83 protein-coding genes, 1 tRNA gene and 1 pseudogene (2 of these 85 only partly in view) are annotated in these 115,343 nt (G+C 40.9%); 47 read left to right on the plus strand and 38 right to left on the minus strand.

Going from position 1 to position 115,343, the window contains the following annotated elements; all coding sequences use genetic code 11:
• Positions 1-222, plus strand: the final stretch of a protein-coding gene (gene rnr, locus C1721_RS04305; RefSeq protein ID WP_102407306.1) for a ribonuclease R. 1,950 nt of this gene lie to the left of the window's left edge; the window shows 222 of its 2,172 coding nt (coding positions 1,951-2,172); its start codon lies off the left edge, out of view; the stop codon is at positions 220-222.
• Positions 223-329: 107 nt separating this feature from the next.
• Here rnr and C1721_RS04310 read toward each other — a convergent pair whose 3' ends face one another.
• From C1721_RS04310 to C1721_RS04325, 4 genes are all read right to left on the minus strand, one after another.
• Positions 330-542 carry an immunity 17 family protein gene (locus C1721_RS04310; RefSeq protein ID WP_102407307.1) on the minus strand — a complete coding sequence of 71 codons (213 nt, stop codon included), beginning with the start codon at positions 540-542 and terminating at the stop codon, positions 330-332.
• A gap of 4 nt (positions 543-546) precedes the next feature.
• Complete coding sequence (gene tsaE, locus C1721_RS04315) at positions 547-966, minus strand: tRNA (adenosine(37)-N6)-threonylcarbamoyltransferase complex ATPase subunit type 1 TsaE (protein WP_102407308.1); 420 nt, start codon at positions 964-966, stop codon at positions 547-549.
• Between the two features lie 80 nt (positions 967-1,046).
• Positions 1,047-2,597 (minus strand): T9SS response regulator signal transducer PorX, encoded by a 1,551-nt coding sequence (porX, locus tag C1721_RS04320; RefSeq protein ID WP_102407309.1) that lies wholly within the window; start codon positions 2,595-2,597, stop codon positions 1,047-1,049.
• 116 nt (positions 2,598-2,713) lie between these two features.
• The gene (locus tag C1721_RS04325) at positions 2,714-4,213 is read right to left on the minus strand and encodes a potassium/proton antiporter (protein WP_102407310.1); all 1,500 of its coding nucleotides are present in this window, start codon (positions 4,211-4,213) and stop codon (positions 2,714-2,716) included.
• A gap of 191 nt (positions 4,214-4,404) precedes the next feature.
• Between C1721_RS04325 and C1721_RS04330 the strand changes: the two genes are divergently transcribed.
• The 3 genes from C1721_RS04330 (at position 4,405) to C1721_RS04340 (ending at position 9,367) form a co-directional block, all read left to right on the plus strand.
• Positions 4,405-7,068, plus strand: a complete 2,664-nt coding sequence (locus tag C1721_RS04330) for a transglutaminase family protein (RefSeq protein WP_102407311.1) — start codon at positions 4,405-4,407, stop codon at positions 7,066-7,068.
• 271 nt (positions 7,069-7,339) lie between these two features.
• On the plus strand, positions 7,340-8,158 hold the full coding sequence (locus C1721_RS04335) for a phosphate ABC transporter substrate-binding protein (protein ID WP_102407312.1): 819 nt from the start codon (positions 7,340-7,342) through the stop codon (positions 8,156-8,158).
• A gap of 141 nt (positions 8,159-8,299) precedes the next feature.
• Positions 8,300-9,367 (plus strand): NAD(P)H-dependent flavin oxidoreductase, encoded by a 1,068-nt coding sequence (locus tag C1721_RS04340; RefSeq protein ID WP_102407313.1) that lies wholly within the window; start codon positions 8,300-8,302, stop codon positions 9,365-9,367.
• A 106-nt stretch (positions 9,368-9,473) separates the two neighbouring features.
• Here the strand turns inward: C1721_RS04340 and C1721_RS04345 are convergent, their stop codons facing one another.
• The 8 genes from C1721_RS04345 to C1721_RS04380 form a co-directional block, all read right to left on the minus strand.
• Positions 9,474-10,076, minus strand: coding sequence for a response regulator transcription factor (locus tag C1721_RS04345; RefSeq protein ID WP_102407314.1), 603 nt, complete (start codon positions 10,074-10,076; stop codon positions 9,474-9,476).
• A 2-nt stretch (positions 10,077-10,078) separates the two neighbouring features.
• Positions 10,079-10,774: a hemerythrin domain-containing protein gene (locus C1721_RS04350; RefSeq protein ID WP_199830425.1), complete on the minus strand. Its 696-nt coding sequence runs from the start codon at positions 10,772-10,774 to the stop codon at positions 10,079-10,081.
• Between the two features lie 89 nt (positions 10,775-10,863).
• Positions 10,864-12,018: a Rid family hydrolase gene (locus tag C1721_RS04355; protein ID WP_102407316.1), complete on the minus strand. Its 1,155-nt coding sequence runs from the start codon at positions 12,016-12,018 to the stop codon at positions 10,864-10,866.
• Between the two features lie 6 nt (positions 12,019-12,024).
• Entirely contained in the window at positions 12,025-12,732 is a 708-nt protein-coding gene (locus C1721_RS04360) for a hypothetical protein (protein WP_102407317.1), read from the minus strand.
• A 16-nt stretch (positions 12,733-12,748) separates the two neighbouring features.
• Positions 12,749-13,987, minus strand: a complete 1,239-nt coding sequence (locus tag C1721_RS04365) for a porin (protein WP_102407318.1) — start codon at positions 13,985-13,987, stop codon at positions 12,749-12,751.
• A gap of 17 nt (positions 13,988-14,004) precedes the next feature.
• Positions 14,005-15,411: a di-heme oxidoredictase family protein gene (locus C1721_RS04370; RefSeq protein ID WP_102407319.1), complete on the minus strand. Its 1,407-nt coding sequence runs from the start codon at positions 15,409-15,411 to the stop codon at positions 14,005-14,007.
• 21 nt (positions 15,412-15,432) lie between these two features.
• Positions 15,433-16,578: an imelysin family protein gene (locus C1721_RS04375; RefSeq protein WP_102407320.1), complete on the minus strand. Its 1,146-nt coding sequence runs from the start codon at positions 16,576-16,578 to the stop codon at positions 15,433-15,435.
• Positions 16,579-16,607: 29 nt separating this feature from the next.
• Entirely contained in the window at positions 16,608-17,912 is a 1,305-nt protein-coding gene (locus tag C1721_RS04380; protein ID WP_102407321.1) for an outer membrane beta-barrel protein, read from the minus strand.
• A gap of 462 nt (positions 17,913-18,374) precedes the next feature.
• Between C1721_RS04380 and C1721_RS04385 the strand changes: the two genes are divergently transcribed.
• On the plus strand, positions 18,375-19,277 hold the full coding sequence (locus C1721_RS04385; RefSeq protein WP_102407322.1) for a cation diffusion facilitator family transporter: 903 nt from the start codon (positions 18,375-18,377) through the stop codon (positions 19,275-19,277).
• A gap of 93 nt (positions 19,278-19,370) precedes the next feature.
• On the opposite strand, the gene C1721_RS04390 is transcribed toward C1721_RS04385, so the two are convergent.
• The 3 genes from C1721_RS04390 to C1721_RS04400 all read right to left on the minus strand — a co-directional run bounded on the left by C1721_RS04390 (position 19,371) and on the right by C1721_RS04400 (position 23,894).
• Positions 19,371-21,695 carry a glycoside hydrolase family 20 protein gene (locus C1721_RS04390; protein WP_102407323.1) on the minus strand — a complete coding sequence of 775 codons (2,325 nt, stop codon included), beginning with the start codon at positions 21,693-21,695 and terminating at the stop codon, positions 19,371-19,373.
• A 77-nt stretch (positions 21,696-21,772) separates the two neighbouring features.
• Positions 21,773-22,591, minus strand: coding sequence for an MBL fold metallo-hydrolase (locus tag C1721_RS04395; protein ID WP_102407324.1), 819 nt, complete (start codon positions 22,589-22,591; stop codon positions 21,773-21,775).
• Positions 22,592-22,598: 7 nt separating this feature from the next.
• Positions 22,599-23,894, minus strand: coding sequence for a hypothetical protein (locus tag C1721_RS04400; RefSeq protein WP_102407325.1), 1,296 nt, complete (start codon positions 23,892-23,894; stop codon positions 22,599-22,601).
• A 484-nt stretch (positions 23,895-24,378) separates the two neighbouring features.
• Here C1721_RS04400 and C1721_RS04405 point away from each other — a divergent pair, with 484 nt between their 5' ends.
• Entirely contained in the window at positions 24,379-25,452 is a 1,074-nt protein-coding gene (locus C1721_RS04405; protein ID WP_102407326.1) for a 6-bladed beta-propeller, read from the plus strand.
• Positions 25,453-25,926: 474 nt separating this feature from the next.
• Here C1721_RS04405 and C1721_RS04410 read toward each other — a convergent pair whose 3' ends face one another.
• Positions 25,927-26,952 carry an AI-2E family transporter gene (locus C1721_RS04410; protein WP_102407327.1) on the minus strand — a complete coding sequence of 342 codons (1,026 nt, stop codon included), beginning with the start codon at positions 26,950-26,952 and terminating at the stop codon, positions 25,927-25,929.
• A 114-nt stretch (positions 26,953-27,066) separates the two neighbouring features.
• Between C1721_RS04410 and aroA the strand changes: the two genes are divergently transcribed.
• The 13 genes and pseudogenes from aroA to C1721_RS16455 all read left to right on the plus strand — a co-directional run bounded on the left by aroA (position 27,067) and on the right by C1721_RS16455 (position 48,189).
• Positions 27,067-28,293 (plus strand): 3-phosphoshikimate 1-carboxyvinyltransferase, encoded by a 1,227-nt coding sequence (aroA, locus tag C1721_RS04415; RefSeq protein WP_102407328.1) that lies wholly within the window; start codon positions 27,067-27,069, stop codon positions 28,291-28,293.
• A gap of 2 nt (positions 28,294-28,295) precedes the next feature.
• Positions 28,296-28,721 (plus strand): phospholipase, encoded by a 426-nt coding sequence (locus C1721_RS04420; RefSeq protein WP_102407329.1) that lies wholly within the window; start codon positions 28,296-28,298, stop codon positions 28,719-28,721.
• 21 nt (positions 28,722-28,742) lie between these two features.
• On the plus strand, positions 28,743-29,549 hold the full coding sequence (locus C1721_RS04425) for a metal ABC transporter permease (RefSeq protein WP_102407330.1): 807 nt from the start codon (positions 28,743-28,745) through the stop codon (positions 29,547-29,549).
• 49 nt (positions 29,550-29,598) lie between these two features.
• Positions 29,599-33,102 carry a type IX secretion system periplasmic lipoprotein PorW/SprE gene (gene porW, locus C1721_RS04430; protein ID WP_102407331.1) on the plus strand — a complete coding sequence of 1,168 codons (3,504 nt, stop codon included), beginning with the start codon at positions 29,599-29,601 and terminating at the stop codon, positions 33,100-33,102.
• A 92-nt stretch (positions 33,103-33,194) separates the two neighbouring features.
• Positions 33,195-33,791, plus strand: a complete 597-nt coding sequence (locus C1721_RS04435; RefSeq protein WP_227472093.1) for an RNA polymerase sigma factor — start codon at positions 33,195-33,197, stop codon at positions 33,789-33,791.
• A 58-nt stretch (positions 33,792-33,849) separates the two neighbouring features.
• On the plus strand, positions 33,850-34,818 hold the full coding sequence (locus C1721_RS04440; protein ID WP_102407333.1) for a FecR family protein: 969 nt from the start codon (positions 33,850-33,852) through the stop codon (positions 34,816-34,818).
• Positions 34,819-35,392: 574 nt separating this feature from the next.
• The gene (locus C1721_RS04445) at positions 35,393-38,872 is read left to right on the plus strand and encodes a TonB-dependent receptor (RefSeq protein WP_234347299.1); all 3,480 of its coding nucleotides are present in this window, start codon (positions 35,393-35,395) and stop codon (positions 38,870-38,872) included.
• A gap of 43 nt (positions 38,873-38,915) precedes the next feature.
• A complete protein-coding gene (locus tag C1721_RS04450; RefSeq protein ID WP_102409234.1) occupies positions 38,916-40,547 on the plus strand; it encodes a RagB/SusD family nutrient uptake outer membrane protein in 1,632 nt (543 codons plus the stop codon).
• A 159-nt stretch (positions 40,548-40,706) separates the two neighbouring features.
• Positions 40,707-43,586: a GH92 family glycosyl hydrolase gene (locus C1721_RS04455; protein ID WP_102407334.1), complete on the plus strand. Its 2,880-nt coding sequence runs from the start codon at positions 40,707-40,709 to the stop codon at positions 43,584-43,586.
• A gap of 67 nt (positions 43,587-43,653) precedes the next feature.
• Entirely contained in the window at positions 43,654-44,799 is a 1,146-nt protein-coding gene (locus C1721_RS04460) for an alkaline phosphatase (RefSeq protein WP_102407335.1), read from the plus strand.
• A gap of 25 nt (positions 44,800-44,824) precedes the next feature.
• Positions 44,825-46,453, plus strand: a complete 1,629-nt coding sequence (locus C1721_RS04465; protein ID WP_102407336.1) for an MGH1-like glycoside hydrolase domain-containing protein — start codon at positions 44,825-44,827, stop codon at positions 46,451-46,453.
• Positions 46,450-47,220 (plus strand): annotated as a pseudogene (locus C1721_RS16450) (metallophosphoesterase); the annotation flags it as partial. The gene C1721_RS04465 and the pseudogene C1721_RS16450, both read left to right, overlap by 4 nt.
• Before the next feature lie 198 nt (positions 47,221-47,418).
• Positions 47,419-48,189 (plus strand): phosphatidylinositol-specific phospholipase C/glycerophosphodiester phosphodiesterase family protein, encoded by a 771-nt coding sequence (locus C1721_RS16455; RefSeq protein WP_338117711.1) that lies wholly within the window; start codon positions 47,419-47,421, stop codon positions 48,187-48,189.
• Between the two features lie 101 nt (positions 48,190-48,290).
• Here the strand turns inward: C1721_RS16455 and C1721_RS04475 are convergent, their stop codons facing one another.
• A complete protein-coding gene (locus tag C1721_RS04475; protein WP_102407338.1) occupies positions 48,291-49,349 on the minus strand; it encodes a 6-bladed beta-propeller in 1,059 nt (352 codons plus the stop codon).
• Between the two features lie 376 nt (positions 49,350-49,725).
• Between C1721_RS04475 and C1721_RS04480 the strand changes: the two genes are divergently transcribed.
• From C1721_RS04480 to C1721_RS04530, 11 genes are all read left to right on the plus strand, one after another.
• Positions 49,726-51,873, plus strand: a complete 2,148-nt coding sequence (locus C1721_RS04480; protein ID WP_102407339.1) for a glycoside hydrolase family 31 protein — start codon at positions 49,726-49,728, stop codon at positions 51,871-51,873.
• A 110-nt stretch (positions 51,874-51,983) separates the two neighbouring features.
• A complete protein-coding gene (locus C1721_RS04485) occupies positions 51,984-52,580 on the plus strand; it encodes an RNA polymerase sigma-70 factor (RefSeq protein WP_102407340.1) in 597 nt (198 codons plus the stop codon).
• Between the two features lie 138 nt (positions 52,581-52,718).
• On the plus strand, positions 52,719-53,732 hold the full coding sequence (locus C1721_RS04490; protein ID WP_102407341.1) for a FecR family protein: 1,014 nt from the start codon (positions 52,719-52,721) through the stop codon (positions 53,730-53,732).
• 173 nt (positions 53,733-53,905) lie between these two features.
• Positions 53,906-57,205, plus strand: a complete 3,300-nt coding sequence (locus tag C1721_RS04495) for a TonB-dependent receptor (RefSeq protein ID WP_102407342.1) — start codon at positions 53,906-53,908, stop codon at positions 57,203-57,205.
• Positions 57,206-57,217: 12 nt separating this feature from the next.
• Positions 57,218-58,804 carry a RagB/SusD family nutrient uptake outer membrane protein gene (locus tag C1721_RS04500; protein WP_102407343.1) on the plus strand — a complete coding sequence of 529 codons (1,587 nt, stop codon included), beginning with the start codon at positions 57,218-57,220 and terminating at the stop codon, positions 58,802-58,804.
• A 116-nt stretch (positions 58,805-58,920) separates the two neighbouring features.
• The gene (locus C1721_RS04505) at positions 58,921-60,588 is read left to right on the plus strand and encodes an arylsulfatase (protein ID WP_102407344.1); all 1,668 of its coding nucleotides are present in this window, start codon (positions 58,921-58,923) and stop codon (positions 60,586-60,588) included.
• 59 nt (positions 60,589-60,647) lie between these two features.
• A complete protein-coding gene (locus C1721_RS04510; RefSeq protein WP_102407345.1) occupies positions 60,648-63,167 on the plus strand; it encodes a glutaminase domain-containing protein in 2,520 nt (839 codons plus the stop codon).
• Positions 63,168-63,413: 246 nt separating this feature from the next.
• On the plus strand, positions 63,414-66,146 hold the full coding sequence (locus C1721_RS04515; protein WP_102409235.1) for a DNA gyrase/topoisomerase IV subunit A: 2,733 nt from the start codon (positions 63,414-63,416) through the stop codon (positions 66,144-66,146).
• 3 nt (positions 66,147-66,149) lie between these two features.
• Positions 66,150-67,013, plus strand: coding sequence for a DUF3316 domain-containing protein (locus C1721_RS04520; protein WP_102407346.1), 864 nt, complete (start codon positions 66,150-66,152; stop codon positions 67,011-67,013).
• Complete coding sequence (locus C1721_RS04525; protein WP_102407347.1) at positions 67,014-68,048, plus strand: S41 family peptidase; 1,035 nt, start codon at positions 67,014-67,016, stop codon at positions 68,046-68,048.
• Positions 68,049-68,133: 85 nt separating this feature from the next.
• Positions 68,134-68,215 (plus strand) — tRNA-Leu (locus C1721_RS04530).
• Between the two features lie 558 nt (positions 68,216-68,773).
• Here the strand turns inward: C1721_RS04530 and C1721_RS04535 are convergent.
• On the minus strand, positions 68,774-69,178 hold the full coding sequence (locus C1721_RS04535) for a hypothetical protein (RefSeq protein WP_102407348.1): 405 nt from the start codon (positions 69,176-69,178) through the stop codon (positions 68,774-68,776).
• Between the two features lie 225 nt (positions 69,179-69,403).
• On the opposite strand from C1721_RS04535, the gene C1721_RS04540 reads away from it, so the two are divergent.
• From C1721_RS04540 to C1721_RS04550, 3 genes are all read left to right on the plus strand, one after another.
• Positions 69,404-70,294 (plus strand): HEPN domain-containing protein, encoded by an 891-nt coding sequence (locus C1721_RS04540; RefSeq protein ID WP_102407349.1) that lies wholly within the window; start codon positions 69,404-69,406, stop codon positions 70,292-70,294.
• A gap of 54 nt (positions 70,295-70,348) precedes the next feature.
• The gene (locus C1721_RS04545) at positions 70,349-75,250 is read left to right on the plus strand and encodes a DEAD/DEAH box helicase (RefSeq protein ID WP_102407350.1); all 4,902 of its coding nucleotides are present in this window, start codon (positions 70,349-70,351) and stop codon (positions 75,248-75,250) included.
• A gap of 87 nt (positions 75,251-75,337) precedes the next feature.
• On the plus strand, positions 75,338-75,874 hold the full coding sequence (locus C1721_RS04550; protein WP_159063531.1) for a hypothetical protein: 537 nt from the start codon (positions 75,338-75,340) through the stop codon (positions 75,872-75,874).
• 664 nt (positions 75,875-76,538) lie between these two features.
• Here the strand turns inward: C1721_RS04550 and purL are convergent.
• Entirely contained in the window at positions 76,539-80,228 is a 3,690-nt protein-coding gene (purL, locus tag C1721_RS04555; RefSeq protein ID WP_102407352.1) for a phosphoribosylformylglycinamidine synthase, read from the minus strand.
• 422 nt (positions 80,229-80,650) lie between these two features.
• On the opposite strand from purL, the gene C1721_RS04560 reads away from it, so the two are divergent.
• The 9 genes from C1721_RS04560 (at position 80,651) to C1721_RS04600 (ending at position 89,601) form a co-directional block, all read left to right on the plus strand.
• Entirely contained in the window at positions 80,651-82,678 is a 2,028-nt protein-coding gene (locus tag C1721_RS04560) for a DUF6259 domain-containing protein (RefSeq protein ID WP_234347300.1), read from the plus strand.
• 14 nt (positions 82,679-82,692) lie between these two features.
• Positions 82,693-83,517 (plus strand): FAD:protein FMN transferase, encoded by an 825-nt coding sequence (locus tag C1721_RS04565; RefSeq protein WP_102407354.1) that lies wholly within the window; start codon positions 82,693-82,695, stop codon positions 83,515-83,517.
• The gene (locus C1721_RS04570) at positions 83,514-84,554 is read left to right on the plus strand and encodes a sugar kinase (protein ID WP_102407355.1); all 1,041 of its coding nucleotides are present in this window, start codon (positions 83,514-83,516) and stop codon (positions 84,552-84,554) included. Before C1721_RS04565 ends, C1721_RS04570 begins: the two co-directional genes overlap by 4 nt.
• A 65-nt stretch (positions 84,555-84,619) precedes the next feature.
• The gene (locus tag C1721_RS04575; RefSeq protein ID WP_102407356.1) at positions 84,620-85,288 is read left to right on the plus strand and encodes a bifunctional 4-hydroxy-2-oxoglutarate aldolase/2-dehydro-3-deoxy-phosphogluconate aldolase; all 669 of its coding nucleotides are present in this window, start codon (positions 84,620-84,622) and stop codon (positions 85,286-85,288) included.
• Between the two features lies 1 nt (position 85,289).
• Complete coding sequence (uxaC, locus tag C1721_RS04580) at positions 85,290-86,696, plus strand: glucuronate isomerase (RefSeq protein ID WP_102407357.1); 1,407 nt, start codon at positions 85,290-85,292, stop codon at positions 86,694-86,696.
• A gap of 31 nt (positions 86,697-86,727) precedes the next feature.
• Positions 86,728-87,612 carry a metal ABC transporter solute-binding protein, Zn/Mn family gene (locus C1721_RS04585; RefSeq protein ID WP_102409236.1) on the plus strand — a complete coding sequence of 295 codons (885 nt, stop codon included), beginning with the start codon at positions 86,728-86,730 and terminating at the stop codon, positions 87,610-87,612.
• Positions 87,596-88,354: a metal ABC transporter ATP-binding protein gene (locus C1721_RS04590; protein WP_102407358.1), complete on the plus strand. Its 759-nt coding sequence runs from the start codon at positions 87,596-87,598 to the stop codon at positions 88,352-88,354. Before C1721_RS04585 ends, C1721_RS04590 begins: the two co-directional genes overlap by 17 nt.
• Before the next feature lie 24 nt (positions 88,355-88,378).
• Complete coding sequence (locus C1721_RS04595) at positions 88,379-88,585, plus strand: hypothetical protein (protein ID WP_102407359.1); 207 nt, start codon at positions 88,379-88,381, stop codon at positions 88,583-88,585.
• An 8-nt stretch (positions 88,586-88,593) separates the two neighbouring features.
• Entirely contained in the window at positions 88,594-89,601 is a 1,008-nt protein-coding gene (locus tag C1721_RS04600; RefSeq protein ID WP_102407360.1) for an NAD-dependent epimerase/dehydratase family protein, read from the plus strand.
• 134 nt (positions 89,602-89,735) lie between these two features.
• On the opposite strand, the gene C1721_RS04605 is transcribed toward C1721_RS04600, so the two are convergent.
• The gene (locus C1721_RS04605; protein WP_102407361.1) at positions 89,736-90,515 is read right to left on the minus strand and encodes a head GIN domain-containing protein; all 780 of its coding nucleotides are present in this window, start codon (positions 90,513-90,515) and stop codon (positions 89,736-89,738) included.
• A 28-nt stretch (positions 90,516-90,543) separates the two neighbouring features.
• Positions 90,544-91,329 (minus strand): GIN domain-containing protein, encoded by a 786-nt coding sequence (locus C1721_RS04610; protein ID WP_102409237.1) that lies wholly within the window; start codon positions 91,327-91,329, stop codon positions 90,544-90,546.
• A 166-nt stretch (positions 91,330-91,495) separates the two neighbouring features.
• On the opposite strand from C1721_RS04610, the gene C1721_RS04615 reads away from it, so the two are divergent.
• On the plus strand, positions 91,496-95,065 hold the full coding sequence (locus C1721_RS04615) for a glycoside hydrolase family 2 TIM barrel-domain containing protein (protein WP_102409238.1): 3,570 nt from the start codon (positions 91,496-91,498) through the stop codon (positions 95,063-95,065).
• 124 nt (positions 95,066-95,189) lie between these two features.
• Here the strand turns inward: C1721_RS04615 and C1721_RS04620 are convergent, their stop codons facing one another.
• Together C1721_RS04620 and C1721_RS04625 are read right to left on the minus strand one after the other, a co-directional pair.
• Positions 95,190-96,020 (minus strand): head GIN domain-containing protein, encoded by an 831-nt coding sequence (locus C1721_RS04620; RefSeq protein WP_102407362.1) that lies wholly within the window; start codon positions 96,018-96,020, stop codon positions 95,190-95,192.
• A 70-nt stretch (positions 96,021-96,090) separates the two neighbouring features.
• Positions 96,091-96,360 carry a hypothetical protein gene (locus tag C1721_RS04625; protein ID WP_102407363.1) on the minus strand — a complete coding sequence of 90 codons (270 nt, stop codon included), beginning with the start codon at positions 96,358-96,360 and terminating at the stop codon, positions 96,091-96,093.
• Positions 96,361-96,495: 135 nt separating this feature from the next.
• On the opposite strand from C1721_RS04625, the gene ribF reads away from it, so the two are divergent.
• A complete protein-coding gene (gene ribF / locus C1721_RS04630; RefSeq protein ID WP_102407364.1) occupies positions 96,496-97,428 on the plus strand; it encodes a riboflavin biosynthesis protein RibF in 933 nt (310 codons plus the stop codon).
• 5 nt (positions 97,429-97,433) lie between these two features.
• On the plus strand, positions 97,434-98,483 hold the full coding sequence (locus tag C1721_RS04635) for a M20 family metallo-hydrolase (protein WP_102407365.1): 1,050 nt from the start codon (positions 97,434-97,436) through the stop codon (positions 98,481-98,483).
• Here the strand turns inward: C1721_RS04635 and C1721_RS04640 are convergent, their stop codons facing one another.
• The 6 genes from C1721_RS04640 to dut are packed head-to-tail and all read right to left on the minus strand — an operon-like array spanning position 98,484 to position 104,707.
• On the minus strand, positions 98,484-99,062 hold the full coding sequence (locus C1721_RS04640; RefSeq protein WP_102407366.1) for an acyltransferase: 579 nt from the start codon (positions 99,060-99,062) through the stop codon (positions 98,484-98,486).
• Complete coding sequence (locus C1721_RS04645) at positions 99,059-100,321, minus strand: oligosaccharide flippase family protein (protein WP_159063532.1); 1,263 nt, start codon at positions 100,319-100,321, stop codon at positions 99,059-99,061. Before C1721_RS04645 ends, C1721_RS04640 begins: the two co-directional genes overlap by 4 nt.
• Positions 100,322-100,354: 33 nt before the next feature.
• Positions 100,355-101,641 (minus strand): murein hydrolase activator EnvC family protein, encoded by a 1,287-nt coding sequence (locus C1721_RS04650; protein WP_102409239.1) that lies wholly within the window; start codon positions 101,639-101,641, stop codon positions 100,355-100,357.
• 6 nt (positions 101,642-101,647) lie between these two features.
• On the minus strand, positions 101,648-102,499 hold the full coding sequence (lolB1, locus tag C1721_RS04655) for a lipoprotein insertase outer membrane protein LolB1 (protein ID WP_102407368.1): 852 nt from the start codon (positions 102,497-102,499) through the stop codon (positions 101,648-101,650).
• Complete coding sequence (locus C1721_RS04660) at positions 102,496-104,253, minus strand: tetratricopeptide repeat protein (RefSeq protein WP_102409240.1); 1,758 nt, start codon at positions 104,251-104,253, stop codon at positions 102,496-102,498. Before C1721_RS04660 ends, lolB1 begins: the two co-directional genes overlap by 4 nt.
• A gap of 19 nt (positions 104,254-104,272) precedes the next feature.
• A complete protein-coding gene (gene dut / locus C1721_RS04665; RefSeq protein ID WP_102407369.1) occupies positions 104,273-104,707 on the minus strand; it encodes a dUTP diphosphatase in 435 nt (144 codons plus the stop codon).
• 400 nt (positions 104,708-105,107) lie between these two features.
• Here dut and C1721_RS04670 point away from each other — a divergent pair, with 400 nt between their 5' ends.
• Together C1721_RS04670 and C1721_RS04675 are read left to right on the plus strand one after the other, a co-directional pair.
• On the plus strand, positions 105,108-106,331 hold the full coding sequence (locus tag C1721_RS04670; protein ID WP_032944613.1) for a site-specific integrase: 1,224 nt from the start codon (positions 105,108-105,110) through the stop codon (positions 106,329-106,331).
• Between the two features lie 20 nt (positions 106,332-106,351).
• On the plus strand, positions 106,352-107,677 hold the full coding sequence (locus C1721_RS04675; RefSeq protein ID WP_022161962.1) for a site-specific integrase: 1,326 nt from the start codon (positions 106,352-106,354) through the stop codon (positions 107,675-107,677).
• A 25-nt stretch (positions 107,678-107,702) separates the two neighbouring features.
• Here C1721_RS04675 and C1721_RS04680 read toward each other — a convergent pair whose 3' ends face one another.
• The 9 genes from C1721_RS04680 to C1721_RS04720 form a co-directional block, all read right to left on the minus strand.
• The gene (locus tag C1721_RS04680; RefSeq protein ID WP_022161963.1) at positions 107,703-108,014 is read right to left on the minus strand and encodes a helix-turn-helix domain-containing protein; all 312 of its coding nucleotides are present in this window, start codon (positions 108,012-108,014) and stop codon (positions 107,703-107,705) included.
• Complete coding sequence (locus tag C1721_RS04685) at positions 108,011-108,304, minus strand: helix-turn-helix domain-containing protein (protein ID WP_102407370.1); 294 nt, start codon at positions 108,302-108,304, stop codon at positions 108,011-108,013. Before C1721_RS04685 ends, C1721_RS04680 begins: the two co-directional genes overlap by 4 nt.
• 12 nt (positions 108,305-108,316) lie before the next feature.
• Complete coding sequence (locus C1721_RS04690; protein WP_102407371.1) at positions 108,317-108,640, minus strand: helix-turn-helix domain-containing protein; 324 nt, start codon at positions 108,638-108,640, stop codon at positions 108,317-108,319.
• 207 nt (positions 108,641-108,847) lie between these two features.
• Positions 108,848-109,264: a dihydrofolate reductase family protein gene (locus C1721_RS04695; RefSeq protein ID WP_032949291.1), complete on the minus strand. Its 417-nt coding sequence runs from the start codon at positions 109,262-109,264 to the stop codon at positions 108,848-108,850.
• Between the two features lie 318 nt (positions 109,265-109,582).
• Complete coding sequence (locus C1721_RS04700; protein ID WP_032944527.1) at positions 109,583-110,890, minus strand: sigma-54-dependent transcriptional regulator; 1,308 nt, start codon at positions 110,888-110,890, stop codon at positions 109,583-109,585.
• Positions 110,865-113,237 carry an ATP-binding response regulator gene (locus C1721_RS04705; protein ID WP_070101145.1) on the minus strand — a complete coding sequence of 791 codons (2,373 nt, stop codon included), beginning with the start codon at positions 113,235-113,237 and terminating at the stop codon, positions 110,865-110,867. Before C1721_RS04705 ends, C1721_RS04700 begins: the two co-directional genes overlap by 26 nt.
• Positions 113,238-113,728: 491 nt before the next feature.
• The gene (locus C1721_RS04710) at positions 113,729-114,517 is read right to left on the minus strand and encodes a PRTRC system ThiF family protein (protein WP_102407372.1); all 789 of its coding nucleotides are present in this window, start codon (positions 114,515-114,517) and stop codon (positions 113,729-113,731) included.
• Positions 114,514-115,215 (minus strand): prokaryotic E2 ligase family D protein, encoded by a 702-nt coding sequence (locus tag C1721_RS04715; RefSeq protein WP_102407373.1) that lies wholly within the window; start codon positions 115,213-115,215, stop codon positions 114,514-114,516. Before C1721_RS04715 ends, C1721_RS04710 begins: the two co-directional genes overlap by 4 nt.
• Positions 115,216-115,231: 16 nt before the next feature.
• Positions 115,232-115,343: the end of a hypothetical protein gene (locus tag C1721_RS04720; RefSeq protein ID WP_234347304.1), read on the minus strand. Its footprint extends 824 nt past the window's final position; only the last 112 of its 936 coding nucleotides appear in the window; the start codon falls outside the window, past its right edge — the gene reads right to left on this strand; it ends in the stop codon at positions 115,232-115,234.

The following is a 115,343-nucleotide window of genomic DNA, read 5'->3' on the forward strand; positions in this document are numbered from 1 at the left end:
GGCGTAACCGAATGGGGACTTTATGTAGAGTTGAATGAGAATAAATGCGAAGGCCTTGTTCCCATCCGCGATTTGGATGATGATTATTATGAGTTCGACGAAAAGAACTATTGCCTGATAGGCCGCCGTAAAAAGCGTCAGTATCGTTTAGGCGATCCCATCACTATAAAAGTAGCCCAAGCAAATTTGGAACGTAAGCAGTTGGATTTCCAGTTAGTATAAATGCTAAATGACACACAGATGATGCAGACTTGCTTAATCTACATCATCTGTATGCCATTATAGAGCAAAAGCCAGGATACAATTTGCAGGAAATTATACTTTTATATTTACCAATAAAGGAATCCAGCCACACCACAGGCTATCAATGCCAGTCCTAAAAGGACATAAAAGACACGTGCGCCTCCGCGACCAAACCTTTTTACAAAGGTAGCAGCTCCACTTGTCTGGAAATACCAATCGAGATTAAAAGCAGCTGCAATAATAGAGAAAGCTCCTAAAACTATAAATAAAATAAGGATGAAATATTCGGAAGGTTCCATAAACTTATTCCCATTTCACGGTGCGTGAACCGTCTTCGTCTTCACTAATTGTTACCGGAACGACATCACCGGGGAGCAGTTCGTCCACTTTCTCCGGCCATTCAATAAAACAAAGGGCGCCGCTATAGAAGTAATCTTCCGTTCCTATGTCTTCGGCTTCACTCAGTTTATTGATTCGATAGAAATCGAAATGATAAATAAGTTCACCCGTTTGCTCACTGCGATATTCATTAATGATTGCAAAAGTAGGGCTGTTTATCACATCCTCCACACCCAGTTCTTCACAGATAGCCTTGATAAAAGTAGTTTTACCCGCACCCATTTTCCCATAAAAAGCAAATACGGTGCGATCATCCATTGCCGCAATGAAATCCTTTGCAGCCTGACGAATGGTATCCAGACTTTCAATCTTTATTGTATTCATATAATTGTTCTTGTTAGTTTGTTATATATCCGCAGCAAAGGTAACTGAAAAATATATGCTTACGCTTATCTGATTCTTAATTATTTCGGTTCCATCGTGATAAAAGGTATCATCATCTCTTCCATAGAGATTCCTCCATGCTGGAACGTATTTTTATAATAAGAAACATAGTAGTTATAGTTATTGGGATAGGCGAAGAAGCTCTGGCCGGTAGCAAAAATATATTTACTGCTCAGGTTTGGCGACGGCAAACCAACCTTTTCCGGCTCACGTATATCAAATACGTCTTTCGGATTATAATTGAGGTTCTTGCCTACTTTGTAACGAAGATTGGTATTGGTATTCTTATCTCCTATTACTTTAATAGGATTATCTACGCGGATAGTTCCGTGATCGGTCGTAACAATCACCTTATAACCTTTTGTGGCAATTCGCTTAAACAGTTCTAAAGTAGATGAATGTTGAAACCATGATTTAGTAAGACTGCGATAAGCCGCTTCGCTCTCTGCCAATTCACGTATCATCTTATTTTCCGTACGGGCATGCGATAGCATATCTACAAAATTAAGCACAATCACATTCAACTGGTTATGCGTAAGAGAAGCTACATTGCCCAATAATTTCTCTCCATATTGCGAATCGTGCACCTTATTATAAGAGAAAGTATATTTTTTGCGGAAACGTTCTATTTGCGTCTTGATAAGTGGAGCTTCATTCAGGTTCTTGCCTTCTTCACTATCTTCATCCACCCATAACTCCGGAAACATCTTTTCTATTTGCGCAGGCATCAGACCGGAGAAGATAGAGTTTCGCGCATATTGGGTGGCAGTAGGAAGAATACTGTAATACAAATTCTCATCTATTGTATAATAGTCTGACAAGAGTTCCTTTACCACGCGCCATTGGTCCAAACGGAAATTATCAATCAGGATAAAAAATACTTTCTCATCATTATCCAATAAAGGAAATACCTTTTTCTTGAACAGGTCCGGACTCATCAAAGGACGGTTTTCCGGTTCTTGTATCCATTTGGTATAGTTCTTCTTTACAAACTTGCTGAAAGCATTATTAGCGTCTTCTTTCTGCATACGAAGCATATCCAGCATCTGCACCTGACTGTTTTCAAGCTCCAATTCCCAATAAACAAGTTTTTTATAAACCTCCATCCAGTCGTCCGTAGTCAGCGAATCATTTATTTGCATGCCGATACGGGCAAACTCTTGCTGATAGCTAACGGTGGTAGTTTCCGATATAATTACATTTTTATGTACATTCTTCTTAATAGACAAAAGAAGTTGATTAGGATTAACCGGTTTTATCAGGTAATCGGCAATCTTGTTTCCGATAGCCTGGTTCATAATACTTTCTTCCTCACTTTTAGTGACCATAACAACCGGGACGTTCGGATCAATTTCTTTTATAAAGGCAAGCGTTTCAAGGCCGGTAAGGCCGGGCATGTTCTCATCCAGAAAGATAATATCAAAAGTCTGTTCTTTACAACAGTCTATTGCATCTTGTCCACTGATTACAGAAACTACATCATATCCTTTCTCCTGTAAGAAAAGAATATGCGGTTTTAATAAATCAATTTCATCATCTGCCCAAAGGATTTTATCTTTCTTTATTGCCATACTGAATCTGGTTTGTGTTACAAATATACTGATAACCTCACATATAACAACGAGATTAAGGCTTTGTTTCGTATGTAGAGAACGAAATAGATTAAAAAGCCGGCATAATACAAATCTTAATTTTTCTTCATGGTATAATCTTGAATGCCTAAAGATTCGTATGCCTGGAGTAGAGCTTCATCGTTGTCGGAAATCATCAGTAATTTATCGTTTTCCTTCAACTCGGTATTGCCTTTTGGTATAAAATAGCGTCCGTTACGCTTAACCATTACCGCCAAAGTATGATCGGGTAAAGTAAGCTCCATTAATTTATTACCATGATTGAGAACTGCCGGAGTGATATCAATCTCGCTCATTGCACTTTTTATATCTTCCGGCAATTCAATACCGAACTCATCTTTCTTCTCAGGCTCGTCTATCTGATCCAGCCATTTGGCAGCCAAAGTAACCGTCGTTCCTTGAATCAACAAAGAAAGGATTGTTATAAAAAACACGACGTTGAATATTAATCCGGCGTGTTCCACACCGGCTATTAACGGATATGTTGCAAAGATGATAGGCACTGCACCACGCAATCCTACCCATGATATATACAATTTTCCTTTTAAATCAAAGTTTTTATAAGGGAGCAAACAAAGGAATACACTAACAGGACGAGCTATTATAATCATGAAAACACCTATCGTCAAGCCGATGCCGGCAACAGGTAACAGTTCATGAGGATTCACCAGCAGTCCCAAGGTCAAGAACATAACAATCTGCCATAGCCAAGCGAAACCGTCAAAGAATGTACCGATACTTTTCTTATGTACAATCTTCGCATTTCCCACTACCAGCCCGGCAATATACACAGCCAGATAGCCGTTGCCTTTGCATAAAGTAGTTGCCGAGAATGTTAGAAACGCTGTTGCCAAAATTAATATAGGATAGAGGGAAGCATTATCAATGTCAATGTGATTAATTACATATACCGCTATTTTCCCGAACGCATATCCGGCAATAGCGCCTATTACCAATTGAATTAGCAAAGAGAGACCAGCTTCGGCAATATTCATGCCGCCACTTTGAATATAAGAAATCAATATTAAAGTCAACATATAAGCCATCGGGTCATTACTACCGCTCTCCAGTTCCAAAGTAGGCCGTAACTTTTGTTTCAGATAAACCCCTTTACTACGCAGAATGGAGAAAACCGAAGCCGAATCGGTAGAAGACATTACAGCGGCTAATAATAATGACTCGGGAAATGTCAATGAAACATATCCGGAGATAAAAGCAGAAAGCCAATAAATAAATCCTCCTGTAATAAATGTAGTGGCTAATACCCCAACAGTAGCCAACACTACACCTTGAGAAGCAATCGGTTTTACTTCCGAGAACTTCGTGTCCATACCGCCGGAGAACAGTATAATACTCAATGCCAACATACCGATAAACTGGGCGATATGAGGATTACTGAACTGAATCCCTAATCCGTCACTACCAAACAACATCCCGACTCCCAGGAACAGGAGCAATGCAGGAAGTCCAAAGCGGTAACCGGCCTTTCCTGCAAAAATACTGAAGAATAAAATGACTGAGGCTATTAATAATACCTCTTCGGCATTGTGGAACATAGGCTAATATGATTTACTTATTATTATTTGTTACAAAGTTCGCAAACTTTCTAAAAGAGAAAAAGCAATTATTAGACAAAAATACTTATAATCCTCCATTATTCCTATATAATATTAACAAGCTTTTTCTGTATAGAGTTTTCCGTATATCGCATTAAATCACTACTTTTGCCACATATATAATTCGCTTTATGAACAAAAAACATCTATTTACACTACTGTGTGCTCTTCTATTAATAACAAGCTGTAACCAGCAGGAGCACTTTATTACCAATAACGCTTACAGAGCAGAAGTAGAGAAAGACTTCCAAGCCAAACAAGCAGCCTTACCGAACGGCAATCTGTTCGATGTATTTAATGAACAAATGACTCCGAAAGAAAAAGAGGCGCTTACCTTCATGTATGCTTACATGCCTATCGGAGATATAACAGACTATAACGGTGATTTCTATTTAGAGAATATCCGTTCTTCGTTCCGTGCACAGAAAGAAATGCCTTGGGGCGACAGCATTCCGGAAGATATATTCCGTCATTTTGTTCTTCCGGTACGTATTAACAATGAAAATCTGGATAACAGCCACATGATCTTTTATGACGAACTGAAAGACCGCGTTAAGGATATGTCTTTATATGACGCTATACTGGAAGTAAATCATTGGTGTCATGAAAAAGTAATTTACACACCGTCGGACGGACGAACCAGTTCACCACTGGCTTCGGTCAAGACGGCTTACGGACGTTGCGGTGAAGAGTCTACTTTTACGGTGGCTGCTCTTCGTTCCGTAGGTATTCCTGCCCGTCAGGTGTACACTCCGAGATGGGCGCATACCGACGATAACCACGCATGGGTAGAAGCATGGGTAGACGGGAAATGGTATTTCCTGGGAGCTTGTGAGCCGGAACCGATACTGAATATGGGCTGGTTTAACGGGCCTGCATATCGTGGCATGTTGATGCACACAAAAGTGTTTGGTAAATATAACGGTCCGGAAGACGTTATGGAACGGACGGATGGATATACGGAAATCAATGTTATAGACAACTATGCCCCTTCGGCTAAAGCCGAAATCATTATTACCGACGTGGAAGGCAAGCCGGTGCAAGATGCAGAGGTGGAGTTTAAGATATATAATTATGCCGAGTTCTACTCGGTTGCACGTAAACAGACTGATGCCGAAGGCAAATGCTCTCTTTCTGCCGGCAAAGGAGACATGCTTGTCTGGGCAAGTAAAGACGGCAAGTTTGGTTATAGCAAAGTTTCTTTCGGCAAAGACGGTAGTATAACGATCAAGTTGGATAAAATGCCGGGCGATGCCATTGATATGGTATCACTGGATATTGTTCCGCCGATAGACGGTTCTATACCGGCCAACGTAACCGAAGAACAAAAAGAAGCGAATGCCAAGCGTTTGCTGGAGGAAGACGCTATCCGTAATAAATATGTAGCGACTTTCTACACGGAAGACAAAGCGGAAGCCCTTGCTAAGGAGTTAGGAGCAGACCCCAACCTGACCGTCAAGTATATGCTGGCAAGTCGTGGCAATTACAATGAAATAGAGAAGTTCCTTCGTGAGACTCCTGCCGATAAGCGTGCACAGGCAATCGCTTTGCTGGGCGTCATCTCTTCTAAAGACGTTCGCGACACTCCGGCTTCGGTATTGGCAGACCATTTGAATAATACGCCTCAATCGGATAGTGAACTATATACAGAATACATCATGAATCCGCGCGTGGCTCTGGAATTCCTTACGCCGTATAAGAGCTTCTTTGCCGCAAATGTAGATCCGGCGTTTGCAAAACAAGCAAAGGATGATCCGCAAGTATTGGTTCAATGGGTAAAGGATAGTATTTCCATAAACAACGCGCTGAACCCTCAGCGAATATCCATCATGCCGATTGGTGTATGGAAAGCACGCGTGGCGGATATAAATTCAAGAGACATTTTCTTTGTCGCTTTAGCCCGCAGCTTAGGTATTCCGGCTCGCATTGAACCGGTTGCCCGTAAAGTGCAATACAATAAAGAAGGACAATGGGTGGATGTAGACTTTGAAGCCGCAGCACCGGTTAATACTAAATATGGTAAAGTGGTTGCTTCTTACACGCCTATCAAAGCTTTGCAAGACCCGAAATATTTTAGCCATTTCACGATTGCGAAAGTATTACCGAACGGCAAACTGCAAACCTTGAATTTTGAATCCGGCAATGGAGCCGATATGGGAACAGGCGATACCTGGAGCGCTTTGCTCAAGAAGCCGATGACGCTTGATGCCGGCAACTATGTATTGGTTACCGGAACGCGTATGGCAAACGGCAGTGTATTGTCTGAAATGACTTTCTTCAAAGTGGAAGAAGGCAAGACCACACCCATCAAACTGGAAATGCGAGAGAATAAAGATGAAGTACAGGTGATAGGCAACTTCAATTCCGAAGACAAATTCATCCGAGCCGATAATGGTGAAGAAACAAGTGTACTGGCAACCACCGGACGCGGCTATTATGTCGTAGCTATTCTGGGCGCTCGCCAAGAACCCACCAATCATGCCATGCGTGACATAGCAGCCGTTAAGAGTGAATTGGAAGAATGGGGACGCGGCATGGTTTTGCTTTTCCCGGACGAAAAGGGTTACAAGAACTTCGATCCGAAGGAATTCGGAGAATTGCCCAATACAATCACTTACGGCATTGACATCGACAACGCAATCCAGAAGGAAATAGCCGATGCTATGAAGCTGCCGCAATCCAATACATTGCCCATCTTTATCATAGCCGACACGTTTAACCGGGTTGTATTCGTATCCCAGGGCTATACGATTGGTTTGGGTGATCAGCTAATGAAAGTGATACATAAATTGTAATCGAATTTTACTGCATATTCAGTAATGCTCTTACCGCGTACACGGTAAGACCTTTGCGGCGTACACGGTAAGACCTTTGCGGCGTACACGGTAAGAGCATTACTGTTATAACGGTAACGCCCTTGCTGTGTAAACGCCAAAACGAAGTTAGGTAAAAGCCCGTCAGACAGCCTCTTCCCCCTTATTATTTTCACACAATTGTAACACCTGTTTCACCCTGCTGAAATACGGCTACCGTTACTTTGTATTCACAAAATAATAAGACGCAAAGATGAAAAAGACAATTATTCTGGCTGCTATGGCAGCTTATATGTTTACAACAAACGTATTTGCTCAAAAGATTAAAGGAAGTGACACCTGCCTTCCTGTAACCCAAAGCGAAGCCGAAAGTTTTATGAATAAAAACAAAGGGGCGAGTGTTACGGTAACCGGCGGAGGATCAGGTGTTGGAATATCCGCATTAATGGAAGGAACTACCGACATTGCGATGTCTTCCCGTAAAATAAAATTCGATGAAAAGGTTCGCATGCAAGAAGCAGGAAAAGCACCTAAAGAAGTAGTAATTGCTTACGATGCATTAGCCGTTGTTGTACATCCATCAAACAAAGTATCTAACCTCACACGCGAACAGCTAGAAGGTATCTTTACCGGAAAAATAAAGAACTGGAAAGAAGTAGGTGGCGCCGATATGAAAATAGTAGCCTACTCACGTGAAACGTCTTCCGGAACTTATGAATTCTTCAAAGAAAATGTATTAAAGAATAAAAATTACATGAACGGTATCCTCAGCATGCCGGCAACAGGAGCTATTATCCAGAGTGTAAGCCAAACAAAAGGGGCTATCGGCTATGTAGGACTTGCCTACATTAATAAGGATGTAAAGCCTGTCCATGTATCTTATGATGCCGGTAAAACGTATACCGAACCATCTATGGAAAATGCAAAAAATAAAACATATCCTATCGTACGCCCATTATTCTATTACTACGAAACAAAGAATGCAAACAAAGTAAAACCTTTTATAGATTACGTACTTTCGTCCGAAGGACAAGCCATTGTAAAAAAGATAGGCTATATACCTGTAAAATAAGTATAAAAGACTTTCTTTTATAAACTGAATTGATTCTACTGCACAACCATAATTATTTTGTGCAATAATATTGGTCTGTTTTGTGCATTTAATAGGATATTATTCTACCTTTGTAACGTTATTTACAAACTATCTTATTTAATGAAGACATTGACAATCGGGGATCTTAAAGCCCGTATCCCAATTATCCAAGGTGGGATGGGCGTAGGAATTTCCCTATCCGGCTTAGCCTCAGCCGTTGCAAACGAAGGTGGAATCGGCGTAATCTCCGCCGCCGGTCTCGGACTTTTATACAAAAAATTATCTCCCAATTACACTGAAGCAGGTAATCTCGGTCTGGCAGAAGAAATTCGCAAAGCACGTGAGAAAGCAAAAGGTATTATCGGTGTAAATGTGATGGTTGCTCTCTCCGATTTTGCAGAATTGGTGAAAACCAGTATCGCAGAAAAGGTGGATATTATTTTTAGCGGTGCAGGTCTACCATTGGACCTTCCTGCGTTTCTCAAGAAAGACAGTGTAACAAAATTGGTACCTATCGTATCGAGTGCACGTGCCATACGTATTATTTGCGAAAAATGGAAAAACAATTATGACTATCTCCCCGATGCCGTTGTGCTGGAAGGCCCTAAAGCCGGCGGACACCTTGGCTATAAGGAGAATCAATTGGAAGACGAACATTTTTCATTAGAAGAACTTTTACCTCAGGTGGTAGAAGAAGTTTCACACTTCGAAAAGAAGTACGATAAGAAGATCCCGGTAATTGCAGCAGGAGGCATTTACACAGGTGAAGATATCAAACGCGTGATGGACCTTGGAGCATCTGGCGTTCAGTTAGGAACACGCTTCGTTACAACAAACGAGTGCGATGCCTCGGAAGCTTTTAAAGAAAGCTACATAAAGGCTGAGGAAAAAGACATTGAAATAATCAAAAGTCCGGTCGGTATGCCGGGCCGGGCTATTCATTGCAACTTCCTCGACAAGGTAAAACAAGGGATCAAACAGCCCAAAGCCTGTCCTTTTAATTGTATCAAGACATGTGATATATCACGCAGTCCGTATTGTATTGTGACCGCTTTATATAACGCATTCAAAGGTAATTTTGAAAATGGATATGCTTTTGCAGGCAGTAATGCCTGGAGAGCCAGCCGGATCACATCCGTTAAGGAAACTATTTCAGAATTAATAAATGAATGGAAGGCTAAAATGTAAAACCTGATTTAAAAGGTGAAGTAAATAAAAAAGGCATCGTTTACACAAATTTCCGTAAAAGGAAGAATTGCTGTAAACGATGTCTTTTTCATTTCTATTATGTTATTTACTGGATATCTTTTAATTCTACCAGTTTATTAACAATAGCATAAATAGTAAGACCGCTGGCACTATGAATCTGGAGCTTACGCGCAATATTACGACGGTGTGTAATGACAGTATGGGTAGAAAGAAACAGACGGTCTGCAATTTCACGGTTTGTCATTCCTTTCACTACACAAATAACTATCTCTTTTTCCCGAGAACTTAGCGTCTGCTGTTCATCATTTTCAGATACTTCGGGTATATCATCAACCAGTAAGCGTTCCAATTTTTGCTTGATCTCAGCCATATTATCATACAACCCTATCTGATCATCGTAAAAACGAAGTATTTGCGGATCGACAACACTACATAGTAAAGCGATACATTTCATTTCGGAGCATGTACTTTCATCTTTGATAGATTGCAAACCTGAGTAGCCTAATAATGCCGGATTTATAATTAATAATTCCGGCCTGTGTATTCGCAACGATTCTAATAAGTTTTCTACAGTACTTATTTCTGTAAGTTGAGTACGTAACCCCGGCAATTGTCGCAAAACAGTCTCCATACCACAACGAATAATGGCAGATGGTTCGACAATAGCAATCTTCAACGTGGAATTCATTACTATCGATTTAATTGTTTTTCCAAAGCCAAAATAGCAGGAACAAAGAGGTAATCTTCTACATGATTATGAGAAGCCAAGTCTTGTTCAGTAGAAAATATATCAAATAAAACGCTATTCAATAAATAACTATCCTTTCCAGGATAATATTTAATAAGAATATTTTTCAGTTCAGAAATCTTCATTTCTATCTGATCGTGTCGTTTTTTAAAGATCGTAATATTATACTTTGGGTCTTTCTTCCCTCTTAGCAAAGCACGTACATAAGGGAAAACATTTTTTTCTTCATATGACATGTGCTTGTTTACCTCTTCTGTATATTCATCAAAAAACTGCCTGATAACAAATGCGACATCTTTCGGACAATCAACAATAGCATCATCCAGTTTACGACGGATATGCGGCAAACGAAAATTCAGAAAATAGTCGTGAGCATTATGTAAATAGAGAATCAGCGATTCAATGGAAAGGCATTTATTGACATCAGTAATAGGCTCATTCTTATTTTCTATCAGAAAATTCACTACAGTAAGAAACGTACAAACATCCACGTCATTCTGCCGGCAAACTTCTCCTATATTCTTTTCACCAAAACCAAGGGCTATGCCAAAACGGCTCATTACAAGAACCATTGGATAGTTCTCACAAATCAGATCACTCATTTTGTCTGTTTCCCGATATATACTATTCTTGTACATAGATTTTTTACTAACTTGTTTAGGTACTTGAATAGTCAAAGATACTTCTTTTTCCTCCATATCCAGTGTATGTTATTAATATTTAGTATTTACAAGGGAGCATAACGTTCGTCTTCAACAGGGATTATCGCCATACATTCAGTTTCTATCAGCCAACCCGGACGACACACAGGAGCTAATACAATTAACTGCGGTAATTGAGGATAATGCTTTTCAAAATATTGTTTAACGACCAGATAATCCGCCGGATCCCGCAAATAAGTTATGGCCTGACAAATCGCTTCTGTTCCTGCCCCGGCCTCTTGCAGCAATACACAAATATTTTCCATCATCCGTTCCGTCTGTTGCAGGATATCACCGGGATAAACAATTTCACCACGATTATCGATACTTGCCGTACCGGATATAAAGATATGGCGTCGGTCTCCATATGTTACAGATGTTCCCCGTTCAAAAGTCACTCCATATTCATAGGTTGGATTCAGATGAGTTGGAGCATAAAGAAATTGTATCTGCTCCGGTTGCAATCCATCAACAGCATAACTGTCCATTTGCACAAGTACATTAGGATCAGCATGCCGTCCTTCAATGCCGGTACTGGAAATATAATGTGTCTTTTCCGTTAAATCTTGAGTCATAAAAACTTCTTTACGGGCTTTAACTACTCCGGCATAGTTCACATCCACATTTTGTACAAAAAACCAGGTACGGATGCAATTTCGTGCTAATGTACAATGCCGGCTCATCAATTGCATGACATAATCATTAAACAATAACCTTGTTTGATATTCAGAATTAGAAGCCTTATTATAAGCACTTCCATTCCACAAATGACGATAACCATTATGTGCCGCTTCAAACAAGCCATTATCATACGTTTGCACCTGCATATTGCTTTGTAAATAAGTCCATAAAGCAATCTTAGTCCCATTAAGCGGAGGCTGTTGAACAATTGAAAGCGGACAAAAAGCATTTTCACACTCCCATTCCATTATTACATCAGCTTGATTAACCGCATCACTTAGAAAATAACGACGAAAAACAGGGATTGCTTTCCTTATCTCGTCTTCCTGCATAACAGCCGAATAAGCTTTTTGTAAACGTTCCAATTGGATATAAAAAGGTAGGCACGGATCTATTACGGAAGCCATCAAATGGAATTCCGCCACACCCCCTTTCCCAATAAAACTATTGATTTGGATCTGTATGCTATTCTCTTCGTATATTTTTATTGAGTAATTCATATATTATTAATTGTCTTTGGCTCCTTGGGTTATCCATTCTTTAATAAGAGTTACCAGTTCATCCTGAGGAAGCACATCGGTATGATTGTAATCTACAATATCTTCCGTCAAAATATCCACCAAAAAACTTTGGGAAGGCATACCCGGCTCTATTCTATTTTTATTGGTAGCAGACAGGTTTGCTTTTACTTTTACCAAATTCATATAACTTTTGCCATCTGTCAGAGAAAGTCCGGCAGCAGCCTTATCTCCGGCTTCATGACAGGGCGCACAATAATTATCAAAAACCTGATGCTGTATTCTGTCAAATGAAGCAACATTAATCTGACTGATCGGTAATACCACATCTTCAGTTGCATTGCTAATATCGTAAGTATAATAATTATATATCAATTTACGCCCTTTCGTCAAAATCGAGATTCCTATTGTTCTTGCTTCTTCCGGCAATCCGTTCAAATCAAGTACAACAATATCATTTTCCGATTTTGGAACGGAGATTTGCTTTGACATAAGTGGATTCTCCGTATCGTTACCATAAGCGGCCAACACCATCTGATAAGCGGATGGCCAAGCCTTTAATCCACTAAAAGAAACTTCCATCGTTGCTTTAAGTCCTTCTGCTTCTCCTGTGCCTTCGGGATGTAAATCACCGTCATCACAGGAAATAAGCAAAAGGAACACAGCAAAAAATAATTTATATATAATCTTATTCATTTTATTTTTCGTTATCTTAAAAAGAATATTGCAACATAGCAATAGCCGAATGCACAGGCATGTTCAAAGCATCGTTGTCACGGTCTAACTGAGTAGCATGACCGGTACGTCCCATATACTGATACATAACTTGTAATTTCAGATTGAAATTGGAAAAGAAATAATTAAAGCCGGCAGCAGGCATATTCATTACCCCCTTTTTATTAGTGCCATTACGGTCATACCAATCATAGCGGGCAGCCAACTGCATTTTATCTGTCACAAAATAGCCAACTTGCGCATAAGCACCCCAGAAATTATATGCTTTCGCAATTTGCTGGCGTTTGGTAAATTTCATATTCAACCAATAACCTTCCACAGTAAAATACCAGCGATCTTTAAGCCACGCAAACTCTAATCCGGCACGGAAATCATTTGTACTTTCACTTTCAGATTCAACATTATAAGAAGTAGAGAGAGCAAACAACATCTTATCGTTTGTAAGATCGTCCGGATTTCCCTGATAAGAAGGCATTTCGCCTTTAGGCATGAAAGCAAGACGTCCGGCATATAATAAGGACGGAAGCCATTTATGGTCGTCACTCATTGTTTTCCCCGCCGTATTAACATCGATTCCGGTTCCGTTAAAAAGACCTATACCATAATCCCATTTCCGGTTAATAAGGCCATGCAGTTCTATTCCAAGGTCAAATCCCGTTGCAAAAACAGGATTTACAGCGTTCAGTGAATAAGGTATATTGACCCGCGTAGTCAAAGATGATGGCAAAGATGGAAACAATGTTTCACCTAAAGTCACCAAATACGCCTGATGTCCGGGTGTTTTGAATTTACCGACTTTTAAACGAAGAGATTCCTTCATGTTTACATCAAACCAAGCTTGTTGCAATAAAGCACCTCCGCTTTTTGCGGCATTAAGTGTAAAATTGAACGTCACCTTACCAAACGCTTTTCCTGAAAAACCAAGCAAAGCATTGGGTATGGCAAAACCCGAGTTTGCAACACGGTCTACTTCCGATAAATCCAAATCTTCATCATCATAATAATTAAAATTTCCGGATGCCTGAATCAGTACATAAGGTTTAAGCAGGAAATCTCCGGCTTTCGTATTAAACGAAAAGCCTTTTTTCCCAGCTAAGGATACAACATCGTTTTCTATGTATTTATCGTCTATCGTTTGTGTTTGTGCTAAAATATCGGTAGGCAAAGCCATATACAGGATAGCAACAGCTAATCCTAGTTTCAATAATGATTTCATCTTATTAGATATCTTATTTATAATGAATTTAGAAATTTAATAACTGCCGCCCGCTCTTCCTTGCTCATGCGAGCGAATAATTCACGAGAAACCTGTCCTTCTCCATCATGCCACATGATGGCTTCCGTGAGATTCCGGGCACGTCCATCATGCAGAAAATAGGTATGTCCGTTTACTTTTTCCTGTAATCCTATTCCCCATAATGGAGTTGTACGCCACTCACATCCTTGTGCAAGCCCACTTACATATTGATCATCCAGTCCTACTCCCATATCATGCAATAAATAATCGGAATAAGGATGGATCGTTTGGCTACCGAGCCAGGGCAATTTAGTTCCGTTCAATAATACGGCTCCGCGCGGACGTGTATGTAAAGTAGGCGTATGGCAGAGATGACATTTTGCCTGGTAGAATAGTTCTTCTCCCTTTTTTACAGTTTCATTGTTTACATCACGACGATAAGGAACACCTAGACTATGCAGATAAAGATCAACATCTTCCATATCATGAGTAGTGATTTGTATGCCATTCATAGCCATTCCCATCATCTGAACCTGACCATAACAAACCTCAAAAGGATAACGATCATTTGTTACACCCATATCAGAGGAGAATCCCAACTCAACGGTTAGATCCGCATGCTGGGCTTTGTTGCCACTAACACCGATTTGATAGACACCACGTTCATATATATAATTCAATCGGCCACTAATTCCATATTGCGGATAATTGCTTTGTTCGGCCAACTTCTTCAATTCATCATGATCAAGAGCCATCATTTGTCCCATCCCGACATGACGTAAAGGAATACGCACTGTAATATTTAAATCCTCAGGACGGATACTATCCGCATACCATTCTGTAATTTTATAATGAGGAGTAAGTAATGAGTAGGCTTCCCCATCAGGGAAATATTTAGTTTCTTCCGTATAGGTAACGCTCAACTTACCTTCCGGTTCTACCCCGTAAATAGACTGGTCATGCAATACACGACCATAATTCTGGAAAAAAGCTCCGTTTTTTCGAGAAATATAAACAAGCATAGACGAAAAGTTATACTTTCCGGAACCTCCTACTGTATGTAATGTAGGCTTTGTACGCCCTGCATTTTTATGGCATGCTCCACAAGAATACCCCGCATAAACAGGCCCTAACCCGCCAGTATAAGGGTCATCGTCTCCCGTACGGGCATCATCATACAAAGCATCTCCCGTGGTAAAACGGGTTAATAGCGAACCTTCAACCCAAGAAGAGGGCTGATCGTATGCCTTGCTTGAAGACATAAAAATGGTGGAAAGCCCAGCCGATAATTCTTCTGGCTGGGCGACATCACCACTTGTTTTTAATATCAATTTGTCATCTAGTCCGTCTTCACAAGCAAAAAGGCAAATGGATAAAAGTAGTAATTGTATAAATAATTTCATTTTTGCTGTGTTTCATTTTGATTAATCCAATTTCAATACTCCTTTTGCATGTGTCAAAGCATCACTTAATTCTGAACAAGCATCCATAGCTGCTTCTATTTCAGCATTTTTTGCCAGATTATTGCGTAAAGGAGCCGGTATCTTATTAATCATTATGATGGCATTCTCAATAGCATCTTTCATTCGCTGGTCGGCATCGGCATCTACACTTTTAACCAAGTCTGATAAACTTGTTCCGCGATTACCCTCAATACCTCCTAAATAAGAATTTTCAATACTGATAATGTTATCGGTATAATCTTTCAAAGAATTCCAACTATACCAAGATTCCACAGCTAATACGCCAGCTTCTTTATCTATTTTGTAAGTATTGTACGGCTCTCCTATTTTAGAATCACCAACCTCGCCGGCAATATCAATACAACCATCGAAAATTTGTCCGATAACAACGGCCAAAGAACCAAAACGGTCTGTATTATGCTGTTTAAACTCAGAACCGAAACAAGTAGAGTAATTTTCAACTTTACCATCAGTAGACCAGGCATAATACAACGTTTCCGTATCTTTCAACAAACGGTTAGTTACAATCTGCGTATATTTTGCCTCCGCATCTGTAACCTTACTTACATCACGAGGTTGACCACCGTCAAACAACAGATATTCCAAAGTATGGAAACCACGTACGCCCCAAGCAGATTGTTCACCATCTTCATTCACACTACCATCTTCCAGATCGCCCCAGTTCTGATTAGCCAGAATAGCCTTGATCTCTGTCATTTCCAAAGGCCATGAATCCAAAGACGGGTCCAATCCCTCATAATCGGCCGGACCATATAGAAAAGCTTCGCTTTCTTCCCAAGGTTCGCGAGCTGCACGCCAGGCATCACAAGCCGCATCAAGATTAGTCTGTGTCTTACTATTCAAAAATGTGGTTACCGCCGTTTGTAATGCAGTAACTTTATCATGCATATCCTTGTAAGTCGGGATTACAGTTTTATCAACATAAGCATTTACTGCCTCTTGTGCCTTCGCTTGATCTACAATGTCCTCAAACGTGTTTGAACCTCCGCCGGGAGTATTATCTTCATCACAGGAAACACTAATAAAAGTCAGGGTGGCACATATTGTAGCACCCATTAACCAGGAATTAATCAAATTCTTTTTCATTTTGTTTTTATAATTATGTTAGGATTTTCTTATTTAGACAAAAACCAGCCGATATATGCAAGACCTACTGAAACCATGTTTTCGCTATTAAAATCGCCTTTACCTATTTGCCGGTTTGTGTAATCTGCTTTTACCACCAGATTAGGGAGAGCATAATAGTTCACACCGGCAGTGAAAGCCGATACCTGAAAGCGTTTGTCGGCAGTAATACCGTCGGCTACACCTTCCATTGTATTGTAGTATTCATAACGAACGAAAGGAAAGATGCGTACAGCGTTCTCCGACTTATCAAACAGAGAAACTACATTATAACCAACTTCTCCGGCATAACTTACTGCATTCTTCCCGACTGTTGTACGGCTATATCCCGTACTGCTGCTCATTTGAGAAATACGCCGGTTCAATAAATAACTGTCACTCAAATTTCCATATACCGCATTTCCACGTGCTATCAAATTACGGCTTTTGTATTGTGCATCAAATGTAAATATATTTACATCCGCCTGAAGATCTGACACTTTACTAGGCTTTGAGGCATTTTTTGCTGTACGGTTATAGTAGAAAGAGGCACCTAAGCGAAGACCTTTTATCGGTTTATAATTCAAGCGGGCAGCAACAGCAGGAGAAGTAAAGCAATCTATTTCAAACATGCCTTGTTTACCACTGGCAATCCAGTTTTCCCGGGAAAAACCCAATGGATCAAGTCCTGTAACCAACATCGCTTCATAATCAAACTTTCCAATTGTTCCGAAGAAAGAAATTCCGTTTTCATGCCAGGTAGATGGTAAAATAGTTGTTTCTCCTTCCGGGCGATAAACGCCAAAGAAATTTATAGGTTCATGGTGAGCATTTGTCAAACCAACCGGCACAATCAAATGACCTGCACGAACATTGAATGATTTATGTATCAATTTCGTAATATGGAACTGCTCCAAAGCAACCTCTCCTCCTTTTTCTATCTCTGTTTCATATTCTCCATTTTCCGTTCTCCACTCCATTTCACGGGCGGAACCTGTTCCTCCATATTCAAATTCGATCTCTGCCCCTAATATCCAAGTCGGAGAAAATTTATAATCGAGGGCCAGAACAAAGCGAGGAATCGAGATTGTTCCCCTATTCTCTTTTGCCGATCCATTTGGAGTGATCCGGTTTGGGCCATAATCAAGATAGCTCGCGGCCATTTCTCCATATCCGCCAAAACGAAACTTATCGTATCCACTGGCATAAATCGCCGCCGATTCCTCTGCAGACTTAATAACTTTTTCCTGTGCAAACAATGGCTTCCCTACTATAAGCAGAGTCATAAGTACTAACAAATTTGTTAACTTTCTCATTGTATTTTATAATTTTTCGACAAAAGTACAGGGGGCGCAATGGCTGTGCAATCGCACGGAATAGGTATAAATCAAAGCATCCTACCTAATTGTAGGTATTTAAGCCTTCAACATAACTTTTCTATATAAAAATCAACACTTTTAGGTAGCAAACATCTTACTGTCCCTTTTTTTTACTAACATATAGGTATTGCAGGAACAACACAGCATACATACTTTTGCATTGTCAAGATGAAAGTAACACTATTAGTATAATCGCTAAACCAAAACCTTTTGCTAATATATGTAAGCATATAAGATGATTAAACACCGTATCGGAGGAGGAGTTTTTTATTGGTTATCCTCCACCATAAAAAGAAGCCTCCCTGTGAAGAGAAGCTTCTTTTTTATTTAAGAAAAACTTAGCTTTGTACCATCTTGTTATTTTCGTTGAAATATGTGCAACAATAATTATTTTAAAATATGGAACATCATCATGATCACCACCACGAAGTAAATTCTCTCAATAAAGCTTTTATATTAGGCATAAGCTTAAATATCATCTTTGTTGTAGCAGAATTTACAGCCGGATTCTGGTATAATTCGTTAAGTCTGCTGTCTGACGCAGGGCACAATCTGGGAGACGTAGCAAGCCTCATTCTTGCCATGTTAGCTTTCCGTCTAGCCAAAGTACATCCTACAGCCCACTACACATATGGCTACAAAAAAAGTACCGTCCTCGTTTCTTTGCTAAACGCAGTAATTTTGCTTGTGGCAGTAGGAGTAATTGCTTCCGAAAGTATTAGCAAACTAATTCATCCTCATCCGGTCGAAGGAGAAGCGATTGCCTGGGTTGCAGGTATCGGCGTTATTATTAATGCTCTAACTGCATGGCTTTTCATGAAAGATAAAGATAAAGATCTAAATGTAAAAGGCGCTTATTTGCATATGGCCGCAGATGCTCTCGTATCTATCGGTGTTGTAATATCCGGAGTAATTATCAGCTATACGGGATGGTATATTATTGACCCTATCATCGGATTATTGATTGCCATCATTATTGTATACTCTACGTGGGGACTTTTACGTGACAGCATCCGTCTCTCACTGGATGGTGTTCCTGCAGGAATGGATATCAAGAATATAGAAAAGATTGTCTATAAAGTATCCGGCGTAAAAGATGTTCATCATTTACATATCTGGCCGATAAGTACGACAGAAACAGCTCTTACGGCACATATCCGGACTAATAATATGGAAAATATGGAAAAAATAAAACAAGACATAAAACATAGCCTGGCAGAAAAAGGCATTTCACATGCTACTTTAGAGTTTGAAACATCTGAAAGCAAATGTTGTGAAGAAAAAGATTGCCCGCAGATTTAACATGTTATATAAAAAAGAGCTTTAGTATGAATCTATATATAGATTCATACTAAAGCTCTTTTCTATCAGAACGATTTTCCGGTTATCATTATTCTATTCAACAATAATCTCATCTACAAATAAAAAAGCGTCTGAACCAGCACCTCCATGCCATGAAGGAAGCTTACTGCCTTTTATTATAACCTCAACATAACGAGCAGTTACAGGTTTAAAAGTAATCTCCTGTGGATAAAGACCATCCTTATCATCTTGTTTTAGAACCGGAATAGCTTTATTAGCTATCTCTCTGAAAGTCTTTCCATCATCTGATATTTTTACAACAATTTTTGTCGCTCCCATAATCCAGTCTCCTTTCACTACATTCGTATTAAATGATATTATACTGAATTCCGTCGGAGTTTTCAAGTCTATAACGGCATCTACATCTTTACCCTGAAAACCTAACCAACGCCCCGTTTTGTAGTTTTCATTCCCGGAAAGGCCATCAACCAAAACAGACGCGCCGTTAAACGTATAGCCTTTACTTGGAGATTCTTTTAATGTAACAGGCTTTATTGTCGCTTTATTAAAACGTATTTGCTCATTAAACAATCTGCTAACATTTCCATTCGGTCGGATAACAATTGCTTTAAAATCGGTATCCTTATCTATACTTACCGGACTTTCGTACTTTATACTATTGCGAGTAGGAACAGAACCGTCCAAAGTATAGTAAATATCCCCGTCTCCAAACTTTAAGAGACTAATCTCAAGCATACCGCTTTCTGTATTTGGAGTCAACGTGGCGTTTATATCGAAAATATGTTTCGCATAATTATATCCCAAACGATCGTAAACCTCAGTCAGATGAATCATCCGCGGTAAAAAGCTCCGGTAATCTTTCTTGGAAGGATCAGTCCATTGCGTTTCAGCCAATGCGCCCATACGGGGAAGTACCATATATTCTACTTGTGAGAAAGTAGGGATATATTCAGTCCATAGATTTGCTTGCGCACCAATGATATACTTTTGTTCTTCCGGTGTAAGCCCTTCCGGAACAGGCTCGAACGAATAAACCTTTTCCAATGGCAGATAGCCGCCTATTGCTTGCGGTTCGTTTTCCGTATCCGACGATTGGTAGTAATCTAAATACACAAATGTATTCGGAGACATTACCACATCATGCTTTTGCCTGGCGGCTTCTGTTCCTCCTTCCATACCTCTCCAACTCATAACCGTTGCATTCGGAGCCAGACCGCCTTCCAGTATTTCATCCCAACCGATAATATGGCGTCCCTTACTCTCCACGAACTTTTCCATACGGGAAATAACATAACTCTGCAAATATTCTTCTGCCGAATGCTTTTTGTCCCCCTTTATTCCTTCCGCTTTTATACGAGCCTGACACTTCGGGCATTTCTCCCAACGTACTTTCGGACATTCATCTCCGCCTACATGAATATATTTGGAAGGAAAAAGCTCTATAATCTCAGCTAATACGTCTTCAAGAAATTGCATTGCCTGCTCGTTGCCGGCACAAATCACATCCTCCGACACACCCCACTGTTTCCAGACTTCATACGGGCCGCCTGTACAACCCAGTTCCAGATATGAGGCAAGAGCCGCCTGCTGATGTCCGGGCATATCAATTTCCGGAATAATCGTAATATAGCGTTCCTGCGCATATTTCACTACATAACGAATTTCGTCTTGTGTATAGAAACCACCATACTCTTGTCCGTCATACTTTCCTGAGTTATGGCCTATTACCGTCTCCGAACGTTTAGAACCTATTTCTGTTAATTTCGGATATTTCTTTATTTCAATACGCCATCCCTGGTCATCTGTCAAATGCCAATGAAAGGTATTAATATTGTGTAATGCCAGAATGTCGATATACTTTTTTACCGAATCCACCGGAAAAAAATGACGGCCTACATCCAGCATCATTCCGCGATATTTGAAACGAGGATAATCATTAATATTGACAGCCGGAAGTTCTATATTGGCGCCTTTTGCGGTAGGAATCGATTTACGTAACGTTTGAATACCGTAAAACACTCCGGCCTCAGTTTCTCCGGATATTTGGATACCATTCGCAGTTACCACTAATTTATATCCTTCGGGATTCTGTATATTTTTATCCAATGACAGGTTTATTCCTTTACCGGCAACGCCTGCAACTACAGGCAATTCATAGCCGGTTGCTTCTTTTATATACGAAGAAAGGAAACTTGCATTTTGTTTCATCAGTTCATTCCCGTCAGGATAACTAATTTGAGTAGACGGAGTGAGTTCAAAAGAAGCTCCCTGTTGCTCTGCCATTTCCTGAGGCAACGGTACAATTCCATAATTTCCCCTCACTGTTTTATTGTTTGAACAAGACAGCATTCCTGTACATGCTGCCAATATCAACGCATACTTGCTTAGTGTGCTCATGTGTTATATTGTTTAGTTTAAGAATTATGAGATCAAAGATAAGAAAATAACCCATCTGTACAAAACATCCTGTTGTCTTACAATGCGACAGGTTTAAAGAAACGACCTACAGATTTAACAAGGGCCATCTTTGTATACGCATCATGGCAAAACACAAGAGCCTGCCTTTCATTAGCCGCCTCATCCAACATCCGGATTTTTTCATTATAAGAAATAACAGGATTAGTATCATATGCAGATATCCATTCCGGTGAAACGCTTGCAGCCAACGGGATCACATCTCCCGCAAAAACAACAGTACGCTCCGGCATCTGAAGATATGGGACTAATTGCCCCGCCGTATGGCCATCATAAATCCGCAATTCTATTTCAGGACAGATAAACGTATCCGTATCCAATAAATGAAGCAAATCCGCATCCGCCACAGCTTGCATGTTCTCGGTAAAATAAGAATCTTTTTCCAATGCGTTCGGATGATTGAAATTATCCCATTGCGAACGGCTTACCCAGTATTTGGCATTTGGAAAAGCAGCGGAGAGTTTTCCACTTTCTTTGTTTTTTATTGTTGAATACCCGCAATGATCAAAGTGAAGGTGGGTTAAAACCACATCCGTTACCTGTTCACACGTATAACCTAATTTTTGTAACTCTTCGCCCAAATCTTTCAAGTCGAAAAATTTATAATAACTAAGTTGTTTCAGATGTTTATCGCCGGCACCGGTATCAATAAGAATGATCCGGTCATCAACTACAAACAAAGCACTGCGCATGGCTAATATACAGGCATTCGACTCATTACAGGGATAACGCCTCTGCCACGCCGTTTTTGGAATAGCTCCGAACATAGCGCCTCCATCGGCATAAAAGTAACCGGTATCTATAAAATGAAGCTTCATATTTCTACTAGAACTTATATTGCAAGCGAACTGTCAGGACATTATCCTTTCGATCATTTTCGTAACCTTTTACAAAGGTACTCTTTTCGTTGAAATTAAATTCATAGTATGCCTGTAAACGAATATGTTTACTAAAATTATAGATTGCACCGAAACCAAAAGTACTTTGCTTCAAGTCTGTTTTCGATGTATAGCTTTTTTCCACACCTACTTCATTTCCTTTTACTTTTGTATTCGGATCATAAACATCATATTTAAAAATGGCAGAAAACGGAGAACGTCCGATATCTTGTATCAAATAAAAGAAATATCCTAAGAAAGGACGTTTAAAAAGTGAATTTTCCGGCAAGTCTTCAGGACGATTGCCCGAATTAGGACTTCGGCTGCTTGAAGCTATACCCGGCTGCGTACCTAACAGACCTTCAGCCCGTAAAGTAGTCGTTCCACATACATTAAGGAACGAAAACTGTGCATCTGCGCCAATATATTGACGCTTCATATATGTGCCTGTCTCTTTTTTATTGACCCTGATAAAACGTTTGCCATCCATTTCATAAGCTTCATCGGTAGGATTGTACACAAAACCATGATAATAAGAAAACCCGGCACCCCATTTTCCCCAATCACCAATCTTCTTTTTCGCGCTTAACCGCCCGATAAAATCCTTCCTGCTATCCGTTTCACGGTTGATACTGTTACCGGCAAACAGTCCGGCATCCAGACGAAGAAAGCCAAGCGGACTGGTTTCTTTTGTCCGCAATGTCAGCATTGCACCCAAATCACGTTCATCCGGAAAAAAATATTGAATAATAGTAGCACGTTCAGGTGATTCCAAACCACTTGTAGAATATCCCACCTCATGACCGAAAGGACGGTTAAAAACTCCGGCCATTAATTGATTACGCTTTGTCCAAGGGTCTTTAATTCCAATATATAAGTCACGGAAACTAATGCCTTTATCATTTACATCTATCTGTACAACACCTGTTCCAATACCATCATTATATTCAAATTTCAAACGGCCACGACGAATACCTATACGATTAAAACCTTTATCTATATGTTCATTCTTATCTCCCACTTTAAGGGTTGCATCCTGCTGTCCATATTGATATTGTCCTTGTATATAAGCCGAAACTTTAAATTTACTAAGATTTTTAACAATCTTGTCCAATGTTGCGGTTTCTTCCGCCAGAGAATCAACACGAAGGTTTACATTTTTCATTTCTGTTTCCTGAGCTTCCATTACGGAAAGGGGGAGAAACACTAATAGAGCAAGTAGTACATTTTTTACAATTCTCATTCCTAAACTTATTGAGGGCAAAAAAAACAATTCAAAATGCCCGGCTGCAAAAAAACAATTTTATTATTGCAAAAAGATTACATTTTCATTAAGAAAATGATTCGGCACGAAGATAATTATAACTTATGTATTTTACCCCATCCGAATGAAAATTGAATTTCTTTCGAGAGAAATTTAATTTTCTTCCGAAAGAAACCTTTTTTCTCCCCGAAACAAAGACGTTGCTTTTTCTGTTTACCAAATTAATAAAGATATTGAATTTGTAAGTCTGAAATTTATGAAAAAGATGACATCGAGTGATGTGTCTTATAAAAAAGCAAAAATTACAAATCACCCCCTATATTTATCGAAATATACCCCATAGATGGCATAATGATTGAATGTCAGTAAAATGTCCGTTTTATTATTTTTGTATTCCACTATAACCCTTTATATTTGTAATGTTACAAAAGCATAAGGGGTCATCTATATAAATAATTTTTTTATGAAATACACATTTTTCATTTTAATAATATCGATATTAACCATTTCTTGTACGCGTAATGCAAATACAAAAAATGGACAATCAAATATTGAGTTAATAAAAGTCGATTTTTCTAAAGAATATACGCAAAAAAAATTTCCTAATACTAACTATTCCATGCGAGTTCAAAGACTTGAAGATAACAAGGATTTTCCCGTTGGCTATGTGGATAAACTAATTGTTAATGATGAAAGGATTTATCTGTTAGATCGCTCTAAATCTCAATCTATATTTGTGTATAATCGGGCAGGTACATTACTTCAAGTAATCAATCGCATAGGGAATGGGCCGGGTGAATTTACTTCTCCTACAGACTTTGATGTGGATAAAAAAACGGACAATCTTTTAGTGATGGATGCAAACTTAAGAAAAATCCTTATTTACTCGCCAAAAGGGAATTTTATAAGAGAATTTAAATACGACTCTTTTGCTATCCGTCTCCTGTTAGACGATGAGGGTAATATCATCTTAGATAATGGAAACATTCCTTCTCCGGAGGGTGCATACTACTTGAGCAGAATAGATCAAAATGGAAAACATCTAAATAGTTTCTTTCCGGCAGACTCTTCCGTATTAGGAATAACATTGAATTCGCGCGAGCCTCTTCAACGTACTGAAAATGAGTTATTTTTTCTTCCGGTATTGAGTAATCGTATCTATTCTTTACAGGATGATGAACCCTCTTTAGTATACCAGATTGATTTTGGCAAATACTGGCCTGATAATAATTTCTGTGAACAGATGAAAAAAGTCCATCCGTTAAAAATCAGGCAATTTATGTTTGAAAACAATTATGTCTGTTTTTTAAATTACATCCAAACAAAAGATGTGCTACATATTGATTTCTATAAAGATAAAAATTATTCTCTATACTATAATAAGCAAACAAAGCAATCTCTTTTAGTTGCAATGGAGGATGAAAGCATGTCATTCCCACTTGCGACTTATGGCAATGAATTCGTTTTTATTAAGTATAACGAAATAACCGGTGCGCCGACAGTGGTTTTCTATACGGTAAATTTTGATCTTTTATGATTTAAAAATATTATATATAATCCGCAAAACCACCCGGACGAATTTTCAAAACGAAATGGTTCGGAAGTTTCGGGTGTCGTAAAACGAAGCGGTTCGATTTTGGGATAAAAAGTATAACGTATTAGGCAGCTATCTTATCAAGCAGTCTAATAATATTTGTTTTTATCTTTTGGCTATCTCTAACCCATTCAGTCGATTCTTCACCTTTATCGTATACGGGGTAAGGTTGAGGGTCGCGAATAAATTTAAACTTCTTGCAAAGTGGATATATATCGGTATGTTTTAACCCTAAATATCTCCATGTCGCCCAGTAAAAAGGCTATATTTGAACGTAAGTAACCGCTTGGGTAACACTGATCACGTTCCCGTTACACTATTTTGCTTTCCCTCTCAAAAACAGCTACTGTTTCTTTCAAACATCCCGATGATTTTACAAAATGATCGAGATGATTTTATAAAATGATCGGGATCTTTTCATGAAATTGTTTTTTGTTTCTTATTATCTAAATACTCCTTTTTAAAAATATCTACACACAATAAGAAAACAGAAATCAGCAAAGGGCCAAATATAATACCCATGAAGCCAAACAAAGATAAACCAATCACCACGCCAAAAACGGTTATGAGCGGATGAATATCGGCCATCTTCTTTTGTAAAACCAAACGGACTAAATTATCTACATTTGTTATAACAACAAGAGCATAAATTGTTAATCCGATAGCATTAAACCAATCTCCTGTTAATGCCATATATAAGACAAGAGGAAACCATACAAGGGCAGTACCTACAATAGGAATAATCGTAGCAATGCAAGTAAGGAAACCAAATAATATAGGATCGGGCGTTTTAAACACAAAGTATCCGATTAAAGCAACTAATCCTTGTATAATTGCAAGAAGCGGAATACCTATCGCATTTGAGGTTACAATCATATTAATCTCACTCAATACATTAGATTTATTTTCAGGATTAAAAGGTAAAATATCATAGATATAATCTTCCATCTTCCTTCCTCCTATCAACATAAAGTAAAGAACAAAAATAAGGACTACTACATTAACGGCAAAACTACTTATACTCCCCATTAAAGCCTGACCAATTTTGGGAAGTACAGCAGCGGCTGATACAAGATTGTCTTTATTCAACACGTTGTAGCCGGTTTTATCCTGTATTAAATCTACGATATGCTGAGCTTCATTCATCAATGCAGACATATCCAGATTAATATATTGAATCTTATCCACTAATAGCCAGACAGCCAAAGATATGGGAATAAGAAAACAAAGGATGGCTTCACACAACATCAATAAAGCAACTAATCCCTGACGGTAATGCTTCTTCTCCGTCAGATATAGCATCTGTTTCCGCACTAAAATATAGATAGTAGCCGCTCCCAATAACCCGCCTAAAAACGGTATTGCTTTCAAAAACAGAATAATTCCCAATACAAGGATGATGGCAACCAGAGAATATCGCCAATATTGTTCTTTCATATTCATAATTATATTTCTTTTATATAAATACAACAACAAAAACACGACGCAAGTTGCAGATTATTTATTGTCAATTTAATTCCGTACTTTTGTATTCTCAAAACGAACAGGCAAAGAAAGATGAACTATCTTATAAATGGGCCGGAAACCGGACTCCGGGCCTCAATACAACTTCCGGCATCCAAAAGCATAAGTAACAGAGCATTAATATTGAATGCCCTAAGCTATAGCCCCTATGATATCCAAAATCTTTCCGATTGTGATGATACAGAAGTAATGACAAAAGCGTTGAATTCCAACGAACAAAATTTCGACATCAAAGCGGCAGGAACAGCAATGCGTTTCTTAACTGCGTTTTTATCGAAAGTAGTTGGAGAATGGACTATTACCGGTACAGAACGAATGAAAAACCGTCCTATAAAAATACTGGTTGATGCTTTAAATTATCTGGGAGCACGCATTGAATACATTGAGAAAGAAGGTTATCCTCCACTCCGTATTTTCGGCAGCGCGTTGCAAGGAGGAGAAATATCATTGGCAGGAGGCGTTAGTTCGCAATACATATCGGCCTTACTGATGATAGCTCCGTTAATGGAGAACGGACTTACACTACATTTAGAAGGAAACATTATTTCCCGTCCTTATATTGACCTGACACTGCAATTGATGAAACAGTTTGGAGTAAAAGCAGAATGGAACGGCCAAACGATCAAAGTACTCCCTCAGGAATATAAACCGGTTCATTTCACAGTAGAATCCGACTGGAGTGCAGCCTCATATTGGTACGAGATAATGGCATTCAGCCCTAATGCGGAAATAGAATTATCCGGACTGTTTAAAAACAGTTTGCAAGGAGATTCCGCCGGAGCAAAATTATTCTCCCAATTGGGCATAGGCACCACCTTCACCAATAATGGGGTAGTTTTGAAACACAATGGAAATGTGTGCAAGAAATTAGTATATAATTTTGTAAACGAACCGGATTTAGCCCAAACATTTGTTGTAACTTGCGTGTTGCTTAATATTCCGTTCCGTTTTACCGGATTGCAATCACTAAAGATAAAAGAGACTGATCGCATAGAAGCCCTCAAAATAGAATTACGTAAATTGGGTTATCTGTTGACTGATAAAAATAACAGTATTCTGGAATGGAACGAAGAACGTTGTGAACCGGAACAGAAACCTGTAATTGACACTTATGAAGACCATCGTATGGCTATGGCTTTTGCCCCAATAGCATTACTTCAACCTATTCGTATTGCGAATCCGGAAGTAGTAAGTAAAAGTTATCCTAAATATTGGTCCGATTTAAAACAAGCTGGATTTAAAATAACAGAGATTGAATAAAGATGTGGTATTTAATTATATTTGTCAGCGTCGTAGGCTTAGGAACGATAGCTGCCATAGCCAGTTATTTCAGAAATAAAAAATTGAAAAAAATGCTGGAACGGGGAGAAATAACAGAGATACCCGAACCGCAGGAAATTCCGGAAGTATGCTGTGGCCAGCACGAAACATGCGAAAGAGATAGTTTACTTGCTGCCGTCAGTAAACAAGTAGAATATTACGACGACGAAGAATTGGACAGATATAAAGGGACAAAATCCGACTCTTATGATGAAGAGGCAACAAATGAATTCCGTGAAGTATTATATACGTTGCAAGAAGTTGAAGTAGCCGGTTGGTTAAGAAGCCTGCAATTACGTGAAATTGATTTACCGGATGAATTAAAGGATGAGGCTTTCCTTATTATAGGAGAAAGAAGAATACATTAACCGGAACGAAAAAAACAGAGAATGGAATTATTTCAATATACTTTTTTTCAGAACGCACTATTGGGAAGTCTGCTAACAGCCATCGTATGTGGTATTGTGGGGACTTATATTGTTTCCCGGCGTCTGGTTTTCATAAGCGGAGGAATTACACATGCTTCTTTCGGAGGGCTCGGATTAGGCTTTTATCTGGGAATGAACCCTATTATTATGGCAATGCTTTTTTCCGTCCTTTCCGCTTTCGGAGTGGAATGGGTTAGTAAAACGCAGAATGTGCGTGAAGATTCGGCTATTGCCGGGATATGGTCGTTAGGGATGGCATTAGGAGTTATATTCATCTTTTTAACACCGGGATATGCTCCCAATTTATCGGCTTATTTGTTCGGAAATATATTAACCATATCAACAACAGACATTCTTTTTATAGGAATACTGGCAGTAATGCTAATAGCTATATTCATTCTGTTTTTTCGGGAGATTATGTATGTGGCATTTGATAACGACTTTGCCATAACACAGCGCCTTCCTGTTAAATGTATCGAATACGCAATGATGTTTTTCATTGCCGTAACAATCGTTCTCTCTATTCGTTTGGTAGGTATTATGCTACTGATGAGTTTATTGACATTACCACAGATAACCGTAAATCTGATTACTTCCGATTTTAAAAAGATCATTTGGGGAAGTATTCTGGTAGGTTTTCTGGGATGTGTAGCAGGACTGATATTATCCTATTTTCTGAATATTCCTTCCGGAGCTTTCATCATCCTTGTATTGGTAATCTTATTTTTAATAACCAAAAGCATATTATTCTTTCTGCATAAACAATAAATAAGAAGGAAAATAGTTTAATAATAGAATAAGAAGCGCTTGCTGATACGTGAAAAAAAGTTTCTACTATATAATATCATTTTTTACTATCCTTTTACTCTGGTCTTGCAGTACAAAAAAGAATACCAGAGTAAACCGTTTTTATCATGCTCTAAACACGCGATACAATATTTACTATAACGGTAAAACTTCTTTTGACGAAGCGTTGAAATCAATGCAGGACGGTTACACTGAAAACTATTCGGATATGATATATATGTATCCGATCAGTGCGCAGCCTAAAGATAAACAAAACACAGGCGGACCTTTTGACCGGGCAATCGAAAAAAGTAACAAAGGTATCAAGCTGCATTCCATCAAGGCTAAACCGCCTAAAAAGCCCGGATGGAGAAACGATCCGAAACAACGGGCATTGCAGGAACAGGAAGAATATAATCCATTTTTAAAGAAGTGTTGGTTAATGTTGGGGCAAGCCCAGTTTTACAATGCGGATTTTTTACAGGCATCCGCTACCTTTTCATACATAGTCAGGCACTATGCCCAAGATGAAGAAGTTGTTGCCGAAGCCCGTTTATGGCAAGCCCGCTGCTATTCGGAAATGGGATGGTTCTACGAATCGGAAGATATTTTAGGGAAATTGAATACAAATGGAATACCTAAGAAGAAACTGAATTTATACGCCGCTATTTATGCTGATTATCTCATAAAAAACAATCAATACGAAGACGCCATCCCATATCTTAAGACAGCGATAAAAGCAGAGAAAAACCATCGGCAAAAAACACGTATGAAGTATCTGCTGGGACAATTATATGCAGACCAGGAGTTAGATGGTTTAGCCTATAAAGCATTTGGAGACGTAGCTAAAGCAAATCCTCCTTATGAACTGGAATTTGCCGCCAGAATACGCCAAACAGAAGTATTCACCGGAGGTAATTACCAGAAAGTCGTAAAAATGCTGCAACGTATGGCTAAAAGCCAAAAGAACGAGGAATATCTGGATCAGGTGTATTATGCCTTGGGAAATATCTATTTAAATCGTGAAGATACCGCACAGGCAATTACTAATTATCAGCAAGGTATTGATAAAAGTGTACGCAATGGAATAGATAAGGCCATTTGCCAAATCAGATTAGGTGACATTTATTTCAAGCAACGCGATTACGTAAAAGCCCAACCTTGCTTTAGCGGAGCATTAGCCGGCATACAAAAAGAATACAAAGAGTATGAAAGGATTGCCAAATTATCTGCCGTACTGGACGAATTAGTAGTACATGTAGAGGCCGTTCATCTGCAAGACAGCTTACAAACTCTTGCCAAAATGCCCGAAACCGAGCGGTTAGCCGTTATCGACAAAATTATTGAGAACGTAAAAAAAGAGGAAGAAGAGGCAAAAGCTCTTGCCGAGAAAGAAGCCTATCTGGCAGATCAACAATCTAAAGGAACCGGAATAGATCGTCCGGGAACAGAAACCGGAGGTATTGTTTTACCAACAACATCCGGAGGTTCTTCTTTCTATTTCTATAATCCACAGACAGTAGCACAAGGAAAAACTCAATTTCAAAGAAAATGGGGACGCCGCCCGCTGGAAGATGACTGGAGGCGCCGTAAAAAAACGATGTCTACTTTTAACGAAAACCCCAATGAAGAAAATGAGATTGCAGCCAGTGACACGACAGCTGTATCAGGGCCGGATGGTGCGCCCCTCAACCCGGATACCGCCGGTGACGAATCGGTTGTAGAATCGGATGACCCGAAAACACGGGAATTCTACCTTCAACAACTACCTTTTACCCAAGAAGATGTAGACGCGTCCAATCTCATTATAGTTGACGGATTGTACAACATGGCTATGATTTATAAAGACAAGCTGGAAGATTTGCAGTTGTCTATAGAGGCTTTTGAAGAACTGGAAAGACGTTTTCCCAAGAATGACCATAGTCTGGAAAGCTTCTATCAGGTTTATTTAATGGCGCTTCGTACAAATGACAAAGCTCTGGCTGCGGAATATAAATCGAAACTGATTGCCGATTTTCCGGAAAGCGACTATGCTATCGCAATAGCTGATCCGAATTACGAATACAACATCCGCATGATGGACGCTGTACAAGACTCTATTTACGAGTACACCTACAACAGATATTTAGCCGAAGACACCATTACTGTTCGTAGAAATTACGAAAAAATGAACACCAAATATCCATTAGCCAATTTGATGCCTAAATTTATGTTCTTGGAAGCGCTGTCTTACGTACAAGCCGGAGATGCAGAAGGTTTTAAGAGATCCTTAAAAACACTGGTGGACAAATATCCGAATGCTGACGTTTCCGAACTTGCCGGAGAAATGTTGAAAGGTGTTTTACGTGGGCGTGCGATGGTGCAAGGAGGAATTAAGGGAATGGCATGGAATCTGCGTTTTGGTGTAGGAGATGACGGAACTTTATCTGCCGCCGATTCAGCCCGGACTTTTACCGCGGAAACAAATACTCCTTACAGAATGCTATTGGTTTATCCCACAGGAGCTGTAGACAAGAATCAATTGTTATTTGCAGTAGCGGCTTACAATTTCGCGAACTTTATGGTAAAAGAATTTGACTTGAATATAGAACAAGCCGGGCCGATTAGTATGCTGATGATTCATGGTTTTATCAATTTTGATGAAATTCTGCAATATTATAAGATGGTTTACGGTAAAGACGGTTATGGAAACGCATTGGATAGAGAAGTAGCCATTTTGCCTATATCTGATGATAATTATGAAACGCTAATGCGAGGTAAAACTCTAGACGAATATGTAACATTCTTTGAAGATAACTTTGGAGAAAAAGCGCCGGAATTAGTTGCCCGTTGGAAAGCTCGTTTAGCCGCAGAAGAAGAAAAAGAGAACGTTACAGAGCCGGAGGAAGCAGAGGAAACAGAAAAGCAACCGACTATTGAAGAAAAACCTGCAGAGAAAGAAGAAACAGTTCCGTCATTACCAGTTGATACAATAAAACAAAACTTACAACCGGTTGAACCATTAGAGACTGTTCCTGACAACTCTCTATCAGATGATAAGGTACAAAAGGATTCTGTACCTGCCATAAAAGCTCCTGTAGAAGAACAAGGTTTAAGCTTGAAAGACATAGAGGAAATTCGCAAACGTCAGGCCGCCGAAGAAGAAAGACAAAAAGAAGAAGCGCGAAAAGCCTTTGAAGCAGAACAAAAGGCAGAAAAAGAATTGCAAGCTCAAAAAGCGAAAGAAAGGGAAGAACTTTTGAAGAAACAAAAGGAAGAGGAAGATGCTCTGTTAAAAGCCAAAGAAGAAAAAGAAAAACAACTGGAACGAGACCGCAAGGCCAAAATGAAACAGGCGGAAGCCGATAGAAAAGCGAAGATGAAAGCACGCGAACAATTGCGTAAAGAAAAAGAACGTGCTTATAAAGAACGCCTGAAACAAAAAGAAAAAGAGCGCAAGGCAAAGGAGCGCGAATATAAAGAGAAATTAAAGGCTAAAGAAAAAGAACGTCGTGATGCTCAGAAAGCAAAAGCAGCAGCAGCACGCAAGCGGTGATCGATTCTAAATGAGTGCAAAATATTGTTTTATCTATCAAAAATAATATATTTGCAAAATAAAGAATCGTCAGCACTGAAATGAGCAAGGAGGTGTCATTAGTAGAAAAAGTAAAGTCAGGTGACCGGAAAGCTTTCAATGAGCTATACAAGTTGCATTATTATTCGTTGTATTCATATGCCGAATTACTGTTGGAACAAGACGATGCAAAAGATGTGGTGCAAGATGTTTTCTTAAATGTTTGGTTACATAGAGAAAGTCTGGACAAAACTCTTTCTATCCGGGGATATTTATTACGCTCTGTCTATAATTCAGCACTGAATATATTTAAAAAGAAAAATCACTCTGACAATTATCAATCTATTTATAAAAAAGAAATTGAAGAAATAGGATATAATTATTATGATCCCGATTCCTGTGATATTATCCGAAGATTGTACAATCAGGACCTGCGCTCCGAAATTGATGCTGCTATAAACAGTTTACCGGAAAGATGTAAAGAAGTTTTTTCGTTAAGTTACTTAGAGGATATACCAAGCAAAGAAATTAGTCAGATGCTGGGCATCTCCTTAAGCACAGTAGAAAATCATATTTATTCCGCACTAAAACAACTTCGGGAAAAACTGGGTCAATATAAAATACCTCAGATATTATTATTTTTATTATATATAGCGTTTAAAAATAGTTGATTCATTAGGTACTTTTATTAAAGTAATTGTATTTATAGTGTCTAGATATTTAAAGAAAATGAACGAAACAATCCTATATAAATATTTATCCGGTACAGCAACAGAAAAAGAGAAAGAAGAGATTCTGGACTGGATAAAAGATTCTCAAGAAAATCAGATTGCTTTTTTTGAAATGAAAGCTGTTTGGAACTCTAAGCATATATATAATAATGAAAAACACGACGTTATTCATTCATTGGATCAACTAAACAGGCGCATCGATCAAATAGCGGGATGGAAAAGAATGTATACCCGCCGTTTTATCAAGAAGCTTGGTATTGTTGCTACGGCAGCAATCGTATTATTGGCTATATCATTCTCTTTTTTATTCACACATAAAAAAGCTAATATACAAGCCCCTATTTATGTGTACAAAAACGATGCAAATGATAATTCCATAAAAACAATCTTTTTAGCCGACGGGACAACTGTTTGGTTAGGTAGTAATACAACTTTAACTTGTCCTACAACATTCGACGGAGACACTCGCGAAATACAGCTCGAAGGAGAAGCCTTTTTTGAGGTATCCAAAGATCCGGAACATCCATTCATCGTTAAGACGGAAAACAACCTTATAAAGGTATTAGGAACCTCATTCAGTGTCCATTCCCGTCCGGTTGATAATATATGCGAGACTATATTAATGAGTGGTTCTGTTCTGTTAAGTGAGAAAAACGGAAAAGAAATAGCCACCCTTCAACCCGGACAACAAGCATTATATTCTAAAGAGACTAAATCTGTTGAAATAAATGAAGTTGACGCAAACACCCTTACATCCTGGCGTTTCGGCTTAATTTCATTATCAGAAGTATCCATTTCTGAAATTCTCCAATGCTTGGAGAACACATATAATATACATATAAAAATGGATACGCATCTTTTAAAAGACCGCAAATACAACTTCTCTTTTAAGTATTCAAAAGAACCAAAAGAAGCCTTAAACCAACTATCCTACATAACGGGTATGTCTGCGGAAATCATACCTTAACCTCTCTTTTAAATGTAAATATTATATAAATCCAAAAAAAAAGAGTTTTCATTAGGTACTTTTATTTCTTCAATTGTATATATATTTGTCAAGAGGAAAAAACAAGAAACCATGAATACATAAAAGACGACATCTTGAAATCATTTTGTTACATTTTATTCATGTTTAGTTAATTCCATTCTTTGCTGAAACTAACAAAAAATAGCGAAATTTGCAACAACATTAACATGTATGCAATTCTACAAAAGTTCATAAAGAACTAGACTATTTACAGGTAAGTCAGCAACAAAAAGCTTTGAAAGAAAATGGAACGACGATGCTTTTTATAAAAAGTAGAGAATAGATTAAACATTTTTTTTATTTATATATTAAGTAAAACAGGAATTTGAAATGTAAAAAACAAAAAAAGAACCGGAGTTCTTTATGAACTAAGGGTTAAAAGTTATTTCGACTGACAAGCCAAATTAATTAATAATGATAGCCTATGTGATGTAAATCTATGCAAAACAGAACAACATTTTTGAATGTTCGTGGAAAAAGCATGTATGTTAATCTTAAAAAAACAGCAAAAAGTATGAAGAAAAAAATTTATGACTTCGTTTCTATGAAGCGGTTATGCGTAGGGATTTCATTGTGCTGTATGGTAGCCGGCGTCCAAGCTGCTCCTACCTCCAGCGCATTTGAACAACGATTTAACGTTGAGATAGCACTCAACAACACTACGTTGAAAAGTGTAGTAAACGCATTGAAAAAGCAAACAGATGTAGTTTTCTCCTATGACACATCTTTGGAAGCGTTACGCGTTAACAATGTATCTTTAAGAGCTGAAAATGAATCAATTGAAGCTATTTTAGATCAAGCATTTAACGGAACAGGAATCAAGTACAAAATCGAAGACCATATCGTGGTACTATATTCTGGGTCAGAAAAAGTCGCTGCTAAAACAAGTGTAACTCAACAAAAAACGAAAAAAATTTCAGGTATAATTAAGGATGCGACAGGCGAACCGATTATTGGAGCTAACGTATTAGTAAAAGGAACAACAAATGGTGTAATTACAGGAATGGACGGTGATTTTTCATTAGAAGTTCCAGACAATTCCACATTAGAAATCAGTTATATTGGTTATGTAACACAAAATATACCTGTAAGCGGAAAGAACACACTCAACATCATTTTAACAGAAGATACTCAGAAGCTAGATGAAATCGTTGTATTGGGATATGGAGCAGGCCAACGCAAACAGGACTTATCAGCCTCTGTTGGTGTATTGAACAATACGGAAGATCTGGTTATCCGTCCCGTCAGCTCTACAGAAGGTATGTTGCAAGGACAATTAGCAGGTGTTACGGTACAAGCTAATGGCGGAGACCCAACAAAAGCTCCTTCCATTGTAATACGTGGACAGGGTTCACAAAATGGAGATAATGTACTTTGGGTTGTCGATGGCGTTCCGGGAGCTCCAATTGCTTCTATGAATGATATCGAATCGATTGTTGTACTAAAGGATGCTGCTTCTGCTGCTATCTATGGTGCTCAATCCGGTGCCGGAGGTGTAATCCTGGTAACTACAAAGAAAGCAAAACAAGGCGCACCTTCTTTAACTTATGACGCAACTTTCGGTATTCGTCAGGCATCCAATTTGATTGATCCTTTGAATGCAGAAGGAGAGCTTGAAATGCGTAAGTTGTCTTATGCCAATGCCGGACTTACACTGCCTACAGGCTGGGACTTAACTAAAAACCCATGGGTAGGAACAACTCGTACCGACTGGATGGACGAAATTTTCCGTACAGCGTTTTACCAACGTCATAACGTAGCATTGAACGTTGGCTCTGAGAATTATTCCAACCGTCTTTCATTCTCTTATGATAATGACGAAGGTGTATTGATCAACACTTTTAATAAGAATCTTTCACTTCGCTATAATGGTAAATTCAAACTGAATAAATGGGTAACTATTACCGAAGATTTCGTTTGGAAAAACAATGAAAATCGTACACAAGACACAGAAAGCGCTTATACAGGTGGCGTTATAGCAGCTATGTATATGCCAGCCAGTGCAACCGTATACAATCCATTAGACGGGACTTATGGTGGTACAACAACTGAAGATCCTGCATATATAGCAAAATACGGATCTAACTTTGCCGATATTCATGGTGATGCTGTCAATCCGGTTCGTTTATTGGAAGCAGACAACAGATACCACAGAAACAGTGATACATGGAGCACAACCAGCTTGGAATTAGCTAACATTGTGCCGGGATTGAAATTCACCAGCCGTTTCACTTACAATATGCAGACAGAGCTATATAAGAATTTCAGTCCTATCCGCGACGAAGTTGGTAAACCGGCATTAACAAACACTTTGAAGGAATCAACTTATCGTAGAGATGCCTGGAAAACTGAAAACACGCTGACTTACGACAATACATTCGACGACAAGCACACAATAGGAGTTTTACTTTCTACTACAGCCGACCATTATGGTAAGCGCAGTATTGAAATTGAAGGTAAAGACTTATCTGATGAATCTGCATACTTGCAATATTTGTCATATGCCAACTCCACTTCTATAGTTGACGCATTGGAAGGTCCGGATGCCAATGTTTCTTTTATTGGCCGTTTGGCTTATTCGTTTGACGACCGTTACTTTGTAACAGCATCCTGGCGTCGTGACTATGCCGGCCGTTTACCAAAAGATAACAACTATGGCGACTTCCCTGCTGTAACAGCCGGATGGAAAATCTCTAATGAATCTTTCTTCCCGAAATCAGATGTCCTTAATCTGTTAAAGATCCGTGCTTCATGGGGACGTGTCGGCAACTTGGGTTCTATCGGTTACAACTATAAATCAGCTCTTTTGGCTAAAAGCTATTGGTTAGAACAAGCGCAATACGGTGTAGAATCTAATAAGACTTGGGGTAACTTCGTTTACAATTCCACAGCTTTGAATCCGAATCTGACTTGGGAAACTTCCGAACAATGGGACTTAGGTTTGGATATGAATATGTTCAACAGTCGTTTAAACATGTCATTTGACTACTTCGATAAACGTACATTCAATTTGATCCAGTCTCAGACAATGAATTGGCCGAATACTATCGGTATTAATGCCATGTTGGTAAACCAAGGAGAAGTTCGTAACCGAGGCTTCGAAGCACAAGTCAGCTGGAGCGACCATATAAATAAAGACTGGTCATATTTCGTATCCGGAAACTTTTCATACCTAAAGAATTGGGTTTCTGACATAGGTGTAAGGAACGAAGACGGAACTCCCGGTGTTTGGACCGGAATTACAAAAGATGGTAGCGACTTTGACGGTAGCTTTAGAAATCTACCTTATATGTATCAAACAGCCGAAGGTGAACCTCTAGCTTCCTTCTATCTCATCAGGACCGATGGTATTTTCCAAAGTGATGCCGAAGCTGCTGCTTATGTAGACAAAGACGGAAAGCGTATTCAACCGGATGCTGTAGCAGGAGATTTGAAGTTTATAGATTACAATGGAGATGGTGTAATCAACGATAAAGACCGCCAGTATTGCGGAAGCGCAACACCGAAGACCACCTTCTCTTTCACTGGTGGATTTACCTGGAAAAAACTTTCTGTTAGCGCCATGTTCCAAGGCGTAGGTGGTGCTCAAGCATTATATGTAGGTAAATACATGGCATTAAGTGATGTAGAAGGTAACTTCAACCGTTCAAAAGAAATCATGAACGCATGGAGTCCTACCAACACAAGTTCTAATATTCCTCGTTTATCAAAGAACGATCCGAACAGCAACTTCAGTACTCCGTCTGATTGGTATTTGGAAAATGCCTCCTATTTACGTCTGAAAAACCTCACTCTATCTTATAATTTGGACGACGTAATTCGCAAATGCTCTCATTTGAAAGAACGTAACAGTTTGATGTCTGTCTATTTAAGTGGTGAAAATTTATTTACAATCACCAATTATTCAGGTATGGATCCGGAATGTGGAGGCTGGGATGCTTTAAGGTATCCGGTTTCACGAGTATTCTCTGTAGGTGTAAAAATAACTTACTAATCTGCTATTTTAAATGATGTTTAAATTAACAAAGAATCATAAGATGAAAAAATATATAACAGTATTAGCTCTGTCTGCATTGATTTGTAGTTCCTGTAGCGACTTCCTCGATGTTCAGCCGGAAGGAAATGCTACTACAAATTCCTATTTTTTGAATGACAAACAGGCAATCGACGCCATTGATGGATTGTATGAGAGATTCCACCAAGAAGGCTGTTACGGACGTGAATTATTTTGGGAGCAAGGCGCCGCTTGCGATATCGTATGGGGACGTACCCGTGGTTACAATACTTTAGCAACATTTGCCTATACAGGAGATGAATCTCCTTTAAGAGATGTTTTCAGCCGTATGTATTCTACAATGTCCCGCGCAAACTGGGTAATTCAGGAATTAACAAAAAAAGAAAAGGGTACAACTCTAACAGAGGTTGAAAAACGCAGTTTGGGTGAAGCCTTCTTCTGCCGCGGGTGGGCACACTATCTGATAGCTTATCGCTATGGTACAAATGAACAAGGTGTACCTTTCATACGTTACGAAGACTTTGAAAATGGTTATGACAACTCTATTCCTCCTCAGCAGGCTACAGTAATGGAAAATTACCGACTGATTATCGAGGATATGGACAAAGCAATCTCTTATCTTCCGAAATTTGAGACATATGATGTTGACAACAGAGGGCGCGCACACCAAGCAGCAGCTATCGCCTTCAAAGCAAAGACATATGCTTATTGGGCAACTTGGGATGAAACACAATGGAAAAATGTGATTGAAATGGTCAATCAGCTAGAAACTGGCTACAACCGTGGCTTAGCAAATACTTTTGCAGATGTATTCTCTTCCGATTTTTCAAATTATTGGAATGCAGAATATCTTTGGACTATTCCAAGTATTGGCGGTGCACAACCGGGCGGTTCTGAATTTCCGGGCGTTATTCTCGAAAATAAAGGTTGGGGTAAGTACAACGGTTGGGGACAAATAAAACCCTCTTATGACCTTTATGAAGAAATGGCAAAAGATGGCAAAGGCAACGATCGTCTGGTTCGCTCTATCCTTGAATACGGTCAGGAATTCCCATTCTTTGGTGAAAATCGCAAATTCTGGTCTACTTCTGACCTTGAAGCAGGCTTCATGGTTAACAAATACATGGATCCATTCAAATATTCAGATCCTGTAGCTGAAGGTGCAGTAAGTGCGAACGGTGACTGGCCAACAGTACGAGTTAATTTCCCGATTATTCGTTTTGCTGAAATGCTGTTATTCCGCGCAGAAGCTTACTTAATGACAGGGCAAGCCGACAAAGCAACTGCGGATATCAATCGTATCCGTTTGCGTTCTAACTTGCAGCCACTTTCCGGTACTGCAACTATGAAAGATCTGTATCATGAACGCCGTTGTGAATTGGCATTTGAATTTACAGATCACCTGTTTGACCTGAAACGTTGGCATCGTTCTTCTAATTCGGAGATCAAGGCTTTGGCTGAAAAAGAGTTGAACTCGCATCCACGTATTCGCAAATATGAAGACCGTGCTAATCCGGATTCTCCATTTACAATTGCAGATTACGAAGACTATACCAACAAAAATGCTTATCAGGATTATATGATAGTATTCCCTTATCCAAGTGAACAAGTTACCAAATCAAACGGTAAGTTGACACAGAATAAAGGTTATTAATCAATTGTCTTAGTATAAGTTTATAAAAGAATAATAAATCAATTCACGGGCTGTTTCAACATTGAATTGAAACAGCCCGTATCATTTCTTCTTGTAAAAAGCTTATCTCAAATAGGTAATTTGCCGTTGTTAATTGTATAAATATTAAACACTGATACCATGAGATTATTACAAACTCTTTCTTCCTGCTTGTATACAGGAATATTATGCTTATATACAGCTTGCACCCAAACACCAAAAGCTCCGATTGATTATGTAGACCCGTTTATTGGAACAGGATTCCACGGACATACATATCCGGGAGCAACCGCTCCGTATGGGGGTGTACAGTTAAGTCCGGATACACGTATGGGCAATTGGGATGCCTGTTCAGGTTACCACTACAGCGATTCAACGTTGATGGGCTTCTCACATACACATCTAAGCGGAACCGGATGTATTGATTTAGGAGATATTCTATTCCGTCCGTCCGTAAATACTCCGTTACCATTCTCTCACAAAGATGAAAAAGCCTCTCCTGGATATTATCAGGTAGAATTACCCTCCGAGGGTGTTACTGCTGAATTTACCGCAACTCCGCATACTGGTATCCATCGCTATACTTACAAGAAAAATCCATCAAATGCCAAACTGGTTATAGATCTAGGCCATTTACTCGATAATGAACGTATCTATGAATATGATATAAAGAAAACCGGCGACAACGAAATTTCAGGTATGCGTTGTACCGGAGGCTGGGTAGACAAGCAATACATTTATTTTGTAGCAACTTTCTCCCATCCATTAAAGGCAGAAGAAATAAGTGCCGACAAAAAAAGCATAATTGCGACATTTGACTTATCTAATAACTCTCCGTTAATTTGTAAAGTAGGAGTTTCTATTGTAAGTGAAGATAATGCCCGTGCCAACATGGAAGCAGAAACCGGAGCCGACGCTTTTGATTTCGATGCTATCTATCAAGGGACACGCGCCAATTGGGAAAAAGAAATAGATGCTATCACCGTAGAAGGCGGCACGGAGGCAGAAAGGACTAATTTCTACACAGCTCTTTACCATAGTAAAGTTGTCCCGAACATTGTAAGCGATGTAAACGGACAATACCGCCGCCCGGACATGACCACCGGACAAGTTCCTGCCGGTCACAGGGAATACTCAACATTCTCCCTTTGGGATACATTCAGAGGCTGGAATCCGATGATGACGATACTGGATATTGCATTGGTGAATGATATGGTCATTTCCTTACTTAATATGTATGACGTTACCGGCGAACTTCCTATATGGCCTCTTTCGGCCGGAGAAACAGGCACAATGATAGGCTACCATTCCGTATCCGTGATCGCAGATGCTTATATGAAAGGTATCCGTGATTATGATGTGGAAAAAGCATTCGAAGCTATGAAAGTCTCTGCCGCCAAGAATAAAAAAGGTGCCAATTATTACATCGCAAATGGTTTTATTCCATCTAATATTAAGAAAGAATCCGTATCTTGCTTGCTGGAATTTGCTTATGACGACTGGTGCATTGCTCAAATGGCAAAAGATTTAGGAAAGATGGATGATTATAAAACATATATCAAACGCTCCCAAAATTTCGTGAACGTATTTGATGGCAGCACCAGGTTCTTCCGTGGAAAACGTGCAGACGGCAACTGGGAAAGCCCGTTCAATCCATTTGCAATTGGACGTTCGTATACCGAAGCAACCGCATGGCAATACCGCTTCTTTACCCCTCACGATGTAAACGGATTAGTTCAACTGTTTGGCGGCCGTGAACAATTTATCGCCAATCTGGACAGTCTCTTTACCGTTTCATCCGAAGTGGAAGGCGAACTGTCGGACGTTACCGGACTTATCGGACAGTACGCCCACGGTAACGAACCTAGTCATCATATGGTTTACCTTTACAGCTATGTAGGAGAGCCTTGGAAAACACAGGAATGGACGCGTCGTTTACTGGATGAAATGTATCAACCTACACCGGAAGGAATCATTGGCAATGAAGATTGCGGACAGATGTCAGCATGGTATATTTTAAGCAGTCTCGGATTTTATTCTGTATGTCCGGGCAGTAATCAGTTTGTTTTAACTTCTCCTTTATTCAGTAAAGCAACAATAAAACTGGGTAATGGAAAAGAATTAATAATTACCGCCAATAATCCTTTACGCAACAAATATATCACTCGCGTAACATTAAACGGTGAGGAGATAAAGACGTGTTTCATCACTTATGACCAACTTATGCAAGGTGGCACATTAGATTTCACCCTTACCGCCACACCTGATAAGAACTGGGGTATGCAACCGGAAGATGCTCCATATTCATATACAACCAAACCTACCACCTCCATCCCTTACATCGCCAACGACTTAGATTTATTTGAAGGTGAAGTGACAGCAGAACTGAAATCCACCACCGACGGTGCCGTTATCCATTATACACTGGATGGAACAGAACCAACTGAAAAATCGCCTGCATATTCCACGCCTCTGAATTTAAAAGAGACTACTACCATCAAAGCGAAAGCTTTTAAAGAGGGTTTTGAACCGAGTCGCACATACTCTATTACTGCGACAAAAGCTGTACTTCGTCCGGCATCCCCGGTTAACCCGACACAACATGGTGTTTCTTATAAATATTATGAAGGGGAGTTTCATATGGTAGCCGATCTGTTGCATTCAAAAATATTGAAAAGCGGAACAATGACCGAACCTTCCATCAAAGAAGCTCCGCAAGAAGATCATTTCGGATATATCTTTGAGGGTTATCTATATGCTCCGGTCGACGGTATTTATGAATTTGCCACTCGTTCAGACGATGGAAGCGTACTCAAAATTGGGCAAGAAGAGGTTGTGAACAATGATTCTTCACACGCAGCGATTATGGCAACGGGACGCATTCCTTTGGCAAAAGGGTATCATCCTTTTACCCTTCTTTATTTCGAAGATTACGAAGGAGAACATCTAAGCTGGGGATGGAAACAACCGGGAGACGACAAAATAGGACCTATCCCGGCTGATAATTTATATGTTCGATAAGCAAAGAAAAATAGTTCATACGACAATATGTCGTTAAAAAAATGTATAAAATAACAACACAAGAGACATGAAAAGAATTTTATTAATCGCCGCATGCGCCGTTTCCGTAATGTTTTCGGAAATGTGCCCAAATGTGATGGCACAAAGCCGTCGAGACAAAGAACAGACTTATGTATTGCAAACGCCATATGCTGTTGAGAAAATAACGCCACCTAAAGGTAAGAAAATAAAGAATGTCATTTTGATGATTGGTGACGGTATGAGTTTGATGCATGTTTATTCCGCATGGACAGCCAACCGTGGAAAGCTATGGTTGGATAACTGCCAGGCTGTAGGACTTTCAAAAACCTATTGTGCCAACAAACTTATTACCGATTCCGGTGCAGGCGGTACCGCACTGGCCACAGGACACAAAACGAACTACCACATGGTAGGTGTTGATCCGGATGGTAAGCCGCTGGAGTCTCTTTGCACACTGGCAAATAAAAACGGCCGCTCAAGCGGTGTAGCCGTTACCTGCCGTTTGTGGGATGCTACTCCGGCCGATTTCTGCTGCCACAATACAGACCGCGACGCAGAAGCTGAAATTGTAACAGATTATGTAAATTGTGGCGTAGACTACGTCTTTGGAGGAGGTTCCAAGTTGTTTGAAAACCGTGCTGACGGTCGTGATTTATTTAAAGAGTTACGCGAAAAAGGTTATCAAACTCCTCGCAGTTGGGAAGAACTGGCTGGTATCAAACAGGGTAAAGTATTCTGCATAACAGATACTGTAGACACTCCTCTTCCAGCTGAACGTGGTGACTTATTAGCCCGCGCATCTATGAAGGCTATCGAACTGCTAGACCAGAATCCAAACGGATTTTTCCTGATGATTGAGGGTTCTCAGTTAGACGATTACGGACATTTCAACGACCTGGATTTGTTGATGCAGGAAACACACGATTTCGATCGCACGGTCGGACGCGTAATGCAATGGGCTGCGCAAGACGGAGAAACGCTTGTTGTAGTAACAGCCGATCATGAAACCGGAGGTCTTACTTTGGTTGATGGAGAACTGAATGAAGGCAAAATCGTTTGTAAATTCTCTACCGGAGGCCACAGTGGCGTAATGGTTCCTGTTTACAGTTTTGGTCCGGGTTATGAAAACTTTACCGGAATTTTTGAAAACACCGATGTTTTTTGGAAGATTAAAAAATTGATGGGACTTTAATATCATCCCCTAATACCATAGAAATATGACAACAAGACGAAATTTTCTAAAACAATCTCTCCTTGCTGCCGGTGCAACGGCAATACCGGCAAGTAGCCTTCTTGCACAAGAAAAAAAGGAAGAAGAGATGCCAAAGTATCGCCTTCCTTATAAAAACACATACTTGAAGGAGCCTTTGGTAACGGAAAACGAATATCGTATTGCCGCACCGGAGACAACCGTTCCCGGCTCTTTTGCCGAGGCAAAAAAGATATTGCCCGAACCTGTATGGGAAGGACATGCCAAAGAACTGGAAATGTATTGGAAAGCATGGGAAATCGGAGTACGTAACATTAAAGCTCCCGAAGCCGGTTCCGGCTTTGTTTCCAGCTATATAGATACTGCCTACAATGGTAATATTTTCATGTGGGACTCTGCTTTCATCACAATGTTCGCCCGTTACGGAACACGATTCTTTCCGTTCCAGCGTACTTTGGACAACTTTTATGCAAAGCAACACCCGGATGGATTTATCTGCCGTGAAATCAAGTCGGACGGTGCAGACTGTTTTGAGCGTTACGATCCTACCAGTACAGGTCCCAATATCCTGCCTTGGAGTGAGATCATTTATTACAAGCAGTTTGGTGACATGGATCGCTTGCATAGAATATTTCCTGTTCTATGCGCTTACTACAAATGGCTTAAGTTAAACCATACCTGGCGTAACGGAACCTATTGGAGTAGCGGCTGGGGAACCGGTATGGATAACATGCCGCGTGTACAACCGCAGTACAATATGATTTACAGTCACGGACACATGATTTGGCTGGATGTCACTTTGCAACAATATTTCATTGCAGGTATTTTGCTCGAAATAGGATTCTATCTAGAACGTTGGCAAGAGATAGAAGACTTTGAAGACGAACAGAAATTGTTGAAAACATACATCAACGAAAATCTGTGGGATGATAAAGAAAAATGCCTCTTCGACCAATACAGAGATGGCTCTCTCTCTTCAACCAAAGGTATTTACGCTTATTGGGCACTATTAACCGATGTGCTGCCGAAAGATCGCTTGGATGCCTTTGTTGCCGAATTGGACAACAAAGAGACTTTTAACCGCCCTCACCGTATACCATCGCTGGCTGCGAACAACGAGAAATACAAAGCCAATGGTCGTTATTGGCAAGGAGGCGTATGGCCCGGAGCAACCTATATGGTGCTAACCGGATTGGTAGAAAAAGGTTATCGCAAGATGGCTTACGACATTGCGACCAACCACTATAACAACGTATTCGGTGTATACAAAAAGACTGGAACTTTCTGGGAATATTATGCTCCGGAGACAATGGAACCGGGCTTCATGGCCCGTCCGGACTTTATCGGATGGACAGGTCTTCCGCCTATTGCCGTATTAATCGAACATATTTTCGGCATCCGTTCCAATGTATATGATAAGAAAATGACTATTGATGTTAATCTGACAGAGGCTTACGGCATGAAACGTTATCCATTTGGTATGGATGGTTTGGTAGATATCAAAGTGAAAGCCCGCTCTGCCGCAGCTCAAGAACCTCAAGTGGAAATAACCAGTAATGTACCTTTCGAGCTAACAGTTCTTTGGGGAGACAAACAAAAGGTTGTAAACATTAAAACGGGAACACAGACGGTATGAAAATAAAATATTTGTTTTTATTTGCCCTATCGGCCTTATTCGCATCCTGTTCCTCATCAAAGGAGAAGGCAACAGGCGCGGATCGTGACGTTACTGTAGTAATTGCCGGAGATTTGCATTTTGACTTCCCTCCGGAAACCGATCAATATTACCATGTTGTAACAATGAACCGCTTGGAAAACAACTTCAAGTTTCCTTCCGATGCCGCTCCCGGTATTGCAAACGAGACTGTGAAGAAATTGGACGGTGTGATTTTTGCCGGAGATATGTTTGATAAAGCTCGTCCTGAAATACTATCTCTTTATCGCGAACGTTACGAAACAGGCAAAGGTGAAAAGACAATTCATTTTCCTGTTTATCCGGGTTTGGGAAACCATGATATTGATCCGGGAGTTTCAGATAAAGGTTTCGATAATTTAAAAGGACGTTCTTTCACTTTGCATTATATCGATTCTATCCTGAATGATAAGCTGGCAAAAAAAGAGATTTTGAATCTCCATCCGGCCAGCCGCAGTTATTCATGGAATATTGCCGATATGCATTTCGTGCAAGCACAACGTTTCTCCGGTGATACGGATTATTGCGAAAGTAATTTGGATTGGTTGGAAGACGACCTAAAAACCTATGCATCCAATGGTAATCCGGTGGTTTATATCCAACATTACGGTGTAGACCCATGGGCTATCAAATGGTGGCCACAGGCGGCTCGAAACCGGTTATTTGATGTTCTAGACCAGTATAACGTAGCAGCTTTCCTTGTAGGGCATACACATACCCCATCGTTACAACATTACCGTGGTTATCCGATTTATCAGGTAAATAACGCTTGGCCGGATGAAGATGGGAACGGTTCTTTTGCCGTGTTACGCATTAAAGGGAATTCGGTTTCTATCGCTTCCTGCCGCTGGACAGACGACAAAGGCAACTTTGAAGTTGTACCTCCTTATCAGAATGAAGTTCTTCCGATGGAGATCAATAAAGAAATACATTTCAATGCGTTTTCTCACAATGATTACAGCCGGGAAAATCCGTTATTCGACGCATTGGCTTTCCGCTATAACTGTGTAGAAGCCGATTTATGGCCAATCAATGGTGAATTATATGTTTCTCATGATCGTCCGGAACCTGATCCGGCAATCACTTTTGAGAATTTGTACCTGAAACCATTAATAGCTCGTATTCAGAAAAATAAAGGGAAAGTATATCCGAATAGCGACCGTCCTTTCTATTTAATGATAGACTGCAAAACCAAAGGGGAAGAAATTTATTCTTTATTGAAAAAACAAATTGAGCCTTATAAGGAATATTTCTGTTCTATAGAAAATGGTGTGTATAAGGAAGGAGCTGTTTTATTTTTCCTTTCCGGAGAACGTCCGAAGAAATCACTTCCACAGGAAAAGAGCCGTTTCACATTTCTGGACGGACAAATAAAGGATTTAGGCAAAGGAATCCCGGCCTCTTTAGCGCCAGTTATCAGTGATAACTATGAAGACTTCTTCACTTGGAACGGAGAAGGTGAAATGCCTGCCGATCAACTGAAAAAGATGCGTGAAATCATAGCGCAAGTACATCAAGAAGGTAAGCTTTTCCGTTGGTGGGGTGCTCCGGATACTCCTGAATTTAAACGTTTCTTCATAAAAGAAGGTGTAGATTTAGTTGGGGCTGACGATTTGAATGGATTATACAATGTTTTGTTGTCAACCTCTCTTAATGACAAGTCTGTCGGGTCTGAATAATACGAAACAACATAATCAACCGTTCAGAGATATAATGGCAGAGTTGTACTCTGCCATTATTCAGTTTAGTTCTATCCTAAAAACCAGAATATATTCCGATTTTATATTATACCATCCAAATCCAAATAAGCAAGCAGCATATCATCCTGAAGAGTCAAGAAAAGCCTGTTATCTTCTTCATCATAATAAAAATGGCTGATCGGATGTCCGGTCTCTAATGTCTGGATATAATTACCATCCAGATCAAAAACCATAAGTTTAGTTGGGTAATCAGCTGTTATTCCGTTAGCACCTTTTATTAATCTTCTTTTTCCAAGATAGGTAACTACAATCTTATCTTTACAAAATACGACATCTCTAAAATATACATCACTATTAGACGTCTTATTATCCCACTTTTCACCATATATATTACACTTGAAATCCCCATTAAGATACCCAATTGTTATTAAATCATGGTGCCAATAGCTCTCGACATACAAGCCATTTTTCACAGACGCAGCAGCACTGACACGCTTTCTTTCTATTTCCGGATGCTTCAAATATTTCACAGGTACTATTTCTCCCGTTTTCATATTCCATCTGGCAACAACGGGAGTATAATCAGCGTCACTTAATATTTTCCAAAACAGACCTATTGATAGAGTATCATTTACATAATTATAAGTAACAGGAGACAACATTCCATCCAATTTTATTCTTTCCGTCGGAGCATAAAACGGATCGGCAAGGACACTATCCAAATAGAAACTGAATATTTCATGTTTCCCATGATCTGTTACATAAAATATACGATCCGCCTCATTAATACCAATACTTCCCATATTGGCAATCTCTTGTGGGCCTTCTCCTTTATCTCCGGTACTGGTTATATATTTAAATGTATGTTTGTCGAGTATATGTATCAGTTTATCCGGCGATTTATAATCGCTGACAATTAAACAATTACCTAAAATATAAGGATCAGCAAAATCGGAAACCGGCATTTCCTCCATTTCTATTTTAGTTACCTTATCCCGGACATTTATCACTTTATTACGGTTCTTTTGGTGCTTTTCCGTACCGGAACTTTGCGTACAACTCCAATTACAGATAAAAACGCCCAGTACTCCAAAAACAGAAATGGCAGTAAAAACCTTATGTGCGAGTTTTCTTTTCATAATACTATTAGTTTTAATACTCCAAAGAACTGAACTTTTTTCATTGCATCAAACTCTTATTGCCTGTTTTTTGAAAAAATCATCCCGATGTTTTTTTAAAAACATCCCGATCATTTCAAAAAATCATCGAGATGATTTGGCTATTTCTAATTTTGAGCCTTAAATTATAAACAGTAATTTTCGATTACTTCATTTCCACAAATTCTATAATACACTTATGGGATTTTCACTTTATATCTTTTATCTTTGCCTAAGTACTAAATGATACTGATTATGAATAAGAAAATTATTTTTTCTTTATATTTTATACTCGGAGCGACATGGCCACCAGCTCCTGCACCAAAAGATTTCAGTAAATAATCAAATAAATAAAGTTATGCGTATTGTTAATCTTCTATTACTATTTTTATTCGTCAGTTGCAGTTTATTATCTGCTTCCGTAACAAAAAAGGAAATTGCTCCCGGTGTCTATGTTCTTTCTCTCGGGGAAAAAGAACAGTTCACTCCGTTTGAATTGTTCGCAGAACCGTTTGATAACGAAAAAATGGCACAAATAGATTGTAAAAAATTGCCATTTGCTCTGGAAGATATAATTATAAATAAGAATGAACGCGGATGTTCCATTGCTATTCCTCTTTCCGATAACGAACAATTATATGGCTTCGGTTTGCAAATCGGAAGTTTCAAGCAAAGAGGATTGAAAAAGCGTCCGCTGGTAAACGATTATCCATTAAACAATCTGGGATATACGCATGCCCCACAGCCGTTTTATGTATCAACGGGCGGATACGGAATATTGATTAATACACCTCGATATACAACCTTTCATTGTGGAAGTAATCAACTGAAAGCAAAACAGAATGCTGCGGATATAAAACAGAAAGAAGGAACAACAAATGTAGAAGAATTATATAAATCGGAAGAACGGGGTAATTACGTATTTGTAGATATACCAAATGCAGAAGGTATAGAGGTTTTCGTTATAGAAGGAGCCGGAATCAAAGAAGTAATACAACGTTATAACCTTTTATCCGGCGGCGGTTGTCTGCCTCCGATGTGGGGATTAGGCTTGAAATATCGTGTAGAACGTGATTTTAATGAAAAACAAGTAAACGATATGGCGGATTACTTCCGGAAAAATCAAATTCCCTGCGATGTTTTCGGCTTAGAACCCGGTTGGCAAACAGCAACCTATTCCTGTTCTTATATATGGAATAAAGACCGCTTTCCTGAACCGGCAAAAATGATGTCCGCATTGAAAGAAAAAGGCCTGCGCATTAATTTGTGGGAGCATGCTTATGTGCATCCAACTTCTCCTATTCATGCGGATATATACGACTATTCGGGAGATTTCCTGGTTTGGAACGGTCTGGTTCCTGATTTTACTTTACCAGAAGCACGAAAAGTATTCGGAGATTATCATAGCCGGCTAATCGAACAAGGAGTTTCTGGATTCAAACTGGACGAATGTGATAATTCCAACATCGGTAGTGGAGAAGCGACATGGGGTTTTCCGGACATGTCTGTCTTTCCATCCGGATTGGACGGCGAACGCATGCATCAGTTATTCGGCTCTCTTTATCTGAAAACGATGGACAAACTGTATAAAGAAAAGAATCAACGAGCTTATCAAGATTACCGTTCTTCGGGTTTATTTATGTCATCTGTTCCGGCGTCATTGTACAGTGACATATATGGCCATAAAGACTATATACAGATGATATGTAATTCCGCATTCGGAGGTTTGCTCTGGTCTCCGGAACTACGGGAATCCGCTTCTAAAGAAGAGCTATTCCATCGTCTGCAAACAGTGTTACTTTCTGCACAAGCTCTTGTAAATGCCTGGTATTTACAAAATCCGCCATGGTTGCAATATGACAAAGAAAAAAACAACAAAGGGGAATTTCTGGCCGATGCCAGGGAGATGGAACAAATCACCAAAACACTTGTAGACATGAGAATGGCTCTAATTCCCTATTTATATTCCGCTTTCAACCGTTATCAGCAAGAGGGAATTCCACCATTCCGCCCTCTTGTGATGGACCTTCAAAATGATAAAAAAGTTGAAGACATTGACGATCAGTATATGATAGGCGATTGTTTGATGGCTGCACCGCTTTACACCGAAGGAAACGCGCGACAGGTTTATTTTCCGGCCGGAACAACCTGGTATAATTTTTACACCAACGAAGTATATGAAGGAGGACGAGAATACACCATAGAAAACAAACTATCCGAATTGCCTTTATATGTAAAGTCCGGTTCAATACTTCCTTTGGCCGAGCCTGTCCAATACATCACACCTGAAACGGTTTTTCATATAACTTGTAACGTGTATGGCAAAAATCCGGCACCATTCACTCTTTTCGAAGATGACGGAGAAACATATAACTATCAAAACGGAGAATTCAACCGTTTAATTTTAAAAGTTGAAAAAAAGGGCAAAGGAAAAGCAGACCGAAAAGGTAATTTTAAAGGAAAACGTTTTTCCATTGATAAATGGACTTTTTTATCTACCGATTAAAACGAATAATCTTTCATTGGCAAAAAACATCTCTGTGTTTTAGCAGAATACAGAAATGTTTTTTGTCAGTTTTAGTGATAATTTAACCTATTTATTATATCTTTGCTCTTATGGGAGATATAGATAATATAGGTAAAGACCAAGCGCAAATACTTGCGCTTAAAGCAGGTGCACCTGCTTCTTTTAAATACCTGTATGAACAATGGAGTGGCAAACTCTATAATTTCGTCATGCGTATTTCCCATGGTGATAGTTATATAGCAGAAGAGCTAGTACAATCTGTTTTCATTAAAATATGGGAGAAACGGGAAGAACTGGATGCAAACAAATCGTTTGGAGCATATCTCTGCACCATAGCAAAAAATCAACTGGCAAATATATACCAGCATCGTATGTCCGAATTTCTCTACCAGAATGAATTAGAAAAAACATCAACAATTGACAACACTACGGAAAAAGAAGTTGAATACCATCTATTAGATGAATATATCCAATCTTTAATAGAACAATTACCTACCGCACGCCGGGAAATATTTATATTAAGCCGTCTCCAACTTCTATCAAACAAAGAAATTGCAACAAAATTAAACCTTTCGGAAAACACAATAGAATCCCAATTAACCAAAGCAACTACTTTCATTCGTAACAAAGTTATGCAACATTACGAATTATGTATATCCATACTTATCGGACTATACATCCGGTAGAAATTTAAATTCCTTCCGAATGGAACTTTTTCAGCACCTGAATCGAAACACATCCTAATATATTAATAAGAGTTAAAATAAGAGACGGGGATAACGGAAATAATTCGCCCGTCTGTATACATTAATAGAAACAGGAAAATGGAAAGAAACTATTACATACAATTATTCGATAAGTTCCTACAAAAGCAGGCAACATCCGAAGAAGTCCGGGAACTTATCCTATGGTTACAAAACGATTCTGAGTTTAGCGCTTGGGCCGATGAAGAATGGAATATAGTTTCATCCGAAATGAATCAGGAACTCCAACAACAGCTTTTTGAAAAAATCAAAGCTAAAATAGAGCCACAAAAGAAAGCTGTACAAATAAAAAAACACAAACTATACGTATGGGCAATGCGCATTGCTGCTACATTATTACTTATGTTGGCAACAGGATTGAGTATTTATTTCCATACAGTTCAAAAGATGACAATGCCAGACATGATAGTCGCTGTAGAAAAAGGACAAAAAGCCAATGTAACTCTTCCCGACGGTTCCAAAGTATGGGTAAACTCCGATTCAAAGCTAACTTATGGAAGTCGTTTCAATTCGGCAGAAAGAGTTTTGCGTCTGGAAGGAGAAGCCTACTTTGAAGTTACTCCGGACAAAGAGCGTCCTTTTATCGTAGAAACAAATAATATCTCAGTACGTGCTTTAGGAACAAGTTTCGACGTAAAAAATTATGCCGACGAAGATCATATATCTACCGTATTAATGACGGGAAAAGTAGAAGTCAAATCGGATAAAGATTGCATTATCTTAGAGCCGAATGAAAAGGTTACTTTTAACAAAGCAACGGGGCATATGCGAAAGAGTTCTGTTGAAAATGCAGTAGGCTATGCAAATTGGAAGTTTAATATATTATCATTTAATGCTGAAACATTTGAGAACATAGCGCATACATTGGAGCGGTATTATAATACACAAATTGCATTTGAATCGGAACCTTTGAAAAAATATCGTTTTACCGGTTCTATTGGAAATACAAGTTTGGAAAGTGTATTACAAATCTTGTCATTAACTTCTCCGCTTTCATATGAAGTAAAAGACAGTCTTATTATATTACGCGAAAACATAACACAAAAAAAATATTACGAAAACGCATTGAAATAGGCCAAATATTAATTGTTTAACCTTAAATAATTGTTTATGATAAACGTCTAAAATTCCCACAAAAAATGTATGGGACAGTGCCAAGCACCATCCCATCCACAAATTCTCAATCTGCACATAGGTATCTCGCAAATAACATGTGCAATAATAAGAACCATTAAGTCTACAAAATTATGAATTTTAAGTTTGCTAGGACTATACAAGTCCTTAAAAAAAGGCAATTTAAGTCAATCAAATTAGCCTTATTTATTTTATTAGTATCTCCATCCCTGTTCGCACAGGTTACGGTAAGTGTGCAAAACCAGTCTATAAGACAGACTATCAAGACGATAGAAAGCACTACCGATTATCAATTCTTTTACAATGATGCTTTATCCAGTTTGGATAATAAAGTTTCTTTATCCGTAACAAACGAGCCAATCGAAGCTGTTTTGGATAAACTTTTTGCCAATACGGATATCACTTACAAAAAGGATAATAACAATCTGATTGTTCTTACCTTGAAAGCGACATCAAACCAACAAAAAGGAACGGAACGCAAAGTTAAAGGAAGTGTAGTAGATGCTTCCGGTATTCCGGTTATCGGCGCTAACATCGTGGTTGCCGGTACAACAAACGGTACGATTACCGATATAGATGGTAATTTCTCTCTGGAAGTTCCGGAAAACGCAGCTCTACATGTTTCCTACATCGGTTATCTGGATCAGGATATAAAAGTTGGAAACAACTCTGTTCTGAACATTACTCTAAAAGAAGACACTCAGAAATTGGATGAAGTAGTCGTAGTAGGTTACGGACAACAGAAAAAAGTAAGTATGACAAGTTCGGTAGGCGTAATTAAAAGTGACGCTATCAATTTGAATGCTAAAAGTACGGTCACCTCTTTACAAGGTTTGGCTCCCGGTCTTACCATTGTAGACTACGGTGGAGCTCCCGGACGTAATACAACGACAATGCGCGTACGTGGTGTTACTTCTTTAAATGATGACAGCAACGATGCTTTGATACTTGTAGATGGTATCGAACAACGTCTGGAAGACCTGAACCCGGCAGACATCGAAAACATTTCTATCTTAAAAGACGCTTCTGCCACTTCCATCTACGGTTCACGTGCTGCCAACGGTGTAATCCTGGTAACAACCAAACGTGGTAAAAGCGGGAAAGTACAAATAAACTACAATTACTACTACGGTTTCCAGAAGGCCATGAACAATCCAAAACACATGGAATCCGAAGCATACATGAGACAACAAATCGTAGCTTACCAGAACGCAGGCAAAACAGGCGATCAGATTCCTTACAATGAAGAATATATACAGGAATGGAAAAATGCCACAGATCGTGAAAAATATCCGTATGCAAACGTATGGCAGGATGTTCTATTTGAAACAGCCCCACAACAGAACCACTCTTTCTCTGTAAGTGGAGGTAGTGAAAAATTCAAGGGATTGATGTCTGTCCGTTATTATAAACAAGACGGTATCATCCCGAACTTTGAATCCAACACAAAAGATTTCCGCGTAAATACAGACTTTAATCCGCTACAAGGACTTACCTTGTCATTGGATGCAGATTATAGATCAACATATTCACTGCAACCTTCGGAAGCTGGCGAAGTATTCCGTACCATATATCATGCTTCACAATTTACCACTCCTGTATATAGTGACGGCAGCTACGGATTGAGTAAGCAAGGAAACAACCCATTGATGTATGCCACAATGTCCGGTGATGATAAAAAATGGAAAGATTTATTTGTCGGCAACCTGAAAGCATCCTATACATTCAAGGACTTTACCGCCAATTTCCAATATGCACTCCGCTATGCCAACAATAAGGATAAAATATTTAAGAATGCCTATACTTTGATAGACAAAGAATATCCTAGCCGTCAAAAGAAAGTAGACCGTAATAATTTGCTTGAAAAACGGGAAGATATCAGAGAAAGTACATTAAATGCAACATTGAATTACGCTAAAACATTTGGCAAACATTCTGTTAGCGGTATGGCAGGTTATTCTTTGATCCAAAATAAAACATCTTATCTGGAGGCTGAACGTTCAGACTTCTATAACAATGATGTACCATCCATGAATATGGGAGGAGAAAGCAGCATGAAGAACAAAGGTTACGACAATGAATTCGGATTACAGTCTTATTTCATGCGTGGTAATTATAACTTTGATGATAAATATCTATTGGAAGCTAATATCCGTTATGATGGTTCTTCACGTTTTACAGGAGATAACCAATACAGTTTCTTCCCTTCTTTTTCTGCAGGATGGAGATTATCTAACGAAAGTTTCTGGGACGGTTTGAGAGATCTTTTCTCTAATGTAAAAATACGTGGTTCTTGGGGTAAGACCGGAAACCAGACTTGTGGTTTGTACAGTTTCTATGATTCATATTCTTCCAAATCTTACACATTCGGAGGTAATATTGTTAATGGTTACGCACAAACAACTTTTGCGAACAAAGATCTTAAATGGGAAACGACTACCCAAACAGATATAGGTTTGGATTTAGGATTCCTTAATAACCAGTTGACCGTTGAAGCTGAATACTATTACAAACGGACAGACGGTATTTTGATGGAATTGACTATCCCTGCCACAGTAGGTTTGGATGCGCCTTTCCAGAATGCAGGTGTCGTAGATAATAAGGGATTTGAAATTTCAGTCGGTTACCACGGAGGGAACAAATTCCAATACAATTTGAATTTCAATATCTCCAACAACTGGAACAAAGTAGTAAGCATGGCAGGTTCAAGCCCAATCATTACAGGTTCTAATTCAGAAACATTCCGTATTAAAGGAGAAGGTTATCCTGTAAATGCCATATGGGGATACAAGACAGACGGACTGTACCAGTCATGGGATGAAATCAAGGCCGGTCCGGTTCTGGATGCTAATACAAAGCCAGGTGACGTAAAATATGTAGATACCGACCAGAATAAAACGATTGATGCAGACGACCGTGTCTATCTGGGTACAGAATTGCCTCGCTTCCCATTTGCTTTCAGCGGTAGCTTTAAATATAATAATTTCGACCTTTCTATTTTATTACAGGGGGTTATGCATGCAGAGACACGTGTATCAGGAGCATTTGCAGAGTTTGGTAATTATGAAGGATTTGTATTAGATACTTTCAAGGATTACTGGACGGAAGAAAACACAGGGGCAAAATGGCCGCGCCCTCAGAAGCAATGTGACTACAACTCTAACTGTTCGGATTTCTGGGTTAAGAATTGCGGATACCTGAGATTGAAGAATCTGGAGATTGGTTATACAATTCCGCAGGCTATTACACAAAAATATTACATAGATCGTCTACGTTTCTATGTTTCCGGAACAAATTTATTGACATTCTCTCCTATTCGTGAATTCGGATTAGACCCGGAATTTGTTAGCGGTCGTGGAAACTATTATCCGCAAACCGCAGTATATACTTTGGGCGTAAATGTTTCATTTTAATAATTAACTGATATGAAAGGTATAAAATATATATTGGCTCTTTTTTCTATGGCCTATGCTTTAAATTCATGTGATAGTGCTTTAGAAACGATCCCAACAGACCGTTTGTCTTCTGATGTATTCTGGCAGACAAACAATGACGCACGACTTGCGTCCAACGCTTGTTATGATAAATTGCTTAATTTTGACCCGACACTCTTTTTTGAATGTTTATCGGATATAGGTCACCGTAACTATTACTCTAACGACTGGAGCGTAATGGAAAAAGGGACAGCCGATGCGCAAGCTACTATTTTTTATGATATCTGGAAAAGTCTGTATCAGGGTATTCGCGCATGTAACAATTACATGGCAAACGTTGATAAAATAGAATCTACCGATCAGGCAGAGTTAGATATCTATACTGCCGAAGTTCGTACTCTACGCGCATTTTTCTATTCTTATTTAGTAGAATTATATGGCGATGCACCTTTGGTTACTACTCCAATTACAATAGCAGAATCGAAAGAACTGACAAGAACTCCGGCTTCTGAGATATTCGCATTTATAGATAAAGAGTTAGAAGCAGCTGTAGCAGTACTTCCTCTCAAACAATCAGAGGTTGGTCGCGTAACGAAAGGAGCAGCTTTAGCAATTAAAGCAAGAACAGCTTTATATAACGGGAATTATGAAGTGGCAGCTAAAGCAGCCAAAGATATAATGGATTCCGGCGTATACAGTTTGTATCCCGAGTATTCAAAGCTGTTTTCATATGATGCAGAAAACGGTTGTGAAGTTTTATTCGACAAACAATATGTTAAAGACCAGTATTCAAACCAGGCAATGAGTCTGTTCGGTGTGCGTTCATTATCTCAGGGAGGTTTAAATATAGCTCCAACCCGTACTTTGGTAGATGCGTATGAAATGAAAAACGGTAAATTGATTACGGAAGCAGGCAGCGGTTACGATCCTCGCAATCCATATACAAGCAGAGATCCCCGTTTAGGTTTTACTGTTTATGTTCCCGGCTGTACGTTACCTAACGGAAATATATATAATCCACTGCCAGGAAGTGGTACATCCGATGACTATACACAATATTTGGCCTCTACAACAGGTTTCGGTTTTGCCAAATATATAAATGCAGAAGACATCGCCACTCCGTCCAATTGCGGCATTAACCTGATTTATATCCGTTATGCAGAAGTTTTATTGATTTATGCAGAAGCAAAAATCGAAATGAATAACATCGACAGTTCTGTACTGGATGCAATTAACCAGATACGCAGAAGAAGTGACGTAGACATGCCTCCTATCCCTGACGGGTTATCACAAGCGGAAATGCGTAAAAAAGTTCGTCATGAACGTTTGGTAGAACTGGCTTTGGAAGGTCAACGCTACTTTGATATTAAACGTTGGAAAATCGGAGAAGAAGTTTGTAACACGCCTATTCTTTGTATTTCGTACGTAGATGATAAAGGTGAACTGATATATGCACAAGACGCCGTTAACCCTAAACGTTGGAACAGTCGTGAATATTATTGGGCAATTCCTTATAATGAAATCTTGATGAATCCTAACTTGTCACAAAATACTGGATGGTCATCTACGGCCCAATGATAAAATTCATTATATTTGCTTATAATTGACACTAAACTTGTACATATCATATCTTCCTCCGAGGCATTAATGCTTCGGAGGAGTTTTCTTATCGCACATTAAAAAACAATATAATTATGAACAAGAATACATTTAAACTAGCTTCTCTAGGGATGTTAGCTGCATTAACACCTTCTATGCAGGCACAAAAAGATGCTCGTCCGAATATACTTGTTATTCTGGCTGACGATATGGGATATTCTGATTTGGGCTGTTACGGTGGGGAAATCCAAACACCTAATCTTGATAAACTGGCACAAAACGGTTTACGCTTTACCCATTTTTATAATACAAGCCGTAGTTGCCCTACACGGGCATCTTTATTAACCGGTCTATACCAACATCAGGCCGGCATCGGACGTATGACCTTCGACGATCATAAACCCGGTTATCGTGGAACAATGACCCACAATGGAGTAACAATTGCAGAAGCATTGAAAGAATCAGGCTATAATACAGCATGGGTTGGGAAATGGCATATTGCAGAAACTCCGTTACGTCCGGATCAACGCCAATGGCTGGCCCATCAAGTACAACATGATGAATTTACGCCTAAAGAAAACTACCCGATCAACCGTGGTTTCCAAGATTGTTATGGAACAATCTACGGGGTAGTTGATTACTTTGACCCATTCAGTTTAATCAGCGGAGATAAACCGGTAAATACTGTTCCAAAAGACTACTACAGCACGATAGCACTGGCAGATACAGCCGTTGCTTATGTAAACAAGTATGCAGAATCGGAAAATCCGTTCTTCATGTATCTGGCTTTCCATTGCCCACACTGGCCGTTACACGCGCTGCCCGAAGATATCAAGAAGTATGAAGACACCTACAAATGCGGTTGGCAAGCTATCCGTGAAGCACGTTATGAACGGATGAAAAAACTGAAAATATTTGGTGATGCCGATAATTTCTTGTCTCCACGCCAATTTACCGATTCTTGGGAAGAAAATCCGGACAAAGAATGGGATGCCCGTGCAATGGCAGTCCATGCCGCAATGGTTGACCGTATGGATCAGGAAATCGGTCGAGTAATAAAAGCGCTTGAAGAAAATGGTCAATTGGATAATACATTGATTCTTTTTATGTCTGATAACGGCTGCAGTAATGAAGACTGCCAGAACTATTCAGAAGGAGAAAATGACCGTCCCGCAGAAACACGTAGCGGTGAAAAAATAATTTATCCACGTCATAAAGAAGTATTACCCGGCCCGGAAACATCTTATGCCTCTGTTGGAGCAAGATGGGCTAACGCTGCCAATACTCCGTTCCGTTTCTGGAAAGCTAAATCATACGAAGGCGGTATCTGTACCCCGATGATTGCACACTGGCCACAAGGTATCAAACAACCTAAGGGTTCTATCAATACGCAGATGGGACATGTAATGGATATTATGGCAACTTGTCTGGATATATCCGGAGCTAAATATCCGACAGAATACAATGGTAACAAAATTATTCCTTTAGTTGGTGAAAGTCTGAATCCGGTATTCAAGACCGGGGTACGTAAAGGACATCGTGAACTTTGCTTTGAACATTTCAATGAAAAAGCACTTATTGATGCTTCCGGTTGGAAAATTGTATGGCCTAATAACCAAAAAAATTGGGAGTTGTACAATTTGAATGAAGACCGCAGTGAAATGCACAACCTGGCAGATCAATACCCGGACAAAGTAAAAGAAATGGTTGCCCGTTACGAGGAATGGGAAAAGGGCTACATGGTAGTTCCTCGTCCGGAATAAAGAAAGTTAAGCAAAACAACTTTTACTACTTTCTTAAATCTCAATAAATCATATCTTTAATGAAAAGTAAATTCTGTTCTTTAGCCATTAGTGCTATTTTATTCAGTGCATGCAGCTCTCCTGTTGTCACTGAAACGTATATGCCGGCAGCGGAGAATAATCTCCGCGCTCCGGCTGTACCGTTAGTCACTATCGACCCATACACCAGTATATGGTCATTTGCAGATAAATTAAATGAAGAAAATACCCGCCACTGGACGGGTAAAAACTTCCCTCTTCTGGGAGGTATCCGGGTCGATGGAAAATCATATCGTTTTATGGGAGTGGACGATTTCTCCGTAACTCCTGTAGTAGGAACAGCCGCCAGCGGATTATGGAAAGGTATGTACACGGAAAAAGCTCCAGCCGGTGACTGGATGACGGTAGATTACAAAGCTGACGGATGGAAAACGGCGAAAGCCGCATTCGGGACAAAAGAGAATCCACATCTCTCTACTCCTTGGACCACAGATGATATTTGGGTACGGCGTACCTTTGATATGCCATCCGGATTGAGTGACGAACCGCTATACGTTCAATATTCTCATGACGACAACATCGAAGTTTATGTGAACGGAACACTGGTTGCCGTTACAGGCAATGGATTGGATTATGACTTGCTGAAAGAGATTCCTGAAAGTGTAGTAAAAACACTGAAACCTACCGGGAATGTCATAGCAGCCCACTGCCATAATAATGGAGGCGGTGCATACGTGGATCTGGGTATTTCCCAAAAGGTAAAAAGCGACAACTCTTTTGACGCATGTGCCAAGCAAATCGCAGTCAACGTAATGCCTACACAGACATTTTATACGTTTGAATGCGGCGGTGTACAATTGGATGTTATTTTTACAGCTCCATTCTTGACGGATGATCTGGATTTAATGGCTTCGCCGTTCAATTACATCACTTATCAGGTACGTTCGCTAGATGGAAAGGAACACGATGTTCAGGTCTATATGGAAACAACCCCTCAACTGGCGGTAAACAGCATTGATCAAGCCGTTTCTTTCGAGATGATCGACAAAAACGGCATGACCTATCTTAAAACCGGTTCTGTAGAACAACCTGTTTTAGGTAAATCCGGCGATGATTTGCGTATCGATTGGGGATACCTTTATCTGGCAGCCGAGCAATCTCCCCGCGTAACAATGTCTATCGACGAGTATTTTGCGACAAAGAATGAGTTTATGGCTAATGGAAGACTTTCCGGTAAAGTAGGAAATGTATCTGCCGATATGCAAAAACAAATGACCGTACTCGCATATGCGGATAATCTGGGAAAGGTATCAAACAACATGGTTTCCGGTCACGTCATGATTGGATATGATGATTTGTATTCCATTCAATATTTCGGAAACAACCGTATGCCTTATTGGAAACACAACGGAGAAGTAGACATATTCAAAGCTTTTTCAAACGGGGCAAAGAATTATACGGATGTAATGCAACGCTGTCAGGCATTCGACGCACAGATGATGCAAGACGCTGTGGCATCGGGAGGACAGAAATATGCAGAACTTTGCGCATTGGTTTACCGTCAGGCTATTGCCGCCCATAAACTGGTGACAGATAAAGAAGGCAATTTATTATTCTTTTCCAAAGAAAACTTCAGCAACGGTTCAATAGGAACGGTAGACATCACTTATCCGTCTGCTCCGCTATTTCTTGTATATAATCCCGAGTTATTGAAAGGTATGCTAAATCCTATCTTCTATTTCAGTGAAAGCGGGAAATGGACAAAGCCGTTCGCAGCACATGACGTAGGCACATATCCATTGGCCAATGGTCAGACTTACGGCGGCGACATGCCTGTGGAAGAAAGCGGCAACATGCTTATCCTTATGGCAGCAATTGCCCAAATAGAAGGGAATGCGGATTATGCGGCCAAACATTGGGATGTGCTGACAACTTGGGCAGACTATTTGCAAAAAGAAGGTCTTGATCCTGAAAACCAGCTCTGCACCGATGACTTTGCCGGCCATTTTGCCCATAATACCAATTTATCTATCAAAGCAATCATAGGTGTTGCGGGATACGGAAAACTGGCAGCTATGCTGGGTAAAAACGATGTGGCAGAACGTTATACAAACGCGGCAAAAGAAATGGCATCCAAATGGGTAACAATGGCAAACGATGGAGATCATTATCGTCTGACATTCGATCAACCGGGTACGTGGAGTCAAAAGTATAATCTTGTTTGGGATCGTTTGTTAGGCTTCAACATTTTCCCAACCGATGTCGCGACTACGGAAATGGCTTATTATAAGACAAAACAGAATAAATATGGCCTGCCTTTAGACAACCGCAAAGATTATACAAAATCCGACTGGATTCTTTGGTCGGCTTGCCTGACAGGAAATCCGGCAGACTTCACCGCGTTGGTAGAACCGGTTTGGTTATATGCAAACGAAACAACTTCACGCGTGCCTTTAAGTGACTGGCATTTCACCAGCAATGGTTCACAACGAGGTTTTCAGGCACGTTCTGTCGTTGGCGGTTATTTCATGAAAATGCTGAATGATAAAATACTAAAATAATCATCACTGTTTTTTATTAGCAAAAAGGGTGCGTCAAGCAAGACGCACCCTTTTTATATATCAATCTTTTTCCCAAAATATTCATCCCGAACTCTTCACCAAATCATCGGGATCTTTTTTCCAAATCATCAGGATGTTTTTATAAAATGATCCCGATGATTTTAAATACAAACAATCCGCAAAGAACACCGTTTTTTATTATTCCGGTAATATTTTGTATATTTACCCCTCGTTATAATGGATTGTATGAAACCTGAAGATATCACAGAACAAGAAGACAACAAAGAGCCTGAAGGAACGGACAGTCAGCCTGTGGCTGACAACATTCAGGAGACAGAAAAGATAGAAAATAATCCGGAAACCCATTCGGAATACAAAGTACCGACAAAAACGGAAGGACGTATTACCTACCATTTGTCGGGGATGTATCAGGATTGGTTTCTCGATTACGCTTCTTACGTAATCCTGGAACGTGCCGTACCGCATATTAATGACGGGTTAAAACCTGTTCAACGCCGTATCCTGCATTCCATGAAAAGACTGGATGACGGACGATACAATAAAGTTGCCAATATCGTAGGGCATACCATGCAATTTCATCCACATGGTGATGCGTCCATAGGTGACGCCCTGGTGCAGTTAGGACAAAAAGATTTATTGATAGACTGCCAGGGCAACTGGGGAAATATCCTTACGGGCGACGGAGCTGCCGCTCCCCGTTATATCGAAGCGCGACTATCTAAATTTGCTCTCGAAACCGTATTTAATCCGAAGACTACTACATGGCAACTTTCTTATGACGGAAGAAATAGAGAACCTGTTACACTTCCCATAAAATTCCCGTTACTACTCGCTCAGGGAGTTGAAGGTATAGCCGTTGGCCTTTCTTCTAAGATATTACCGCATAATTTTAATGAACTGCTCGATGCTTCCATTGCTTATCTGAATGGTGAAGAATTTACTCTTTATCCGGATTTCCAGACAGGCGGCTATGTTGATGTTTCAAAATACAACGATGGAGAACGAGGCGGCTCGGTAAAAATACGGGCCAAAATCAACAAGTTGGATAATAAAACACTTGTTATCAGTGAAATTCCTTACGGACGTACAACATCTTCGCTTATAGAATCTATATTAAAAGCAAATGATAAAGGGAAGATTAAGATAAAAAAAGTTGATGACAATACAGCCCAAAGCGCGGAGATTCTGGTACATCTGGCCCCTGGCGTTTCATCAGACAAAACGATAGATGCTCTATACGCTTTTACAGATTGTGAAATAAGTATCTCTCCAAACTGTTGTGTTATCAAAGATGATAAGCCTCATTTTCTGACGGTAAGTGATGTATTACGCCATTCTACGGACAACACATTAACTTTATTACGCACCGAACTGGAGATACAAAAGGCAGAACAAGAAGAAGCATTGTTCTTCGCCTCTTTAGAAAGAATTTTCATTGAGGAACGTATTTATAAAGACAAAGAATTTGAGAACGCGAAGGATATGGATGAAGCAATTGCCCATATCGACCTTCGTTTGGAACCGTTTAAGCCTAAATTGAACAGAGAAGTTACCCGTGACGATATTCTCAAACTAATGGAGATAAAGATGGGTCGTATCCTGAAATTTAATTCAGATAAATGCGATGCAATAATCGCTCAAATTAAAAAAGAGATTGAGCAGATCAACCATCATCTCAACAATATTGTAGCTTATACAATCGATTGGTTTTCCATGCTGAAAGAAAAGTATGGAAAAAACTATCCCCGGATGACAGAAGTGCGTAGTTTTGACACAATCGAAGCAACTAAGGTTGTCGAGGCCAACGAAAAGTTGTATATCAATCGCGCCGAAGGCTTTATCGGCACAGGGCTGAAAAAAGATGAATTCGTATGTAACTGTTCAGACATCGACGATATCATTCTTTTCTACCGGAACGGAACTTATAAAGTAGTGAAGGTATGCGACAAGATGTTTATCGGCAAAGATATTCTGTTTGTAAACGTGTTTAAACGTAATGACAACCGGACTATTTATAATGTTGTATATAGAGATGGTAAGGCTGGGTACAATTACATTAAGCGCTTTGCCATAACCGGCGTTACACGTGACAAAGAATATGACATAACAAAAGGAACTGAAGGATCCCGGATTCTTTATTTCAGTGCAAACCCGAATGGAGAAGCCGAAACAATTAAAGTGATCTTGAAACCGAAACCTCGCCAGAAGGTACTTGTTTTCGAGAAAGACTTTAGCGAAATTGTAATCAAAGGGCGCGGCTCCATGGGAAATATCCTCACAAAGGCAGACATCCATAAGATTAGCTTGAAGCAGAAAGGTTCATCTACTTTAGGAGGCCGTCAAGTATGGTTTGACCGGGATATCCTGCGTCTGAATTATGACGGAAGAGGAGAAGAACTGGGTGAATTCCAAAGTGACGATTTAATCCTTGTGATTTTACAAAATGGTGATTTCTACACAACAAATTTTGATCTGAGTAATCACTATGAAAACGATATTCTCGCAATAGAGAAATTTGATGCGAACAAAATATGGACAGCAGCATTATATGATGCAGACCAGAAGTATCCATATTTGAAACGTTTTCAGCTGGAAGCAGGCAGCCGCAAACAAAACTTTTTAGGAGATAATCCCAAAAGCCGTTTATTTATCTTGACTGATGAAGCCTATCCCCGTATTGAGGTTGTATTTGGAGGAAACGACGCTTTCCGGGGTTCATTAGTAGTGGATGCCGAAGAGTTCATAGCTGTAAAAGGTTTCAAAGCGAAAGGTAAACGTATCACGACTTATGAAGTGGAAACAATAAACGAACTGGAACCATCCCGTTTTGCAACATCATCTCAACCATCAGATATTGTGGAAGAAAACGACAATGAAGAAGAGAACGAAGATGATGACAAAAGCAGTTCGGATATTATAGACGAAATTACCGGACAGATGAACCTATTTGATAAATAGATTATGAAACAACTTGCTCTCCTGATAAGTTTCTTTTTTTACCTTTCCATATTGCCGCTTATGGCACAGGATGGCAAGAATGAGGACTGGTCTATCAACGAAGGCACAATGGTTGGTGCCGGCAGAATGCACCTTATGGATACATACCTTACTCCCGGCATTGACATAAACTATAGCGGCTGGACTTTGCGTATCATGGACGAGCGTTTGAAGAGAGTCAAATTAGCTAACTACAACGTTACCCGCCAGCAGATTGTAAGTATAGACGGAGGACGTACTACAAATCCGTCGGGAAGTGCTATTGATTATGCTTTCTTTTTAGACTACACATTGGGGTATTATTATCATTTTCCGGTTATGCCCGGACTAAAACTTCTTGCAGGAAGTTCCGGCCATCTGCTTGGCGGATGTATCTACAATACCCGCAACACGAACAACCCGGTATCTGCTAAAGCCGATATAGACCTGAACTTGTCCGGAATGGCCATTTACAATCTCAGAATAAAGAATTATCCTATTACATTCCGTTACCAGTTGACAGTACCTTTTGCCGGCGTTTCTTTTGCTCCGCATTATAACCAGTCTTATTATGAGATGTTCGGACTGGGTAACCATTCGGGCATGGTGCAGTTCAATTCATTCCATAACAAGTTTGCAATGAAGCATTATATTACCGCCGATTTTCCGGTAGGCAAACTAACAATCCGCATGGGATATCTAAACAGCCGCTACCAGACAGACATGAATAGCATTGACAGTCATATCATTACTCATACATTCATGCTTGGTTTCGTAAAAGAATTTGTTTCTTTCGGAGGCAAGCGGGCCATGAATAATAAGCATACATACAAAAGTACTTACTATTAAATGAAGATACAGCATATAATATATGGCATAGCCTTCTTGTTTATCCTGTTTACGGGATGCGAAAAAGCAGACGATTATGTTTCCTCTCCCACAGCCAACTTTGAGGCTCTCTGGAAGATAATGGATGAGAATTACTGTTTTTTTGAATACAAAGACATCGACTGGAATGAAGTACATGATCGCTATCGTGTACAGGTCACCGATACGATGAATCAATATGCTTTATTTGATGTGTTAGGGAATATGCTAAATGAGCTACAGGACGGGCACACCAATCTAATTTCTTCTTTTAACATGTCCCGTTACTGGGCCTGGTACGAAGATTATCCGGCGAATTATTATAAAGAGATACAAGACCGATATTTAGGAACTGATTATTGGATTGCAGGAGGCTTGAAATACACACGATTGGCCGACAATCAAATAGGATACGTTTATTATAGCAGTTTTTCCAATGGAGTAGGCGAAGCCAACTTGGACCAGATGTTTTTATACTTTAAAGACTGCAAAGCCCTTATCTTTGACGTTCGTGAAAACGGAGGAGGTTCATTAACCTATGCCGACCGCATAGCTTCCCGTTTTATGGAAGAAAAGATGCTGACAGGCTACATTCAGCATAAGACGGGAAAAGGACACAACGATTTTTCCAGTCCATATCCATTATACCTCTCTCCCAACACGGAACATATTCGCTGGTTACGCCCGGTTGTCGTATTAACAAACCGTCACTGCTATAGTGCCGCAAACGACTTTGTTCAGAAAATGAGCATGATGCCCTATGTCACCACAATGGGTGACAAGACGGGAGGAGGTAGCGGGCTTCCGTTTACATCCGAATTACCCAACGGATGGACTATCCGTTTCTCTGCCTCACCTATGCTTAATGCAGAGAAAGAACATACGGAGTTCGGTATAAATCCGAAACAGAACGTCCAGATGACAGCCGATGACATCCAAAAAGGTGTAGATACATTAATAGAATCTGCCATTAAGTTTCTGACAGAACTAACAAGTGGGCAGGAAAACCAACCCTAGTCCAGGTTCAGGCCTATTCCAAAACTTTCCTCCGAAATATTTGCTCATTATAAAAAAAACATTACCTTTGCACCGCAATCCAAATGCGGCTGTGGTGTAATTGGTAGCCACGCCAGACTTAGGATCTGGTGCTTCACGGCGTGGGGGTTCGAGTCCCTTCAGCCGCACAAAATGCAAAATCCTTCTGATTAGGTTCAGGGGGATTTCTTGTTTTATACTGTTTATTAGGGTATTACAGCATTCTTTTTTCTCTCTAAAATAGATAAATCATGTCGAAATAATGCTCTTCAGGTATCAAATCGAGGATTTTTCAATTTTGAGAGTATAAAGAAATATGGTAAGTCGTTAATACAGTGCGATACCGGCCGTGGGGGCCGAGTCCCTTCAGCCGCACTGATAAAAATCGAAAAATCAAGCAAATCTTTGAAATATACGAAAAAGGCAAAAAGGGTAGTTCTAAGCACTATTTTACTGACCCTATTCTTGACCCCATTCCGAAAATAACAAAAGGGGGCACATTAAATTAAATGTGTCATTTGAAAAAGTAGAAAGCATCATAAGAATGATCCACGATTGGCAAAACCACCGAAAGAAGAGCAACGAATCCCCCCTACAAATCAGAAACAAAATCGAGGTAGAAAAAGAGAGCTTGCATTAGACACCAAATTTTAATCGGAACTGGATTGAATAGCTCCGATTAAAATTGTTACCTAAAAAAGAGTGCATTAAGAATAAAACAACACATAAATATCATAAGGAGGATAACTCGTTTTCTTGATACATACGTAATAACCGGAAACAGTCCACCTGTTTTTAATGAAATCATATTCATACCTTTTTTTAAGATAATCGATAAGGTTTTCTATCGTCTGCCTCTTATCAGAAAAAAGATAGATCATATTACAGTTACCTTTCGGATTAAAAGTACAAGTTACGGTAACTTCTTCCGTGTCAAACCGTATTTCGATTGATTTTTCTGTTACATCTTGCTCGTAATAATCTATAATACAGTGAGGATAAGTTTCGTATATATACTTGATTCCAGGTAATGTGAGGCTCATTAAGCTGCCTATCTGCTGAAGCAGACAAGAAAAATCATCTATATTAATAGCTTTTTGATTGTTGTTCATAAGACACGTTCCTTTTTAACCCGATTAATAAAATCAGGTCAGATAAATATTAAAAAATAACCCATTGATTACCTGTAGTTATATAAGCTTATTCATTCCGTATGTATAGCACAGAATAAATAAAAACAGGAACGTGGCTCAAAGATACAACTTCTGTAAAAATGTTAATGGTAATCGGTATTTTTTTTGTAGTTTTGTGTTTTTAAGATTCTATTTATCAAGACAATGAAAAATTCTATTGCATACTTACCCAAAGACAAACAGGAAGACCTTAACTTCCTGATTAATGAGGTATTAAAACGCTTACCTCAAATGGAGTATATTATTCTGTATGGAAGTTATGCAAGGGATAATTATGTAAAGCGGGCAATAAGAGTTGAGGATGGCGGAATACCAACCGTCAAAATATCTGATTACGATATATTGGTTATTACAAGCGGAATTAACCCTAAAAAAGCGGAAACAGTACTTGACAATATTGAGGATGTGTTTTTTACTGGTAAAGACTTTGACCGGGATACTCCCGTTCAATTCATAAATGATGATATAAAGACTTTCAATAAATACATAGGGGAAGGAAGATACTTTTATACTCAGATAAAAGAAGAAGGCATTATACTCTATAATAGCGGGAAATATAAATTAGCCCGTAGAAGAAAGCTTAACTTTGATGAGATAAAGGAACAGGCGCAGGAGTATTTTGATGAGAAGTTTAAGAGAGCCAGTAACTTTTTGAAGTATGCAAAAATGGCTCAAAAAGAAACAGACTATAAAGAAGCATCTTTCTTTCTTCATCAAGCATGTGAAAATTATTACTATACCATAAGATTAAGTTTTACTCTGCGAAATAATAAACAACATAATCTTTCTAAACTATCCGGTTCCGTAAAAAAGTATTCGGATGAGCTGAAAATGGTTTTTCCACAAAATTCGCCAGAAGAGAAACGGCTATTTACTCTCCTTAAAGCTGCTTATGTGGATGCAAGGTACAATCCACATTTTGTAGTGACCAAAGAAGACATTGATGCGCTGATTCCAAAAGTGGAATTACTACGTGATATTACCAAAAAGATTTGTGAGGAGAGGATAAAGGAATATGGGGAGCGAATCGATTAAAATTTTATCGCCTAAAAAGTATCATGAAATTTGATAAAAAAGTAATACATAAATATGAGTATCGAAACTTTCAATTCAGTACTAAATAAATTCAGGAAAGAAGCATTATCAGAACGAGAAAAAGGGTTTAAGTTCGAAAAGTTAATGCAAGCCTATCTAAAAACGACTCCATTATATGCTAACGTATTCAAAAAAGTATGGATGTGGGATGAGTTTCCCTCACATGCTGAATTTGGTAAGAATGATGTAGGTATAGATTTGGTCGCTGTTACTTATGATAATGAATTTTGGGCAATACAATGTAAATGCTACCAAGAAAATACATATATAGGAAAATCGGAAGTAGATAGTTTCTTGTCCACTTCAGGTAAATATTTCTCTGACCCTAAAACTACTAAACAAGTAAGTTTTTCCAATAGACTTTGGGTTTCTACAACTAACAATTGGAGTGAAAATGCAAATAAAACATTAAACAATCAAACTGTTCAGGTCACACGTTTGCTTTTATCTGAACTTGAGAATGATGATGTTGATTGGCTAAAATTGGAAAAAGGAATTTTTGGTGAAGCTGCTCGTGTCGAGCAGAAAAAACCTTTTGAGCATCAAGAAACAGCCATCAATAAAGCTCACGAATACTTTAAAAACCATAATCGGGGTAAACTGATTATGGCTTGTGGTACAGGTAAAACATTTACTTCTCTTAAAATAGCTGAACAAGAAACTAATAATAAAGGGTTAGTATTGTTTTTAGTTCCCTCTATTGCATTATTAGGTCAGACATTGAGAGAATGGTCAGCACAAGCATCTAAACCAATAAATCCCATTTGTATTTGTAGTGATAGAAGAGTAACTCAACAAAGAAGTCTAAATGACGATGATGAAACATTCGCTGTTATCAATCTTGCGTTACCTGCTTCTACTGATGTTAGAAAAATAGGAAGCCAATTACAACATGCTTTAGATAAAGATGGTATGACGGTTGTATTCTCAACTTACCAATCAATTGATGTTATATCAGAAGCTCAACAATTTTACATAAATAATTTCACAAATAAAGATGAAATATTCCAAAGCGAAGACGAGAATAAAAAAGGCATATTTGACCTTGTAATATGTGATGAGGCTCATCGTACAACAGGGGTAACATTAAGTGGTCAGGATGAAAGCTCATTTGTGAAGGTGCATGACAATAATTTTATCAAAGCCCGCAAACGCATCTATATGACCGCAACACCACGTCTATATAGTGATGAAACCAAAACTAAGGCAAGTCAGAACGATGCGATATTAGCATCTATGGATGATGAAGCCATTTATGGTGCTGAGATATACCGTATAGGTTTTGGTGAGGCAGTTGACCGCAATTTATTGTCCGATTATAAAGTTCTTGTATTAACAGTGGGGGATAAAGACATCTCGCCATTAATGCAACGTATAACTTCAGACAATAGTGGTGAAATAAATACTGATGACTTATCTAAAATGGTTGGTTGTATCAATGCTTTGTCTAAGAAACTATTAGGTGATGCAGCCATTATAAAAGACACAGACCCCGACCCGATGCGTAAAGCTGTTGCCTTCTGTCAGAATATAAAGGTGTCGAAAGCGACCTCATTGATGTTTAATGAGTGTGAACCTGCTTATTTTGAGGACAAAACTGAAGAAGAAAAAGCAAGTATGGTCTATGTACAGTCAAAACATATTGATGGTAGTATGTCAGCTCCGCAGCGGGACGAATTATTATCGTGGCTCAAATCTAACCCTGAGGATGACAAAGAATGTCGTATGCTCACGAATGTTCGGTGTTTGAGTGAAGGCGTGGATGTCCCTTCATTAGACGCTGTACTTTTCTTATCGGCTCGTAATTCACAGGTGGATGTTGTGCAGTCAGTTGGTCGTGTAATGCGTAGAGCAGAAGGGAAAAAATATGGTTATATTATTATCCCTGTTGTTGTACCCGAAGGAGTGGATGCAAGCGAAGCATTAGATAAGAATCCTCGCTTCAATGTCGTCTGGACTGTACTGAATGCTCTTCGGGCACATGATGACCGTTTCAATGCTACTATAAATAAAATAGAATTAAATAAAAATAAACCTGCTCAAATACTGATTGGTGGTATAGACAATGGCACAGACGGAGATGGGGATGGTACAGAACCAAATGGAAGTTCTGCTTTAGCTGCTCAGTTAGCAATACAATTTGAAGAACTACAAAGCACCTTCTATGCTAAGATGGTACAGAAAGTAGGTAATAAACGGTATTGGGAACAATGGGCAAAAGATATAGCTCATATCGCAGAAGAACATATTATCAGGATTAAAAAACTGATAAAAGAAGAAGGAAAGCATAAAAAAGCATTTGATGAATTTATCAAAGGACTTCGCAAAAATATAAATCCATCAGTAAGTGAACAGGAAGCTATTGAGATGCTCTCTCAACACATGATTACTAAACCTGTATTTGAAGCCTTATTTGAAAACTATTCCTTTGTTCAAAACAACCCTATATCTAAATCCATGCAAAAAGTTATGGATTTGTTAGATGATGAAGTAACAGAGGATGAGAATGAAAAACTAAATAAATTCTATGATTCGGTTCGTAGGCGCGTTAAGGACATTGACAATGCAGAAGGTAAACAAAAAGTAATTGTAGAGCTTTATGATAAATTCTTTAAATCTGCATTTCCTAAAGTAGTTGAGAAACTTGGAATTGTATATACTCCTGTTGAAGTAGTTGACTTTATTATTAATTCAGTGGGGTATATATTACAAAAAGAGTTTGGGCGCAGTTTATCCGATGAAAATGTTCATATACTTGACCCTTTTACAGGAACAGGAACTTTCATTGCTCGATTATTGCAAAGCGGACTGATTAAAAAAGAAGATTTAGAACGCAAATACACAAAAGAATTACATGCTAATGAGATTATTCTTTTAGCTTATTATATTGCTTCAATCAATATAGAAAACATATATCATGACCTTTCAAATGATAGTGAAAGTTATAAATCTTTTAATGGAATATGTTTGACTGATACTTTCCAATTAGGAGAAGATGACAATAGTGAAAAGATGTTTTCTGAGATGTTTCCTCAAAACTCTAAACGGGTTATGGAGCAAAAGAAAACTCCATTACGTGTAATTATTGGAAATCCACCTTATTCTGTTGGGCAAAAAGATGCAAATGACAATGCTCAAAATCAATCATATACCAATCTTGATAATAAAATAGCAAATACTTATGTAGCTTTATCTAATACTACAATGAATAAAGCGCTATATGACAGTTATATCAAAGCTTTCAGATGGGCTTCTGACCGATTGGATAAGAAAAACGGTGGTGTTATAGCTTTTGTTACTAATGGAAGTTGGATTGATGGTAATGCAACATCAGGATTTAGAAAGAGTATAGAAAACGAATTTACATCTATCTATGTATTTAACCTGAGAGGTAACCAACGAACAAGTGGGGAACTATCTAGAAAAGAGGGAGGTAAGATTTTTGGTTCAGGTTCACGTACTCCTATTGCCATTACCCTATTGGTGAAGAATCCACAATCGACCAATAAAAAAGCAACAATACACTATCACGATATTGGGGATTACTTAAGCAGAGAAGAAAAATTAAGCATTGTAAAGGATTTCAAAAGTATTAACAATCCTTCCATACAATGGAAAACACTGCAACCCAATGAGCATGGTGATTGGTTAAATCTAAGAAGCGATGTATTTGAATCTTTCATAGTGTTAGGTAGTAAAGATAAAAAAGAAAAAAGAAGAATTTTTGAAATAAATTCAAATGGTGTTGTAACAGCAAGAGATGGGTGGGTATATAATTTTTCGAAAGAAAAAGTAAATTCTAATATGAAAAACATGATTGACTTCTACAATCAACAAGTGGATGAATTTATATTCGAATTAGAGAGAAATCCAAAGATAGAAGTTGCTGAATTTACAGATAAAGACCCATCTAAAATCAGTTGGTCAAGAGCATTGCAAAATTCATTGAGAGGAAAATATAAAAGAAATCACAGTGAAGAGAATATTGTTTCAAGCTTATACAGACCTTTCTGCAAACAATATTTTTATTTTGATAGAAACTTTAATGAATGTGTTTATCAAACACCTAAGTTATTTCCATCAGCAAATCATAAAAATGCTGTGATTTGTCTTTCAGGAATAGGAAGTAGTAAGCCTTTCTCAACAATAATTACTGATAATAATTTAAGTTATGATACTATAGAAAAAGGTCAATGCTTCCCACTATATTGGTACGAAGAAAACGCACAGGATTTATTAGACTTGTTTAAAGATACCACTACCGACCGCTATATTCGCAGGGATGGCGTTTCAGATTTCATACTCAAAGAAGCTCGTGTCAAATATAGTCACAAAACCACCAAAGAAGATATTTTCTATTATGTATATGGTATTCTTCACAGCCCTGATTATCGCACAGCATTCGAAGCTGATTTGAAAAAGATGTTACCACGTCTACCATTAGTCGACAAATCAGACGATTTTTGGGCATTCAGCAAAGCTGGTAGAGACTTAGCTAACCTTCATCTCAATTACGAGACAGTAGAGCCTTACAAGGGCGTAGAAATTGTTTTTGGCGTAGGTAATAGAATTGATTATCGTGTGGACAAAATGCGTTTTGGTAAAAATGGTAAAGAAACAGATAAATCTACTATATTTTACAATAGTCAAATTGCTATTCATAACATTCCATTAGAAGCATATGGGTATATCGTGAATGGTAAAAGTGCTATCGAGTGGATAATGGAACGTTATGCTGTAACTATCAATAAGGATAGTCAAATCAAAAATGACCCGAATGATTGGTCTCGTGAACACGATGATGAGAAGTATATCTACAATCTTTTGCTTCGTATTATTACTGTTAGTGTTGAAACTGTAAAAATTGTGAATGGGTTGCCAAAGTTGGAATTTTAGAAGAATAGAGGTAGTATGGATTATATATACTTACTCTTTAAAATATTAATTTTCTTAAAACAGCTATCTATTATTAGCATTATAATTATGGAAATAACAAAATTCATTTTTGAGATTTTAGGAGCTTTGGGGGCTATTGGTACATTTGGGGCATTTGTAATGCTCTTTATAAAGGACAAATACAAACAAGACCAAATTGATAAATTAACCAATATAACAGAAAAGTTAACAAATATTGCAAGCACACTTGAGGTACAAAATGATAATTTGGCTAAACAACTTAGAGCAAGTGTTCTTCCTGAATTATGGACTAATGGCATTTATCAAGATGCTAATGGTATAGATTTCAAGATAAACCTAAGCAATAGAGGCGAAATTGCTAAATTAATTAAGTTCGAATTAGAGTCAGATGACATAATACTTCATAATGAGCATTTACCTTCTGATTTATTAAAAGAAGAAGAGAGATGGATATTCTGCGAATCCAATTGTGAGAAAAGACACGTAGATTGTAAATACATTATTTATGTAATTTATACAGATAAACTTGGTAATAAATATAAACTAAAAATAAAATCTGCAAAGAATGCTTATCCTGTTATTGTAGGAAATGATTTAGTATAAATGATTTATGGAAAACATACTAAGAGAAAAACTGTACCCTCTTTATGATGTGTTAATACTCGGAAAAGAAAAGATGATTATACATAGGAGATCAACACTAAATGGGTATTAGGAAATTTTATAAGAAAATAGAAATGGAATAGGTATGACACTGTAAAATCTACAAATGACACTGTATTTGGTTTAATAAAGTAATACAATAGAAGAAGGCAATACAAAAAAATAAGTTATTTGAAAATAAAAGAAAAATATGAGGAAGGCTGTAATTCAAATTTATATCTTTGTATAACCAACCACTCAGCAAAGCGATGCAAAACGAAGTGTTAAAATCGTGACTTATTCGTAACCTTGTAGAATTTTCAAATTTGTAAGATTAAGATATACAGACGGTTAAGCAGCAGGTTCTACTGCCTTCAGCCGCACAAAGGACAATGGATATATTCTTTTCAGAATATATCCATTTTATTTATCGCCCTCATCCAAATCACAATCTTATCTCCACAAAACAAAGTATGTGTGTTTACGGACGTAAAAATATCCCGTACGTATTACGTCGTTATTACAACCCGGTAAATTGATTGTTTCCATATAAATACAAAAGCCGGACGAATACCAATGCTTCATCCGGCTTTTAGATAAGTATTACTAAAAATTCTCTGAAATATTACTTCTTATTCCCTTCAATCCACTTACGCGCATTCACGAAAGCTTCGATCCATGGAGTTACTTCGTCGTTCTTGCGATCGGCAGGATAGTAACCACACTGCCAGGGGAACATAGCACGCTCCAGGTGAGGCATCATAGCCAGATGACGACCATCATGCGAACATACGCCGGCAACCGACCAGGGCGAACCGTTCGGATTAGCCGGATAACCTTCATAATTATATTTAAGAGCGATATGATATTCCTTTTCTTCATACGGGAAGTAGAATTTACCTTCGCCGTGAGTAATCCATATACCCAGTTTCAATCCGCTCATCGAACCGAACATAACAGAATGGTTCTTCGGAATTTCTACCGTGATAAAGTTAGATTCAAGCTTATGTGAATCGTTATGCAACATCTTATGTTTCTTCTCATGCTCCGGATAGACAACTCCCAGTTCCGCCATCAGCTGGCAACCATTACAGATACCCAGACTTAATGTATCGGGACGTGCATAGAAATTGTCCAGTGCTTTCTTGGCCTTTTCATTATACAGGAAACCGCCGGCCCATCCTTTGGCAGAACCCAACACATCCGAGTTGGAGAAGCCACCGCAGAATACAATCATGTTTACATCTTCCAATGTTTCACGTCCGGAAGCCAGGTCAGTCATGTGAACGTCTTTCACATCGAAACCGGCCAAATACAATGCGTAAGAGGTTTCACGTTCGCACTGGCAACCCTTTTCACGGATTACGGCGGCACGGATTCCACTCTTGCCTTTACGATCGGGAGTCAATCCATAATCGGAAAGCTTACCGGTGAAGTTCTTACCATACTTAAATTCCAACGGCTGCATCTTATAGTTTTCAAAACGATTGCCTGCACATACGTTACCGCTCTGCTTGATATCCAGCTTATAAGAAGACTCATACCATACATCACGCATATAGTCGATACCGAAATGATACTGAACACCGTCTTTTTCCACCAGGATATGACGTTCATCAGTCGGCTTGGCTATAATTGCGAAACCTACACCGGCTTCTTCCATTAGCTTTTCAAAAGCTTTCTTGTCTTTCACCTGAACCAAAACACCCGGGTTCTCGGCAAACAAAACCTTAACAATATCCGTTTCCGATAACTTATCCAGATTTACTTGCAGGCCGCCTTCCACATTAGCAAAACACATCTCAAGCAATGCCGTGATCATACCACCGGCTGAAATATCATGTCCGGCAAGGATCAAGCCTTTCTCAATCGCATCCTGAACAGCATTGAAAGCATCGGCAAAATATTCGCTGTTCTTTACGGTCGGCACTTCATTACCCAGTTTGTTCAAAACCTGTGCAAGAGCAGAACCTCCCAACTTCATTGTGTCGAATGAGAAGTCTATATAATATATGTAAGAATTCTTTTCGTGAGCCAGCACCGGAGAAACAATCTTACGGATGTCACTCACCTCCGCACCGGCAGAAATAATAACCGTACCCGGAGCGATCACCTTGTCGTCGCCATACTTCTGCGTCATAGACAAAGAGTCTTTACCTGTCGGGATATTGATACCCAATTCACAGGCAAAATCGGAAGCAGCCTGAACAGCTGTGTACAAACGGGCATCCTCACCTTCGTTGCGGCACGGCCACATCCAGTTGGCACTCAGCGATACGCCGGTCAGCTTATCTGTCAACGGAGCAAATACAATATTTGTCAATGATTCCGCAATCGCCATCACCGAACCGGCAGCCGGATCAACCAAAGCTACCTGCGGGGCATGACCGATTGAAGTAGCAATACCTGCTTTACCACGGTAATCCAAAGCTACAGCACCCAAGTCGCTCAAAGGCAACTGCAATTCTCCCTGACACTGCTGACGGGCGATCTTGCCTGTTACGGAACGGTCTACTTTGTTGGTCAACCAGTCTTTACATGCCACAGCCTCCAACTGGAGTACATTTTCCAGATAGTGATGCAATTCGGATTTCTTATAAACCACCGGAGCATACGTTTCTTCCACCGTATGATCCTTCATGATTGTTCTCGGCGGCTTACCAAACATATATTCCAACTTAATATCTATCGGTTTCACGCCATCGGCCTGTTCAAAGACAAACTTCATATCGTTGGTCGTTTCTCCCACTACATACATCGGAGAACGTTCACGGTCGGCAATTCGTTTTACGCGGGCTACATCTTCTTCTTTCATCAGCAAGCCCATACGTTCCTGGCTCTCGTTACCCACAATCTCCTTCGCTGAAAGCGTAGGGTCACCAACAGGCAACTGGCTCATATCAATATGTCCTCCGGTTGCTTCCACCAATTCAGACAAACAGTTCAGATGACCGCCCGCACCGTGGTCGTGGATAGAAATAACCGGGTTATTATCCGATTCGGCAATCGTACGGATTACGTTAGACACACGTTTCTGCATTTCCGGATTGGCACGCTGCACAGCGTTCAATTCAATACCACTTGTGTACTGTCCGGTATTCACCGAAGACACAGCGCCACCGCCCATACCGATACGGTAGTTATCACCACCCAGCAATACAACCTTCTCACCCGGTTCGGGATCGCCCTTCAACGCATCGCGCATATTGGCATAACCTACACCGCCGGCCAGCATAATTACTTTATCGTAAGCATATTTTTTATTATTCTCTTCGTGTTCAAACGTCAGCACAGAGCCGCATATCAGCGGTTGTCCGAACTTATTACCGAAATCGGAAGCACCGTTTGACGCTTTGATCAGTATCTGCTCCGGCGTTTGATATAACCATGGACGCGGGTCCATAATCTTTTCCCATTCGCGAGCACCTTCGGTACGTGGGTAAGAAGTCATATAAACCGCCGTACCGGCAATAGGTAACGAAGCCTTACCACCTCCCAGGCGGTCGCGAATCTCACCACCCGATCCGGTAGCCGCCCCGTTGAACGGTTCTACCGTAGTAGGGAAGTTATGTGTTTCAGCTTTCAGCGAAATAACCGATTTAATACTCTTCACTTCATAGAAGTCAGGCTTGTCACCGCTTGCCGGAGCAAACTGCTCTATCATCGGGCCTTCGTTGAATGCTACATTATCTTTATAGGCAGAAACCAGCTTGTTAGGGTTCTCCGCCGATGTTTTCTTGATCAGATTAAAAAGAGAGCTTTCTTTCTCTTCTCCGTCGATAATGAATGTACCGCCAAAGATTTTATGGCGACAATGTTCCGAGTTTACCTGTGCAAAACCATAGACTTCACTATCGGTCAGTTTACGTTCCAACTTCCCGCTCACCTCATTCAGGTAAGAAACTTCCTCTTCACTCAATGCCAAACCTTCCTGCTTGTTGTAAGCGGCAATATCCTCGATATAAACAATCGGATCAGGTTGTTTGCTGATTGTGAAGATATCCTGGTTCAGTCCGTTGTAGATGCGTTGCAACATCGGGTCGTGATCTGCCTCACCGGAAGAAACGGGAAAGTATTCTTCGATACGTGAGATGCCACTCAACCCCATATTCTGGGTAATTTCCACCGCATTAGTACTCCACGGGGTAATCATTTCCCGGCGCGGACCAACATACCAGCCGTCCAATGTTTCCGATTGAACGGGAGTTGCCTCACTAAACAACCAAACGAGCTTTTGAACATCTTCAGGAGAGAAAGCATGTGCCGCCTGGACAGCCAGCACCGTTTTTGTTGGAGATTGAAAGAATAAAATCATATCGTCGATTTATTAATTATTCCACTTCGTTATAAGGAGATTGCAAAGATAGCTATTTTTTATGTTTCAATGAAAACAGACGGTATAAATAGAGAATTAATCGGAAACATCCCTGTTATTCCTTTTACCCATCGGACTTTCTAAGAAAAAATACCCGTTATTTTATTCTTTTGACCTGGCTCGAAATTAATTTTGGGCTAGGTCGTAATTGATTTTGACCAGGCTCAAAATTGATTTTGCCCTAGGTAAAAAGAATAAAAATGCGGGATCTCATACTTAAATTGTAAGGACTTCCGGAATAATATGTCCTAAGGACGTTTTTAGTTTTTAAGCAGGAAAGTGCACGTAAAATAGATGACTTGTAAAAGAAAGATTTTATCTTTGTGAAATTATTACAGTAATATTAAAACCACTAAGACATCATGAGTAGATCAAGAACCACAATGATCGGCATGTTTACATGCATGATTTTTCTTTTTGCACACTTTGCAGGTGCAGCCGTTTCCGTAAAGAAAGAGAACGGAAATATTATCCTTTCCAATGGAAAAACGGAACTTGTATTCTCCGATTCCAAAAACTTTAAAATCGTATCCATGCGTTCGGGCAATCATAATTTATGGTCCGAAGGAAGCGCATCCATTCCACCCTGGAAAATCACTTATAAAGGGCCAAATGGAGAAACGCCCGAATTAATACCTCAAAACGGCACTTATGAAGGAGTGGAAATCAGGGAAAATTCCAACTCGACAACATTGGTTTTCACCTGGCAGATGGTATTAAGATACACGCCGACTTATCCGGTAAAAATGTATGTCACGCTAGCCGACGACTCCGAACTGGCGCAATGGAAAATAGATGCATCCATGCCTCAAGACTGGGTAATAAGTCAATTAGAATTTCCCCGCATACCTGTTCTTCGCTCTGAAAAGGAGAAAATGATTATTCCTTCCGGTTGGGGCATCGAATATGAGATGGGACGGCAAAACGAATATCGCTCCCGTTATCCTTCGCACGCGGGCGGCATGCAATTCCTGGTAATGCATAATCCGGAAGGTGCATTCTATTACGCAACGGAAGACAGAGGCGCTTCGGGCAAGGTGCTAAAAGTGAACGATGATGGAACAACGGCCACTTTCTGCACTGAGATTATAGCATCGGAGGGCTGGACTAAAAACGGACAGTTCCAATTACCCTGGACAACTGTAACCGGATATAACACGAAAGGCTGGACAGCCGCCGCTACCGAATGGTATCGCCCGTTTACCTTTACTACCGAATGGGGCAAAAAGCTGATCCCGGAACGAAGCATTCCCCAATGGTTACGGAACGCAGACATGTGGATACGTCCGCGTAATATTTCTCCCGAAATAATGGACGGTGTACGTAAAGCCCTTACATATTATGGCAAAGGTTGTGGTATCCATTGGTACGACTGGCATCAGATTCCTTACGACACACATTATCCGGATTACTTCCCGGCCAAAGAAGGTTTTGCCGAAGCAGTAAAAGAAGCTCAGAAGCTGGGAGCATACGTAACTCCATATATTAACGGCCGCTTATGGGATCCGGCTACCGAAAGTTATAGCCGCCTGAACGGAAAAGATGCCTCTTGCCGTAAAGCCGACGGCACGCTGTATACCGAAGTATACGGTTCTAAAGTGCCCAACACGGTTACATGTCCTTCTTCTCCCATCTGGCAGAATATACAGAAAGGCCTTGTAGACCGTATACAATCCGAACTCGGCACCAATGGCGTTTATATCGACCAGATAGCAGCCGCAGCTCCCGAAGCCTGCTACGCGAAGAATCACCCGCACCCGGCCGGTGGCGGCGATTTCTGGCATTACGCTTACCGTAACCTGTTGACCGACATGCGAGCCAATCATTTGAAAAAAGATAACATTCTTACCAGTGAAGAAAATGCTGAATGCTATGCGGATCTTTTCGATATGTTGCTCGTAGTGAATACAGCCCATGTGGGAGTTAAAATGATACCGTTGTTCCCTATCGTTTATTCGGACCGCGTTATAACAAGCGGATTCACGTATATTCCGGAAGACCTCACTAACGGATCATTCCGCTACATCAGTATGCAAAGTTTACTATGGGGTTCTCAACTGGGTTGGGTTAATCCGGTAGCACTCATGAAGCCGGAGGCAAAGAATGAAGCATTGTTCCTGAAAAACCTGATGCTTTTCCGTCGCAACCAGCACGACCTCTTCCTGGGCGGACGTTACTTGCAGGAGATTACCTTGAAGGGCGATAACCCTACACGCGACATCCCCCGTTACGAAGTATCGCCGGTTGTACGTGCCGCAGAATGGCTTAGTGTAGACGGAAAGAAGGTTATTCTGGTTGTTAACATGGACGACAGCAAACACAAAGTTGTTCTTCCTGACGGCAAAGAGGTAGAAGTAGCCGGTTTGCAAGGTGTGAGAATAAATCTTTAATACCATTCCGCGCTATGTTTAATTCCAAATACTATGCCCCTTCGGGTATGTTGCACGGATCGTCGCCGCGTATCATGGGCACAAAGCTCGACGCTCTTCTTATAGGCGGCAATCAAACTGTGCTGGAAGATGCGTGGAATGAAGCCACCGCCAAAATAGAGCGGTTGCATAACCAATTGAACTGCTTCGATCCTGAAAGCGCAGTGTCACGCATTAACCGTGAGGCATTCCATGCACCCGTTCCACTGGACGATGAACTATGGAATATCTTAGTGGATTGCCAACGCTATAACACGTTGACGGAAGGATATTTTGACATTACGCTATCCGACTTCAATAAAGTACAGCTATCCGAAGCCACACATACCATCTCTTTCCTTGATGAAGGAATCAGTATCGACCTGGGCGGATACGGAAAAGGCTATGCTTTGCAAAAGATGCAGTCTATTTTCCAGTTCCACGGAATAGAAAAGGCTTTGGTAAACTTCGGCAACAGTTCGGTACTTGCCATAGGTTCGCATCCGCACGGAGATTACTGGCCGGTAGGGATTGAAAACCCTTATACGCACGAGACAGTCTACTCTGTAAAACTGTTCGACAGTTCGTTGTCTACCTCCGGTAACTCGCCTCAGCACCCGGAACATATTAAAAATCCACTGACGGGTGAATATGTGTCGGAACGGAAAATTGTTTCCATCGTATCCGCCAATCCGGTGGATGCGGAGATACTCACTACCGCTCTTATGGTAGCACCTTCCGAGCAGATAGAGTCTATCCTTCAATCATTCGATATTCAAGAGAAATACATTTATAACATATTAACAGACCACAAATCATGAAACATAAAGTAATTACATTTGGAGAAATCATGCTACGCCTGGCTACACCGGGCTATTTGCGTATTTGCCAGAGCAACCAGTTTAACGCTACATTCGGTGGCGGAGAGGCTAACGTATCCGTATCACTTGCCAATTACGGTATAGACACGGAATTCGTAACCCGTCTCCCGAAGAACGACGTAGCCCAGGCATGCGTAATGGAACTCCGTAAACATGGCGTAGGAACTAATCACATCCTATACGGCGGAGAGCGTCTAGGCATTTATTTTCTGGAAACAGGCGCCGTAGCTCGTGCCAGCAAAGTAACTTACGACCGTGCACATTCGTCCATTTCTACTATCCAACCCGGAATGATCAACTGGGATGAAGCGTTAAAAGGCGCTACATGGTTTCACTGGACAGGTATCACTCCCGCCCTTTCGGAGGGTGCAGCCCAGGTTTGCCTGGAAGCCATTCAGACAGCCAACCGTTTAGGAGTTACCGTTTCCTGCGACCTTAATTATCGTAAGAATCTATGGAAATATGGAAAGACGGCGTCCGAAATTATGCCTCAACTGGTAGCGGGTTGCGACGTTATCTTAGGTAATGAAGAAGATGCGGAAAAGGTATTCGGCATCAAACCGGAAGGATTCGACGCCGCTCAAACCGGCGGTCATGTAGAAGCTGATGCTTTCCGTTCGGTTTGCACTCAACTGATGGCACGTTTCCCTCGGGCTAAAAAGGTAATTATTACCCTTAGAGGTTCAATCAATGCGAACCATAACACTTGGGGCGGAGTATTATATGCCGACGGGAAATTGTACGAATCACGCCGTTACGACATTACCCACATTGTAGACCGCGTAGGCGGAGGCGATTCCTTCATGGGCGGACTGATCTACGGCCTTCTTTCTTATGACAGCGACCAGAAGGCGTTGGATTTCGCTACGGCAGCCTCTTGTTTGAAACATACTATCTATGGGGATTTCAACGAGGTGAGCGTAGACGAGGTTGAGAAACTAATGTCCGGTGACGGTTCCGGAAGAGTTGCCCGGTAAAACGCCCGGATAACAAAAAGATCATATACACAATACGATAAATAGAAATGATAAAATAGACTGTAATGGCAAGATTCAATAAACAAAAAGTAATATATACCATGGCTGCAACAGGCATGGTTCCCGTATTTTATAACGCAGATGCCGACATTACCCTGCAAGTCATCAAGGCATGTTATCAAGGAGGTGCCCGTGCATTTGAATTTACGAACCGTGGAGACTTCGCTCATGAAGTGTTCGGGTCTGTAGCCCGTCGCTTGAAAGACGAATGTCCGGATATGATACTGGGAGCAGGTTCTATTGTAGACCCTGCCACAGCCGCCCTTTATATGCAATTGGGTGCAGATTTTATTGTAGGCCCTATGTTCAACCCGGAGATTGCACGCGTATGCAACCGCCGTTTAATGCCTTATATTCCGGGATGCGGTTCGCTGACCGAAATAAGCATGGCGCAGGAAGCCGGATGTGATGTTTGCAAGATATTTCCGGCAGGTTCCGTAGGCGGTCCTTCATTCGTAAAGAACATAAAAGCACCGATGCCGTGGACACAGATCATGGCTACCGGAGCTGTTGAACCGACCGAAGAAAATTTGTCCGGCTGGTTCAAAGCCGGGGTTACCTGTGTAGGTATGGGTTCTAAATTGTTCCCCAAAGAAGCTATCGCACAGAAGAAATGGAACGAAATAAGTAATCTTTGCAGTAACGCTCTATCGATTATCCAGAAATATCATTAATATGAAACCGTTTATAGGTCCGGATTTCCTGTTAGATACAGATACAGCCCGCATGCTCTATCACGAGCATGCGGCTAATATGCCTGTCATCGATTATCATTGCCATCTGGACCCGAAATTAATAGCGGAAGACTATTGCTTTGAAAACCTGACGGAAATATGGTTGGATAACGATCATTATAAATGGCGTGCCATGCGTGCAAACGGAATAGCCGAAGAGTATATTACCGGTAACCGTACACCATTCGAGAAATTCCGGAAATGGGCAGAAACAGTTCCTTATACCATGCGTAATCCGCTTTATCACTGGACTCATATGGAGTTGAGCCGCGTATTTGGAATCGAGAAAATACTGAATCCGTCTACCGCACGGGAAATATACAACGCAGGAACGGAAATGGTACGGACAAAAGAATTCTCCGTTCGCCGTTTAATCGAACGGATGAAAGTGGAAATACTTTGCACGACCAACGACCCTACGGAAACGCTGGAATATCATCAGGCAATCCGGAAAAGCGGATATCCGGTACAGGTACTGCCGGCATGGCGTCCGGATAAGGTGATGGCCATAGAGAAGCCAAAAGAATTTAACGCCTATCTCACCCGGTTAGGAGAGGTTACCGACATGACAATACTTTCATTCCGGAATCTTGTAGATGCTCTGCAAAAGAGGCATCGCTTCTTTACATCCATGGGATGCTATCTTTCGGACTTCGGACTGGAAACGTTTTATGCCGAACCTTATACGGAAATAGGCATTGAGGCCATTTTCCTGAAAGCACGCATGTGTAAAACACTTACGCAGGATGAGATAAACAAATTCCGTTCGGCTATCCTTTACGAACTGGCTGCAATAAACGCAGAAGTCGGTTGGGTTCAGCAGTTCCATATCGGTGCGAACCGTAATAATAATACACGCATGTTCCGGTTGGCAGGAGCAGACAGCGGATTCGACGCGATAGGCGACAAGCCTTTTGTAGAATCCATGAACCGGTTCTTTAGCCGTCTGGACGAAGACGGTCTGCTTGCGAAAACGATTCTCTACAACCTTAACCCGAAAGACAATGCACTGGTAATGGCAAATATCTACAATTTTAACGACGGAACAATACCGGGAAAGATGCAATATGGGGCTGCATGGTGGTTTCTCGACAATATCAAAGGCATAGAGGAACAGCTCAATACCCTTTCTTCAATGGGATTGCTCAGCCGCTTTGTCGGCATGTCTACAGATTCCCGCAGTTTCCTTTCTTATCCCCGCCATGAATATTTCCGGCGCATTCTCTGCAATCTGATAGGTAACGATATAGAGGGAGGGCGTTTACCATCCTCCGAGTTGCCTTTCATCCAACAGATTGTAGAGGATATCTGTTATTATAATGCAAAGAGGTACTTCAACTGTTTATAATTCTGCCTATCTTTGCAGAAAGATTATGTATATGAAATTATTGAATATATGGATAGTATGCTTGTCATCACTTCTCCTTACAGCTTGTGGCAACAGGCAAACGGATGAGAAGACAGTATCCGTTACTATCGAGCCTCAACGATACTTTGCCGAGAAAATAGCAGGTAATAAATTCAAGATTAATTGCGTAGTTCCTTCCGGACAAAGTCCCGAGACATACGACCCTACTCCCCGCCAAATGATACAGATCGGACAAAGCGACGCTTACCTGCGCATCGGAAGTATCGGTTTTGAACAAGCGTGGATGGAAAACATCCGGAAGAACAATCCTCATCTGCAAATCTTCGATCTGTCTGAAGGCATGCCGATGATTCAAGAGGAAGAAGATACTCACGAACATGGGGACGGGCATCATCACCATCACGGAGGAAGCGATCCACATATCTGGACGTCCCTAGCCGGAGGCAAAATCATCGCACAAAACACATTGCAGGCATTCATAGCCCTCGACAAGGAAAACGAAGATTATTACCGCCGGAATTACGATAAACTAATGGAAGAGATCGACGAAACGGCGCTCACCGTAACCGGATTACTTGAGCCATTGAAAGGAACGGCTTTTATCATATATCATCCGGCACTCACCTATCTGGCTGATGAGTTCGGATTAGAGCAACTCAGCATAGAAATGGACGGGAAAGAACCTTCGCCGGCACAACTAAAAAAACTGGTAGAGAAGGCGCACGGACAAAATGCTAAAGTTGTCTTTGTACAGATGGAGTTCGACCGGAAAAATGCAGAACTGATTGCTAAGGAAACAGACTGCCGGTTGGTACGCATTAATCCGTTAGATTATAACTGGAGTAAAGAATTAATTCATATAGCACAATCTCTTGCCAATGGAAAATCTGATTGAAATAAAGGATGTAACAGCCGGCTACGGTCCCAAAATAGTACTGAAAGATATCACTCTGGATGTAAGGCAAGATGATTTCCTCGGTATAATAGGTCCTAACGGAGGTGGCAAAACAACGCTACTGAAACTGATACTGGGTCTTCTCACCCCGAAGTCCGGAAGCATTCGTTTTTTCAGAAACGGGCAAGAAGTTTCCTCGCTAAAGACCGGTTATTTGCCGCAGATGAATAACATCGACAAGAAGTTTCCTATCTCGGTAAAAGAAGTAATTGCATCCGGACTGGCTGCGCAGAAACCATTATTCAAAAAATACAACCGCGAGCAGAACGAGCGGATCGAGCAGGTAATCGGACAAATGGGACTGGAAGACCTGGCAACTCGCCCTATCGGGGAACTGTCCGGCGGACAGTTGCAACGGGTATTGTTGGGACGTTCTATCGTATCCCGTCCGCAATTGCTTATTCTGGATGAGCCGAATTCGTATGTAGATAAACGTTTCGAGTCCCGCTTCTATCAATTACTGGAAGAAATTAACAAGGAGAGCGCAATTATTCTGGTATCACACGACATCGGGACAGTCTTGACAATGGTGAAGAATATAGCCTGCGTAAACGAAACACTCCACTATCACCCGGGAGCGGATGTTTCCGAAGAATGGCTGGGCGAAAAGTATGCGTGTCCTATCGAACTCGTCGGGCACGGCAACCTACCCCATCGAGTCTTGAAAGTACACGAGCACTAACACTCTATAATCCGTTATTATACCATGATAGCACACACATTCTCTCTGATCAGTTTTCAAGAAATAGGATATATTATCGGCATAGCAGTCATTATGTTCGGCTGCACCGCCGTTATGCAAAACCCATTCATCTCCATTGGTAAAAAGATACTTTGGGTACTTACTATCCTTCTTCTGAACTGGATCGGACTATTATGGTACTATTATACCTATTATATGAAAGATAAATAAAAGAAAACATGAAGATACTTATTACAGGAGCCAGCGGCTTCATCGGCGGTTATCTGGTAGACGAAGCTCTTCGTCGCGGATACGAAGTATGGGCGGGAGTACGCGCAGGTAGTGACCGTTCGCATTTACAGGATCAGCGAATCAAGTTTATTGATCTCTTGTACCATGATTCGCACGCTTTGACTGTGCAACTTTCTGAGTTCGCTATAGCCTATGGAGCGTGGGATTATGTTATCCACAATGCCGGCCTTACCAAAACACCGGATAAGCGCAACTTTTTTCGCGTAAATGCGGACAATACACACCATCTCATAGAAGCATTAAACGCCGCCGATTGCCGACCCAGGAAATTCCTGTTGATGAGCAGCCTCAGCAGTTACGGACAGGGAGACGAACATACATTTCGTCCCATTCGATTAGACGACAAGCAGCAGCCGGACACTGTCTATGGAAAAAGTAAACTGGAAGCGGAAAATTACCTGCGGACACAAACTTACTTTCCCTATGTCATTTTACGTCCCACCGGTGTATACGGTCCCGGAGAAAAAGACTATTTCCTGGAGATACAAAGCATAAATTCCGGCTTCGACTTTGCCGTTGGATTCACCCCACAGCGTATCACCTTCATCTATGTAAAAGATTTGGCCAGAGTTGCCTTTCTTGCGTTGGAGAATGAAAAGATACAAAACCGTCACTATTTCGTTGCCGATGGCGATGTATATACTGATGAAGAATTTGCCCATATGATACAAGACATACTAGGGAAAGAACGCGTACTGCATGCTCGTATCCCCCTTTGCCTTGTTTACATAGCCTGCTCTGTTTCCGAATGGATCGGGAAACTGCTGAAAAAGAGTATGACTCTGAACAGTGACAAATACATCATCCTGAAACAGCGCAACTGGATTTGCGACGTCTCTCCCCTTCAACAGGAACTGGGCTTCACCCCTGAATATTCTCTCAGACGGGGATTGGAAGAGAGTATCGCGTGGTATCGTAACGCCGGCTGGTTGTAACACCTTAATCCACTTTCTCCACAGAGCCGGCATTCAGCGGTGCTTGGTAACCGACGCGTCGCCCTTCTATTTTATCCGGCCGCTACCGGCTATGCTATAGGAAGGATTTTGCCTGTAGTCATTATCCCTATTCATTAATCGTCTACCCGTTTAATCTTACCAACTCCCGAAGCATTGGCATCTATCTCCGCATCTCCTTTATATTTCAGAGAACCCACGCCCGACAGACGTGCAGAAAGATGTTCCGTTGCATTTACTTCCGCCCCGCCTACGCCGGAAACACGGCATTCAAGATTATTCACCGGACAGTCAAACGCATAAATATGTCCCACACCGGATACGCTAAAATCACCTTCGTCTGCTTTGCCTTTCAGATAAATACTACCCACACCGGACAAGTGCACTTTCACATCTTTACTCTCTAAATCGTCCATTTTCACCGTACTTACACCGGAGAGATGGATATTCAGGTCGTCGGTAGTGACCAAACCCTCCGCAATGAAATCCATACAACCGTTTGCGCGAAGATCACGCAACTCTTTTGAAGTTCCGTTAATTTCCATGCTCGTAGGAAGAAGAACTTTGTTCTTATCTTCCGGACGAATAACCAGCCTATCGTCTTTCACACGTACAATCAACAACGAAAACAGGTTCTCATCGGTCGTTATTTGCAGAGTAGTAGTCTCTTCAGCCGATTGCGTATAATTAAATACCGGTGTACATTTCTTCATTCCCACCATATTGCGGGCACCTTCTATTCCCGAACCCAATTCTACGTCAGAAAAGTTGGTAATCTGCACTGTTCGGGTTACCAGCTTCCCATTACCTCTCACCTTTTCCCTTCCTGATACACATGACGGCAATAAAAACAATGCCATCAACGCATAAACGACTCCTGTTATTCCTATTCTCATGACACAATCCTCCCTGATTTATAATTTGTTACTTTACTTCTTCCACCGAGCCCTTGCCCAATACCTTTTGCTGTACGGCAGTAGGTCCTTTATAACGGATATTTCCTTTACCAATCACATTCGCTTTCAGGTTATCCGTAGCATGCACTTCCGCAAGTCCGTTGCCGGTAATCTTACAGGTAAGATCGGGAACGGCTACCCCGAAAGCATGGATATCACCACTGCTTACAATGCTATACCTTCCTTCTTTCGCCGTTCCGGCCTTTAACGTAACCGACCCGGAGCCATCCACATTACACTGCACAAGGTTTACCTTAATGTCATCGGCTACCATATTAGCACTGCCCGATACATCCAAATCCAATCGACCTACGGTTACCAAATGTTTCAGTTGCACAAGACTATTAGCATTCGCCTTAACGGTAAGCTCATCTCCCGTCAGTGGTGTATTCAGAATAAAATTGCCATTACCGGATACTTTTACCGTACGAAGCCACTTAGAACTGGTCTTCACCACAAATTTCGTAAAGTGATCTACCTTAGCGCCCTTGAAGCCAATTATCAGCACCCTGTCCTTCACTTCTATATTCACATACGGATGCAGATTCTGGTCTACCGTCACTTCTACAGTCGGTGTTTTTTCCGCCTGTTCATAGTTAAAATCTATCACGCCGTTTATCCGCACTTCATTATAATCGTCCACTGAGATTTTCTTCGTCGTCAGATTTCCATCCCCTTTTACTCTGTCCGCTGCCATGCAATTAGCCGATAGGCACATTACCAACACTGCCAACAATCCTGCTTTTACTTTCATATATCCGGTATTTAGAATTAATTCTATATCATATAGACGCACCCGAGGGCGTATCCGTTACAAAAATAGCAAAAAATTAAGCCATAACAGGTAATTTTTTATCTTTGTAGACAACTTGATCTATAAACATAATTATCACAACATGAAAAACTATTACAGAACTGTAATGCTACTTGTCTTTACACTGTTTACTTGCGGTCCGGCCGCAACCTACAGCTTAGCACAACAAATAGACCCCAAAGCACTCTATGAAATTGTGAGCAGTAACAATCTGGTGTTAGACAACCAAGGCAGTATGGAAACCAGCGCCAACATTTTTATTGCCAAACCCATTGCCAACCGCATCTCACAGGTATGGTCCATCACTCCGGCAGGTGACGGATACTATCTGATCTCCAGCCCCACCGGAGGAATGAGTATTGACAACGATAATGCACCTGCAGGCGACCCCGCCAAAGTGATCCAGTGGGCTACCGATGCGGGCAATCCCAACCAACAATGGAAAATAACTCCTACGGGTGACGGCAAGTATACTTTTACCTGCAAAACCAGCGGGATGAATCTCGGATTTCCAGACAGCGGTCTGCCAGGTGAACCTGTATGTCAGGTAACTGCCGCCGAAGGCAAACCCAATCAGATATGGACTCTCCGCAAGTCAAACCTAAAAGTTACACAAGAAATGCTACGCACTCATAGCGAATACGACTGGGAGAACGAAACCGTTTTTGCCGTCAATAAAGAACCCGGACATGCTACCGCCATCTCTTTCCCTTCCCGCGATGCTCTGACATCCGATGCCAGTTTCCGCAAGCCGTGGATACGCAACAACTCAGCCAGTTATCTACTGCTCAACGGTCGTTGGAAATTCAATTGGGTAAAGCAACCTGCTGATCGTCCTGTTAATTTCTACAAACCCGGCTATGACGTCTCCACATGGGATGAAATAACCGTCCCATCCAACTGGGAAATGCAGGGTTACGGTACTCCGATCTACACAAACATCACTTACCCTTTCCGTAATAATCCTCCGTTCATACAATCGCAAAAGGGATATACCAATGAAACGGAACCTAACCCCGTAGGCTCCTATCGCCGCGACTTTACCCTCCCCGCCACCTGGAAAGGCCAGGAGATTTTTCTCCATTTCGACGGTGTATATAGCGCCATGTACATTTGGGTGAATGGTAAAAAGGTAGGATACAGCCAGGGAGCTAATAACGATGCAGAATTTAACATCACCCAGTATGTTAAACCGGGAACAAACACGCTTGCAGTGGAAGTATACCGCTGGAGCGACGGTAGCTATCTGGAAGATCAGGACATGTTCCGCCTCAGCGGCATTCATAGAGACGTGTATCTCTTTGCTACTCCCAAATTACGCCTGCGTGACTATTATCTAACCGCTACTTTCGATGGTGATAACCTCAGTCAGGCTACTTTTAATGTACGTACCAACGTACGTAACTATGGAACTGCCGCCGATGCCTCTTCCGTACAGGTAACACTCCTTAACCCGGAAGGTATCGAGGTAACCTCTATCCGCCAAGACCTTGGCAATATCGCAAAGAATCAGGAAGCGGTGAACAACAGTTCTTCCATTGTACAAAAGCCGGTCCTGTGGACTGCCGAAACGCCTAATTTATACACTGCCATATTGGAGTTGAAAGATAAAAAAGGTCAGACACTGCAAGCTATGCACAGCCAGTTCGGTTTCCGTAAAATAGAGATAAAAAACAACCGTGTGTATATTAACAATAAGCAAGTTTTCTTTAAAGGAGCCAATCGTCACGATACCCATCCCGAATATGGAAAAGCAATACCTGTTGAATCTATGATAGAAGACATCCTTCTGTTTAAAAGAAATAATTTGAATACTGTGCGAACCAGTCATTATCCCAATGATCCCAAAATGTATGCCTTATATGATTATTACGGATTATATGTAATGGATGAAGCCGACATCGAATGCCATGGAAACATGGGTATCAGCACAAAGGAATCGTGGTGTCCCGCTTTTATAGACCGTATGGTACGTATGGTGGAGAGAGACAAGAATCATCCGTCTGTAATCTTCTGGTCGATGGGCAACGAATCCGGTGGAGGAAGTAATTTTGATAAAGTATATCAGGCAGCCCGTGCTTTAGATTCACGTCCTATCCATTATGAGGGCAAAAATGACGTTGCGGATATGGATTCACGTATGTACCCATCCATCGAAGACATGATAAAGCAGGATATGCAGCCTCGTGACAAGCCTTATTTCCTTTGCGAATATGCACATGCTATGGGCAATGCCATCGGGAATCTTGAAGAATACTGGGATTACATCGAAAATCACTCTCAACGCATGATAGGTGGTTGCATCTGGGACTGGGTAGACCAGGGGCTGAATAAATACGGCGAAGCACCCGACCGCTACTACTACGGAGGAGGATTCAACGATCATCCTAACGACAACGATTTCTGCTGCAACGGCATTATCACGTCCGACCGCCGCCCTACTCCCAAACTGGCGGAGGTAAAAAAAGTGTACCAGTACATCCGGTTCAAGCCCGAAGACCTTCCAAACGGCAAAATAGGAATTGAGAATCGCTATGACTTCACCAATCTGAACAATTTCACCCTCAACTGGCAACTGCTAAAAGACGGACAAACTGTAAAGCAAGGCAACCTGCCACTGAGTGATGTAAAGCCCATGCAACATACCACGGTTACTCTTCCTTATGATCCATACAATGGTTCAGATGGTGAATATGCCCTCAATTTGTCTGTCACTCTCAACAACAGTTGCATCTGGGCGGATGCAGGTCACGAAGTAGCCTCCGAACAATTCATTTTAACAGACCGTAAACCTGTTCCCCCCGTTGGCAATGACTTTAAAGAGAAACTAACGGTTGAAACCGATAATGAGACTGTAACCTTTCGTACGCCGGGTTTCTATTTCTCTTTTGATACCGGCAACGGTCAAGTAACCGCACTTGGCTACCACGGTGTAGACATGCTTTACAAAGATGGCGGCCCTGTTTTTAACTGGTATCGCTCCATCAGTAATGACAGCCGTAATTATCAGCCTACCGACATCCATAAAAAAGAGATTAGTTGGAAACTTTCGGACGATTTCCGAAGCGCTATTGTAACCACCCGTATGGAAGCGGTGATAGGTATAGGAAAAGAGCAGGTAATACAGCCATACAATGTAACCTATACCATCTATGCAGATGGTACGGTGGAGGTCAACGCCTCATTCCCTACCGGCGAGAAATTCAGTTTACCTCGTTTAGGATTACAGATGAAGTTAAATCCCGCTTTGGAGCAACTTGAATGGTACGGACGTGGTCCGATAGAGAATTACAGGGATCGTAAAAATGCTGCTGGGTTGGGAATCTACCGTAACACGGTTACCGGAATGGAAGAAGCCTACATCCGCCCGCAATCTATGGGCAATCGTGATGATATTCGCTGGATGGTATTGAAGGGCGATACAACGCCGGGCATTCGGATAACCTCTCTGGACCATTTGAATGTAAGCGCGTTGCATTATACCGACTCCGATCTACGAAGCATCAAATATGCACACGATTTAAATAAGATACGCCGTGCCGAAACAGTCTTGAATCTTGACTGTATCCAGCGCGGGATAGGAAACGGCAGTTGTGGTCCGGGCCCTCGTCCAAAATACGAAATAGAAAGTAACCACAACTATAGTTATTCATTCCGAATAGAGCCTGTTTTATAAAATACACACGTAAACATGAAGCAGAACAGATTTGTTCTGCTTCATTGTATTATTACAGTTTAGGTATTAGGCATACATTGTCCGCTAATCACAGATAACCAAAGTAAACATAACTCCAGCCCGTTTATTTTACTTTCTCAATATCTCCGAAACCGGATACTTTCGTTTTTGTTTGTGGATTGCCTTTATAGTGTATATCTCCGGTACCGGATACGGTTGCATCCAGATATTCGGTTGCATATACTTTCAGGTCGCCGGCGCCACTTACTTTACAGGCTAAATCTTTCACCGCAAACTCATATGCATTTACATCACCGGCTCCCGATACATAATAAGTCGCTCTCTCTGCCTTACCTTTCAGATCCAAATCGCCAGCCCCACGAATAAGACCGTCAAAGGTATCGCAAATAAGATTCTTTACTTCTATATCGCCGGCTCCACTTAGATCTACTTTGAATGATTTTATATCAGCGCGGTCTTTTATCTTAATATCACCGGCACCGGAAATATTAATCTGTAATTGATCTGTAGTGAAAGAGTCATAAATATAGAAATCCATAATACTCGTTGACGATAGATAGTTCAAGTCGCGGGATGTGCCTTTTATCATCAACTCGGAGGGGTTAATATGGTATCCGTCTTTTGTTTCAATGAGCAGCTTGGAACCGGAAGATTGAATATCCAGTAATGGCAACAGATTTTCATCAATCGTTATCTCTAAAAAGGCATTTCCCTTTACTTGTTTATACTCAAAACGAGGGGAACGCTTACTGTTATTAGAGCGAAAAGCTTTTTCATTATGCTCTATTCCTTTACCAATGGTAATACTCTTGTAATCATTCACGGATATCGATTTAGTAATGATTTTACCATTCCCATTCTCACGGTTACTTGCACATGCTGCACTAGCTATCGCAAAAGCCAGTATTAATGCGTAAAAAACACCTGTCTTCATAATTTTACTATTTAAGTTTGTTTATTTTAAAAGACGTAACGCCGTGAAAGAAGGTTGCATTATAATGCTACTAATTCAATAATTCTTTTATCTCTTCTTTGATTCGGTATCTGCCGGATTCTGAAATGGGAAGGAGAATAGTATATTCTTTATGTATGCCTATAAAAAAATAATCCATATTCAAATCTACTCCGGATATATCTTCATATCTTCGGCTAATGCCTTTTATCGTAAAGGTATCGTCATCATAACTGAAACCCAGCTCCGGGAAAAGTTCCCCAAAGCAAGAATCATAGGATGATATTAGTTGTTTGTAATCTTCTAATCTGCATATATCCATAATACCCTATCTCGCTTTTTAGTTATAACAGCGCACGAGAGAAAGTGTTTGGTAAAGTTTTATTCAAAACCTCCCTCAACTATACTAACATTTTTGTAAGTTTGCCTTCAATTGTAATCATAATGTAACAAACGAATGATTGTTATCAGAGATTTAAACGAACTGAAAAGGAAGGAGCTGGTTGCGACTATAGGCTTTTTTGACGGTGTACACAGGGGACATCGTTTTTTGATAGAGGAAATGAAACGGGTGGCGAAAAAAAAAGCATTACCTTCAGCCGTTATCACCTTTCCAGAACACCCGAGAGCCGTACTTCACGCCGATTACCAACCGAAACTACTTAATTCTTTTGAGGAGAAACTGGAACAACTGGAGACAACCGGAGTAGATTATTGCATTGTGCTGGATTTTACAATTGAATTATCCCGTCTTTCCGCTTCCGAATTTATTCAGACAATTCTGTCACAACAACTGAACGTAAAGGTATTGCTGATAGGGTATGATCACCGGTTTGGGCACGACCGCCGGGATGGTTTTGAACAATATGTTACTTATGGTGCGCAATGTAATATGGAAATCATAGAAGCATCTTCCTATGATGATGGGCACACAACTGTAAGTTCTTCTGAAATACGCCGTTTACTTCAATGCGGGAAAATAGAAGAGGCAAACAGGTTGCTTACTTATCCCTATCAGATAAAAGGACATATCGTAAGCGGATATAAAGTAGGACGGACTCTTGGCTTTCCCACAGCCAACATACAGATAGACGAACCGTTTAAAGTTTTTCCCGGTATCGGCGTATATGCTGTTCATGTCAGTCTGAAAGGAATGCGGTATGACGGGATGCTATATATCGGAAATCGTCCTACACTGAATAACGGAAACAATATAACATTGGAAGTAAATATTTTTAATTTCTCAGGAAACATATATAATGATGAAATTACCGTATCTTTTCTCTACTTTGTACGGGGTGACGAGAAGTTTGATTCTCTGGAAGCCCTCAAAGAACAACTGGAAATAGATCGGATTACCGTAAAGGAATTATTAACAGATCATTTATAAGCAAAATGTATTACGACGCATTTGATACTTTAAAAGGAATGATTTCACGTCCTTCTTTTAGCAGGGAAGAGACAGCTGTTGCCGATTTTTTGCAACAAACATGGCAGACGGACGGCTACAAGGTAAAGCGTAAAGGGAACAACCTGTGGATTGTATCGAATAATTTCGATCTGGATAAGCCTACACTGCTGCTTAACTCTCATATCGACACGGTAAAACCTGCATCGGGATGGACAAAAGAGCCTTTTACTCCGGAAGTCAGTGAAGATGATAAACTTTACGGACTGGGAAGCAATGATGCCGGGGCGAGTGTGGTATCTCTTTATGCCGCATTTAAAGTATTAAGCCGGAAAGAACAATCGTATAACCTGATATTCCTTGCTTCGTGTGAAGAAGAAGTGTCGGGAAAGAATGGGTTGGAAAGTGTGTTAACGGAACTTCCTCCTATTTCATTCGCAATCGTAGGTGAGCCTACCGGCATGCAACCTGCGGTTGCAGAAAAAGGATTGATGGTACTGGATTGCGTTAGTACGGGACAGGCCGGACATGCCGCACGCAATGAAGGAACCAATGCCATAACTCTTGCGATAAAAGACATAGAATGGTTCAATACGTATCAGTTTCCTGAAAAGAGCGACTTTCTAGGGCCTGTAAAAATGAGCGTGACGATTATTCATGCAGGAACACAACATAATGTAGTTCCGGATAAGTGTGAATTTACCGTTGATGTCCGCACAAACGAGTTTTATCCGAACGATAAATTGTTTGAACTGATAAAGGAACAGGTATCATGTACGGTAAATGCACGCAGTTTCCGGTTAAACTCTACACGTACGCCACTGGATCATCCTTTTGTACAGAGAGCGATATTAATGGGGAAAGAACCGTTCGGTTCGCCTACTTTAAGCGATCAGGCGCTGATGCCGTTCCCATCGGTAAAAATCGGTCCGGGAAACTCCGCACGTTCTCACACAGCTGATGAATATATCGAATTAATGGAAATAAGAGAGGCTATTGATACCTATATCCGGCTATTGGATGGTCTGCAATTATAATCACATGAGTTTTGCAGTCGTACAGTCCCATTCGTGAGGACCGGATTGGGGCTTATAAACCAAACTCTCTGAGGCTTGGCTTACTACCATATTGGATGGGACATCTTCCCGTATAGTACAACCTGCGCCGATTACAACATTATCACCGATGTGAACACCTGCCAATATAGCACAGTTAGCACCTATCCACACATTATTACCAATAACAACTCCCTGTTTATATCCCATCTTCCTGAAATCCCGCTTATAATGATTAACCGTAGAAATTACCGTATTCGGAGCAATTTCCACATTATTTCCGATCTTTAATCCGCCATGTGCATTGATATAAACACCTTTGCAGTCACCGGGATCACAACAGATTCCTTTCTCTATTTTTTGCCATTCAATAATCTGGCTGGTGAAATGCACAGGCCATGGCACACTCCTGTTTATACCGACAATTTTCTGCATCAAGAAATAATGAACAAAAATATGTGTATAAGTAGCATATCCATCCTGACGTTGAAAACGGGGGTATGCCCAATGTATCAACATCCGGAAGACAGGTTCCAAGATTATTTTGAGTAATTTCTTCATGCTTGATATTTTTTAATCCTGCTCTTCATGTACAAGTCTAGCAAAACATAATGTAAAGCTCCTATAACCGATGTTGCTAATAATACATACTTAAACTCAAAACCGGCTCCTAACAGAAAAACCAATATCTGGCTTACAACAAGCGAAACATTAAAGAAGAGCATTAGTTTTTGCCGACGCAATATATCAGCAATAGAACTTATCGGTGAATATAATGCGTTAAACAATACAAAGATAGCAAAATACCGAACCATATCGCCCGCTTCCGCCCATTTTACCCCGAACAAAAAGGAAAACAATTGTGGGCCGAATACAAAAAAGATAATCAACAAAGGGAAAACAAATGCCAATATCATCTTTTGGATACGCAATGTAAACGGATATAATTCATAAGGCCGGCGCTGATACATCTCACTCGCTTCTTTTTTATACACTTTCCCTATTGCAATGGATAATAAGTTGATAGGCAACCGTATGACCGAATTAGCGAAAAAATAAAGTCCTGCAACTTCCAACGGATAAAAGAAGGTAATAAGCAAAGGCAATCCCAACAACGCAAAAGCATTAAACAGATTTCCAATGCTTGCATATATGGCAAAATCGCGATATTCCCAAGCAAACGCCTTCATTTTTGACCATGAGAGACTACGGAATAAACCACATTTTAGGTTTTCCGACAAATACAGGTAGACGAAATAAGCAACGGCAATAACATAACCTATAAAAGTTCCCCAGATCAATCCCGAAGAAATACCTATATAACCGAATATAAGTTTCCATACCGGAATAGACAACCCTTGCGTAAGTTGTCCTGCTACCATCTTTTTATATGCCCTCATACGGTTATACCAACTGGTTAATCCGTTTATCCATCCCATTATCAAAATCACCGGAGGGACCAGCCAAAATATATTATAATCCGGCACACCTAATATTCCGGAAAAGAATGGCCTGAATAAAAACAAGACAACAAAACTTATTATCCCTATCACAACAGAGGATAAGAGAGAGAGGAATAACATGGTACGTGCCTCGCCTTGCCTGCGGGACATGACAACTACATAATCGTAGTTAAGAGTAGCTACAACACCTCCAATTCCTATTACAGACATAAAGACAGATAATTCTCCAAACTCCGCTTTTGTATAAATACGTGCCAAAAAAAGTTGGATAACGACAGGTATAAGCTGAGCGATACCTGTACCTGAGAATAAGAGCAGGATATTCCGGAAAACCGGATTACCGGTCCATCGTTCCATATATTTTATGAGCGGATTCATAGGAACCGTCTGTTAATCCAACCAGGGGGCAGGATTGAGTTTCGTTTTTTCTTTCCAAAGCTGGAAGTGGAGAATAGTAGTATTGCCATCTTCCGTATCCGTGAAGATACGACCTATTGCCTGACGGGTCGAAACCTTATCTCCGGCCTTTACATACACTTCACTAAGGTTGCTGTAAACAGTCAGATAATTACCATGCCGTATAATTACTGAATTATTATATCCCGGCACGACAAATACGCGGGTTACCACTCCGTTAAAGACCGCGCGGGCATCCGCTCCCGGAGAAGTTTGAATATCAATACCACTATTACTGGTCCGTACATATTTAAGCTCCTGATGCTGCTGTTCTCCAAAAGTAGCTACAATAGTATGAGCTCCCGTTACCGGATATGGCAAACGTCCACGATTATTGGCAAAGTTGTCGGATAGTTGCTTCTCGGCTTTCGTCATAGCGTATCCGCCTTTCGTATCTGCCACTCTCTCCTCACGAACAGGCTCAGATGATGATTTTCCTTGTTCTTTCCGTTCACGAGCCGCTTTCTCACGGGCCGCTTTGGCTTCGGCTTCCGCACGCGCTATTTCTTCCGCGATCTGTTTCTCTATCTGGCGGTTCAAAGCATCTGCCTGACGTTGTTTCTTACGCAAAGCAGCCTGTAATTCTTTTTGTTTCTTGTTTAACTGCTGGACTTCTTTTTTTTGGATGGATTCTTCTCCTTCCAGTTTCTTGCTCTCCTCTTCACGAGCCCCAAGAAGGGCAAGCTTTTCAGAACGCGTTTTCTCCAGTTCCAATTGCCTTTGGCTTATCTCCTCCTGCTTATTAATAATTTCACCTGCCTGCCGTTTTTGCCAATCTGCATATTCACGTAAATAGCGCATACGCCGTAAGGATTGAGAAAAGTTATCCGCAGATAAAATAAATAACAATTTATCCTGTGAGCTATGCCGTCTGTATAAACCTTGAGCGGATTTGCTATAATTAGATCGTTTGGTAGCCAACTCCTTTTCCAGCTGGGCAATCTCACGACGCATACCATTCATTTGGCGGTCAATAGCATTAATCTCCTGATTTAATAAATTGATTACCTTCTTTCGGGAAAGTATTTGTTTAGTAAGTAAATTAAGACGGTTTAATGAGTTCTTGGCAGTCTGTTTTGTTTCATTCAAAAGTGTGTTAGTCATTTCTATTTCAGCCAGAGCTTCCTTTCGCTGCTTCTCCAACTCTCTCACTTTAGGAGATTTTTGTCCATAAGCAGGAAGAATAAATATCCAAAACAGAATAATCCAACAATACTTCATATTCATTTATTTACTACTGTCTCCTATCGCTTTTAAGACTTGCGCAAAGGTAATACGTTTATACTTGGAAGGTATAGAGAAATCCATATTTAACGGGACATCTGTCTGTATTCGAGAAAAGCGTATTTTAACCCCTCCTTTGGAAAGATTATCATTCATTACCTGAACATCCATCAACATGGGAAAAGGTTGATCTCCAGTCAGACGGAAATCCTTATAGTCCCATTGTAAAGCGTATTTGTCCGAAGGTTCACTGATATAAGTTGACAACAATTTTTCTTCACCATCGGCCATAAAGGTATAAAGCAGCCCCATTGAATCTTTCACCTTAATTTCTGCCGAACCTCCTTCTTGTTTCAACTTAAAGCGGTTGTATTGTTTCGGAGAGATACCTTGTTGTCCCGGTAAAAACAGATGATTCGTAAATAAAGCCTGCAAATTATAGAAATTAAAGTCAATAGGAGTTTGTCCTTTCAGGTCGGAATAGTTTTCCGATACATACCGTTTATTCATACGGTCTAAAATCTTAATACTATCCACAGTCAGTTCCATACGAAAAACCTCGATACCCAGAAAAGGTTGTACGGATAATTGGAAAACACTGTCTTTTATCATTTTCAAATCCACACGAGAACTCATTTCTTTATCCGGTAAACGAAGGTCTACATTTAAACGGGCAGACAATGTATTAAAATGAAATTCCTGCTCCAGCATCGCTGCAAAAAACTCATTATGAGCTTTTGCTCCGCCACTTTCCACAGTCCCTACTTTCTTGGAAGACTTACAACCTCCCAAAGAAAATAACACCACAATACCTATAAAAGCAACAAGTCCCTTTAACTTTTCTGTATTTCTCATTTTGCATTCTCGTCTTCAATGTAAGTTTCTTCGGCAATCTTACGGTCAAGCACTTCGGAGTCCTTACCCATCTCCTTTGCTTTTTTCCATTGCTCTACAGCCTTCTCCTTATCACCGTTCATAAACAAGATATCCCCATAATGGTCCACCAGCTCCGAACTGTTTGTCCTATCCTTTTCCAAGGCGTTTTCTATATATATCTTCGCCAATGTATAATTGCCCTGAACAAAAAAGATCCAGGCATATGTATCCAGATAAGTCGCATTATCAGGTTCTAATTTAATGCACAAAGCGCTCATTCGTTCCGCCTTTTTCAAATCCTTCTTATCCAAAGAAAGGAAATAACTGTAGTTATTTAATACAACGACGTTATTCTCATTATATTTTAAGGCCTCATCATATGCTTTATAGGCTTGGTCCATTTGCTTCATTTGGTAATAAATATCACCAATCTGTCCGTAGAAGTCAGATTTCAGAGGAAGATTATCTTTTGGAATTACATTCAATCCCGCATAATACGCATTTAAAGCTTCCTGGTATTTTTCCTGCTGATAATAAGCTATACCCAAATAAAAATAATATTCAGGAGATTGGGGGAATAACTCAATACATTTATTACAAATACGTATCACTTCCGGAATATCCTGTGACTTCAATGCCAAGTTTAGCAATTGCTGCCAGGCTCCCGCATTATCCGGTTCCATTTCAGTAACCAGTTGAAATTGAAACTTCGCCTCTTCATTTTTACCTTGAGCCACCAACAAACCGCCATACATAAGTTTGAGTTCTATGTCCTCAGGGTGTTGTTCCAGTAAAGTTTGGAATAGCTGGTTAGCGCTATCTGTTCCCTGCTTAGTCTGCTGTAATTTCAAAATATAACGGGACAGAATACTTACTTTAGTTTCTACATCCAACTTCTCATTAACCAACGCATTATGTATCTGTTCTTCAGCGGCCGTTTTATTACCTGTCGCCTCATAATAGTTTGCCATAGAAACAATATAGTAAGGAGTAAGAGGGTCTATCTCATGTGCCTTCTGATAACAGGCCAAAGCCTTATCCATTTCTTTCTTCTCCAAATAGAGATCACCCAATATAATCTGGTAACGAGACTCCATAGGATACTTGTCCGCCAGCTTTTGCACCTCATTAAAAGCATTATCTTCCTGCTCCAGCTGATTATACAGCTTATACTTCTGCATGGAAAGAGGCTCATTCATCCCAACGATAGATTCCAATAGATCATAAGCATCTATCGCTTTCCCTATTTCGCCCTGTTGGGTATAGACATCTGCCAGATAATAATACAGTTCAGCCTTTTCAGGATATTCTTTTATTAGCTCTTCATATTCTTCGGCTGCTTCGCCAAACATGCCCAGGTTACGTGAAACCGTAGCTAACGCTATCTTATAGGTATAATTATCCGAACTATTTGCCACTGCCCGTTTTAACATGTCTACAGCCATATCCGGACGGTCCAATTGCACATAGAAAGAAGATAATTCATATAATACGGGAGCAGCTGTAGAATCTATTGCCAAACAATGGTTAAACATATCATAGGCTGCGCTGAACTCTCCGGCATTCTTCAAATTGATCCCTTCAAAGAAAAAGTAATCAAACTTACGGCGGTCGGCATCACTCAATTTCAATGTCGACGGAGCAGGCATATTCCTATTATCCGTAGCCATCATAGAAGGCACGAAACCAACTGCCAGCAATAGCAGAGCAATATATTTTAAAGATTTCAACATCATATAATTTTGTAAAGCATTACTTTTTCCCTGTATGGCCAAAACCACCTGCTCCACGTTCAGTGTCATCCAATACTTCTACCGGTTTCCATTCCACATGGCTATGAGCGGCTATCACCATCTGGCAGATACGCTCTCCATCGTTAACTACAAAAGGTTCATTGGATAAATTCACCAGGATAATACCTATCTCTCCCCGGTAATCGGCATCAATAGTTCCCGGCGTATTCAGCAAGGATATACCATGTTTAATAGCCAAACCGCTGCGAGGGCGCATTTGGGCTTCATATCCTTCCGGCAGGGATATATAAAGACCTGTTGGTATTAGTTTACGTTCCAGAGGTTTCAGTTCCACCGGTTCTGTCAGATTAGCGCGAATATCCATTCCTGCAGACAGCGGAGTAGCATAAGCAGGCAGCGGATGATGAGATTTATTAACGATTTTTACTTCCATAAGCTTTTATTATTGACGAACAAAGATATTTAAACTCGCCCGATTTCGGATGGATTTAGGAAGAATAATGTAAACTATTGGGCTTTCAGGGAGATACGCAGCATTATTCCGCATTTGTAAATGCGTGCTTTGAAGCCGTTTTTTGAATAGTTAAGCGAAAAAATTGCTACCTATCCGTTGCCCATTCCAGTTGTATGGATTTGTTTGAAAATCCTTTCTGCTCCGACCGTAAAGAACGCAGTTTCATCATTTTGGCTTAGCGAAGGTACTTATTTTTTTTGAGATATGAAAAATATAGGTTCCGGAAGTCAATGGTGATAGCTTTGTCGATGTCTGACGATATTTTACATGCCGATGATTAACTCTGTCTCTGTTAATTTTGCAAACAATGGAACAGATTATGAATCAGACAGATGTAAAGGTTTCGTTCTACCTTAAAAAGAGCGAGGCGGATGCCAGGGGAAACTGTCCCGTGATGGCACGGCTTATTGTCGGCAAGCACTCTGAAACAGCATTCAGTGTCAAGTTTCGTGTGCCACAGTCATTGTGGTCATCCGGACGGGCGTGTGGAAAAAGTGTTGCGGCAAGAGACATAAACAACAGACTGGATGAAATACGTGCTGCCGCGCTCGGCATCTATGCGGAACAATCTGCAATCCGTGAGGATGTAACAGCAGAGGATGTAAAGCATCAACTTTTGGGTATGGCTTCGGAACAGGAAACCCTATTAAGCTATTTCAGACTTTTCATTAGAAATTTCGAAAAACGTGTTGGGATCAATCGTACGGAAAAGACATTGAGGGCTTACCGTAATTCCTACAATCATCTGGTACGTTTTTTACAGATGCAATATAAGCTGTCAGATATCCCTTTTGCCGCATTGGACCGTTCCTTCATTGAAAAATATGACTTGTATCTACGTACGGAATGTTGTCTGGCTTCAGGCACAATAGTCAATCTTACCGTCCAACTGAAAACAATTGTCGGAGAAGCTATTGCTGACGGTATAATAACAGTATTCCCGTTTGTCGGATATGAACCGGTACATCCGAAACCGGAACAGAAATATCTCACCTCCGAAGAATTGAATAGGATTATGACAACACCTCTCCATGATCAGATTCTTTATCATGTGAGAGATATGTTCCTGTTTTCCTGTTATACGGGTATTCCCTATAGCGACATGTGTCTGCTGACAAATGAAAACCTTTCTCTCGCGGAAGATGGTACCTGGTGGATCAGGAGTTCTCGCAAGAAAACCGGTGTAGATTTTGAAATACCGCTTATGGAACTGCCGTTCCATATTATTGAAAAATACCGCGATATGGCTCCTGAAGGAAAGCTTCTCCCCATGTATTCCAACAGTTCATTGAATCGTTATCTGAAACGCATCGCCGAAATTTGCGGTATAGGACGTAAGCTGGTCTTCCATGCAGCCCGTCATACCTATGCGACAGAAATTACACTTTCCCATGGCGTACCGCTTGAAACGGTCAGCAAGATGTTGGGGCACAGTCGTATTGAGACCACACAGCATTACGCAAAGGTGACAGACAATAAGATAGATACAGATACGAAAGCATTGGATAAAATAATTGCTGAGCGGTTTTCTGTAGTTATTTGATAATGGCAAAAAATAGGATTATGAAAAGAAATACTGACAATATGGAAATCAAACGTCGCAGTACATTTGCGATACTGTTTTATATAAACCGCACCAAAGTCCGTAAGGATGGAACGTGCCAGTTGCTGTGCAAGATAAGCATAGATGCCAAATGGGAACAGATAGGAACGAAAGTATCCGTCAATCCGGCCATCTGGAATCCTGAAAAAGGACGGGCTGACGGCCGCAGTGAGAATGCCATTACCGTCAACCGGGCTATTGATGATCTGACCAAAGAAATCAAGGAGCATTACAGGCGGATTAAGAACAGTCTGGGATTTATTACGGCAGAGCAGGTAAAGAATGCCGTGATGGGAGTCGGTCAGAAACCGCTAACTCTGCTGGCTCTTTTCAGAGAGCATAACGAGGAGTTTAAGAAACGTATCGGTGTGGATCGTATAAAGGAGAGTTATGATTCCTACTTACGTTCATATAAGCACCTTTCGGCTTTCGTGCAGGAAAAACGCGGCGTAGAGGATGTACTGCTACGTAGTCTTGACCGTGTGTTCTACGATGACTTTGAACTTTTTCTCAGGACGGACAGGAATTTAAGCCCGAAGAGCGTGCATGAACATCTTTACAGGCTGAAGAAGATGACCATGCGGGCTGTCAGCCAGGGAACAATCCGCCGTGATCCGTATTGTCGCCTTCATCCTGAACTGCCCAAACGGAAAAGTCGTCATCTGAAGCTGGAAGATCTGAAGACGCTGCTTACAACACCTGTCGAGAAGCCACAGCTTCAGTTTGTAAGGGATATGTTCATCTTCTCCACTTTTACCGGACTTGCCTATACGGATTTGAAAAAATTGAGGGTAAATGATATTACCCAATCTGAAGACGGTTCATGGTGGATCCATATCCATCGCCAGAAAACAGGAACACTGTCTTCTGTCCGATTGCTGGATATTCCGTTGAAGATAATAGAAAAATATCGGGAACAGAGAAAGGATGACAAGGTCTTCAATCTGTATAGTCGTACGTATTTCATTATGCTCGCCCACCAGTTGGGTGAAGTTTACGGATTTGAACTTACATTTCATAAAGCACGACACAATTTCGGAACCCATATAACCCTTTCATTGGGTGTTCCAATCGAGACAGTCGGCAAAATGATGGGGCACATGCGTATTGAGACCACGCAGCTTTATGCCAAAGTGACTGACAGGAAAGTTGACGAGGACATGAAACGGCTGAAAGCAGCCGGAATGGATCGGATTCCTGGTCTGTATGAAGAAGATGTTATTGTCAGGAAACGAAGAAGGAGATTCGGATACCAATTGTCCGACAACAAAGAAACGACCTTGTAAAGAGGCCGTTTCTTTTACTTTTGCTTCATACCCATCGCTGTTCTTCCCTACATCTTTTATAAGCGTCATCAAGAACTTTTTGTATGTCTGACTCTTTGTAAAGGGCTTTTCCCTGCACAAGATAGTAAGGTATCACACCGAGGGTCCGGTATTCCTGCAAGGTACGCCGGCTTACTTTCAACAGCTTTGAAAGTTCCTCGTCCGTGAGGAAATAATCACCGTGAAATGCGGGCCTTGGAGCCGTCCGTATTGCGTCTATCATGCGCTCCATGTTTTCCAGCCCTTTGAAAATAGTATCAATCCGCTGGTCTTTTCTGTTTATAAGATCGTAACTCATGGCTTTCTTTTTTGTGGGTGATAACTTGATTCCAACAGGCTTTGTACATCTTCCGGTTTGTAGAAGAACTTGTTCTTGATCCGGGTGAAAGGCAATAGTCCTTTCTCGCGATATACCTGAAGTGTTCTCTTGGATATTCGGAGAATCCCGTATACCTCCTGATTGTCCATCCATTTTTTCAGTCCCGCGTCTTTAGTCTGACTACATATACCAATGACTTTTTTCTCAATCAGGCTGAGGCGGACAACCAATTCGTCAAAGGTCTGTTTTTCCATACATATAATTTCCATACCGTCATTTTATTAGGATTGAAGACCGAGTTCCTTTTTTATTTTCGTCGGCAGCACCTTTCCCTTTTTGTTCAGGAAGTCCTGGACTTCCGAAGCTTTGTAATAGGTACGTCCGTCAATCATGTAGTACGTGACGAGCTTCTTCTGGCGGTAGCGTGCAAGGGTACGCTTGGTAACACCAAGGAGTTCGCACATATCCTGGTTGTCAAGCAGCTTGTCACCCTCAAGGGCGGCCGTCTGTCTGTTCATGCGGTTCAGTCTGTCATCTATCCTGTCAAACCGTTCCATTATCTGGTGGAGCATCATCTGGAATGTCTCCCTGTCTATCTGTATCATAATGAATTCTGTTTTTTAGTGCAATAAATCCGTTAATTACACCGTGTTGCGCAACAGGTTTCATTATGATATAGGCCAAAACATGGACCAATGGAGCATATTGCCACATAAAAACATGGCAAGTCGCTGAATAATAGAGAAATAAAAAATCAGCCCCATAAAAACGAGACTGATGGAAATATTGCAAATGCAAGAGCGTGCAATCTTTTATTGCAATGTTTTGCGATAAGTAAGGCGGCAGATCCCGTTTCTGAACGTTTTTGTCCTGACCAGTTCCCATTTGTCCGTGGAGATATGTTTTGATACGGGAACCGTTTCGGAACTGATTACCGGAAGAAGAAAAATGACCATCTCATCTATCAGGCGGTACAGGGACAGTCCCCGCAGCAGTTCTGCGCCGCTGTCGTCATAGATTTCAGCCAGATATATGTCAGAGGGTGCAGACTGTTCCTTGTCACAGATGAGGTCGACTAGCGGATAGCCCGGATACAACATGCGGGTGGACCGGCCCCGCCAGTAGGGGAAACCGTCATCGCTGTTTTGTATCCATTGCAGCAGGGAATCGTTCCGTGCGGGGACGAAACCGTTCAATGTCATTGCTATCAGAACCTGTAACTTTGCCATACCTTGATACTCCAAATGAAAAGCGTGAGGCTCACGCTATTTCGGATGGAGGCTCTGACAAAGCCCAATACAGAAATTTGCATGAGCTCACGCTATTAGGCATAGCATAAGCTGCACGCAAAAGCCTCTGTATTTTTGAATTTGTCAGATTCCCATCCGAGACGTCTTGCGACTTATGTATAATATCCGGCGAGGCTGTCAGCCCTGCCGGTATTTTCTTATGTTCCTGCTGGCAGTATGTGTTCCATATTTTGCCAGACTTATGCAAATGTAGGCATTTTATTCCAGACTGGAAAACTTCTCCGGTCTATATTGCCTTTATTTGTCGTTCAGTCCGTATTTCTTCATTTTTCTGTACAACGTAGAAGGATCAATGTGCAGCATCTCCGCCGTCCGTTTCCGGTTGCCCGTGCATATTTTCAAGGCCCTGATGATGGACTGTTTTTCCTGTGTCTCATTTTCCGGAAAAAGGAAGATTTTCTCTTTCTCATCCTCGATTCTTATGTTCAAACAAGCCGTTTCGATTATCGGCTGTTTGGACAGCAGGACGGCTCGTTTGATCTTGTTCTGCAATTCCCGTACATTTCCCGGCCAGCCGTATGAGAGCAGCTGTTGCTCTGCCTCACGGCTGAATCCGTCGGTCTGCCGTTTGAGTTCCCTGGAGAACTTTTCCCTGAAATGTTCGGCAAGCGGAAGTATGTCCTCCGGGCATTCATGCAGGGCCGGCAGGACGATTTCAAATTCCCCCAGACGGTGGTAGAGGTCTTCCCGGAAGCGTCTCTCCCTGATGGCCAGCTGAAGGTCCTCGTTGGTTGCCGCCACTATCCTTACGTCGGAGTGTTTCTCCCGGTTGCTGCCTATAGGGATATAGCTGCCTTCCTGCAAGGTACGCAGGAGCATGCTTTGTACCTCCATGGACAATGTTCCTACTTCGTCAAGGAACAGGGTCCCGCCACGGGCCGTTTCAAAGAAGCCTTCACGGTTTGTGTCCGCCCCCGTAAACGTCCCCTTCACATGCCCGAAAAAGAGCGAGGGCGCAAGCTCTTTGGGAATGACCCCGCAGTTTACTGCCAGGAACGGCTTTTCCCTGCGCTCGCTGGAATAATGGATACGTTGCGCTACGGATTCCTTGCCTGCACCGTTCGGACCAAGAATCAGTACGGAAATGTCAAATGGAGCGACCGTACGAGCTAGATTTTCCACTTCTTTCATCTGTCGGCTGTTCCTGGGAAGGATGCCCTTGTCCTTTCCGTATATGACTGAGCGAGGATGCAGGATGTTCTTTATCAGACTTTGCAGTTCATCCATCTGAACAGGCTTGGCCAGATAGTCTTTTGCCCCCATCTTAATGGCACGGACGGCATCCGACACGGAGGCATATCCGGTCATGATGATGAAGGGAACGTCTATCCGTTCTCTCTGCATCCATTCGAGCAGCGATATGCCGTCCCCCTGCGGAAGACGGACATCGGAAAGGACAAGATCGAAAGGCTCCTTTTTCAGAAGCCGCCTTGCACCGGGTTCGTCTATCGTCGTCACTGCTTCATAGCCGGATTTCTCAAACCATTTCTTTTGTTGTCCGGCCAGCAGGATATTGTCTTCAACTATGAGTATTCTGTGTTTCATCCGTATAGTTCTTTAAGTCAAGTTTTCTGATTTCCGAAAGCAGGTTCTTCGCATCGCCTACCAGCCGGTCTATTCTTCCGATGACCGTCTCTGTATATGTACTGATGGTCAGATCATCGGAAGTATCGTCATGTAGGATTCTGCTGTATGTTTCCAGTTCACAGGCCACTCCCAGCTGTTCCCAGGTGGGATACATGCGGTGCAGGGTGTTTTTCATCCGCTCCGTGTCCGTTTTCATGCTTTCAAGGGCTTTTTTCAGTTCCGTCCTGTTGTCGATCGATTCCTCAATGAAAGCATTGAGCATCCATTCCATATCCCCCGTCTCTGCGGCTAAGGCATTGAAATCCGCCTTCTGTTCTTGCCGCTGGCCCGACCTTTCCATTATGGAGGAAAGGAAAGCCTGCAGCTCGTTCATGGAGAATGGTTTCTGTATGCAGCCGGAAAAGCCGGCTTCAGTATAGCGGCTTTCGTCCACGTCGTTGCGGGCAGTCATGGCGGCAACCGGAATGGTGCGTGAATTTCCGATATTGGAATGACGCAGGAGATATAGCAAGTCAAAACCGCTGGTCCCGTGCATCTGGATGTCTGTCAGCAGTAAGTCGTAGGGTTCTTTCCGCAGTTCGCCCACCACGTCCTTCGCCCCGATGCAGGTACGGCATGATACACCGTTGCGCTCCAGCATCTCCATGACGATGCGCAGTTGTATCGGATCGTCGTCCACAAGGATGATACGCTTTGGAAGGCTGAGCCTTTTCACGGTCGGCATGACATGGTTCTTTACCGGTTCAGTGGAAATGGCGAGGGGGATTTCCGTGTGGAACAGACTGCCTTCCCCGACATGGCTCGATACGGAAATACTGCCGCCGAGCAGGTTCACAAGTCCCTTGGTTATCGGAAGGCCGAGCCCGAAGCCTTCCGGCGAAATGTCTGGCGCCGCCCGTTCAAACGGTCTGAATATGCGTTCTATCGTTTCCTTGTCCATGCCGATGCCCGAGTCCTCCACCTCCATGGTCATTACCACGTCCTTGTGGCTTACCCGGAAACAGACTGTTCCGTTGCGGGTGAACTTGATAGCGTTAGTCAGCAGGTTGTCCGCCACCTGACGGATACGGTCCGCATCTCCGTATACCACTATGTCGGTGCCTTCTGCTTCCGTTTTGAAGACCAGCCCCTTGTCATTGGCCGCACAGGTGTATTCCTCGTTAATGTCGTCGACGAAGGCTTTCAGGTTGAAAGGTATCCTGTTCAGTGATTCCTTCGCTTCGTCCAGTCTGGAGAGGTCAAGCAGGCTGTTGGCAAGCCTTGTGATATGGCGTGAGGACTTGATGATGTTGTCAAGGTAAGTGTTGCGGCGTTTTCTTTCCCTGGTGTCAATGGCCAATTCCGCACTGCCGCAGATGGCGTTCAATGGTCCCCTTATGTCATGGGAAAGCGTTACGATGATACGCTTTCTCATTTCGGACAGTTCCCGGTTCTGTTTGAGCGTATCCACCAGTCTGCTGCGGTCATGTTCCTTGCGCCGTATGTCCCTCTGTATGACAAGATGGGATATGATCAGCAGGACAATGGCAACGATGATGGTGGCCGCAAACAGCTTGAATGAAAGTGCCTTTGCCTCCGCAATCCTTGTTTCCCGGTTTTGGAAAGCGGCCTGGACCTGTTCGTCAAGGGCGGTGATGAAGGAGTTCAGTCTTTTGTTCAGTTTCAGGTTTTGCAAACGCAGGCTGTCAATATAGAGTCCGATATGTCTGTCATGCTCTTCCTGCATGGTTATCAACTGGCGGTTGAGCTGCCGCAGTTCTGTCGTGGAAGCCGGCACCTGTACGGTTTCCTTCTTGCCAAAGAAACCTGCTATGCCGTTTTTCCGGCGGGTGACTGTGCGTGTACGGGTACTCTTGTCGATGACCTCGGGGAGATGGTTGTAAAGCAGGCTGTCTGATGTCCTCTGCTCCTGAAAAACCGTTGTAAGATGATACAGGCGGCTTTCCTTCTCTTCCAACAGTCGTCGCAATGTGTCTATCTGTTCGTGGCTTACCAGATCCAGGCCGTTGTCTTTCATCCGTTCCAGCAGGCTGTCTATGTGCAGGCGCCTGTTCTGGTATGCTGAGAAGTCCTCGCTGTCCCATCCGATGGCGGATTCCCCCAGCAATGCGATTCCGACAATGTGGCGGCGTATGGCGTTGACTTCATTCCGGATCTCACGTATTTCTGCGGTTCCGTTTGCTATGTCATGCATTTTTTTGCGCTCATGAAGCAGTATGGCAATCATGCTTCCGATGACTGCCAGCAATATCAGATAACCAGCTATGATTTTTGTCTGCAATGAAATTCCACTTAGCTTCCTCATACGCCTTATGATAAAAAAATCCCGGAAGGTTGTGGGGGCGCAGTCTTCCGGGACGTGAGTAATTTGGATGTCACCCCGATGCGCTATCCAGTCGTACACAGAATGCACTCCGGCCTTTTATAACCTTGGCGGGCGACGGTTTGCCCGCATGATTCGCCCTTCTGCCGGCAGCTGTCGGCAGAAAATTCTCTGGTTCGGGTATCCAATATCTTGTCCATATTCTTTTTTTACAGTCAGTCCATATTTCTGTTTCTCCGTATTTTCCGATGCAGGAAAAAATAAGGCCCCCTGTTATAGTCCCGTGTGGAAATGTGGATGGCCCTGTTTTCGTTTGCCTGAATTATGGAAGTTCCGGCAAGACAATACGCTGTCCTATTGTATAATATTCCAAAATACAAATATATACATTTGTTCCTAACTGCAATGAAGTTAATATATGTTTGTCTTGATTTCAAACAAGTTTTAACATGTTATAGGTCATAAAGCCGCGTTCAGACAGGTATCGGATTCATTTTCAAGGTAGAAAGGTTCAGGTACAGCCCGTAATGCTCGATCATGCCGTTGCGGAACATCTTCCACAGGATGTTGCAGCCGAGCTGTGCCAATGTGGAGTTGATGAACAGGTCCTGCTTTTCCAGGGCCTCTGCCAGTGAGCAGCTCGGTTCCGAGTCTTTCTCCTTTACTTTCGCGTATTTCACGTAGCGGGTAATCACTTTCAGTGACTCCACCGTTTCGTACAGCTTGGATTCCGGCTGCCTGATTTTTTTCGGTACGGTTCCGAGGACGACCTGTCCCGTGTCCTGTGTATTCCCGAAGTCCATCCAGTACAGGGGCGTCTCGTGGCTTCTGTATTCCGATACCGGCACGGCTTTCAGTATGTTCCACAGGTCGATACGTGACTTTATGTTGTCCGTGCAGGTGATCGTTATGTTGGCCAGATTATCCCGTCTGGCGTCCTTCAGGGCTGCCGGATAGATGTCCGGTACCGCCTTCCAGTCGTTGCCGAAGAAGTTGTTCATGCGTGTGACAAGACACTGTGCCTTGTTCAGGCCGATGTCCGAGGGGCTGAAGAGCTGTCGCCCGATGTTGGCCTCCGTCACGATGTCGGAATCATACACGGTTATAAACAGCCCGGGGTGTCCGAGTCCCCTCAGTGCCGTGTCAAGTCTGGCCAGGCAGGTAAGTACCTGCGAGCCTGTTCCTCCCGCTCCGATAAGGTTTACCGTTACCGGATGCTGCGGGTTTATGAGATAGTTGTCGATGTAATGTACTCTTTTCATTTCAGTATGTCTTTAAGTTTCATGTTGTTCAGTTGCTTCAGTTCGTCGAGGTTGAAGTCCCTGTCCCGTGCCGCCTTTGTCACCAGCACGAGGTTTGACCTTGTCGGGTTCCCGTTCCCTCCCAGGTGGGTGAATTCCGTCAGCCAGAATTTCCTTTCCCAGTACTGCAGCAGCTTCTCATAGGTCAGGTCCTTCGGCAGATCTATCCTGGCGTTTCCCAAACATACGCTGGAACCTGTCACGTTGAAGAATGGAGCGGCATACAGCACGGTATCCGGTCTGGGAACATTTTCCTTGTAGGCATAGATTCTCATTCCGTGTTCTCCGGCCTCGTAGATTACTCCCGGCAGGTAATATTCCGCGTTTTCTATTTTGAGCACGGGGCTGAAGAACATCATCCTCTTGTGCGGAGGATTGTACCACACGTATCTCTCGCTGCCCTTGCGCGGGTCGCAATACAGCAGATTAGAGGGTATCTTTCCGTATGGAGTGGTGCTGTGTCTTTCCGAGTATCCCTTCACGAGCGTGTTCATGAATTCCAGGGTTACTGGTCTTCCTTCCGTCATGTTTCCCCGGTCGTCAATTTCACGGATTTCAAGGAAAAAGTTCCTGTCATTCTCCGAGGCATAGGCAATCAGTGCCGCCCTGGGGTTGAGCGGCGTCTTGATTTTTCTGGTCAGTTCGTTGCTGTCTATCATATGCTTTCAGATTGGTTTATACTGTGATGTTGATGAATTTTTCCGCCCATTTGAAGAAGCGTTCCGGATAGTCGTCCATGCGGAACAGTTCCTCCGTTTCCGGAGACAGGTCACAGGTGGTGACCGGA

This window comes from Parabacteroides bouchesdurhonensis, from assembly GCF_900186615.1.
GTDB lineage: Bacteria > Bacteroidota > Bacteroidia > Bacteroidales > Tannerellaceae > Parabacteroides > Parabacteroides bouchesdurhonensis.

Bases quoted from the DNA above. Each gene is read 5' to 3' on its own strand.
- C1721_RS04310 (WP_102407307.1), bottom strand. From the start codon at position 542: ATGGAACCTTCCGAATATTTCATCCTTATTTTATTTATAGTTTTAGGA.
- tsaE (WP_102407308.1), bottom strand. From the start codon at position 966: ATGAATACAATAAAGATTGAAAGTCTGGATACCATTCGTCAGGCTGCA.
- porX (WP_102407309.1), bottom strand. From the start codon at position 2,597: ATGGCAATAAAGAAAGATAAAATCCTTTGGGCAGATGATGAAATTGAT.
- C1721_RS04325 (WP_102407310.1), bottom strand. From the start codon at position 4,213: ATGTTCCACAATGCCGAAGAGGTATTATTAATAGCCTCAGTCATTTTA.
- C1721_RS04330 (WP_102407311.1), top strand. From the start codon at position 4,405: ATGAACAAAAAACATCTATTTACACTACTGTGTGCTCTTCTATTAATA.
- C1721_RS04335 (WP_102407312.1), top strand. From the start codon at position 7,340: ATGAAAAAGACAATTATTCTGGCTGCTATGGCAGCTTATATGTTTACA.
- C1721_RS04340 (WP_102407313.1), top strand. From the start codon at position 8,300: ATGAAGACATTGACAATCGGGGATCTTAAAGCCCGTATCCCAATTATC.
- C1721_RS04345 (WP_102407314.1), bottom strand. From the start codon at position 10,076: ATGAATTCCACGTTGAAGATTGCTATTGTCGAACCATCTGCCATTATT.
- C1721_RS04350 (WP_199830425.1), bottom strand. From the start codon at position 10,774: ATGTACAAGAATAGTATATATCGGGAAACAGACAAAATGAGTGATCTG.
- C1721_RS04355 (WP_102407316.1), bottom strand. From the start codon at position 12,018: ATGAATTACTCAATAAAAATATACGAAGAGAATAGCATACAGATCCAA.
- C1721_RS04360 (WP_102407317.1), bottom strand. From the start codon at position 12,732: ATGAATAAGATTATATATAAATTATTTTTTGCTGTGTTCCTTTTGCTT.
- C1721_RS04365 (WP_102407318.1), bottom strand. From the start codon at position 13,987: ATGAAATCATTATTGAAACTAGGATTAGCTGTTGCTATCCTGTATATG.
- C1721_RS04370 (WP_102407319.1), bottom strand. From the start codon at position 15,411: ATGAAATTATTTATACAATTACTACTTTTATCCATTTGCCTTTTTGCT.
- C1721_RS04375 (WP_102407320.1), bottom strand. From the start codon at position 16,578: ATGAAAAAGAATTTGATTAATTCCTGGTTAATGGGTGCTACAATATGT.
- C1721_RS04380 (WP_102407321.1), bottom strand. From the start codon at position 17,912: ATGAGAAAGTTAACAAATTTGTTAGTACTTATGACTCTGCTTATAGTA.
- C1721_RS04385 (WP_102407322.1), top strand. From the start codon at position 18,375: ATGGAACATCATCATGATCACCACCACGAAGTAAATTCTCTCAATAAA.
- C1721_RS04390 (WP_102407323.1), bottom strand. From the start codon at position 21,695: ATGAGCACACTAAGCAAGTATGCGTTGATATTGGCAGCATGTACAGGA.
- C1721_RS04395 (WP_102407324.1), bottom strand. From the start codon at position 22,591: ATGAAGCTTCATTTTATAGATACCGGTTACTTTTATGCCGATGGAGGC.
- C1721_RS04400 (WP_102407325.1), bottom strand. From the start codon at position 23,894: ATGAGAATTGTAAAAAATGTACTACTTGCTCTATTAGTGTTTCTCCCC.
- C1721_RS04405 (WP_102407326.1), top strand. From the start codon at position 24,379: ATGAAATACACATTTTTCATTTTAATAATATCGATATTAACCATTTCT.
- C1721_RS04410 (WP_102407327.1), bottom strand. From the start codon at position 26,952: ATGAATATGAAAGAACAATATTGGCGATATTCTCTGGTTGCCATCATC.
- aroA (WP_102407328.1), top strand. From the start codon at position 27,067: ATGAACTATCTTATAAATGGGCCGGAAACCGGACTCCGGGCCTCAATA.
- C1721_RS04420 (WP_102407329.1), top strand. From the start codon at position 28,296: ATGTGGTATTTAATTATATTTGTCAGCGTCGTAGGCTTAGGAACGATA.
- C1721_RS04425 (WP_102407330.1), top strand. From the start codon at position 28,743: ATGGAATTATTTCAATATACTTTTTTTCAGAACGCACTATTGGGAAGT.
- C1721_RS04440 (WP_102407333.1), top strand. From the start codon at position 33,850: ATGAACGAAACAATCCTATATAAATATTTATCCGGTACAGCAACAGAA.
- C1721_RS04445 (WP_234347299.1), top strand. From the start codon at position 35,393: ATGAAGAAAAAAATTTATGACTTCGTTTCTATGAAGCGGTTATGCGTA.
- C1721_RS04450 (WP_102409234.1), top strand. From the start codon at position 38,916: ATGAAAAAATATATAACAGTATTAGCTCTGTCTGCATTGATTTGTAGT.
- C1721_RS04455 (WP_102407334.1), top strand. From the start codon at position 40,707: ATGAGATTATTACAAACTCTTTCTTCCTGCTTGTATACAGGAATATTA.
- C1721_RS04460 (WP_102407335.1), top strand. From the start codon at position 43,654: ATGAAAAGAATTTTATTAATCGCCGCATGCGCCGTTTCCGTAATGTTT.
- C1721_RS04465 (WP_102407336.1), top strand. From the start codon at position 44,825: ATGACAACAAGACGAAATTTTCTAAAACAATCTCTCCTTGCTGCCGGT.
- C1721_RS16455 (WP_338117711.1), top strand. From the start codon at position 47,419: ATGGAGATCAATAAAGAAATACATTTCAATGCGTTTTCTCACAATGAT.
- C1721_RS04475 (WP_102407338.1), bottom strand. From the start codon at position 49,349: ATGAAAAGAAAACTCGCACATAAGGTTTTTACTGCCATTTCTGTTTTT.
- C1721_RS04480 (WP_102407339.1), top strand. From the start codon at position 49,726: ATGCGTATTGTTAATCTTCTATTACTATTTTTATTCGTCAGTTGCAGT.
- C1721_RS04485 (WP_102407340.1), top strand. From the start codon at position 51,984: ATGGGAGATATAGATAATATAGGTAAAGACCAAGCGCAAATACTTGCG.
- C1721_RS04490 (WP_102407341.1), top strand. From the start codon at position 52,719: ATGGAAAGAAACTATTACATACAATTATTCGATAAGTTCCTACAAAAG.
- C1721_RS04495 (WP_102407342.1), top strand. From the start codon at position 53,906: ATGAATTTTAAGTTTGCTAGGACTATACAAGTCCTTAAAAAAAGGCAA.
- C1721_RS04500 (WP_102407343.1), top strand. From the start codon at position 57,218: ATGAAAGGTATAAAATATATATTGGCTCTTTTTTCTATGGCCTATGCT.
- C1721_RS04505 (WP_102407344.1), top strand. From the start codon at position 58,921: ATGAACAAGAATACATTTAAACTAGCTTCTCTAGGGATGTTAGCTGCA.
- C1721_RS04510 (WP_102407345.1), top strand. From the start codon at position 60,648: ATGAAAAGTAAATTCTGTTCTTTAGCCATTAGTGCTATTTTATTCAGT.
- C1721_RS04515 (WP_102409235.1), top strand. From the start codon at position 63,414: ATGAAACCTGAAGATATCACAGAACAAGAAGACAACAAAGAGCCTGAA.
- C1721_RS04520 (WP_102407346.1), top strand. From the start codon at position 66,150: ATGAAACAACTTGCTCTCCTGATAAGTTTCTTTTTTTACCTTTCCATA.
- C1721_RS04525 (WP_102407347.1), top strand. From the start codon at position 67,014: ATGAAGATACAGCATATAATATATGGCATAGCCTTCTTGTTTATCCTG.
- C1721_RS04535 (WP_102407348.1), bottom strand. From the start codon at position 69,178: ATGAACAACAATCAAAAAGCTATTAATATAGATGATTTTTCTTGTCTG.
- C1721_RS04540 (WP_102407349.1), top strand. From the start codon at position 69,404: ATGAAAAATTCTATTGCATACTTACCCAAAGACAAACAGGAAGACCTT.
- C1721_RS04545 (WP_102407350.1), top strand. From the start codon at position 70,349: ATGAGTATCGAAACTTTCAATTCAGTACTAAATAAATTCAGGAAAGAA.
- C1721_RS04550 (WP_159063531.1), top strand. From the start codon at position 75,338: ATGGAAATAACAAAATTCATTTTTGAGATTTTAGGAGCTTTGGGGGCT.
- purL (WP_102407352.1), bottom strand. From the start codon at position 80,228: ATGATTTTATTCTTTCAATCTCCAACAAAAACGGTGCTGGCTGTCCAG.
- C1721_RS04560 (WP_234347300.1), top strand. From the start codon at position 80,651: ATGAGTAGATCAAGAACCACAATGATCGGCATGTTTACATGCATGATT.
- C1721_RS04565 (WP_102407354.1), top strand. From the start codon at position 82,693: ATGTTTAATTCCAAATACTATGCCCCTTCGGGTATGTTGCACGGATCG.
- C1721_RS04570 (WP_102407355.1), top strand. From the start codon at position 83,514: ATGAAACATAAAGTAATTACATTTGGAGAAATCATGCTACGCCTGGCT.
- C1721_RS04575 (WP_102407356.1), top strand. From the start codon at position 84,620: ATGGCAAGATTCAATAAACAAAAAGTAATATATACCATGGCTGCAACA.
- uxaC (WP_102407357.1), top strand. From the start codon at position 85,290: ATGAAACCGTTTATAGGTCCGGATTTCCTGTTAGATACAGATACAGCC.
- C1721_RS04585 (WP_102409236.1), top strand. From the start codon at position 86,728: ATGAAATTATTGAATATATGGATAGTATGCTTGTCATCACTTCTCCTT.
- C1721_RS04590 (WP_102407358.1), top strand. From the start codon at position 87,596: ATGGAAAATCTGATTGAAATAAAGGATGTAACAGCCGGCTACGGTCCC.
- C1721_RS04595 (WP_102407359.1), top strand. From the start codon at position 88,379: ATGATAGCACACACATTCTCTCTGATCAGTTTTCAAGAAATAGGATAT.
- C1721_RS04600 (WP_102407360.1), top strand. From the start codon at position 88,594: ATGAAGATACTTATTACAGGAGCCAGCGGCTTCATCGGCGGTTATCTG.
- C1721_RS04605 (WP_102407361.1), bottom strand. From the start codon at position 90,515: ATGAGAATAGGAATAACAGGAGTCGTTTATGCGTTGATGGCATTGTTT.
- C1721_RS04610 (WP_102409237.1), bottom strand. From the start codon at position 91,329: ATGAAAGTAAAAGCAGGATTGTTGGCAGTGTTGGTAATGTGCCTATCG.
- C1721_RS04615 (WP_102409238.1), top strand. From the start codon at position 91,496: ATGCTACTTGTCTTTACACTGTTTACTTGCGGTCCGGCCGCAACCTAC.
- C1721_RS04620 (WP_102407362.1), bottom strand. From the start codon at position 96,020: ATGAAGACAGGTGTTTTTTACGCATTAATACTGGCTTTTGCGATAGCT.
- C1721_RS04625 (WP_102407363.1), bottom strand. From the start codon at position 96,360: ATGGATATATGCAGATTAGAAGATTACAAACAACTAATATCATCCTAT.
- ribF (WP_102407364.1), top strand. From the start codon at position 96,496: ATGATTGTTATCAGAGATTTAAACGAACTGAAAAGGAAGGAGCTGGTT.
- C1721_RS04635 (WP_102407365.1), top strand. From the start codon at position 97,434: ATGTATTACGACGCATTTGATACTTTAAAAGGAATGATTTCACGTCCT.
- C1721_RS04640 (WP_102407366.1), bottom strand. From the start codon at position 99,062: ATGAAGAAATTACTCAAAATAATCTTGGAACCTGTCTTCCGGATGTTG.
- C1721_RS04645 (WP_159063532.1), bottom strand. From the start codon at position 100,321: ATGGAACGATGGACCGGTAATCCGGTTTTCCGGAATATCCTGCTCTTA.
- C1721_RS04650 (WP_102409239.1), bottom strand. From the start codon at position 101,641: ATGAAGTATTGTTGGATTATTCTGTTTTGGATATTTATTCTTCCTGCT.
- lolB1 (WP_102407368.1), bottom strand. From the start codon at position 102,499: ATGAGAAATACAGAAAAGTTAAAGGGACTTGTTGCTTTTATAGGTATT.
- C1721_RS04660 (WP_102409240.1), bottom strand. From the start codon at position 104,253: ATGTTGAAATCTTTAAAATATATTGCTCTGCTATTGCTGGCAGTTGGT.
- dut (WP_102407369.1), bottom strand. From the start codon at position 104,707: ATGGAAGTAAAAATCGTTAATAAATCTCATCATCCGCTGCCTGCTTAT.
- C1721_RS04670 (WP_032944613.1), top strand. From the start codon at position 105,108: ATGAATCAGACAGATGTAAAGGTTTCGTTCTACCTTAAAAAGAGCGAG.
- C1721_RS04675 (WP_022161962.1), top strand. From the start codon at position 106,352: ATGAAAAGAAATACTGACAATATGGAAATCAAACGTCGCAGTACATTT.
- C1721_RS04680 (WP_022161963.1), bottom strand. From the start codon at position 108,014: ATGAGTTACGATCTTATAAACAGAAAAGACCAGCGGATTGATACTATT.
- C1721_RS04685 (WP_102407370.1), bottom strand. From the start codon at position 108,304: ATGGAAATTATATGTATGGAAAAACAGACCTTTGACGAATTGGTTGTC.
- C1721_RS04690 (WP_102407371.1), bottom strand. From the start codon at position 108,640: ATGATACAGATAGACAGGGAGACATTCCAGATGATGCTCCACCAGATA.
- C1721_RS04695 (WP_032949291.1), bottom strand. From the start codon at position 109,264: ATGGCAAAGTTACAGGTTCTGATAGCAATGACATTGAACGGTTTCGTC.
- C1721_RS04700 (WP_032944527.1), bottom strand. From the start codon at position 110,890: ATGAAACACAGAATACTCATAGTTGAAGACAATATCCTGCTGGCCGGA.
- C1721_RS04705 (WP_070101145.1), bottom strand. From the start codon at position 113,237: ATGAGGAAGCTAAGTGGAATTTCATTGCAGACAAAAATCATAGCTGGT.
- C1721_RS04710 (WP_102407372.1), bottom strand. From the start codon at position 114,517: ATGAAAAGAGTACATTACATCGACAACTATCTCATAAACCCGCAGCAT.
- C1721_RS04715 (WP_102407373.1), bottom strand. From the start codon at position 115,215: ATGATAGACAGCAACGAACTGACCAGAAAAATCAAGACGCCGCTCAAC.